At 37.8% G+C, this 81,554-nt stretch carries 61 protein-coding genes, 5 tRNA genes and 2 pseudogenes; 38 read left to right on the top strand and 30 right to left on the bottom strand.

Annotation, left to right across the window (positions count from 1 at the left end; all coding sequences use genetic code 11):
• Positions 1-61: 61 nt before the first annotated feature.
• On the bottom strand, positions 62-715 hold the full coding sequence (gene tfoX / locus HMPREF9096_RS08270) for a DNA transformation protein TfoX (RefSeq protein WP_009499643.1): 654 nt from the start codon (positions 713-715) through the stop codon (positions 62-64).
• A gap of 385 nt (positions 716-1,100) precedes the next feature.
• Here tfoX and recA point away from each other — a divergent pair, with 385 nt between their 5' ends.
• Positions 1,101-2,165 carry a recombinase RecA gene (gene recA / locus HMPREF9096_RS08265; protein WP_009499645.1) on the top strand — a complete coding sequence of 355 codons (1,065 nt, stop codon included), beginning with the start codon at positions 1,101-1,103 and terminating at the stop codon, positions 2,163-2,165.
• An 80-nt stretch (positions 2,166-2,245) separates the two neighbouring features.
• The gene (gene recX, locus HMPREF9096_RS08260) at positions 2,246-2,704 is read left to right on the top strand and encodes a recombination regulator RecX (RefSeq protein WP_032803214.1); all 459 of its coding nucleotides are present in this window, start codon (positions 2,246-2,248) and stop codon (positions 2,702-2,704) included.
• On the opposite strand, the gene crcB is transcribed toward recX, so the two are convergent.
• From crcB to hcp, 4 genes and pseudogenes are all read right to left on the bottom strand, one after another.
• Positions 2,701-3,087, bottom strand: a complete 387-nt coding sequence (gene crcB / locus HMPREF9096_RS08255) for a fluoride efflux transporter CrcB (protein ID WP_009499647.1) — start codon at positions 3,085-3,087, stop codon at positions 2,701-2,703. The genes recX and crcB overlap by 4 nt on opposite strands.
• Positions 3,087-3,783: pseudogene (locus HMPREF9096_RS08890) on the bottom strand (HAD-IIB family hydrolase). The gene crcB and the pseudogene HMPREF9096_RS08890 overlap by 1 nt, the downstream one beginning before the upstream one ends.
• Before the next feature lie 112 nt (positions 3,784-3,895).
• Complete coding sequence (hcr, locus tag HMPREF9096_RS08245; RefSeq protein WP_032803215.1) at positions 3,896-4,918, bottom strand: NADH oxidoreductase; 1,023 nt, start codon at positions 4,916-4,918, stop codon at positions 3,896-3,898.
• Between the two features lie 103 nt (positions 4,919-5,021).
• On the bottom strand, positions 5,022-6,674 hold the full coding sequence (gene hcp / locus HMPREF9096_RS08240) for a hydroxylamine reductase (protein WP_032803217.1): 1,653 nt from the start codon (positions 6,672-6,674) through the stop codon (positions 5,022-5,024).
• A 366-nt stretch (positions 6,675-7,040) separates the two neighbouring features.
• Between hcp and HMPREF9096_RS08235 the strand changes: the two genes are divergently transcribed.
• From HMPREF9096_RS08235 to HMPREF9096_RS08220, 4 genes are all read left to right on the top strand, one after another.
• Positions 7,041-8,045, top strand: coding sequence for an ornithine carbamoyltransferase (locus HMPREF9096_RS08235; RefSeq protein ID WP_009499652.1), 1,005 nt, complete (start codon positions 7,041-7,043; stop codon positions 8,043-8,045).
• A 9-nt stretch (positions 8,046-8,054) separates the two neighbouring features.
• Positions 8,055-8,987: a carbamate kinase gene (arcC, locus tag HMPREF9096_RS08230; protein WP_009499653.1), complete on the top strand. Its 933-nt coding sequence runs from the start codon at positions 8,055-8,057 to the stop codon at positions 8,985-8,987.
• A 105-nt stretch (positions 8,988-9,092) separates the two neighbouring features.
• Positions 9,093-10,622, top strand: coding sequence for a YfcC family protein (locus HMPREF9096_RS08225; RefSeq protein WP_005644136.1), 1,530 nt, complete (start codon positions 9,093-9,095; stop codon positions 10,620-10,622).
• Positions 10,623-10,715: 93 nt separating this feature from the next.
• On the top strand, positions 10,716-11,183 hold the full coding sequence (locus tag HMPREF9096_RS08220; RefSeq protein WP_005644158.1) for an Lrp/AsnC family transcriptional regulator: 468 nt from the start codon (positions 10,716-10,718) through the stop codon (positions 11,181-11,183).
• Between the two features lie 36 nt (positions 11,184-11,219).
• On the opposite strand, the gene HMPREF9096_RS08215 is transcribed toward HMPREF9096_RS08220, so the two are convergent.
• A complete protein-coding gene (locus tag HMPREF9096_RS08215; protein ID WP_009499655.1) occupies positions 11,220-12,455 on the bottom strand; it encodes a Zn-dependent hydrolase in 1,236 nt (411 codons plus the stop codon).
• A gap of 122 nt (positions 12,456-12,577) precedes the next feature.
• Here HMPREF9096_RS08215 and pepE point away from each other — a divergent pair, with 122 nt between their 5' ends.
• The 6 genes from pepE to mnmG all read left to right on the top strand — a co-directional run bounded on the left by pepE (position 12,578) and on the right by mnmG (position 20,912).
• The gene (gene pepE, locus HMPREF9096_RS08210) at positions 12,578-13,282 is read left to right on the top strand and encodes a dipeptidase PepE (RefSeq protein WP_009499656.1); all 705 of its coding nucleotides are present in this window, start codon (positions 12,578-12,580) and stop codon (positions 13,280-13,282) included.
• Between the two features lie 17 nt (positions 13,283-13,299).
• Positions 13,300-14,595 (top strand): C4-dicarboxylate transporter DcuC, encoded by a 1,296-nt coding sequence (gene dcuC / locus HMPREF9096_RS08205; RefSeq protein ID WP_005635328.1) that lies wholly within the window; start codon positions 13,300-13,302, stop codon positions 14,593-14,595.
• 71 nt (positions 14,596-14,666) lie between these two features.
• Entirely contained in the window at positions 14,667-15,938 is a 1,272-nt protein-coding gene (locus HMPREF9096_RS08200) for a M20 family metallo-hydrolase (protein WP_009499657.1), read from the top strand.
• Between the two features lie 92 nt (positions 15,939-16,030).
• Positions 16,031-18,004, top strand: coding sequence for a 2',3'-cyclic-nucleotide 2'-phosphodiesterase (gene cpdB / locus HMPREF9096_RS08195; protein ID WP_009499658.1), 1,974 nt, complete (start codon positions 16,031-16,033; stop codon positions 18,002-18,004).
• Positions 18,005-18,199: 195 nt separating this feature from the next.
• Positions 18,200-18,568, top strand: coding sequence for a rhodanese-like domain-containing protein (locus HMPREF9096_RS08190; protein WP_009499659.1), 369 nt, complete (start codon positions 18,200-18,202; stop codon positions 18,566-18,568).
• Positions 18,569-19,022: 454 nt separating this feature from the next.
• The gene (gene mnmG, locus HMPREF9096_RS08185) at positions 19,023-20,912 is read left to right on the top strand and encodes a tRNA uridine-5-carboxymethylaminomethyl(34) synthesis enzyme MnmG (protein ID WP_009499660.1); all 1,890 of its coding nucleotides are present in this window, start codon (positions 19,023-19,025) and stop codon (positions 20,910-20,912) included.
• Between the two features lie 75 nt (positions 20,913-20,987).
• Here the strand turns inward: mnmG and HMPREF9096_RS08895 are convergent.
• A pseudogene (locus tag HMPREF9096_RS08895) lies at positions 20,988-21,839 on the bottom strand (SDR family oxidoreductase).
• 166 nt (positions 21,840-22,005) lie between these two features.
• Here HMPREF9096_RS08895 and HMPREF9096_RS08180 point away from each other — a divergent pair.
• From HMPREF9096_RS08180 to HMPREF9096_RS08130, 11 genes are all read left to right on the top strand, one after another.
• Positions 22,006-22,365 carry a helix-turn-helix domain-containing protein gene (locus HMPREF9096_RS08180; protein ID WP_009499663.1) on the top strand — a complete coding sequence of 120 codons (360 nt, stop codon included), beginning with the start codon at positions 22,006-22,008 and terminating at the stop codon, positions 22,363-22,365.
• 56 nt (positions 22,366-22,421) lie between these two features.
• Positions 22,422-23,033 (top strand): 16S rRNA (guanine(527)-N(7))-methyltransferase RsmG, encoded by a 612-nt coding sequence (gene rsmG / locus HMPREF9096_RS08175; protein ID WP_009499664.1) that lies wholly within the window; start codon positions 22,422-22,424, stop codon positions 23,031-23,033.
• Positions 23,034-23,158: 125 nt separating this feature from the next.
• Positions 23,159-23,533, top strand: coding sequence for an ATP synthase subunit I (locus HMPREF9096_RS08170; RefSeq protein WP_009499665.1), 375 nt, complete (start codon positions 23,159-23,161; stop codon positions 23,531-23,533).
• A gap of 36 nt (positions 23,534-23,569) precedes the next feature.
• The gene (gene atpB, locus HMPREF9096_RS08165; protein ID WP_009499666.1) at positions 23,570-24,367 is read left to right on the top strand and encodes a F0F1 ATP synthase subunit A; all 798 of its coding nucleotides are present in this window, start codon (positions 23,570-23,572) and stop codon (positions 24,365-24,367) included.
• 48 nt (positions 24,368-24,415) lie between these two features.
• Positions 24,416-24,670, top strand: coding sequence for a F0F1 ATP synthase subunit C (gene atpE, locus HMPREF9096_RS08160; RefSeq protein ID WP_005632219.1), 255 nt, complete (start codon positions 24,416-24,418; stop codon positions 24,668-24,670).
• 38 nt (positions 24,671-24,708) lie between these two features.
• Positions 24,709-25,179 carry a F0F1 ATP synthase subunit B gene (gene atpF, locus HMPREF9096_RS08155; RefSeq protein WP_009499667.1) on the top strand — a complete coding sequence of 157 codons (471 nt, stop codon included), beginning with the start codon at positions 24,709-24,711 and terminating at the stop codon, positions 25,177-25,179.
• A gap of 12 nt (positions 25,180-25,191) precedes the next feature.
• Positions 25,192-25,725, top strand: a complete 534-nt coding sequence (gene atpH, locus HMPREF9096_RS08150) for a F0F1 ATP synthase subunit delta (RefSeq protein ID WP_009499668.1) — start codon at positions 25,192-25,194, stop codon at positions 25,723-25,725.
• Between the two features lie 12 nt (positions 25,726-25,737).
• On the top strand, positions 25,738-27,279 hold the full coding sequence (gene atpA, locus HMPREF9096_RS08145; RefSeq protein WP_005629241.1) for a F0F1 ATP synthase subunit alpha: 1,542 nt from the start codon (positions 25,738-25,740) through the stop codon (positions 27,277-27,279).
• A 15-nt stretch (positions 27,280-27,294) separates the two neighbouring features.
• Positions 27,295-28,164, top strand: a complete 870-nt coding sequence (gene atpG / locus HMPREF9096_RS08140; RefSeq protein WP_005632226.1) for a F0F1 ATP synthase subunit gamma — start codon at positions 27,295-27,297, stop codon at positions 28,162-28,164.
• 16 nt (positions 28,165-28,180) lie between these two features.
• On the top strand, positions 28,181-29,554 hold the full coding sequence (gene atpD / locus HMPREF9096_RS08135; RefSeq protein WP_005629235.1) for a F0F1 ATP synthase subunit beta: 1,374 nt from the start codon (positions 28,181-28,183) through the stop codon (positions 29,552-29,554).
• 30 nt (positions 29,555-29,584) lie between these two features.
• On the top strand, positions 29,585-30,013 hold the full coding sequence (locus HMPREF9096_RS08130; RefSeq protein WP_009499669.1) for a F0F1 ATP synthase subunit epsilon: 429 nt from the start codon (positions 29,585-29,587) through the stop codon (positions 30,011-30,013).
• Between the two features lie 43 nt (positions 30,014-30,056).
• On the opposite strand, the gene HMPREF9096_RS08125 is transcribed toward HMPREF9096_RS08130, so the two are convergent.
• The 3 genes from HMPREF9096_RS08125 to selA are packed head-to-tail and all read right to left on the bottom strand — an operon-like array spanning position 30,057 to position 34,180.
• Positions 30,057-30,920, bottom strand: coding sequence for an RsiV family protein (locus HMPREF9096_RS08125; RefSeq protein WP_009499670.1), 864 nt, complete (start codon positions 30,918-30,920; stop codon positions 30,057-30,059).
• Between the two features lie 18 nt (positions 30,921-30,938).
• Positions 30,939-32,798, bottom strand: coding sequence for a selenocysteine-specific translation elongation factor (selB, locus tag HMPREF9096_RS08120; RefSeq protein ID WP_009499671.1), 1,860 nt, complete (start codon positions 32,796-32,798; stop codon positions 30,939-30,941).
• Positions 32,795-34,180 (bottom strand): L-seryl-tRNA(Sec) selenium transferase, encoded by a 1,386-nt coding sequence (selA, locus tag HMPREF9096_RS08115; protein WP_009499672.1) that lies wholly within the window; start codon positions 34,178-34,180, stop codon positions 32,795-32,797. The genes selB and selA overlap by 4 nt, the downstream gene beginning before the upstream one ends.
• A gap of 70 nt (positions 34,181-34,250) precedes the next feature.
• On the opposite strand from selA, the gene HMPREF9096_RS0108645 reads away from it, so the two are divergent.
• Positions 34,251-34,345: transfer RNA gene (locus tag HMPREF9096_RS0108645), tRNA-Sec, on the top strand.
• A gap of 98 nt (positions 34,346-34,443) precedes the next feature.
• Here HMPREF9096_RS0108645 and HMPREF9096_RS08110 read toward each other — a convergent pair.
• Positions 34,444-35,898, bottom strand: a complete 1,455-nt coding sequence (locus HMPREF9096_RS08110; RefSeq protein ID WP_009499673.1) for an aminoacyl-histidine dipeptidase — start codon at positions 35,896-35,898, stop codon at positions 34,444-34,446.
• A gap of 106 nt (positions 35,899-36,004) precedes the next feature.
• Between HMPREF9096_RS08110 and gpt the strand changes: the two genes are divergently transcribed.
• Positions 36,005-36,472: a xanthine phosphoribosyltransferase gene (gpt, locus tag HMPREF9096_RS08105; protein WP_005632242.1), complete on the top strand. Its 468-nt coding sequence runs from the start codon at positions 36,005-36,007 to the stop codon at positions 36,470-36,472.
• Positions 36,473-36,554: 82 nt separating this feature from the next.
• On the opposite strand, the gene glpK is transcribed toward gpt, so the two are convergent.
• The 5 genes from glpK to glpT form a co-directional block, all read right to left on the bottom strand.
• On the bottom strand, positions 36,555-38,066 hold the full coding sequence (gene glpK, locus HMPREF9096_RS08100) for a glycerol kinase GlpK (protein WP_009499675.1): 1,512 nt from the start codon (positions 38,064-38,066) through the stop codon (positions 36,555-36,557).
• A 20-nt stretch (positions 38,067-38,086) separates the two neighbouring features.
• On the bottom strand, positions 38,087-38,881 hold the full coding sequence (locus HMPREF9096_RS08095) for an MIP/aquaporin family protein (RefSeq protein ID WP_009499676.1): 795 nt from the start codon (positions 38,879-38,881) through the stop codon (positions 38,087-38,089).
• Between the two features lie 231 nt (positions 38,882-39,112).
• Entirely contained in the window at positions 39,113-40,207 is a 1,095-nt protein-coding gene (gene glpQ, locus HMPREF9096_RS08090; protein WP_032803219.1) for a glycerophosphodiester phosphodiesterase, read from the bottom strand.
• A gap of 17 nt (positions 40,208-40,224) precedes the next feature.
• Positions 40,225-41,136, bottom strand: coding sequence for a hypothetical protein (locus tag HMPREF9096_RS08085; protein ID WP_009499680.1), 912 nt, complete (start codon positions 41,134-41,136; stop codon positions 40,225-40,227).
• 132 nt (positions 41,137-41,268) lie between these two features.
• Positions 41,269-42,711 carry a glycerol-3-phosphate transporter gene (glpT, locus tag HMPREF9096_RS08080; RefSeq protein ID WP_009499681.1) on the bottom strand — a complete coding sequence of 481 codons (1,443 nt, stop codon included), beginning with the start codon at positions 42,709-42,711 and terminating at the stop codon, positions 41,269-41,271.
• A 293-nt stretch (positions 42,712-43,004) separates the two neighbouring features.
• On the opposite strand from glpT, the gene glpA reads away from it, so the two are divergent.
• Genes glpA through glpC form a run of 3 tightly spaced genes read left to right on the top strand, consistent with a single transcriptional unit; the run spans position 43,005 to position 47,276 of the window.
• Positions 43,005-44,696, top strand: coding sequence for an anaerobic glycerol-3-phosphate dehydrogenase subunit A (gene glpA, locus HMPREF9096_RS08075; protein WP_032803220.1), 1,692 nt, complete (start codon positions 43,005-43,007; stop codon positions 44,694-44,696).
• Positions 44,686-45,984 (top strand): glycerol-3-phosphate dehydrogenase subunit GlpB, encoded by a 1,299-nt coding sequence (glpB, locus tag HMPREF9096_RS08070; protein WP_009499685.1) that lies wholly within the window; start codon positions 44,686-44,688, stop codon positions 45,982-45,984. Before glpA ends, glpB begins: the two co-directional genes overlap by 11 nt.
• An 11-nt stretch (positions 45,985-45,995) precedes the next feature.
• Entirely contained in the window at positions 45,996-47,276 is a 1,281-nt protein-coding gene (glpC, locus tag HMPREF9096_RS08065; protein WP_005632254.1) for an anaerobic glycerol-3-phosphate dehydrogenase subunit GlpC, read from the top strand.
• Positions 47,277-47,379: 103 nt separating this feature from the next.
• Here the strand turns inward: glpC and HMPREF9096_RS08060 are convergent, their stop codons facing one another.
• Positions 47,380-50,259: a TonB-dependent hemoglobin/transferrin/lactoferrin family receptor gene (locus HMPREF9096_RS08060; protein ID WP_009499686.1), complete on the bottom strand. Its 2,880-nt coding sequence runs from the start codon at positions 50,257-50,259 to the stop codon at positions 47,380-47,382.
• A gap of 101 nt (positions 50,260-50,360) precedes the next feature.
• On the bottom strand, positions 50,361-53,435 hold the full coding sequence (locus tag HMPREF9096_RS08055; RefSeq protein WP_032803221.1) for a TonB-dependent hemoglobin/transferrin/lactoferrin family receptor: 3,075 nt from the start codon (positions 53,433-53,435) through the stop codon (positions 50,361-50,363).
• 264 nt (positions 53,436-53,699) lie between these two features.
• On the opposite strand from HMPREF9096_RS08055, the gene HMPREF9096_RS08050 reads away from it, so the two are divergent.
• Together HMPREF9096_RS08050 and cydC are read left to right on the top strand one after the other, a co-directional pair.
• The gene (locus HMPREF9096_RS08050) at positions 53,700-55,445 is read left to right on the top strand and encodes an ABC transporter ATP-binding protein/permease (protein WP_009499689.1); all 1,746 of its coding nucleotides are present in this window, start codon (positions 53,700-53,702) and stop codon (positions 55,443-55,445) included.
• The gene (cydC, locus tag HMPREF9096_RS08045; RefSeq protein WP_009499690.1) at positions 55,438-57,096 is read left to right on the top strand and encodes a thiol reductant ABC exporter subunit CydC; all 1,659 of its coding nucleotides are present in this window, start codon (positions 55,438-55,440) and stop codon (positions 57,094-57,096) included. Before HMPREF9096_RS08050 ends, cydC begins: the two co-directional genes overlap by 8 nt.
• Before the next feature lie 100 nt (positions 57,097-57,196).
• Here the strand turns inward: cydC and HMPREF9096_RS08040 are convergent, their stop codons facing one another.
• The 3 genes from HMPREF9096_RS08040 to HMPREF9096_RS08030 all read right to left on the bottom strand — a co-directional run bounded on the left by HMPREF9096_RS08040 (position 57,197) and on the right by HMPREF9096_RS08030 (position 59,864).
• On the bottom strand, positions 57,197-57,664 hold the full coding sequence (locus HMPREF9096_RS08040; protein WP_005635602.1) for a hypothetical protein: 468 nt from the start codon (positions 57,662-57,664) through the stop codon (positions 57,197-57,199).
• A gap of 66 nt (positions 57,665-57,730) precedes the next feature.
• Positions 57,731-59,140 carry a multicopper oxidase domain-containing protein gene (locus HMPREF9096_RS08035; protein ID WP_009499692.1) on the bottom strand — a complete coding sequence of 470 codons (1,410 nt, stop codon included), beginning with the start codon at positions 59,138-59,140 and terminating at the stop codon, positions 57,731-57,733.
• 1 nt (position 59,141) lies between these two features.
• On the bottom strand, positions 59,142-59,864 hold the full coding sequence (locus HMPREF9096_RS08030; protein ID WP_009499693.1) for a 1-acylglycerol-3-phosphate O-acyltransferase: 723 nt from the start codon (positions 59,862-59,864) through the stop codon (positions 59,142-59,144).
• A gap of 85 nt (positions 59,865-59,949) precedes the next feature.
• Here HMPREF9096_RS08030 and lpxH point away from each other — a divergent pair, with 85 nt between their 5' ends.
• Positions 59,950-60,663, top strand: a complete 714-nt coding sequence (gene lpxH, locus HMPREF9096_RS08025) for a UDP-2,3-diacylglucosamine diphosphatase (RefSeq protein WP_009499694.1) — start codon at positions 59,950-59,952, stop codon at positions 60,661-60,663.
• Between the two features lie 32 nt (positions 60,664-60,695).
• On the opposite strand, the gene HMPREF9096_RS08020 is transcribed toward lpxH, so the two are convergent.
• The 3 genes from HMPREF9096_RS08020 to HMPREF9096_RS08010 all read right to left on the bottom strand — a co-directional run bounded on the left by HMPREF9096_RS08020 (position 60,696) and on the right by HMPREF9096_RS08010 (position 64,985).
• Positions 60,696-61,511 (bottom strand): shikimate 5-dehydrogenase, encoded by an 816-nt coding sequence (locus HMPREF9096_RS08020; RefSeq protein ID WP_009499695.1) that lies wholly within the window; start codon positions 61,509-61,511, stop codon positions 60,696-60,698.
• Positions 61,512-61,520: 9 nt separating this feature from the next.
• A complete protein-coding gene (gene cysE, locus HMPREF9096_RS08015) occupies positions 61,521-62,324 on the bottom strand; it encodes a serine O-acetyltransferase (protein ID WP_005641018.1) in 804 nt (267 codons plus the stop codon).
• Between the two features lie 129 nt (positions 62,325-62,453).
• On the bottom strand, positions 62,454-64,985 hold the full coding sequence (locus HMPREF9096_RS08010; protein WP_009499696.1) for a class I adenylate cyclase: 2,532 nt from the start codon (positions 64,983-64,985) through the stop codon (positions 62,454-62,456).
• Positions 64,986-65,431: 446 nt separating this feature from the next.
• Here HMPREF9096_RS08010 and HMPREF9096_RS08005 point away from each other — a divergent pair, with 446 nt between their 5' ends.
• Positions 65,432-66,679 carry a uroporphyrinogen-III C-methyltransferase gene (locus HMPREF9096_RS08005; protein WP_009499698.1) on the top strand — a complete coding sequence of 416 codons (1,248 nt, stop codon included), beginning with the start codon at positions 65,432-65,434 and terminating at the stop codon, positions 66,677-66,679.
• Positions 66,680-66,688: 9 nt separating this feature from the next.
• Complete coding sequence (locus HMPREF9096_RS08000; RefSeq protein WP_032803224.1) at positions 66,689-67,975, top strand: heme biosynthesis protein HemY; 1,287 nt, start codon at positions 66,689-66,691, stop codon at positions 67,973-67,975.
• A gap of 63 nt (positions 67,976-68,038) precedes the next feature.
• On the opposite strand, the gene psiE is transcribed toward HMPREF9096_RS08000, so the two are convergent.
• The 5 genes from psiE to lexA form a co-directional block, all read right to left on the bottom strand.
• Positions 68,039-68,458, bottom strand: coding sequence for a phosphate-starvation-inducible protein PsiE (gene psiE, locus HMPREF9096_RS07995; RefSeq protein WP_005625591.1), 420 nt, complete (start codon positions 68,456-68,458; stop codon positions 68,039-68,041).
• 381 nt (positions 68,459-68,839) lie between these two features.
• On the bottom strand, positions 68,840-71,380 hold the full coding sequence (locus tag HMPREF9096_RS07990; protein ID WP_009499700.1) for an autotransporter outer membrane beta-barrel domain-containing protein: 2,541 nt from the start codon (positions 71,378-71,380) through the stop codon (positions 68,840-68,842).
• Between the two features lie 137 nt (positions 71,381-71,517).
• Positions 71,518-75,468, bottom strand: a complete 3,951-nt coding sequence (purL, locus tag HMPREF9096_RS07985) for a phosphoribosylformylglycinamidine synthase (RefSeq protein ID WP_009499701.1) — start codon at positions 75,466-75,468, stop codon at positions 71,518-71,520.
• Between the two features lie 129 nt (positions 75,469-75,597).
• A complete protein-coding gene (dapF, locus tag HMPREF9096_RS07980) occupies positions 75,598-76,422 on the bottom strand; it encodes a diaminopimelate epimerase (protein WP_009499702.1) in 825 nt (274 codons plus the stop codon).
• Between the two features lie 142 nt (positions 76,423-76,564).
• Positions 76,565-77,188, bottom strand: a complete 624-nt coding sequence (lexA, locus tag HMPREF9096_RS07975) for a transcriptional repressor LexA (protein ID WP_009499703.1) — start codon at positions 77,186-77,188, stop codon at positions 76,565-76,567.
• 174 nt (positions 77,189-77,362) lie between these two features.
• On the opposite strand from lexA, the gene plsB reads away from it, so the two are divergent.
• Positions 77,363-79,792 carry a glycerol-3-phosphate 1-O-acyltransferase PlsB gene (gene plsB, locus HMPREF9096_RS07970; RefSeq protein WP_009499704.1) on the top strand — a complete coding sequence of 810 codons (2,430 nt, stop codon included), beginning with the start codon at positions 77,363-77,365 and terminating at the stop codon, positions 79,790-79,792.
• A 91-nt stretch (positions 79,793-79,883) separates the two neighbouring features.
• Here plsB and coaA read toward each other — a convergent pair whose 3' ends face one another.
• Complete coding sequence (gene coaA / locus HMPREF9096_RS07965) at positions 79,884-80,819, bottom strand: type I pantothenate kinase (RefSeq protein WP_009499705.1); 936 nt, start codon at positions 80,817-80,819, stop codon at positions 79,884-79,886.
• A gap of 214 nt (positions 80,820-81,033) precedes the next feature.
• Here coaA and HMPREF9096_RS07960 point away from each other — a divergent pair.
• The 4 genes from HMPREF9096_RS07960 (at position 81,034) to HMPREF9096_RS07945 (ending at position 81,419) form a co-directional block, all read left to right on the top strand.
• Positions 81,034-81,109, top strand: a tRNA-Thr gene (locus tag HMPREF9096_RS07960).
• Positions 81,110-81,138: 29 nt separating this feature from the next.
• A tRNA-Tyr gene (locus HMPREF9096_RS07955) sits at positions 81,139-81,223 on the top strand.
• A 42-nt stretch (positions 81,224-81,265) separates the two neighbouring features.
• Positions 81,266-81,340: transfer RNA gene (locus HMPREF9096_RS07950), tRNA-Gly, on the top strand.
• A gap of 3 nt (positions 81,341-81,343) precedes the next feature.
• Positions 81,344-81,419: transfer RNA gene (locus HMPREF9096_RS07945), tRNA-Thr, on the top strand.
• Positions 81,420-81,554: the final 135 nt, after the last annotated feature.

Here is an 81,554-nt window from a genome sequence, read left to right on the forward strand (position 1 = left end):
ATAGGGATTTTCAAATCCCTTGCAAGTACTTTTTACAAAAAATCATTTGAATGAACAAATTTTATTCGTCATCTAATTTTCTATAGCCTTTCAAGCCATTCTTTCTCAAAATTTCGTTTAATTTCTTTAATAAACGCTCTTTTTCCGATTGACTTAAAAATTGACTATTTTTATTTTGCAAAGCGCATACTAACTTCCAATAAAAATCTAAAGTTGCTCCGCTGCCACTTTTCTTTAATTCCACCAATGCATTTTCTGCACCTATTTCTCTTAGCATAGCAACATCAGTAATGCCAACTTTTATTAGCGCTCTTTCATGCTTGATAGTTAAATTGGGTAAATCCTTTAACCTATTTAACTTTCTTAAAGTACGATCTAACTTTTGATTGCGAATTTGCTGAATAGAAAGAATAATCAACTTTCTACACAACATATTATTACGCATCACCTGATCTGAAAGTGCATAATATTGAGAAAGTACAAATCTCTTATTCAACTCATTTGTTGTAAACGGTTCACAACCTAATTTACTTAATTGAATTGCAAGCTCATCCTCACCACGTAGATAAAGTTTTTTATTCTGCCAAATGGCAAACATTGTCTCTTCCTTGTGAAAGAAACCGTAACCTGTAAAAAGATTTTTAAAGGTAACATTTCCTACCAACTGATCTAATAGAAGGCAAACATTATTTATATGCTCGTCTTTTATATTCATATAAATCTCCTATGAATAACAATTTTAAAGATGGTCAGTAGAAGTACTTCTGATTTGGTTTATATCATGAAGTTTTTAATCTTACTAAGAATAAATTTCAGATTTGTGAAGCTGATCGTAAATTTGAAATTTATTTTTATGTAAACAATTAGTTTATATATAAATATAATATATTTAAAAATTTTCTTACTATTATACTTTGTATATAATTTAACCTAAAAATTCAATTAACAAGCTTTATCATAACTCCCTCATTTTGAGGTTTAACTCTGCTTTTTTTGGAATACAGATCCCATATTTTTCCAAATATGAATATTTTTCTTGACCTGTACATCAATACAGATATAATCACAAAAAACTTGAACATTCAAACAGGAATTTACTTATGGCGACTCAAGAAGAAAAACAAAAAGCACTAGCTGCAGCATTAGGACAAATAGAAAAACAATTTGGTAAAGGCTCAATTATGAAGTTAGGTGATACCAAAACGTTAGATGTAGAATCTATTTCTACTGGATCACTTGGCTTAGATGTTGCACTAGGAATTGGTGGTTTACCTATGGGACGAATTGTAGAAATTTTCGGACCTGAATCATCAGGTAAAACAACATTAACTCTTTCCGTCATTGCTCAAGCGCAAAAAGCGGGAAAAACCTGTGCGTTTATTGACGCAGAACACGCCCTTGATCCTATTTATGCAGCAAAACTTGGGGTGGATGTAAAAGAACTTTTTGTTTCCCAACCAGATAATGGTGAACAAGCACTTGAAATCTGTGATGCACTGGTTCGCTCTGGCGCAATTGATGTAATCATTGTGGACTCTGTTGCCGCACTGACACCAAAAGCTGAAATTGAAGGGGATATGGGGGATTCCCATATGGGGCTGCAGGCTCGTTTAATGTCACAAGCTTTGCGTAAACTTACTGGCCAAATTAAAAATGCAAACTGTTTAGTTGTATTTATTAACCAAATCCGAATGAAAATAGGTGTGATGTTTGGTAATCCTGAAACCACCACAGGCGGTAATGCATTAAAATTCTATTCTTCTGTTCGCTTAGATATTCGTCGCACTGGTTCTGTAAAAGATGGCGAAAATATTATTGGAAATGAAACACGTGTAAAAGTAGTAAAAAACAAATTAGCGGCACCATTCCGTCAAGTAGATTTCCAAATTCTTTATGGCGAAGGTATTTCAAAAGCAGGGGAATTATTAGAACTTGGTGTAAAACACAAGCTTGTAGAGAAATCAGGTGCGTGGTATGCCTATAATGGAGAAAAAATTGGCCAAGGTAAAACCAACTCAATGAAATGGCTCAATGAAAATCCAGAAAAAGCAGATGAATTAGAAGCTCGTTTACGCGCAGAATTAGTGGCTAATCCAGAACAAGCTTTAATGGCTGACATTGAACAATCTGAAAATAGTTCAGAATCAGAAAGTGATTTTGAATAAATCAAATCATCAACGCCAAAAGTGCGGTCATTTTTAACCGCACTTTATATCAATTCAATAAAAAATAAAGGAATCATTCCTTGTCATCCCTTGCTTTTAATTACATAGTTAATCTTCTTTCTCGCAGAGAATATAGTGAATTCGAGCTCCGCAATAAAATGCAGGAAAAGAACTTTTCGGAAGAAGAAATTGATGATGCATTATCTTTATGCCAGGCAAAAAATTGGCAAAGTGATCGTCGTTTTTCAGAAAATTATGTGAATTCACGTGCACAAAAAGGTTATGGTGTAGGAAGAATTCGACAAGAATTACTCCAATTAAAAGGTGTGTCTTCTGATATTATTGATGAAGTTTTAATGGAATCAGAAATTGATTGGTATGAAATGGCAGAGAACTTGTTACGTAAAAAATTCCCAAATTACAACGAACAGCAAACGCCTAAAATGAAACAAAAAATTTGGCAATATATGCTATCACACGGATTTCGTAGCGATGAATTTGCTGATTTAATTGGGCAAAACCAAAATGAATGGGATTAATGTAAAAGTTGAGAGCAAATTTTATATATCCAAATGCCCAATGTTGTCATAGCTAAACATCCGAATAAATGCATAGCCAGTACACTAAATCCATTTAACCATTTATCATTAAAAAATAATTCCACAACTTCGGAAGAAAAAGAAGAAAATGTGGTTAGCGATCCTAAAAAACCGGTAATTAAAAATAATCGCCATTCAGAACTAATTTGTGGAAATTGCCAAAAAAGCCCAAGTAAAACACCAATAATTAAACAACCAAGCAAATTAGCGATTAAAGTCCCAAAAGCAAATGAGGAAAATAAAGGATTAAATAACAATCCTATAGTCCAACGCAATGATGCACCTAATATTGCACCACAACTTATGAATAATAATGCCTGCATTAATAATCTAATCCAAATTGAGTTCGCAAATAACGAGCGACAGATTCTTCTTTATTTGAGCCAATAATTTCTAACTCAAGACAAGCTTTTTTTAAACGAATATCTGCATCTTGCATGATACAGCCTTTACCAGACCAAGAAAGCATTTCTACATCATTCATTCCATCACCAAAAGCAATACAGTCTTTTAACTCATATTCTCGTGATTCAAGTAAATGTTTTAATGCGTCGCCTTTTGAAACATTCTTATTCATTACTTCCAAACAAGCTAATGCTGAATAAACAATTGTCGTTACGTCACCAAACTTATCTCGTAAATAAGCTTCTACTTCAACTAAATCTTCTGGAGTTTTACCAATAAAAAAGACTTTTTCAGCACCACGGCCATGATGTTTGGAAAAATCAACTACGTTATAATCGAATCCCGATTCTTTATGGAACTGACGCATTGCAGGAATATCTTTATTAGTAAACCAACCTTCATCTTGATAGCTATTCATGCATACTTTGGAAGTATCAAATGGCGTTTTGTAAAGCTCGAGAACTAACTCTTCAGGCAAGCTGTTGCTATAAAGCAAATTACCCTGTAAATCCCGTACACGAGCACCGTTTGATGTAATCATAACCGACTAAATGTTCAGGTGTTAAAAGAGTGCCATCTAAATCAGACACCATTGCTCGAAAAGGTAAATTCATAAAAACCTCAAAAAATAAATTGCGGTTATCATATCACTAAATATACAAATTGCCCTTGTCTAAGATCAATGTATAAAAAACCGTAATAAAAATAACCGCACTTTATTAAGGATTAAGGCATTAAATCAACTGATATATTTCCTTTCATTTGACAGCAGCACGCTAAAACATAACCTTGTTTAATTTCGTCTTCTGTTAGCGGTCCGTTTGAACTCACTTCATAATCACCACTCACCACTAAAGTTTTACAAGAACCACAAATACCTTCTCTACAGGCGGCAATAATCGGTGCTTTATGTTCTTCCAAAGCAGCTAATAATGTTTTTCCAACAGGTACAGAAAAAGTTTGAGGTACTGGATTAGTAATAGAAAGCGTCACTTGTTTACTATTATCTAACATACAATTTTCTGCTGAAGAATGAAATTGCTCTAAAAAGAAACGCTCGGATGGGATACCAAGGAATTCTGTCATCGCACGTAAATCACGCATATAACTCTCAGGGCCGCAAGTAAGCACTGTATAATCAGCTATATTGGGTACAAGTTCAGATAACATTTGACTATTTAAACGTCCATCTATAAAACCATCATCCGCATCAACAGAAGCATTAATAAATAATTTTAACTGTGGAAATTGTTCTTTCAGTAATGCCCATTCTCGTTTAAAAATAACATCTTTAGGCGAATGGACACTATAGAATACAACCACATCTACATCCGGTTTATTTTTTAATAACCAGCGAGTCATAGACATGATTGGCGTAACGCCACATCCACCAGCCACAAGCAAATATCGATCACTTACAATGCGGGTACAGGTAAATTTACCCATTGGATCGGATAGCCAAATTTGATCACCTTCTTTAATTTCGGATGTAATCCAATTAGAACCAACTCCATTTTTAATACGGCGAACGGTTAAAGTAACAAAACGGCTCATTCCTGGCGTAGACGATAGTGTATAAGCTCGCACAATATTTGGCGTATTACGAATACTTACTAAAGCATACTGACCAGGCTCATAAGGGTAAAAATCTTGTGCTATTAATTCAATTGTATAGACATCATCAGTTTCCTGATGAATAGAATGCACCTGCATTTCGTTATAACACAACGGATTCTGATTATTTGACATAGAATTTTCTCTTTGAAGATAGAAAAAAGTGCGGTGGATTTTTAAAATGTTTATAAAACTAATACTACAAATTAAAAAATCGACCGCACTTTTCTATGAAATGTTATTTAGCTAAAGCTTCAGCCATATCTTGTTCAGGCGTAGTCAAACCGCGCAAACCGAATTTTTCATTTAATAATGCCATCACATTATCATTTAAAAACGCTGGAGCAGTCGGCCCTGTATAGATATTTTTAACACCTAACGCCAATAGGGTGAGCAAAATAACAATAGCTTTTTGCTCAAACCAAGAAAGTACCAGCGTTAATGGCAATTCGTTAACGCCAACACCCAGTTTTTGAGAAAGATTTACAGCAAGCATTATCGCAGAATACGCATCATTACATTGCCCAACATCTAACAAGCGAGGTAACCCATCAATAGCACCAAAATCTAATTTATTAAAACGATATTTACCACAACCTAAAGTTAAAATCGCACAATCTTCCGGTACTTGACGAGCAAAATCAGTGTAATAGCTACGTTCACCTTTGCTACCATCACAACCGCCCACTAAGAAAACATGACGTAATTTTCCACCAGCCACAAGATTAATCACAGCATCTGAAGCATCTAATAAAGTTTGACGACCAAACCCAACGGTAATTTTGTGTTCTAATTCATCATAAGGGAATCCTGCCATTTCTTGTGCTTTCGCGATAACTTGACTGAAATTACGATCTTCAATGTGCGTTACACCAGGCCAGCCCACAATGCTACGGGTATAAATACGATCTGCGTAATTACCAACATTAGGATCAATAATACAGTTAGAGGTCATAATTACAGGACCAGGGAATGTAGCAAATTCTTTCTGCTGATTTTGCCAGCCACTTCCATAATTACCAACTAAATGGTTGTATTTTTTCAATTCTGGATAACCATGGGCAGGCAACATTTCACCATGAGTATAAATATTTATCCCTGTGCCTTCCGTTTGTTCTAAAAGTGCTTTTAAATCTTTTAAATCATGGCCAGAAATTAAAATACATTTTCCTGCTACAGGCTTCACATTTACCGTTGCTGGAACAGGATGACCAAATGCTTCTGTTTCACCTGCATCTAATAAACTCATTACTTGAAAATTCATATTACCGATGCCAAGAGCCTTTTCTAACAATTCATTTAGATCACTTGGATTCGTTCCTAGCCACGCCATAAACTCATGGAATTGACGATATACCTCATTATCAAATTTACCTAAAACATGAGCATGTTCCATATAAGCAGCCGCACCTTTTAAACCGTATAAGCAAAGCATACGCACGCCATGTACTTCTTCCCCAATCAAAGTGCGGTCAGAATTTAGGGCAAAATTTGCTGCTTGTTTTGTTAAATCAGAAATCGTTGCACCTTCAAGCTGTAAATGAGCTAATGGATGGTTTATATCAATACTTGGATTTAGTGTACGGCAGCGTTTCATTAAATTATCGCGATAAGCGATGGCTTGTTGCGCATATTCAACTATACGTTGAGAATCAAAGTTTACATTAGTCAAGGTAGAGAAAAATGCTTGTGCCGTAAAAGCATCAATTTCATTATCGATAATAGCTAAATCTCTCGCTTGAATAGCCCAAGCAGATAAGCTTTGCAGAGTTGCAACAAGAAGGTCTTGTAAATCAGAAGTTTCCGCAGTTTTACCGCACATTCCTTGAGAGTAACTACAACCGTTACCCACAGGTGTACGCATTGTTTGTTCGCATTGTACGCAGTACATAATTAAGTCCTTTTGATTAGAATAGAAAGTTTCGTTATAAACCCGATAAAATCACTCAGATTTATAAAAAAATGATAAAACCTTTTTTCTACTAGATACAAAAGGAAATTTTGATTAATTAGAATTTGTTTGATCTAGATTAAGCCAACATCAATAACGAGTTAATCTATTTTTATTTAAAAGAATATAAATTCTAACAATACTAAAAACCACACAATAAAATTCTATATATTGGCATTACCAGTTGAAAAACGATAACAAATTTCATTTTATTTCTCTTATAATGAAATTGTTCGAACAACAAGCAGTATCTCGAATGATGTATGTTTATTCCCCAATGGATAGTCAAAAAACAAGGAGATTATTATGGCTTTCAATATGAAAAACAGACATTTACTTAGTCTTGTTCATCACACAGAACGTGAAATTAAATATCTCTTAGATCTCTCCCGAGATTTGAAACGAGCCAAATATGCAGGCACAGAACAACAAAAATTAAAAGGCAAAAATATCGCGCTCATCTTTGAAAAAACCTCCACCCGCACACGTTGTGCATTCGAAGTCGCCGCTCATGACCAAGGCGCTCAAGTCACCTACATCGACCCTAACTCCTCCCAAATTGGCCACAAAGAAAGTATGAAAGATACCGCCCGCGTATTAGGCAGAATGTATGATGGCATTGAATATCGTGGCTTTAAACAAAGTATCGTTCAAGAACTTGCTGATTATGCTGGTGTGCCAGTATTCAATGGTTTAACCGATGAATTCCACCCAACACAAATGCTTGCCGACGTACTTACCATGATTGAACATTGCGACAAACCATTAAGCGAAATTAGCTATGTATATATTGGAGATGCTCGCAATAACATGGGTAATTCACTTTTATTAATTGGCGCAAAATTAGGTATGGATGTTCGTATTTGTGGACCTAAAGCATTATTACCAGAAGCAAGTCTTGTGGAAATGTGCGAAAAATTTGCGAAAGAAAGTGGCGCTCGTATAACTGTAACTGAAGATATCGACAAAGCGGTGAAAGGTGTAGATTTTGTCCATACTGATGTGTGGGTTTCAATGGGTGAACCATTAGAAACTTGGGGCGAACGCATTAAATTATTACTTCCTTATCAAGTAACACCAGAATTAATGAAACGCACTGGTAATCCAAAAGTGAAATTTATGCACTGCTTACCAGCCTTCCATAACAGTGAAACCAAAGTTGGTCGTCAAATTGCTGAAAAATATCCTGAATTAGCTAATGGTATTGAAGTAACTGAAGACGTATTTGAATCTCCAATGAACATTGCATTTGAACAAGCAGAAAACCGTATGCACACAATTAAAGCAGTCATGGTAGCAAGTTTGGCATAAGGAGACAGTATGAGAATAGTGATTGCATTAGGCGGTAATGCGTTATTACGACGCGGAGAGCCGCTGACAGCCGAAAATCAACGACAAAATGTTCGCATTGCTTGTGAGCAAATTGCTAAGATTTGGCCAAATAATGAATTAGTGATAGCACATGGTAATGGCCCACAAGTGGGTTTACTCGCCTTACAAGGCGCTGCCTATACTGATGTACCAACCTATCCTTTAGATGTATTAGGTGCAGAATCAGTAGGAATGATTGGTTATATGATTCAACAAGAACTTGGTAATTTAGTTCCATTTGAAGTGCCATTTGCAACTTTATTATCTCAAGTAGAAGTTGATATCAACGACCCAGCTTTTAAAAATCCAACTAAACCAATTGGCCCTGTTTATACGAAAGAAGAAGCTGAACGTTTGGCAAAAGAAAAAAATTGGTCTATAGCACAAGATGGTGATAAATATCGTCGCGTTGTGCCAAGTCCATTGCCAAAACGTATTTTTGAAATTCGTCCGGTAAAATGGTTGCTTGAAAAAGGCAGTATCGTAATTTGTGCGGGTGGCGGTGGTATTCCGACCTATTATGATGAGCACCATAATTTACAAGGCGTTGAAGCCGTTATAGACAAAGATCTATGTTCGGCTTTACTTGCAGAAAATCTTGACGCTGATTTATTTATCATCGCAACTGACGTTTCTGCAACTTTCGTAGATTGGGGTAAACCAACTCAAAAAGCAATTTCTGTCGCATCACCTGAAGCTATGTCAGAACTTGGTTTCGCTGCAGGTTCCATGGGGCCGAAAGTACAAGCCGCGATCAACTTTGCAAAACAAACAGGAAAAGATGCAGTAATAGGCTCTTTATCTGATATTGTGGACATTGTGAAAGGAAAAGCTGGTACTCGTATTACGAAAAAAGCTGAAGGCATATCCTATTATGCTTAAATAATAAAAGAACTTTGAGAAATCATTCTCAAGGTAAAAAGTGCGGTCGGTTTAACCGATGTTTTTACCAACCGCACTTTAAACGTTACACATAAGGAGCTCGCTATGGATGCGTCCAAAAAGAAGAAAACGTTTAATTTCCCATCAGCGTTTACCATTTTATTTGCAATCTTAATTCTCGCTGTTGGATTGACCTGGGTAATTCCATCCGGTTCATATTCAAAATTAACATATAACTCCACAGATAATGTTTTTGTAGTTAAAGCTTACGGCGTTGACGATAAAACTTATCCCGCCACAACAGACACTCTTGATAATCTCAATATCAAAATAAAACTCTCCAACTTCACCGAAGGCGTGATCAAAAAACCAATCGCTATTCCTGGTACCTATCAACGTGTAGAACAACACCACAAAGGCATTGAAGACATCACAAAAAGTATGGTAGAAGGCACCATTGAAGCTGTTGATGTCATGGTCTTTATCTTCGTATTGGGAGGGATGATTGGTGTCATTAACCGTACTGGTTCTTTTAATGCTGGGTTGATGGCTCTCGCGAAAAAAACTAAAGGTAATGAGTTTTTTATTGTATTCAGCGTATCCGTCTTAATGGTGTTAGGCGGCACAACATGCGGTATTGAAGAAGAAGCGGTAGCATTCTATCCGATTCTGGTGCCAGTATTCTTGGCTCTGGGATACGATGCGATAGTCTGCGTAGGGGCTATATTCCTTGCTTCATCTATGGGAACTGCATTCTCTACAATTAACCCATTTTCCGTTGTTATCGCATCAAATGCGGCTGGTATTCAATTTACTGAAGGTATTGGTTTCCGTGCTCTAGGTTTAGTTTTAGGGGCAACTTGCGTAATCGCATATCTTTATTGGTACTGTAAAAAAATCAAAGCTGACCCAAGTTTTTCTTATACTTACGACGATCGCGAAGAGTTCCGTCAACGTTATATGAAAAACTTTGATCCAAACACAACTATCGAATTCTCAGCTCGTCGCAAATTAATCTTAACGCTTTTCTGTATTGCATTCCCTATTATGATTTGGGGTGTAATGGTTGGCGGATGGTGGTTCCCTCAAATGGCTGCGTCTTTCCTTGCCATTACTATCATTATTATGTTTATCAGTGGCTTGTCTGAAAAAGATATCGTGGAATCCTTCACAGAAGGTGCATCAGAATTAGTAGGCGTATCATTAATCATTGGTCTTGCTCGTGGCGTGAACTTAGTACTCGAACAAGGTATGATTTCTGACACAATCCTTGATTATATGTCTAATGTGGTTAGCGGTATGCCGGGTAGCGTATTTATCTTAGGCCAATTAGTCGTATTTATTTTCCTAGGTTTAATCGTACCGTCTTCTTCTGGCTTAGCCGTACTTTCAATGCCAATTATGGCGCCACTTGCTGACTCAGTGGGTATTCCACGCGACATCGTGGTTTCCGCTTACAACTGGGGACAATATGCAATGCTATTCTTAGCACCGACAGGATTAGTATTAGTAACACTCCAAATGTTGCATATTCCATTTGATAGATGGGTTAAATTCGTCATGCCAATGATTGGATGCTTATTGCTAATTGGTTCCATTTTATTGGTAGTACAAGTATCTTTATATAGTGTTTAACTAATTAGTCAAATTGCCGCCTAGATCACAGTTTTTCTAGGCGGTTTCTTTTATAATAAGTTATCTTTTTTGTTAGTATAAAAAGGATTTACTATGCTTAAAAAATGTTTCGATAATATCGATACTCGAATTCTTAAAGCATTACAACGAAATGGTCGATTACAAAATAATGAACTGGCCAACGAAATTGGTCTCTCCAATTCAGCTTGTTTACGTCGAGTGAATCACTTGGAAGAAAGTGGCGTAATTGATAACTATGTAGCCTTATTAAATCCTAAAAAAGTAAACTGTAATCTCATCGTTTATGCATTAGGCTCTTTCTTTGAAGAAGACCCAGAATTAAAAGAGCGGTTTATTTTTGAAGTGAAATTAATCCCTCAAATTACCGAATGCCATTTTATGGCTGGTAGCTTTGATTTCTTATTGAAACTCAATGTATCCGATCTCGATCAATTTAATTACATCAAAAACACCTATCTCAATTCTAGGCTTGGCATTAAAACCTTAAAATCAGAAGTTACACTAAAAACGGTTAAGTCAACAACTGAGTTGCCTTTATAAAAAAACTCGTATTATTGATACGAGTTTTTATAACAATTAACAAACTTCAGCCTGTTCTAATATAACTTTTTGTAAAACTTTAATTCCTGCTTCTATATCTTTCCAATCAGTAAATTCAAGAGGGTTATGACTAATTCCCAAATGAGATGGAACAAAAATCATACCTGTCGGACAAAGTGTTGCCATATGCATTGCATCATGTCCTGCACCACTTGGCATTATTTCGTAAGAATAACCAAGGGAATGAGCGGTTTCAGCTATTTGGTTTACCATATTTTCAGGTAATACTATTGGATTATCTTTTGAAATAAGTTGTAACTCAATTAATAATCCTCTTTTTTCTGAAACTTTACTAATTTCCTCTTGTAATAATTCAAATACAGAATCTCTAGCTTGTACATGTGTACCTCGAATATCTACTAATAATTCGCAATATCCTGGCACAACATTCATTACTCCTGGTTTAGCTGTAATATTACCTACTGTGGCTACTGTAGAATGTCCAGCTTGAATAGCCGCTTGCTCAATAGCAAGTGATAATTCAGCTCCTCCTAACAATGCATCATGACGATAATGCATTGCTGTTGCTCCTGAATGATCTGCTTGTCCTTTAATTTTAACAATTGCACGAATCGGAGCAGCAATACCTGTCACAACACCTATTGTTTTTCCTTCATTCTCTAAACGAGGGCCTTGTTCTATATGAAGTTCAAAAAAACATTTAAATTCCTTTGCATCACGTTTTGCTTGATTAACCAAATTAAAATTCATTCCTACTTCAGCCATAGCTTCTGATAAACCCTTTCCTTGTTTATCACGTAACGAACTTAATTTTTCTTGATTTACTATGCCGCACATAACTTTACTACCCAATGTAGCAAAATTAAATCTACTTGATTCTTCACAAGTAAAAATGATCAATTCTAAAGGATAACGAGTTTGAATATTCTGTTCACATAATTGCAAAAGAATTTCCAACCCAGCAACAGATCCCAAAGGACCATCAAATTTACCAGCATTCACAACAGTATCAATATGTGATCCGAATGCAACTACAGGTAAAAAATCTTCTTTACCTGCCTTACGAATAAAAAGATTTCCAATTGAATCTCGACGAATAGATAAATCATATTCTTTACATAATTCAATAATCATATTATGGGCCTTTTCATCCTCCTCTGTAAAAGCTAAGCGAGTCAACTCGTTTGGTACTGATGAAATAAAAGCCAGTTTTTCAATTAAATTTTGAACACGATTAAGATTAATTGACATAGTTTTCTCCTGACACGGTTTATTTTTTGATATTCGTCAAACAATAATAATTTTTCGTTGAAAATTAACCTTTTCTAAGCGTAATATCGGTATTGCTAAATGCCTCTAAAAAGGAGTGGAAAATGAAAAACATGTTACTGCTCAGTAGCTCAAAATACAAGAACACAGGTTATCTTGAACATACCGTACCTTGGTTGCAAAATTTCTTAGCTGATTATAGTGGTAAAACAATTGCTTTTGTGCCTTATGCAGGGGTACGTCGCACTTTTGATGAATATGAAAAAACTGTGCAAAATGCACTTTCTGATTTAGGGATGAATATTGTTTCCGTTCATCATGGTGAGCAGCATCGAGATATCATTGAACGATCAGATGCCATCGCTATTGGCGGCGGGAATACATTTTGTTTGTTAAAACAGCTTTATGAACACAATTTGATTGATATTATTCGTGAAAAAGTAAATAAAGGTACGCCTTATTTTGGTTGGAGTGCTGGGGCCAATGTAGCGGGCGCATCTATTATGACAACTAATGATATGCCGATTACTTATCCTCCTTCATTTCAAGCATTACAGCTTTTTCCTCATCAAATTAATCCGCACTTTATTTCAGGTAAAATGCAAGGCCACAATGGTGAAAGCCGAGAAGAACGTTTGGCAGAATTTTTACTCGTTAATCCAACTGCATTTGTATATGCATTACCTGAAGGTTCTGCGCTTCATATACAAAATGAAATGGCAACTGTGTTGGGTGAAAATCCTATTTTGTGCTTCAGTGAAAATATGGAATGTGGCACATTTGACATCAATACAACTTTTTCTTATTAACTTAAAGGGAACATATAATGGAATTATTCAAATCCATCGTTGCAGTGATTGGCATTATTGCCACAATTTATTTTCTGATAAAAAAAGCCGAAACCCGAACCGTTTTGATTGGTGTCGGCTTAATAATGTCCATTCTGACACTTAATCCAATGGGCGCATTAGATGCTTTTGCCAAAAGCATGACATCTGGCGGATTAATTATGGCTATCTGTTCCAGTATGGGTTTTGCTTATGTAATGAAATACACTCAATGTGATACTCATCTAGTGCATTTACTTACCAAACCATTAAGCGGATTAAAATTCTTCTTAATCCCGATTGCAACAGTCATCACCTTTTTCATCAATATTGCTATTCCTTCTGCTGCTGGTTGTGCAGCTGCGGTTGGCGCAACATTAATTCCCGTTTTAAAAAGTGCGGGTGTTCGACCAGCTACTGCTGGGGCAGCTATTTTAGCAGGGACTTTTGGATCAATGATGAGCCCGGGTTCTTCTCACTCAGCAATGATTAGTGAAATGTCAGGCTTAACTATCGCTCAAGTAAACCTTTCACATGCGCCATATAACATGATTGCGGGAGCAATAGGTGCGGTTGTTTTAACAATTCTTGCGCTTGTTTTTAAAGATTATGGTGAACAACATCGCCAAGCTTATCTTGCAGAACAAAAAGAAAGTGAAATTAAAGTTGTTGAAGGCGTCAATGTACTTTATGCCCTTGCACCATTAATACCATTAGTTATTTTAGTGATTGGTGGAACATCATTACAACAAGTGCCAGGTCTTGAATGGACTAAAATGGGCGTTCCTCAAGCAATGCTGATTGGTGCAATTTATGGCATTATCGTCACTCGTATTTCCCCAGTAAAAATCACTGAAGAATTTTTCAATGGTATGGGAAATTCTTATGCAAACGTACTTGGTATCATCATTGCAGCCAGTGTTTTTGTAGCAGGATTAAAATCTACGGGCGCAGTGGATGCTGCAATTTCTTTCTTAAAAGAATCCAACGAATTTGTACGTTGGGGTGCAACAATTGGACCATTCTTAATGGGGTTAATTACAGGCTCTGGCGATGCTGCAGCGATAGCCTTTAACAGTGCCGTCACACCACATGCTGTAGAACTCGGCTACACTCATGTAAATCTTGGTATGGCAGCAGCAATTGCTGGTGCAATCGGTCGTACAGCTTCACCAATTGCAGGTGTAACCATTGTTTGTGCAGGCCTTGCGATGGTAAGCCCAGTAGAAATGGTAAAACGTACCGCACCAGGCATGATACTTGCTGTTTTATTCTTAGCGTTATTTATGTTGTAAAAATAGTAAAAAATTGACCGCACTTTTTTTAAGTGCGGTCTGTTTTTATAGACTTTTAAAGGAGAAAAAAAATGAACTTAGATTTAAATCAACTTGTTAAATGGCGTCGTGAATTTCATCGTTTTCCAGAAATTGGTTGGAGTGAATTTTGGACAACTTCTCGCATTGCGGATTACTTGGAAGACTTAGGTTGTTTTGAAATTTTTCTTGGTAAACAAATTATAAACCCTGACTTTGTTCGTGGACGAAAACAAGCCGTAGTAGATAAAGGCTTAGCTAATGCAAAAGCCTATGGAGCCAATGAAAAATGGCTCGAAAAAATGGAAGGGTATACTGGTTGTGTGGCATTATTTGATTCAGGTAAACCAGGAAAAACCATCGCGTTACGTTTTGATATCGACTGTGTGAATGTAACGGAAACTCGCTCACCAGAGCATATTCCAAATAAAGAAGGTTTTGCCTCAATTAACGATGGATTTATGCATGCTTGTGGACATGATTCACATATTACAATAGGTTTAGGCGTTGCATTATGGATCGCTCAGAACAAAGATAAACTCACTGGAAAAGTAAAAATTGTATTCCAACCAGCAGAAGAAGGTGTTCGAGGTGCAGCAGCCATTGCACAAAGTGGAATAATTGATGATGCAGATTATTTTGCTTCTTCACACATTAGTTTTTGCGCGAATACAGGCACAGTTATTGCTAATCCAAGAAATTTTCTTTCCACTACAAAAATTGATATTCGCTACAAAGGTAAACCTGCACATGCAGGTGCTGCGCCTCATTTAGGTCGTAATGCTTTATTAGCTGCAGCTCATACAGTCACTCAACTTCATGGTATTGCACGCCATGGTGAAGGCATGACAAGAATTAATGTGGGTGTGCTAAAAGCGGGTGAAGGACGAAATGTCATTCCATCCTCTGCTGAATTACAATTAGAAGTGCGGGGAGAAAATAAAGCAATTAATGAATACATGACTGAACAAGTCATGCAAATAGCCAAAGGTATCTCCATAAGTTTTGATGTCGCGTATGAAACTGAAATTGTAGGTGAAGCCGTGGATATGAATAATGATGTTGAACTTATAAAACTCATCGAAGAAATATCCCTTGAACAACCACAAATAAATAACGTAAATTCAAATTATGCTTTCAATGCAAGTGAAGATGCGACTATCTTAGGTAGACGTGTACAAGAACATGGAGGCAAAGCTATTTACTTCATTCTTGGTGCAGATCGCACAGCAGGTCATCATGAAGCTGAATTTGATTTCGATGAAAATCAATTGCTTACTGGGGTTAATATTTATACTTCTTTAGTACAAAGATTATTAGCTTAATTAAATAAAAATATTTTTACTCCTTTCTTTTAAGAATCCTCTATTTTTCTTAAAATAAAGGCAATATCTACCCACCTTATAAGGAAAACTTAATGATTAATAGACGTCATTTTATTCAAATCGGTGCAAGCAGTATTCTTGCATTAAGTGCAAGCCGTTTTGCGACAGCAAAAGATAAACATGATGTAGATTTACGTATTGTTGCGACTACTGACGTTCACAGCTTTTTAACAGACTTTGATTATTACAAAGACGCATCAACCGAGAAATTCGGTTTTACTCGTGCAGCAAGCCTTATTCGTCAAGCTCGTTCTGAAGTAAAAAATAGTGTATTAGTAGATAACGGTGATCTAATTCAAGGTAATCCAATTGCAGACTATCAAGCTGCACAAGGCTATAAAGAGGGTAAATCTAACCCTGCGGTTGATTGCTTAAATGCTATGCACTATGAAGTGGGAACTTTAGGTAACCATGAGTTTAACTATGGTTTAGATTATTTAGCTAACTGTATCAAACAAGCTAAATTCCCAATTGTAAATGCCAATGTAGTAAAAGTCGGAACTGAAGAACCTTATTTCATACCTTATGTTATTCAAGAAAAATCAGTTATTGATAATCAAGGTAAAACACATAAATTAAAAATTGGTTATATAGGTTTTGTACCGCCACAAATTATAGTTTGGGATAAAGCGAACCTTCAAGGCAAAGTGGAAACCCGTGATATTGTAAAAACAGCACAAAAATATGTCCCTGAAATGAAGAAAAAAGGGGCAGATATTATCGTTGCATTAGCTCACACTGGCCCGTCGGATGAACCATACAAAGAAGGTGCTGAAAACTCGGCATTCTATTTGGCAGACGTTCCACATATTGATGCGGTTATTTTTGGTCACTCACACCGTTTATTCCCAAATAAAGAATTTGCGAAATCACCAAATGCGGACATCGTAAATGGTACCGTAAAAGGCGTACCAGAAAGTATGGCTGGCTATTGGGCAAATAATATCAGTGTGGTAGATTTAGGTTTAACAGAACACAAAGGTAAATGGATTGTGACTTCAGGCAAAGCGGTGCTTCGTCCAATTTATGATGTAGAAACCAAAAAAGCACTTGCAAAAAATGACCCAGAAATTACCGCACTTTTAAAACCAGTTCACGAAGCGACACGTAAATTTGTTTCTCAACCTATTGGTAAAGCAACAGATAATATGTACAGCTATCTTGCATTAGTACAAGATGATCCAACCATTCAAATTGTTAACCAAGCGCAAAAAGCTTATGTAGAAAAAGTTGCACCAAGTGTTGCAGCAATGGCTGGCTTACCTATTTTAAGTGCAGGCGCACCATTTAAAGCGGGTGGTCGTAAAAATGACCCAACAGGTTATACCGAAGTAAATAAAGGTGAATTAACTTTCCGTAATGCGGCAGACTTATATCTCTATCCAAATACATTAGTGGTTGTTAAAGCCACAGGCGAACAATTAAAAGAATGGTTAGAATGCAGTGCTGGTATGTTTAAACAAATTGACCCTACAAGTGATAAACCACAATCATTAATAGATTGGGAAGGTTTCCGCACTTATAACTTTGATGTGATTGATGGTGTCAATTATGAATACGATCTAACCAAACCTGCTCGTTACGATGGCGAATGTAAGTTAATCAACCCAGAATCGCATCGTGTAGTAAATCTCACTTATCAAGGTAAACCAGTTGATCCAAAAGCAGAATTTTTAATTGCAACCAATAACTATCGTGCTTACGGTAATAAATTCCCAGGCACTGGCGATCAACATATTGTTTACGCATCACCAGATGAAAACCGTCAAATTTTAGCTGATTACATTAAAGTAACTAGTGAAAAAGAAGGTTCTGTAAACCCTAGCGCGGATAAAAACTGGCGTTTTATGCCTATCACAGGTAACGATAAATTAGATGTCCGTTTTGAAACATCGCCAAGCGAACAAGCGGCGAAATTTATCGCTGAAAAAGCACAATACCCAATGAAACAAGTGGGTACTGACGAAATCGGTTTTGCAGTGTATCAAATTGATTTATCTAAATAATAATTAGGAAAATAAAATGCCATCTAAATATTAAAATTTAGGTGGCATTTTTTCTTCCTAAAGAGCGGTTAAATTTTTGAGTATTTTTGCTTAATTTTTAATTCATTCTCTTTATGTTTACCGGTAATATAGCAACCGACCACATTCCCAAATTCATCATTCAAAACTATTACTTTTATACAAGGAGATTAAATAATGAAAAAATTATTAACCACTATCCTTTCTGCTACAGCTATTCTTTTCCCTTTAACAACATCTGCAAATACTACGGATAAAGTAGAACAAAGTGCGGTACAACCAGAAAAAGCAAAAGGGATTTGGATTGATGTACGTTCTGCGGAAGAATTTAATAGTGGTCATTTACAAAATGCAGTTAATATTCCGCACGATCAAATTATTGAAGGAATTAAAGCTGTTAGCTCAGATAAAAATGCCCCTATCAATCTTTATTGCCGTAGTGGTCGACGCGCAGAAGTTGCATTAAATGATTTGAAAAAAGCTGGTTACACTAACGTTACTAACCATGGTGGCTATGATGATTTAGTTAAAAAAGGTTTGAAATAATAGCACTCAGTTTCTTATAAAATCCCCTAAATTTCTTACTAAAACATTTAGGGGATTTTTTATTCAAAATAGAATCAAATAAAAACACCCTGTGGATAACTCATAAATAATCTGTCATAAAACTGTTTTTACTCACTTGGTAACTTTGAGAAAAAATAAAGTTGTTAATAACTTTCTATTTTACACACAAGATTTTTAAAGAAAATGATCGCATTTTCACAAGATCTTTAGATCCTATAACACCAGTTTCCATAAGGATCAAATAAGGTTACTCACAACCATAAAGGATTTTAATAATAACAATAATAAGATCTTTATATATAAAAAGAGATCTTATTTACTAATACAAACGTGATCTTTCAAAGGATCAATAGATCTATTCTTTTTTTGTCAGGTGTTTTAAATTTCTGTAAAATAACGCCAATTTTTTGATCCGAATAATATAGAGATAGATATGTTTTACACTGAAACTTATGATGTGATTGTGATCGGTGGTGGCCATGCGGGTACAGAAGCCGCGCTTGCACCAGCTCGAATGGGATTAAAAACCCTTTTATTAACGCATAATGTAGATACTTTAGGGCAAATGTCTTGTAACCCTGCAATTGGTGGGATCGGTAAAGGTCATTTAGTAAAAGAAGTGGATGCAATGGGCGGTTTAATGGCTCATGCTGCAGATAAAGCGGGGATCCAATTTCGCACTTTAAATAGCAGTAAAGGTCCAGCAGTGCGTGCTACTAGAGCTCAAGCTGACAGAGTTCTATATCGTCAAGCTGTTCGTACAGTATTAGAAAATCAACCTAATTTAGATATTTTCCAACAAGAAGCGACAGATATTCTGATTGAGCAAGATCGAGTTACAGGCGTTAGTACAAAAATGGGATTAACTTTTCGTGCTAAATCAGTGGTATTAACTGCAGGTACTTTCTTAGCTGGTAAAATTCATATTGGATTGGAAAATTATGAAGGTGGTCGTGCTGGAGATCCTGCTTCTGTAAATCTTTCACATCGATTAAGAGATCTCGGATTACGTGTGGATCGCCTTAAAACAGGTACACCACCACGTATTGATGCGCGTACGATCAATTTTGATATTTTAGCTAAACAGCATGGTGATGCCGTATTACCCGTATTTTCTTTTATGGGATCTGTTTCTGATCACCCACAACAAATTCCTTGTTATATTACTCACACCAATGAACAAACTCATGAAGTGATCCGTAATAACTTGGATCGCAGTCCAATGTATACCGGAGTGATTGAAGGGATTGGTCCACGTTATTGCCCATCCATTGAAGATAAAGTTATGCGTTTTGCGGATCGTAATTCACATCAAATCTATTTGGAACCAGAAGGCTTAACCAGTAATGAAGTGTATCCAAACGGGATCTCTACCAGTTTGCCGTTTGATGTGCAAATGGGCATTGTGAATTCCATGAAAGGTTTGGAAAAAGCTCGCATCATTAAACCGGGTTATGCCATTGAATATGATTATTTTGATCCACGTGACTTAAAACCAACGTTAGAAACTAAATCGATTTCGGGTTTATTCTTTGCAGGTCAAATTAACGGTACAACTGGTTATGAAGAAGCGGCGGCACAAGGCTTATTGGCGGGGATTAACGCAGGTCTTTACGTACAAGAGAAAGAGGCATGGTATCCACGTCGCGATCAATCCTATACTGGCGTATTGGTTGATGACCTTTGTACGCTTGGTACCAAAGAACCATATCGAGTATTTACTTCTCGTGCTGAATACCGTTTGTTATTACGTGAAGACAATGCAGACATTCGTTTAACGCCAATTGCCCATGAATTAGGTTTAATTGATGAGGCTCGTTGGGCGCGCTTTAATCAAAAAATGGAAAATATTGAACAGGAACGTCAACGCTTACGCAGTATTTGGTTGCATCCGCGTTCTGAATATTTAGAAGAAGCGAATAAAGTACTTGGCAGCCCACTTGTGCGTGAAGCCAGCGGTGAAGATTTATTACGCCGTCCAGAAATGACTTATGATATTTTGACTTCTTTAACGCCATACAAACCAGCAATGGAAGATAGAGAAGCCGTAGAACAAGTGGAAATTGCCATTAAGTATCAAGGCTATATTGAGCATCAACAAGAAGAAATCGAAAAACAAAAACGCCATGAAAATACGGCTATCCCGGCTAACTTTGATTACAGCAAAGTGTCTGGTTTATCTAATGAAGTACGTGCGAAGTTGGAACAGCATCGCCCAGTTTCCATTGGTCAAGCGAGCCGAATTTCAGGTATAACCCCTGCAGCAATTTCAATTATTCTGGTGAACTTGAAAAAGCAAGGGATGTTGAAACGTGGGGAATAAGATTTTCTGTGTTTGAAAGTAAAAGTGCGGTGAATTTTCACCGCATTTTTTATAGACTAGTTTAAAAAAATATAATTAATGGGTAAGAGCCTGTTTCACTGCTACATCTAATCTTGCTGTTGGACGGCCAAGCAATTTTTCAAGGGTTTTGTCTTCTGAAAATAATGCACCGTTTGACGCATCCACATCCCATTGTGCAATTAAGCCTGCAAAGCCTTCGTCTAATCCTGCTTGCACAAGTGCTGCGGCATAATCTGCTGCAGGAATATCCACGTAAGGGATTTCTTTACCTGTTTGTTTACTGATTTCTGCGGCAAGATCAGCTAATGTCCAGCTGGTTGAACCGGCGAATTCGTAAGTTTGATTTTCATGGCCTTCACCTAACGCGACATTGACTGCTGCTTCCGCAAGTTCTGCACGAAGTGCGGATGAAATTTTTCCTGTTTTTGCCGAACCGTAGAAAGCATTGTTTTCTAATGCGCTCGGAATTGATTCTGTGTAGTTTTCGGTGTACTAGCCATTGCGTAAAATGGTGTAAGTGATACCGGAGGCTTTTAATGCGGCTTCGGTTTCAACGTATTCACCTGCAAGGGATTTTACCGTATTGTCGTTAGTGACACCGAGTAAGCTGGTGTAAATAATGTGTTTCACGCCTGCTTTTTTTGCCGCTTCAATCACGTTGTTGTGCTGTGCAAAACGCTGACCGATTTCATTGCTTGACACCAAAATTAACGTATCCACGCCTTGTAATGCTTCTACTTGTCCTTCTGTTTTTGAATAATCAAATTTGCGGGCTACTGCATCTGAAATTTTTTCTGGAGAGCGTACAAGCGCAATGACGTTTGCTTATTTTGCTTTTAATAAGTCTAATGCGATTGCGCCAAATTGACCTGTTGCACCAGTAATTGCGATAGTTTTAGTTGTCATGATATTTTCCTTTTCGTTAAGTTGAAATGATGTTTGAACATTTGATTGTTCGCTTGATGTGGCGTATTATATTTTAATACTTACTTTTGAGAAGTACTTACATAAACGTAAGTTTTGAAATTTTTTAAAAATAATTTTTAAATTATTGATTTTTAAGGAATTAAAAATGGAAAAAATTTTTGTTCGGGGAAATGTATTGGCTTCAGCTTGTCCATCTCGCCAAATTTTGCAGCATTTAACAAGCCGCTGGGGAGCATTGGTATTAGTAAGTTTACATTCAGGCACCAAGCGTTTTAGTGAACTTCGCCGTGCGATTGATGGCGTAAGCGAGCGTATGTTGACTAAAACACTGCAGGAATTGGAAGCTGATGGGATGTTAATCCGTAAATCCTATAATACCGTGCCACCGCAAGTAGATTACACATTAACAGAATTTGGGGTAGAGGCATCTAATAAGATGTTTGAGTTGGTGGATTGGTTGGAAACAAATTTGACAGGAATTTTGGTTGCAACAAAAAAACATTAAGGAAATCTACCGCACTTTTAAGTAAAATAGCGTAATTTTCCAAAGAGACAATAAATATGAAAGCCAAATTAGTCAGTTTACTTGCACAAGCAAATATAAAAATAAGTGATAAACAAATTCAGCAGTTGATTGATCTGGTCAATTTACTCAATAAATGGAATAAAGCTTATAATTTGACGTCAGTTCGTGATCCACAAGAAATGTTAGTCAAACATATTTTAGATAGTCTTGTAGTAAGTCCTTATTTACAGGGTGATAGTTTTATTGATGTCGGTACTGGCCCTGGCTTGCCTGGTTTACCTTTGGCAATTATAAATCCTTCCAAACAATTTGTCCTCCTTGATAGTTTAGGTAAGCGCATTAGTTTTATTCGAAATGCTATACGTGAGCTTGGACTAACTAATGTAATCCCAGTTTTAAGTCGAGTAGAAGAATACCAACCTGAAGATAAATTTGATGGTGTATTAAGTCGTGCTTTTGCTTCGTTAAAAGATATGACAGATTGGTGTCATCACTTACCAAAAGAAAATGGATATTTTTATGCATTAAAAGGTATTTATCAGGAAGATGAAATTAATGAATTGAATGAAAAATATACTATTCAAGAAGTGATTGAATTACATGTTCCAGAACTTATAGGTGAACGACATTTAATCGTTTTGCGTTAAAAAGTAACAAATAGATAAATTATTTTCTAAAAGTGTGATTTATATAACACTTTTTATGTGTTTTTAAGTTGAATCTAAAGCCAGCAAAGGTATAATCGGCGAGCTAAAATTATTTTGTAAAAGTGATGTCACGCATTTTATCTCACGCTAAAAAAAACTACAGAAAAGCTATTGTTATTGAGAGTCTTTTGCTTGTAGTTTTTTATTTGCTTATTTATGGATGGCAACGCCAAAGTGCGGTAGATTTTGGCTACGGTTTTTTAAGTGCCTTTTTGCCTTTTTGTACATTCATATTTATCATTTTTTACAGAAAACAAAATTTTTCAACAAAACTGACCGCACTTTATCGTGCTGAAGCAATAAAGTTCATTCTAACGATGGTTTTTATCATTATTGCCATCAAATGGTTATTCGTTATCAATTTTATTGCATTTTTTGTTGGTTTTTTATTGGCATTAGTGCTGAATAATATTATTCCACTTATTCTCAATAAAATTTAACTTTGGGTTATTCTTCTTCAGAACAAAGGATCGATTATGTCTGGACAAACTTCAATTGAATATATCCAACACCATTTAACTTATCTTACAACAGGTGAAGGTTTTTGGACGTTTAATCTTGATACGTTTTTCTTCTCTGTGTTGTGCGGTTTCCTTTTCTTAGCTATTTTTCGTAAGGTGGCTAAAAAAGCAACAGCAGGTGTGCCGAGTAAACTACAATGTGCTGTTGAAATGGCTGTAGAATGGATTGATGGTGTGGTAAAAGAAAATTATCACGGTAAACGAGATGTGGTAGCTCCGTTGGCTTTAACCATTTTCGTATGGGTGATGATTATGAATACTATTGATTTGGTACCTGTGGATTATATTCCTCAGTTGTTTGCTATTATTACAGGTGATCATCACATTCCTGTACGAGCTGTACCGACTACGGATATGAATATGACATTTGCAATGTCGATTTCAGTATTTATATTGATCCTTTTTTATACGATTAAATCTAAGGGTATTAAAGGTCTCGCAAAAGAATACACTTTACACCCTTTTAATCATTGGGCATTTATCCCTGTTAATCTTCTTCTTGAATCCGTGACGTTGATCTCAAAGCCTGTTTCATTAGCACTTCGTTTATTCGGAAATATGTATGCTGGTGAGCTGATCTTTATTTTGATTGCCGTGATGTATTCAGCCAATGCGTTTGTGGCTGCACTGGGTGTGCCATTGCAGTTGGTGTGGGCGATTTTCCATATTTTGGTTATCGCATTACAAGCCTTCGTCTTTATGATGCTTACTGTGGTTTACCTGAGTATTGCATATAATAAAGCGGAACATTAATTTTTATTTTTTATTTAACAACTCAACTCTCAACAACGGAGAAAATTTATGGAAACTGTAATTAGTGCAACAATCATTGCTTCTGCGATTATGCTTGCTTTTGCTGCGTTAGGTACTGCGATTGGCTTTGGTCTTCTTGGCGGTAAATACCTTGAGTCTGCCGCTCGTCAGCCTGAATTAGCTAATTCACTACTTACTAAGATGTTTATTGTTGCAGGTCTTCTTGATGCGATTGCGATGATCGCGGTAGGTATCGGTTTATATTTCGCATTCGCAAATCCATTTGCTGCATTATTAGGTTAATAAACAACAAATTTCCTAATTAACGAAGGAGGTATGTTGTGAATATTAATGCAACATTAATTGGTCAAACCATCGCCTTTATTATTTTTGTATGGTTCTGTGTGAAATTTGTTTGGCCACCAATTATTAATGCGATTGAAACACGTCAAAGCCAAATTGCGAACGCTTTAGCGTCAGCTGAAGCAGCTAAAAAAGAGCAAGCAGATACGAAAAATCTTGTTGAACAAGAACTTTCAGCTGCAAAAGTACAAGCTCAAGACATTTTAGATGCAGCGAATAAACGTCGCAATGAAGTATTAGACGAAGTGAAAGCAGAAGCAGAAGAACTAAAAGCAAAAATTATTGCTCAAGGTTATGCAGAAGTAGAAGCAGAACGTAAACGTGTTCAAGAAGAATTACGTCTTAAAGTGGCTTCATTGGCAGTGGCTGGTGCTGAGAAAATTGTGGGTCGTTCTATTGATGAAGCGGCAAACAGTGACATTATTGATAAATTAGTTGCAGAGTTATAAGAGGCTTAGCTTATGTCAGAATTAACTACAATAGCTCGCCCTTATGCAAAAGCTGCATTCGACTTTGCCATTGAACAAAGTGCGGTCGAAAAATGGACTGAAATGTTAGGTTTTGCTGCAGCCGTAGCTGAAGATGAAACGGTAAAAGCTTACTTAAGTAGTTCTCTTTCTGCACAGAAATTAGCTGATACAGTAATTTCTATTTGTGGCGAACAATTGGATCAATATGGGCAAAATCTTATTCGGTTAATGGCTGAAAATAAGCGTTTGAGTGCTATTTCTGCGGTGTTTGAAGAATTTAAACATCACGTAGAGGAGCACCAAGCTATAGCAGAAGTTGAAGTAACATCTGCGCAACCATTGAATGCAACACAAATCGAAAAAATTGCAGCTGCAATGGAAAAAAGATTAGCTCGCAAAGTGAAATTAAATTGCAACGTGGATAACGCACTTATTGCTGGTGTGATTGTTCGTACTGAAGATTTTGTGATTGACGGAAGTAGCCGTGGGCAACTTACTCGTCTCGCAAACGAGTTGCAATTATAAGAGGAATACAAGATGCAACTAAATTCGACTGAAATTAGTGAATTGATTAAAAAACGCATCGCTCAATTCGACGTGGTCAGTGAAGCGCGTAATACAGGGACAATTGTTTCTGTAAGCGATGGTATTATTCGCATCCACGGTTTAAGCGATGTGATGCAAGGTGAAATGATCGCCTTACCAGGTAATCGTTATGCGATGGCACTTAACCTTGAACGTGATTCTGTTGGTGCTGTAGTTATGGGACCTTACGCAGATTTAGCGGAAGGTATGGAAGTTCAATGTACAGGTCGTATTCTTGAAGTACCAGTTGGTCGCGGTTTATTAGGTCGTGTAGTTAATACGCTTGGTCAACCAATCGATGGTAAAGGCGAAATTGAAAATGATGGTTTCTCACCAGTAGAAGTGATTGCACCAGGCGTTATCGATCGTCGTTCTGTTGATCAACCTGTTCAAACCGGTTATAAAGCTGTTGACTCAATGGTGCCAATCGGCCGTGGTCAACGTGAATTAATCATTGGTGACCGTCAAACAGGTAAAACTGCGTTAGCAATTGACGCTATTATTAACCAACGTAATTCTGGTATTAAATGTATCTATGTTGCGATTGGTCAAAAAGCCTCTACTATCGCAAACGTCGTGCGCAAATTAGAAGAACATGGTGCGCTAGCAAATACTATCGTGGTAGCCGCATCTGCATCTGAATCAGCAGCGTTACAATATTTAGCACCTTATGCTGGTTGCGCGATGGGTGAATATTTCCGTGATCGAGGTGAAGATGCGTTAATTGTTTATGATGATTTATCAAAACAAGCCGTAGCTTATCGTCAAATTTCATTATTATTACGTCGTCCACCAGGTCGTGAAGCCTATCCAGGTGATGTGTTCTATTTACATTCTCGTTTACTAGAACGTGCTTCTCGTGTAAACGAAGATTACGTAGAAAAATTCACTAAAGGTGAAGTGAAAGGAAAAACAGGTTCTTTAACCGCACTTCCTATTATTGAAACCCAAGCTGGTGACGTATCTGCGTTTGTTCCAACCAACGTAATTTCTATTACCGACGGTCAGATCTTCTTAGAATCTAACTTGTTTAACTCAGGTATTCGTCCTGCGGTAAACCCAGGTATTTCGGTATCTCGTGTTGGTGGTTCAGCGCAAACTAAAGTTATTAAGAAATTAGCGGGTGGTATTCGTACCGCGCTAGCTCAATATCGTGAATTAGCAGCGTTTGCACAGTTTGCATCAGATCTTGATGATGCGACTCGTAAGCAACTTTCTCACGGTGAAAAAGTAACTGAATTATTAAAACAAAAACAATTTGCTCCATTATCTGTTGCAGAACAAGCGGTTGTATTGTTTGCTGTTGAATTTGGTTATTTGGATGACGTGGAATTATCAAAAATTGCAAGTTTTGAGACCGCACTTTTAGATTATTCTAACCGTAATCACGCAGAGTTTATGCAAGAGCTTACTAAAACCGGTAACTATAATGACGAAATCAAAGATACATTAAAAGGTATTTTAGATAGTTTTAAAGCGAATAGTGCTTGGTAGTAACGGAGAGATAAGATGGCAGGTGCAAAAGAGATAAAAACCAAAATTGCCAGTGTACAAAGTACACAAAAAATTACTAAGGCAATGGAAATGGTGGCGACATCGAAAATGCGTAAAACGCAGGATCGTATGGCTGCATCTCGTCCGTATTCTGAAACTATCCGTAACGTTATTAGTCATGTGTCTAAAGCAAGTGTCGGTTATAAACATCCGTTCTTAGTTGAGCGTGAAGTGAAGAAAATCGGTATCTTGGTTATTTCAACAGATCGTGGTATGTGTGGTGGATTAAATGTTAATTTATTCAAAACCACACTTAACCAAATCAAAAATTGGAAAGAACAAAATATCTCTACAGATTTGGGCCTAATAGGTTCAAAAGGGATTAGTTTTTTCCGTTCCTTTGGATTTAATATCAAAGGTCAACTTTCTGGTTTAGGCGATACGCCCGCTCTAGAAGAATTAATTGGTGTCGCAAATACAATGTTTGATGCTTATCGTAATGGTGAAATTGATGCAGTTTATATTGCATACAATAAATTTGTTAATACGATGTCGCAAAAACCTGTTGTACAACAATTAGTTCCTTTACCAGAATCTAAAGACGATCATTTAAATGAAAGACAACAGACTTGGGATTATCTTTATGAACCAGAACCAAAAGTACTATTAGATAGTCTTTTAGTTCGTTATTTAGAATCCCAAATTTATCAAGCGGTTGTAGATAATTTAGCTTCAGAACAAGCGGCTCGAATGGTAGCAATGAAAGCAGCAACTGATAATGCAGGTAATTTAATTAATGATCTGCGGTTGGTGTATAACAAAGCTCGTCAAGCAAGTATCACAAATGAATTGAATGAAATCGTAGCCGGTGCGGCAGCGATTTAAGAAAAGAGGAACGGTAATGTCAGCAGGAAAAATTGTACAAATCATCGGTGCGGTGATTGACGTTGAATTTCCACAAGATGCAGTGCCAAAAGTTTACGATGCATTAAAAGTTGAATCAGGTTTAACACTTGAGGTGCAACAACAATTAGGTGGCGGTGTGGTACGTTGTATCGCATTAGGTGCTTCTGACGGTTTAAAACGTGGTTTAAAAGTAGAAAACACGAATGATCCGATTCAAGTACCGGTAGGCACAAAAACCCTTGGTCGTATTATGAATGTATTGGGTGAACCAATTGACGAACAAGGTCCAATCGGTGAAGAAGAGCGTTGGGCTATCCACCGTTCTGCACCAAGCTATGAAGAACAATCAAACAGTACGGAATTATTAGAAACTGGTATCAAAGTTATCGACTTAATTTGTCCATTTGCTAAAGGTGGTAAAGTTGGTTTATTCGGTGGTGCAGGTGTAGGTAAAACCGTAAATATGATGGAATTAATCCGTAACATCGCGATTGAGCACTCAGGTTACTCTGTATTTGCGGGTGTAGGTGAACGTACTCGTGAAGGTAACGACTTCTATCATGAAATGAAAGATTCTAACGTATTAGATAAAGTATCTTTGGTTTATGGTCAGATGAATGAGCCACCAGGTAACCGTTTACGTGTTGCGTTAACTGGTTTAACCATGGCAGAAAAATTCCGTGATGAAGGTCGTGATGTATTATTCTTTGTGGATAATATCTATCGTTATACCCTTGCTGGTACGGAAGTATCTGCGTTATTAGGCCGTATGCCATCTGCGGTAGGTTACCAACCAACATTAGCAGAAGAAATGGGTGTATTACAAGAACGTATTACATCAACCAAAACAGGTTCTATTACCTCTGTACAAGCGGTATATGTACCTGCGGATGACTTAACTGACCCATCTCCAGCAACAACTTTCGCACACTTAGACTCAACAGTTGTATTAAGTCGTCAAATTGCATCTTTAGGTATCTACCCAGCGGTTGACCCATTAGATTCAACTTCGCGTCAGTTAGACCCGCTTGTTGTTGGTCAAGAGCATTATGATATTGCTCGTGGTGTACAAGGTATTTTACAACGTTATAAAGAATTGAAAGATATTATCGCAATTCTTGGTATGGACGAATTATCTGAAGAAGATAAATTAGTGGTAGCACGTGCACGTAAAATTGAACGTTTCTTATCACAACCGTTCTTCGTTGCTGAAGTATTTAACGGTACTCCGGGTAAATATGTTCCATTAAAAGAAACCATTCGCGGCTTTAAAGGTATTTTAAGCGGTGATTACGACCATATCCCAGAACAAGCGTTCTATATGGTAGGTTCAATCGACGAAGCGCTAGAAAAAGCCAAAAATATGTAATCACTTCAAGTCATTTGAAGGAGAACAAAAATGGCGACATTTAATTTAACAATAGTAAGCGCAGAGCGAAAAATCTTTGAAGGTGAAGTAAAACAAATCCAAGCAACAGGTGTTGAGGGGGAATTAGGTATTCTCCCTGGACACACACCATTGCTAACGGCAATTAAGCCAGGGATTGTTAAATTTACCCTTCAAGATGGAAATGAAGAAGTTATCTATGTTTCCGGTGGTTTTTTAGAGGTTCAACCAAATGTTGTTACGGTACTAGCAGATGTTGCTATCCGTGGTAGTGAATTAGATGCTGATCGTATTCGCGAAGCAAAACGTAAAGCTGAAGAGAACATTGTATCTCATGCATCAGATGTAGATCATGATTTACTGGTTGCGAAACTTTCTAAAGAGTTAGCAAAACTTCGAGCTTACGAGTTGACTGAAAAACTCTTGAAAACAAGACGGTAATAAAAAGTGCGGTGAATTTTCACCGCACTTTTTGTTTATTTCCTTAAAGAAATTTTACATAGTTATTTCGCTTAAATTCAGGTCTAAATAATTCTTCTAGTTGCCCAAAATAGAGCAACAAATCCTGCTCTCCTGCTGCGTAGGGGGCTATTTCATAGACATCATAAATAAAATGTACACCTCTTGAATCTAAGTAAATATTGTTCGATAAATTAAAATTATCGGCTCCAATAACAGGTTCATATTCCTTATTGCTATTATTATATTGCTCCCATAAAAGCGTTTTTACTTTCGGTAAATCTTTTTCATTAAATAAATCATTTAATGTTAAAATATGGCGTGTAGTTAGATCAATCGTGAAATAGCGATTACCTTCTATCCCATGAGCACCACCTTCATAGTCATAAAAACTAATAACAAAGGTTGCAAGTTTTTCTTTTTGCCCAACAAAATCTGTCCACATAGAATGAGAAATACCAAAAGATGGTGTTTCTTTTACTTCTTTTTTGTCTTCCTCAAAAGCTGTTTGATAACGTGCTACAAATTGTTCACGAGAAATATTTTTCATTTCTTCGTTTTCAGTCAATTTTTTCCACAATAGATCATTAAGCCAATCAATATTGGTTTTTATTGTTGAAATTGAATACTCAATTTTGGTTTCTTCAGGCTGGTAATCTTCTTTCGATTTAGGATGTTTAATAATTTCAGATTGATTAAATATTTCATCATTTTCCACAAAAATTGCTGGGACTGTTTTTTCTATTTTCTCTTTTAATTTGGTATTTTCAGTACTGAGTTGTGCTACTGTTTGATTTAGTTGTTTTATTTTTTCTTCAGCATCTTTATCTTGGCAGCCTGTGAGTAATATGACAGAACTAATTAATGCAGCAATGAGCGTTTTTTTCATACTCTTTTCCTTTTTAAATCATAAATCAAAAACATTCTTATCGCGTAGAGTATGGTCATTGCCTTTGCGACGTAAAAATCCCATTCGGTCAAAATATTCCATCAGTTGAACGGTAAGTTTGCGCCCGAAATTCAATTTATCACGTACTTCATTTACGGATACTTTACCTTGTTCTTCTGCGATTTGTTTAATAAGTCTTGCATAAGCATAGATGGTTTCAGTTAAGAAAAATCTATCTTTTACGATTGGCGTGAGGTAACCAAGTTTCCCCGCTTTATACATAAAATTACGCATAATTGATTCATCAATAGCGAGCGCATTTGCCATATCGCGCACCCAAATTGCTTGACCGTTTGCTTTTTCAAACTCGTTTAATACATCTGTCCAACGTGATTTTTCTTCAGTATTAAACTGAATTTTATGCGTTGGTAGATGAATCCAGCCACGCGTTTGTTGTAATCGGCCATCATCAAGCATTTCATCGATAAAATGATGAATCAGATTTTCTGGCTGATTCAATGTTGCCATTCGATATAATCTGGCTTTGCTTACACCAAGTTGATCATTATGTTGCTCGTGATAAGTATCAAGTGCGGTTAAAATTTGCTGCGTTTTTTCTTGTTCGTAATTAGTATTAAAACACCAATCTTGATAGCGTACGGCATCCCGCTCGGCGAGTGCTTTATCTAATTGCAAGGAAGTCAGTTGTTCCGTCCACATTAATTGGCGTGCTGTTGTCGCATTATGTAGAAGGGTAAGCGCAATGCGTTGCGAAGCATTCTCTGCCAATGCTAAATTCGCTAGGAAATTTAACCGCACTTCAGTACGTTTATGACGTTTTGGCGAGTTAATTTCCAACACTCGTGCGCCAGCAATTAAGGTTTTTGTATCGCCACTGCGTAAAATAAGTTTGTCTCCAAAAGCCAAGAATAATGGTGAATCTAATATGATTTCAGCCAAAGTGCGGTCATTTTTAGCGGCATTTTTTCCCTGTAATAAGGTGAGCTTACCCGTAGTACGACTTGCTCCGTGATAAATATGCACAGGTTGGCTTTCATTTAATGGTACTTCAGCCAAAATTTGTATACTGATGCGATCTGTTGGTGGAAGAGGTTCATCCTGCAATAACCAATCACCTCGTTTCATTGGTGTGCGGTCTAAATCAGCATTTAAATTTAACGCTAAACGTTGCCCCGCAATACCTTGTTCGCTTGATGTATTTTGTGCGTGAATCGCTTTTACACGAACTTTCTGTCCTGTGGAAAGGTAAAGTTCATCATTTACTTTCACTGTTCCTGAAAAGGCTGTGCCTGTCACGACGGTACCCGCACCTTTTACACTAAATACTCGATCTATTGCGTAGCGGAATGGTTTTTGAGTATCAGCTAATTCAGGTAGATTAGCTAAGTAATGACGTAATTCATTAATTCCTTGTCCCGTTTCTGCTGAGGTAACAAAGTAGTTTACATCGCGTAAAAAACTGTAATCTTGTTTAATTGTTTGGATTAACGATTCTATTTGCTCTGAATTTGTACGATCTGCTTTTGTGATGACAACAATAATTTCGTGGAATTGAAGCTGGCGTAATATCGCTAAATGTTCTTTCGTTTGCGCTGCAACGCCTTCATCCGCAGCGACAATTAGCATTGCATAATGCACACCACCTAAGCCCGCTAGCATATTTGACAAGAATTTCTCGTGCCCCGGTACATCAATAAAACCAAGCACTTTGTTTTCTAACGGCAGATAGGCATACCCCAAATCAATGGTCATTCCGCGTTTTTTTTCTTCTGGTAAATGCGCGGTACTTGTGCCAGTTAATGCTTTTAATAATGCTGTTTTGCCGTGATCAACGTGACCTGAAGTAACAATAATCATAGTTCATCCAATGTATTTAATAATGTTTCAATATCTGCGAGGCTACGTAAATCTAGCCAAATTTTTCCGTTTTCCATTCGCCCAATAATAGGTTGAGAAAGTTGTTTAAGGCGAGCTGAAAGTGCGGAAAGTTTTACGTTTGTTTTTTCTGCAATCGTAACAGCTATGGAAGGGATTTTTTCCATCGGTTGTGAGCCACTACCGATTTGTGCTTGGCTAGCTTCAATTTGAATCTCAAATTGTGAATTTAAGCGAGATTCTAACCGCTCTTTTAGACGCATAGCATTTATTTTGAGTTGTTCTAATGATTGCGTGAGTAAGCGCAAAGTTGGTAACTTTTCAGTTAATTTTTCAGGATTTAAATATAAACGTAAAGTGGCTTCTAAGCCTGCTAAAATGACTTTATCGCAACGTAATGCACGCTTGAGAGGATGTGCTTGTAATTGTTTGATCCATTCTTTTTTACCCACGATAATGCCTGCTTGCACCCCACCAAGTAATTTATCGCCAGAGAAAGAGACCAAATCTACACCTTGTGCAATTTTTTCTTGCACGGTAGGTTCTTTTGGCAAGCCATATTGGCTTAAATCAATTAATGCGCCGCTGCCTAAATCCGTTACTACGGGCACATTCATTTCTCGGCCTAGTTCCGCAAGTTCTTCTTCTGAAACTGAAGAGGTAAAACCACAAATTTGATAATTGCTACTATGCACTTTCATTAAAAAAGCCGTATTTTCAGTGATAGCATTACGATAATCTTTCAGGTGAGTACGATTAGTGGTGCCCACTTCCACTAAATGGCATCCAGCTTGTTCCATTATATCTGGAATACGAAATGCACCGCCAATTTCAATTAATTCGCCACGAGAAATAATTACTTCTTTACCTTGAGCAAAGGTCGCTAACATTAACAATACCGCAGCAGCATTGTTATTCACTATACAGGCCTCTTCCGTACCTGTGAGTTTGCATAATAATTCGCTGATGTAATTATCGCGATGACTACGCTTACCTTCATCTAAATCATATTCAAGCGAAACATTTTTCTGCATCGCAGAGAGCGCTGCCTGTTGTGCTGCTTCAGACCAAAGTGCCCGCCCAAGATTTGTGTGCAACACCGTACCAGTCAGATTATGCACCGCTTTGATTTGTACTTGATTTTGTTTTTGTAGGCGAGAATGAATTTCTACAAAAATGCGGTCAAAATTAGAAAAATATTCAGGAAGTTGATTATTTTTTTGAATAAATTGACGAGCTTGCGTTAATAATTCTCGACACATTGCCACGACTGCTGTGTGACCAAATTCGGTAATAAGTTGTAAGCCTTGAGGTGTTTTGAGAATTTTGTCAACGGAAGGAAGTTGTTGAAAAAGTGCGGTCATTTTTGAATCCGTTTAAAATAACGTTGAATTGCCGATTAATTTACGCTAAAGTAACTGCAATTTCAACCACGGAGGGGCGTCATCTCCGGTGAGGTGGCAGGATTTCAAATCCTGTTGAGGACGCCAGCGTTCTTGGGTGGGTTCGACTCCCATTCCCCTCCGCCAATTCTATATATTTCATTTTTATCATTTCTATTGTCTATAAAAATAAGAGCGGTCAAAACCGTTTTTAATTTTGACCGCTCTTTTCGATTAATACTCGATTATTTTGCCGGAATGTCGGCTAATACTTTTGTCAATAAATCCCAATAGGTTTGTACCGTTGCAATTTCCACTTTCTCATCTGGTGAGTGAGCATTTCGGATTGTTGGCCCGATAGAAATCATTTCTATGTGTGGATAATGTTCTTTTAAAAGCCCACATTCTAATCCTGCGTGAATGACTTTCACTACAGGTTGATCGCCTAGCACTTCAGCATAATGTTTGCGAGTAACGTCTAAGATAGTTGAGTCATTTACAGGTTGCCAGCCTGGATAAGGCGCAGAAAACTCAACTTTTGCATTTGCTAAGATTGCAAGTGAGCTGAGCATTTCAGTCACGTAATATTTACCGCTTTCAATTAATGAGCGAACTAAAATGGTGCTTTTTACAACATTACCTTCTGTTTTCAATACGCCAACGCTTAATGAGCTTTCTACAACATTTTTAACTACATCACTATTGCGGATTACGCCGTTTGGCAATACGTTGAGTGCGTTAATTACTGTTTGAGTACTTTGTGCGGTGAATACGGCAGGGGCTTTTTCTGCTGATTCTACAAAAAGTGTGAAATTAGGTTCTGCAATTGCTAATTCTTCTTTAAGAACAACCGCTAGATTTTCTACCGCGCTTTCTATGGCTTTTACATCACCATTAAAGGCTAATACGGCTACAGCTTCTCGAGGAATTGCATTACGAATTGAGCCACCACGAATTTCAGAGAGAGCAAAGTGCGGTTCATTTTGAGAGAGTTTTGCTAATACTCGAGCTAACACTTTGATTGCATTAGCACGCCCTGTATGGATATCGCCACCAGAGTGACCGCCACGTAAACCTTTAAGGGTAATTTGTGCGCAGTGCTCAAACGTATTAGTTTCATATTGAACTGGAATTTCAAAGTTTGCGTTAATGCCACCCGCACAACCAATGTAAATTTCGCCAATTTCTTCGGTATCTGTATTGATTAAAATCTCAGATTGTAACCAGTTATGACGTAAGCCTTTTGCGCCATCCATTCCCGTTTCTTCTGTCATTGTTAAAAGCACTTCAAGAGGTGGATGAGCTAAATCATTGCTTTCTAACACCGCTAAAGTAGAGGCTAAACCGATACCATTGTCAGATCCTAACGTTGTACCTCGTGCTTTCACCCATTCCCCGTCAATATAAGGTTGAATCGGATCTTTGGTAAAATCATGTGAGTTGCCTTCATTAGCCTGTGGCACCATATCTAAGTGCGCTTGTAGAACAACAGGTGTATGATTTTCCATTCCTTTTGTTGCGGGTTTACGAATGAGGACATTCCCCACTTCATCGCGTTCAACAAAAAAATGATTTTCTTTCGCCCAATTTACAATAAAGTTAGCTAACGCATCTTCATGATGAGAAGGGTGAGGGATTGCACAGATTTGATCGAACCATTTCCACAGTAATGCTGGTTTAAGTGTTGTAATTTCAGACATAGTCACTCCTTTTTACTGAAAAATTTCATGAAATAATAGCATAAAACGCCATTTCGGGTTATCCTTACGCAATTTTTATTTATCGATAAATTTCTAAGGTGCAATTATGAGCGAAAAATATGTGGTGACTTGGGATATGTTCCAAATGCATGCCCGTAAATTATCTGAACGTTTACTTCCGGCTTCTCAATGGAAAGGTATTATTGCGGTAAGTCGTGGTGGTTTATTTCCAGCGGCTGTTTTGGCTCGTGAGTTAGGTCTTCGCCATATTGAGACTGTTTGTATCGCAAGTTATCACGATCATAACAATCAAGGTGAATTACAAGTTCTTCATGCAGCTCAAGTACCAAATGGTGGTGAAGGGTTTATCGTGGTAGATGATTTAGTTGATACGGGTAATACAGCGCGTGCGATTCGTCAAATGTACCCTAATGCAAAATTTGTGACGGTATTTGCAAAACCTGCAGGTGCAGAATTAGTAGATGATTATGTGATTGATATTCCACAAAATACTTGGATTGAGCAACCTTGGGATTTAGGTTTAACCTTTGTTCCACCTCTATCTAGAAAATAATTTTTATACAGATACAGAATAAAAGAGCGGTCAAAATAAAAGAAGTTTTGACCGCTCTTTTGTATGAGAATTAATTTATAAATTATTCTTCATCTTCTTTTGCCCATTCTAATGAGCGTTTAACTGCTTTTTTCCAGCCTTTGTAGCGACGTTCGCGTTTTTCATTGTCGCTGTCTGGACTAAAGGTGCGTTCTACACGGGCTTTATCGCGAAGCTCGTCTAAATCTTTCCAGAAGCCCGTTGCTAAACCAGCAAGATAAGCGGCACCTAGAGCGGTTACTTCTTTCACAACTGGGCGCTCAACATTTACATCTAAAATATCAGCTTGGAATTGCATTAAGAAGTTATTGTTTGTCGCGCCACCATCCACACGGAGATATTGTAAGCGTTCACCAGAATCTGATTGCATAGCCTCTAAGACATCGCGGGTTTGGTAAGCAATAGATTCTAAGGTGGCTCGAACAATATGATTACGGTTTGCACCGCGAGAAAGGCCAAAAATCGCACCGCGCGCATATGGATCCCAATATGGTGCACCTAAGCCCGTGAAAGCAGGAACAACATATACGCCATTACTATCAGTCACTTTTTGCGCGAAGTATTCAGAGTCAAAACTATCGTGAACAATTTTGAGTTCATCACGGAGCCATTGGATTGATGCACCAGCGATAAATACAGAACCTTCTAAGGCATATTCTGGTTCGCCTTTTGCATTACAAGCAATGGTTGTGAGAAGTCCATTTTGGGATGTAATGGCTTTGTTACCTGTGTGGAGCAACATAAAGCAACCTGTGCCGTAAGTGTTTTTGGCTTGGCCCGCATGTACGCAAAGATGTCCGTAAAGAGCGGCTTGTTGGTCACCTGCAATCCCCGCAACAGGAATACGAACACCGCCTTTACCACCGATATTGGTTTGGCCGTAAATTTCAGAAGAGTTGCGTACTTCAGGTAACATTGAACGTGGAATATTCAAGATTTCAAGCATCTTGTCGTCCCATTGTTTGGTATGAATGTTGAATAACATGGTACGAGATGCATTGGTGTAATCGGTTACGTGCACTCGGCCTTGAGTCAGTTTCCAGACAAGCCAAGTATCAACGGTACCAAATAATAATTCGCCTCGTTCTGCTTTTTCTCTAGCACCTTCAACGTTATCCAAAATCCATTTTACTTTTGTACCAGAGAAGTAAGGGTCAACCACTAAGCCAGTGGTATTACGAATGTATTCTTCATGACCATCGGCTTTTAATTTATCAGTAATGTCTGCTGTACGGCGACATTGCCATACGATTGCGTTGTAAACAGGCGTACCAGTAGCTTTTTCCCATACAATGGTGGTTTCACGTTGGTTGGTGATACCGATAGCGGCAATTTCATCAGATGTAATGCCTGCTTTGGCAACGACTTCGTTTAAGGTTGAGCTTTGAGTTGCCCAAATTTCCATTGGGTTATGTTCTACCCAGCCGGCTCTAGGGTAGATTTGGGTAAATTCACGTTGTGCAATTTCAACCACATTCGCATTATGATCTAATAATACTGCGCGAGAGCTTGTTGTGCCTTGGTCTAATGCAATGATATATTTTTTGTCTGTCATAGTATTACTCCTTCAAATAATTATTCGCAGCCGCAATTACAAGGTAAATTGCCGCCAATTGCTTTTTTGTATAACCATGCACCAGCTAATGCGCCTAAAACAGGTGCAACCATTGGAACGATAAAATAAGGAATTTCTCGTCCGCCAGTTAGAGCGAGTTCGCCCCAGCCAGCGAGATAAGCAAAGAATTTTGGTCCGAAGTCACGTGCTGGATTCATGGCAAAACCTGTTAAAGGGCCCATAGCACCACCAAGAACTGCGATTAATACACCAATTAATAATGGGGCAAGTGGACCACGAGGTACACCGTTTCCATCGTCAGTTAATGCCATAATTAATGCCATAAGAATCGCAGTAATCACAAATTCCACAGCAAAGGCTCCACCAATGCTTAAACTTGGATGAGGATAAGTGGAGAATGTACCCGCAAGGCTTAAACTTTCTTGTGTACCACGAACAATGTTGTGGGCTGTTTCATAATCGATAAAAACATTACGGTATAAGGCATAAACTAATGCTGCAGCAAAGAATGCGCCTAGCATTTGTGAAATGATGTAAGGAATTACTTTTTTGCCGTCAAAGCAAGCAAATTTCCAAAGGGCAATGGTTACTGCTGGGTTTAAATGTGCGCCAGATAAACCGGCTGTTGCATATACTGCAAGTGCAACGCCCATTCCCCACATAATGCTGATTTCCCACAAGCCAAAACTAGCGCCTGCTACTTTTAGTGCTGCAACGCAGCCCACACCAAAGAAAATCAATAAGGCTGTACCTAAAAACTCGCCAATACAGTTCGCTTTTAATGATTTATCCATAGATCACTCCTTAGAAATGCGGTTGAAATGAAGAGTGTTTTCCCTAAATAAAGGGGAAGAAGAATTTATTAAGAAAGAATACGGAGTGTTTTGAAATAGCCTCCTTATTTGTATTCTAGGTTAGAACACCTAGATTGATTATGATGTTACTCTGTTAGAGTAGAATTTTGGCTTCTACGATATAGAAACCTATTTAACCGTGGGTATGTTTACCCACGGTTATGAGGGATATTATTTTTTCCCTTTTAAGAATTCCACGCCAGTATCTGGGAAATCAGTAAATACGCCTGTTGCACCTGATTTATTCAATAATGCATCGTACATTTGATTTACGTCTGTGAAGAATTCTGGCAATGCGTCTTTACGCACAGTATATGGATGAAGTTCAACTTTGTATTGAGCAAGCTCTTTTACTAATGGTGTGTATACAATGTTGCCTGGTTTAGATTGTTGTTTATCTACTAACATATACCAACCTGGACCAACACCATCAGCATATTTCACCACTTCTGCCATTGCACCTGGTTTAAACATCCAGTCGTAATCATAGTTTACCCATTTACCTTTCGCATCTTTTTCTTGCGTTTCTTTCCAATCCGTATAAGCCACTAATTGAACTAGTTTCAAATCCATGCCCATTTTTGGAAGTAATTCTGTTTTGATACGTTTTAATTCATTAAAGTCGAAAGTTTGTAAGTAAACCATATCGGTTTTCTTATCATAGCCATATTTTTTCAACACTTTGAGCGTTTCAGCGGCAATATCTTTACCATTTTGATGGTGGAACCAAGGTGCTTTGATTTCTGGATAAATCCCTACCTTTTTGCCAGTCGATTTTTCTAAGCCTTGGATAAATTCAATTTCATCTTCAAAGGTGTGAATTCTGAAGTGTGATTTCCAAAGTGGGAAACGACCAGGATAAACTTGTGCTTGTTTGCCATCTTTGGTTTCAAAGTTTTCTGTCATTTCTAAACTTTGAATTTCTTTTAAGGTAAAGTCGATGACATAGTAACGACCATCTTTACGGTGACGATGTGGGAATTTTTTCGCTACATCAGTCAAGCCATCTAAAAAGTGATCGTGAATAACCACTAAACGACCATCTTTAGTCATGGCTAAATCTTGCTCTAAATAATCAGCATGTTGTGCAAAGGCAAGAGCTTTAGATTCTAAAGTATGCTCTGGTAAATAACCGCTAGCACCACGGTGAGCAATAATGATTTTGTCTGATTTCATTTGGGTGTTTGCCATGCTTGATGAATGGCTGCTGCAACCGGCAAGTACGCCAGCTGCTAATAAAGAAAGGGCTAAGGTTTTGAGTTTCATGGTGTGTTCTCCTTGATTTACTTATTACATCTTGGTTTCATGTCGTAAAAATAGATTTCACTAATTTCACGGTCATATCCTGGATAAAATCCTTTTGGCATCCCTAACACAATTTGTTTGCCTCGGTTTGCATGGACAAGTAGTTGTTTAGTTTGCGGATTAATATTCAATCCTTCGACTTCGCCGACATCTCGAATATCATCTAAGGTTTTTTCTAAAACAACTCGAGCTTCATTATTTTTATCTGAGATTTCTACACGATAAATATGATCGGGTTCTTTTTCATCTGCTGTGCCGTCATCAGCGGTGACATAGAGATCGCCGTTGTAGGCATAAACCCCTTGAATCCATTGTGGAACAGGTTGTAAATGCACTTTACGTTTATATTTACCGGTTGAAAGGTCATATTCATATAAATAACGGCCGCTTTCTTCACCTACCCAAGATGCCATCCAAACTGAATTGTGAACGGTATCTACGGTGATGCCGGAAACTTCAACTTGACCAGACTCAGGCTTAAAATCAACTGATCTTTTTAATGCGAGTGTGTCAGGGTCATGAATGGCAATTTGAATATTTTTCCCTACGCCAGCATCAAACCATTCAGAAGAAACATAAAGTTCATTGTTGTAGATATCAATATCGCCAATGTGGTTAGCTTCTTTTTGATAGCCCATAAAAGGATCTTTATTTTCCTTGATTAGTTTTCCATTCATATCATATTTAGCGAGGGTTTTGCTTCCCGATACATAAAGATGCTTTCCATCAGTTGTAATACCTTGACGGCCATTTACTTCTAATACTTTATCCAATTTATAAGTATATTTAGGTAAAGCTGAATGATAAGGAGCTTCGCAAGTTTGATTTGCCGACACAGATATCGCAAAAAGTGTGCAACCTAATCCAATAGTAATCGATGATAATTTCATAATTATTGTCTCCTTAAATATATGATTTATTTTGTGGGAAAGGAATCAAGATTGTCTCAACCAGAAACTAAAATTAATTTTAGTTACAAAAAAGGCGGCTAAGCAATTTGCCCGCCGCCTTTTTTAAGCTAATTATTTAGTACCGTAGGTATCGCCTAATTTCGCTTTGTGTTTTCCTTCTTCAACCATTACGATTAAGAGTAATAACACCGCTAATACGCCACCGCCGATCATTACGTAGAAACCACCGTCCCATCCGTAATGTTGAGCTGCCCAACCGATAACTGCAGATGCAGAAACTGTACCACCTAAGTAACCGAATAAACCAGTGAAACCTGCTGCAGTACCTGCTGCTTTTTTCGGCGCTAACTCAAGAGCATGTAAACCGATTAACATTACAGGACCATAGATTAAGAAACCGATTAAAGTCATTAAAATGAAGTCAGTTAATTGGTATGGGTTTTGATACCATGCGCTGTAGTTCGCTAATTCAGCTTCTGGTGTTGCTGGGTTCATCCAGTACGCAACAACCGCTGCAGTGGTTAAGATCATGAAGATGAAACCTGTTAAACCACGTTTACCTTTGAATACTTTATCTGATACCCAACCACATAATAATGTACCTGGAACTGCTGCTAATTCATAGATTGTGTATGCCCATGCGGTACCTTTGATATTGAAGTGTTTTACTTCGCTCAAGTAAACCGGAGACCATTTTAATACGCCGTAGCGGATTAAATATACGAATACGTTAGCAATCGCGATGTACCATAACAATTTGTTTTTTAATACATAAGTTACGAAGATTTCTTTTGCAGTTAAATCGTTTTCGTAAGTTTTTTCGTTATAGTCATCAGGGTAATCATTACGCCATTTTTCGATTGATGGTAAACCACAAGATTGTGGAGTATCACGCATGACGAAGTACACAGGAATTGCACAGATCATTGCTGCAATACCAGGGTAGTATAAAGATTGTTGCCAGATGTCTTTTGCTTGCGCTTCAATACCGTGAGTGCTGAAGAAAATTGCACTAGCTAATAACACCATTGCACCAGGCATCATACCACCGATATTGTGCGCAGTATTCCAAATTGACACGATAGTACCGCGTTCAGATTTAGACCACCAGTGCACCATAGTACGACCACATGGAGGCCATCCCATACCTTGGAACCAACCATTTAAGAAGATCATCGCCCACATGATAGCGATGCCAGAAGTTGCCCATGGGAATAGACCCATTAAGGTCATACATAAACCAGATAGTAATAAACCAAATGGTAGGAATACACGAGGGTTAGAACGGTCAGACATACCAGCCATTACGAATTTTGATAAACCGTAAGCAAGACCAGCTGCAGAACCGATTACACCAAGCTCAGCTTTTGTATAAAGGCCAGCTTGAATTAAACCAGGTTGTGCTAAGTCAAAGTTTGCACGCACGAAATAGTATGCGGCATAACCAAAGAAGATCCCTGCGAATACTTGCCAACGTAAGCGTTTATACGTGGAATCAATTTTTTCCGCCGGAAGTTCCGCAATATGCGGAGCGGGTTTGAATGGTCCAAACATAATTTTTTTCTCCAACTTTTAATTATGTGTAAGTTTTATTCACCCTTTATTAGACAGTAAGGGATAGGCGCATAATAAAAGAAAATAAAAAATAAGGAAGTAAAAAAAGTAAAAAATGTGAAGTGTTTCACAAAATTTTTACACCATTTGAGCGAATGCGAAAATTATTGTGATCAGTATCACAAAATTGTTTTCTTTTGCGCTCAAAATGTTGTTAATTTGGCCGCACTTCTCTACAATGCCTGTGATTTTTATATTACTTTTTTGTTAAATTTTGGGAATTGGGGGTAAACATGGGATTATCGCCTAGCATGTACAAAGATGTTGGAGATTTTTCGCCACTTAGTACCGATGTCATTATTATCGGTGGTGGCGCAACGGGGGCAGGTATTGCGCGTGACTGTGCACTTCGTGGCATTGATTGTATTTTATTGGAACGTAGAGACATCGCAACGGGGGCGACAGGACGTAACCACGGATTATTACACAGTGGCGCACGTTATGCCGTGAACGACCAAGAATCTGCTGAAGAATGTATTAAAGAAAACCGTATTTTGCGCAAAATTGCGCGTCATTGCGTAGATGAAACGGAAGGCTTATTTATCACTTTGCCTGAAGATTCTCTTGACTATCAAAAAACCTTCCTTGAGAGTTGTGCAAAATCTGGAATTGATGCGCAAGTCATTGATCCGGATTTAGCTAAAATTATGGAGCCTTCTGTAAACCCTGATTTAGTGGGCGCAGTTGTTGTGCCAGATGGTTCAATTGACCCATTCCGTTTAACGGCCTCTAATATGATGGATGCAACAGAAAATGGCGCAAAAATGTTCACTTATTGCGAAGTAAAAAATTTGATTCGTGAAGGTGGAAAAGTGATTGGTGTGAATGTGTACGATCACAAAAATCGTAGAGAACGCCAATTTTTTGCACCGCTTGTTGTGAATGCTGGTGGTATTTGGGGACAAGGGATTGCGGAATATGCCGATCTCAAAATCAAAATGTTCCCAGCGAAAGGTGCATTGCTCGTAATGGGCCATCGTATTAATAAACTTGTAATTAACCGCTGCCGTAAACCAGCTGATGCGGATATTCTAGTTCCAGGCGATACAATTTGTGTTATTGGTACAACGTCAAGTCGTGTTCCTTATGATCAAATCGATAACATGCAAGTGACGCCAGAGGAAGTGGATATTCTTTTCCGTGAAGGTGAAAAACTTGCACCGAGCTTGCGTCATACTCGCGTATTACGTGCTTATGCTGGGGTGCGTCCATTAGTTGCAAGTGATGATGATCCATCAGGTCGTAATGTGAGCCGTGGTATCGTTTTACTTGACCACGCAGAACGTGATGGCTTAGACGGCTTTATTACAATCACTGGTGGTAAGTTAATGACTTATCGTTTAATGGCTGAATGGGCGACCGACCTTGTTTGTAAAAAACTCAATAAAACGGCTCGTTGTGTCACTGCGGAGCAACCTTTGCCAGGCTCTACTGAAAGCCGTCAAGAGACCAATCAAAAAGTCATTTCATTACCAAGTACTATTCGTTATTCCGCAGTGTATCGTCACGGTTCACGCGCGACTCGTTTGCTTGAAAAAGAACGTTTAGATCGTTCAATGGTTTGTGAATGTGAAGCGGTGACTGCAGGTGAAGTGCGCTACGCGATTGATGAACTCGGTGTAAATAACATTGTGGATTTACGCCGCCGTACACGTGTTGGTATGGGGACTTGCCAAGCTGAACTGTGTGCATGTCGTGCTGCAGGCTTAATGAACCGTTTTGAAGTGGCAACACCAACTCAATCAACCACTCAACTTTCTGCCTTTATGGAAGAACGCTGGCGCGGTATTGAGCCGATTGCTTGGGGTGAAGCTATTCGCGAAGCTGAATTTACATCTTGGATGTATGGTAGCGTATTAGGTTTAAATGATGTGAAACCGCTTGATGAACAAGCACAACAAGGGACGGATAGCAATGAATTTTGATGTAGCCATTATTGGCGGTGGTTTGGCGGGTTTAACCTGTGGCATCGCCCTTCAACAACGCGGCAAACGTTGCGTGATAATCAACAACGGTCAAGCAGCCATTGATTTTGCATCCGGCTCTTTAGATTTATTAAGCCGTATGCCATCAACTCCAAATGGGGAAGGTCGCGCGGTAGAAAATTTAAAAGAAAATATCACCGCACTTCGTAATGAATTACCAGCTCACCCTTATAGTTTATTGGGCGCAGAGAAAGTACTTGCTAAAGCACAAGATTTTGAACGTTTAGCCAATGAATTAAATCTTGATTTAATTGGTTCTACGGAAAAGAACCATTGGCGTGTAACAGGCTTAGGCAGTTTACGTGGTGCGTGGCTTTCACCAAATAGTGTGCCAACAGTGCAAGGCAATGAACGTTTTCCGCATAAACGTATTGCAGTGCTTGGTATCGAAGGTTATCACGATTTTCAACCAAAACTTTTAGCGGCAAATTTGGTGTTAAACCCACAATTTGAGCATTGTGAGGTGACCAGTGATTTCTTAAATATTCCGCAATTAGATGAACTTCGCAAAAATGCTCGTGAGTTCCGTAGTGTAAACATCTCTCAACTTCTAGAGCACAAACTTGCGTTCAATGATCTTGTTAAAGAAATTATTGAATCAGCTCAAGGTGCGGAAGCAGTATTTTTACCGGCTTGTTTTGGTTTAGAAAACCAAGAATTTATGACCGCACTTCGTGATGCAACTAAGCTCGCATTATTTGAATTGCCAACGTTGCCACCATCATTACTCGGTATGCGTCAACGTATTCAATTACGCCGTAAATTTGAATCCCTTGGTGGTTTAATGATTAACGGTGATAGCGCATTGACTGCAACATTTGAAGGAAATCAAGTACGTTGTATCAACACTCGCTTGCTCGAAGATGAAGAAATTACTGCAGATAATTTCGTACTAGCTTCAGGAAGTTTTTTCAGTAAAGGGCTCATTTCTGAATTCGATAAAATTTATGAGCCGGTTTTTGAATCCGATATTATCGGTGTTGAAGGGTTTAACGATAAAGATCGTTTCACTTGGACTGCTCATCGTTTTGCTCATCCACAACCTTATCAATCTGCTGGTGTGGCAATTAATGCTCAATGTCAAGTGCAAAAGAGCGGTCAATATTTAACGAATTTATATGCTGTCGGTAATGTGATTGGTGGTTTTAATGCGCTTGAGCTTGGTTGTGGTTCGGGTGTCGCAGTTGTAACTGCCTTGGCGGTTGCTGATGAAATCTTGGCGAAATAGGGGGGAATAATATGGATAATAATATTCAACGACTCATTGATAGTGCAAAACAATCCCTTAATTCACCTGAAAGCCATAAATATATCGACGAAAGTTTTGAAAGCTGTATTAAATGTACGGCTTGTACCGCTGTTTGTCCGGTTTCACGCAACAACCCGCTTTATCCAGGCCCAAAACAATCAGGCCCAGATGGTGAGCGTTTACGCTTAAAATCCGCAGAACTTTACGATGAAGCACTTAAATATTGTACTAACTGTAAACGTTGTGAAGTGGCTTGTCCGTCAGATGTGAAAATCGGTGATTTAATTGTGCGTGCGCGTAATAATCACTTAGCACAATCTAAAAAGCCGTTAATGAATAAATTGCGTGATGCGATTTTAAGTAACACTGATGTAATGGGGAAAATCAATACTCCATTAGCGCCGATTGTAAACACCATCACAAGCCTAAAAGCGACCAAATTTATGTTGGAAAAAACGCTTAAAATTAGTAAAGAACGTACTTTACCTAAATATGCGTTTGGTACGTTCCGTAGCTGGTATATGAAAAATGCGTTACAAGACCAACAAAAATTTGAGCGTAAAGTCGCGTATTATCATGGTTGCTACGTGAACTACAATAATCCGCAGCTTGGTAAAGAATTTCTTAAAGTGTTCAATGCGATGAACATTGGGGTGATGTTACTGGAAAAAGAAAAATGCTGCGGTTTACCATTAATGGTGAATGGTTTCCCTGAACGTGCTCGTAATATCGCACAGTTCAATACCGATTACATTGGAAAAATGGTAGATGAAAATGGATTAGACGTGATCAGTGAAGCATCAAGCTGTTCACTTAATCTGCGTGACGAATATCATCATATTTTAGGCATTGACAATGCTAAAGTGCGTCCGCATATTCATATGGTGACGCCGTTCTTATACCAACTTTTCAAAGAAGGTAAAACCTTACCGTTGAAACCACTCAAACTTCGAGTGGCTTATCACACCGCTTGTCACGTAGATAAGGCGGGCTGGGCACCTTATACTTTGGAAGTGTTGAAAAAAATTCCTGGTTTAGAAATCATTATGTTACCTAGCCAATGCTGTGGTATTGCTGGGACTTACGGCTTTAAATCAGAAAACTATGAGGTTTCACAATCTATTGGTAAAAACCTATTTGATAATATTAATGAAGGTGGGTTTGATTACGTCATATCTGAATGCCAAACCTGTAAATGGCAAATTGATATGTCATCCAATGTGACCTGTATTCACCCATTAACCTTACTCTGTATGTCGATGGATGCTTAGAAATAAGAAAAATGCACTTTGTAATTTAAAGTGCATTTTTTGTTTTTTATCAGTATAAAAAAGTGCGGTAAATTTTTTACCGCACTTTTGGTTTTAGATATGATTAGAATTCAAATTGAACTGACATTCTATAGTTTCTACCTGGGGCGTAGAAACGGTTTATACCTAAGCCTGTTGATTGTTCTATAACATTACTTGTTCCAAATGAACGAATTGAACGAGCAGACTCCCAAGTGATGTATTTACGATTTGTGAGATTATATACACCAGCTCTTATGGTTAAGTTTTTAATTGGTTGAACATATCCAATAAAATCAAGGATTGTATAAGATTTACTACGCCATTTTACGGTTGTATCACTTTCACCACGTTCTTTAGCATAGATATTATAAGTATCTTGTGGATTTTTACTTGCTACATGTGTCGTATAAAAATCGAAACCAAATTTATGATCTGGATGATCATATCCTAGTCCATACACCATCGTTTTAGGCTGAATTGCATTCATAGGAATATTGCCATTCATTCTTCCTTTTTGATAGGTATATTTATAGCTTAAGTTAAACCCATTCATAAATTTTGCCATCTTACCAAGGAATAGTTTTGAATTAATTTCAATACCTTTTACAGACGCATTATCTCTATTTATATTTTGATAAAGAGAAAATGGTAATGAGTTACCTCCGCTACCTAAAGTAAAATCTTTTTCTCCTTTAAATATTAGGTCGATAAAGTTTTTATAGTTAGTTTTAAATATACTTGTAGAGATAAATCCCCAATCATCATGATGTAAAGTTAATGCAATTTCTTTTGTTTTTGCTATTTCTGGTTTTAAATCAGTATTTGGCAGAATAGTAAAATCTGGATGTTTAAAAGTGAAATACATTTCATCTGAAGTTGGTGCTCTAAAACCTTTAGAGTATCTAAGTTGTAAACGAAGATAATTTGTTGGATCAATCGTTGAAACAAAACTATAAGAATGTGCTTTATATTTTTTCTTTTGGCTTGCAATATAATTTATATTATCTATAGCATTTTGTTTAATTTGCTCTTCTGTTGGATCAGAATAATGACCTGGATTCCACCAAATCTCAGGGCCTTTAGGTAATGGAATATATAATCCTTTTACTATATCGTCTGGTAATTTTGGCGTTGAACCAGCTATGTAATGTGGTTTATAACCAATGTTGTCATAACGATAGCCTAAATCAAATGATAAATAATCATTGACAATGATATTATCAAAGAAATAAGCGGATTTACCTGTCGTTGTCACAGGTAATAAGAATGAATACTCTGGATCAACTCGAGGACAAAGAAAGGCATTCCAGGTAGATGATTCTTCACAGGTTTCTGGAATGTGCGAGTCTGTTTTAGCGCCTAAAGTACGTTCAGCCCACCATTTTACATCATAAGCATCATTACCCGCTCTATTTACCATTTTCTTCGTTGTTTTATTATACGAAACACCATATTGGAGATTATGCTCAGTATTCAATTTTGTAAACGATTTTGTTAGATCCAAGTTAGTTTGCTGGGTATTGGTATCAAGATCCCGTTCTTGCCATAGGCGTTCTAAATAGCCTTTACTTGGCAAGACTATATTATCTCTCCAGGTTATATTACGTGGTTTAGCGAAAGTTTTGCCATTCTGTTCAAATTTGTCATCTAACATCAAAGGCATTTTTTCAACAGTTCCAGACCAACCTACAGATCTCCAGTAAGTTACAGGTTTTGTACAGTCATAAAGAGAACAATCAAACCAATATTCATCTCCTCTTTTTAGAGTAAAACCGTTAGTTTTTTCAGAATTATCTGTATCAATATAGGTGTCTTTATTTTTTAATTCGATATCAGTTCCATCTCGTCGAGTAATTTTTCCATCTTGAAGCTTTATTCCATGTGGATTGGCTGTTTCAAGACAATTACTGCCATCACAGTATTCGTCGGTTCTCGCTCTCGTTTTTATTTTTTGTTTTGAGAAAGTAATTTTTAATGTATCCCAAAATAAGTTGGTTGAAAAATTTTCGTAAGAAAATGAGAAATTACTTCGTTGAGTTTTATCATTTGTATGTCTAGATTCAACTTCAGGGGTTTCATTACCACTACGTTGATATTTTAGTGTATAGGATAAATCTTGCCCACGAGAACGATGTTCATATAAATCAGCTGATGCCGTAAAACGATGGTTTTCAGTAGGATTAAAAGATAATTTTAATAATGTACTGTCTTGCTCAATTTTGTATGGGTCTGCTTTTTCTCTACGTTTACCTTGGACGAGACTATCCGCATTTTTATAATCATAGTTTTCAAGTTCATGACCATTTCTTCTTGTCGCAACCACTAACGCATCGAACTTTTTATAACGTCCAGCAAGAGTAAGTGTATTGAATGATTGATTATTTTCTGTAGCGTATCCCGTTTTGTAACTTACATAGTAGTCCTTGTTAAGGAGATAATCTCTAGCATCTTTTGTTTTATAAATTACAGATCCACCTAAGGAACCACTACCATTCTTAATAGAATCAGCCCCCTTGGTAATATTTACTTCTTTTAATGTTTCAATTTCTGCACCATTACGAGTGTTATTGAAGTTACCATAACCTTCAAAAAGCTCTTTAAAGCCTTGAGAAGATAATGTTTCAGCTTGCGCTAATCCATCAATATTAATAGAAACTCGATTTTCATCAACGCCACGAATGGTAAAACCACTGTTACCAAAACGCCCAGCTTCAACAACAGTGACACCTGTTTCATATTTAACGATATCTTTGATATTTTGAGCCTGCTGTTTTTCTAAGCTTTTCGCTGTTTTTACAGTTTCGGCAATTTTGGGAGGTGTTTTCGGATCATTATGTTCGGTAGAACCAGATACATTAATTTCCTCAAGCTGTTGTTGAGTTGGTTCATTAGCATAAGCAACACTTGCCGTTAGCCCAAGCATAACGGAATACGCAAGCAGATTTAATCTAAAATTGGTCATTTTTTCCCTCGTTAAAGATAATATGTAAATTAAATTATGTATTTAAATTAACCGCACATTTACTATCACTACTATCATTATGTGCGGTTGCAAGAGTACACTTAAAATTCTAATTGAATAGATGCTCTATAATTTCTACCTGGTGCGTAAAAACGATTTAAGCCTATACCTGTTTCAGTATCTACTCGGTTGATTGTACCGATAGTTCGAATAGATCGGGCTGATTCCCAAGTAAGATATTTTTGATCTGTTAAATTATAAACACCAGCTGTAAATGTAAGGTTTTTAATTGGTTTCCAGTAAGCAATGGCATCTATCACAGTGTAATGTTTATTGCGCCATAATGCTCTTCTATCAATAACTTTTTCGTTACCATTTACTGTTTTTGCTGGCACTGTTTCAATTGCACCAGTATTAATATTTTCTGCTTGACGTTCAATCATGCTATGCCATTGAGGGTTAAAGCTGTCTTTTGCCTTTTTAGCTGAAACGTCGGTAATATAAAAATCTAATCCCCATATTTTATTAGGTGAATCATAACCTAAATTATATACAGATGTGGTTGGTTGCAAAGCGTTCATTGGCTGGTCTTGCAAGGCCATATTCATATATTTAGGGTTATGTTCTAATAATTTTTTATATCCCTCTAATGGTTTACTATCTTTTATTCGACCTTTTTGATAAGTCAACTTATAACCCAAATGGAATCCTTCTAATTTTTCAATAAGGTCTCCTATTTCTAGGTGAGTAGAAATTTCAATTCCGTTTACTTTTGCCTTATCACGATTCAAACTCTGATAGAATGGATAATAAGACGATTTACTTTGATCAATTGGACGTTCACCTAAATATGCCAAATCAATAAAATTCTTATAATCGGTTTGGAATAAATTAGTAGTGAAATAACTACGTTCTCTATAAAAAGTAAAGGCAATTTCTTTTGTTTTAGCTTTTTCTTCTTTTAAATTAGTATTTGGTAAAAGTGAAAATTGAGGATGTTTAAATGTTATATACATTTCATCAGGCGTTGGCGCTCTAAAACCATTAGAATATTTAAGCTGTATTCTTAACCAATCTGTTGGATCCAAGTTTAATCCTAAATTATAGGAATGGTGCTTAAATGCTGTTGATTTTTGAATTGCATTTAAATTGTCTTGTACATTTTTTATATAATCGGCATGATTATAATTATACCAGCCATTGCCTCCAGTTAATGCACTATCTGGAATAGGGATCATTGTACCAGCTAATAATCCACGTGGAATTTCAGGATCTTGTCCTAAGCGATAATGTGGCAAATGTCTGACATTGTCATATCTATAATTTAAATCAAAACCAAGCCAATTTGTTACTGTAAAATTATCACCTAAATAAAATGCATGGTTTTTAGTTTTAACAGGGATTAGGTAACTAGAGCTTCCTGCAGCACTTTCTTTAAGTTGGCAACCAGGCCATTTATTTGGATATGGAGTATATTGAACTGGGAATGTTCCAGAAATAGGCTCATTGCATATGAAATTATCCGCCCACCATTGAACATTAGCTCCTTTATATCCCTCTTTATTAACCATATTTTTTTCTGTTTCAGAATATAGTCCACCATATTGCACTGAATGGTTAGTTTTACCTAAAGAAAATGACTTGTCAAAATCAAAGTTCAATTGTTTTGTATTTGTATTTAAATCACGATCATTGTAGTAGTTATTACTATATCCTCGACTATGGGGTAATACGTAAAAGGCTTCTTCTGACTGAACGCCCCCCCATGAGTTTGGAATTGATTTTGTCGGAATGTAACCATATGTTTTCCCATTTATAGACTTAGTTTGGATATCTCTAGGTTCAAATAAATATTTTGAAGTATAGTTCTCATCATTTTTAATAAAAATTTGATATTTTTTTGAACAATCTAATTTACTACAGTCTAACAGCAAATGTTCTGTACTCACTTCACGATAATCAAAACCACTAATCTTATTACCGTGGGAATCTGTGTATTCAGATTCAGTACTATAATCCCCTTCAACTCCTTTCCCAGTGATATATCCACCCCATTTATCTTTTATTTTATAAGTGCCATCAGAACTATCTAATTTCAATCCTTGCTTATTATCAACATCAATACAATTTGTATTGTTACAATATTCATCACTACGAGCTTTATTTTTAATTTTTTGAGATGAATAAGTTAGTTTAAAGTGATCCCAAAATGGAGTTTGTGTAAAGTTTTCATAAGAAAATTGGATATTTTCTCGTTTAGATTTATCGTGAATAAGGCGTTCCCCTTGACTGGTTTCAGTATTAACATAAGAACTAGGGCGTAATGAATAAGATAAATCTTGTCCATCAGTTTTTAATGTTGATTTATCAACAGCCACACTAAATCGATGATTTTCTGTTGGTTCAAACCCTAATTTCACTAAAGTACTATTACGGGAAATGGAATAAGGATCTGTTTTTTCTCTTTTAATTCCGACAACCTTATCATCATAACTTTCATAACCATAATTCTTCATTTCATTGCTATTACGTTCAGTATGAACAATTAATGCATCAAACCCTTTATATCGGCCAGCTGCAGTAAGAGACACCGTATCTTGACTATTCATACTTTGAGTAGCACGTTTAACGCTAAAGTAATGATCTTTTCCTATTAGATAATCTCTAGCATCTTTTGTATCAAAGATAACCGAACCACCCAATGCCCCACTACCTGATTTTAAAGAGTCAGCACCTTTGGTAATGGTCGCTGTTTTAACATTCTCTATTTCTACATCATTACGAGTATTATTAAAATTTCCATAGCCTTCAAATAGCTCTTTAAATGCTTGTGAACTTAAAGTTTCAGCTTGACGAAGTCCATCAACCATAATACCTACACGGTTTTCATCAACTCCTCGAACAGCATAACCGCTTGATCCTGTTCTTCCTGTTTCAACAACACTAATACCCGTTTCATAACGTACTAAATCTCGAGAGTCTGAAGCCTGTTGCTTAGAAAGCTTCTTAGCTGTAATTTGGGTTTCACCAACTTTTTTTTCTTTCACATTTATTGTTTCTGTATTCCCTGAAACATTAATTTCCTGCAGTTGTTCAGGTTCGTTGGCGTAAACAGCTCCTGTTGTCAGCCCAAGCATAACGGAATACGCAAGCAGATTTAATCTAAAATTGGTCATGTTTAACTCCATGAAAAGGTAAATAATAATGATTATCAAGCATATTATAAGAAAAAGTATTTTCTCACAATCAGAAAATTCTGTTTTTGATTAAAATCAAACAATAAAAATTATTCTCATTATGCTCTATATTTAAGTCCACTTGTTCTCTATAATGCAAGCCATCGATTGTTCATGTTAGAAAGCATGCGCAATCGTTTTAAATTTCACCATTAAATGAAAAGTGCGCATTGATTGTGTACTTCTTTTTTAGGAGCAATCATTATGATGATAGATAAACGCCTAATTAACACGGTGGCCGATAGTAAAAAATGGATTGGCGTCACGGTGTTGTGGAATTGGGTGGCGTTAGTTGGCGGGATTATTAGCGCCGTCGTGTTTTCTTATATTTTACAGGCCGCTTATTTTAAAGAGTTGACGATGTCAAGTGCGGTGGGTTTAGGTGTGATTTTAATTGCGGCATTGGCACTACGTGCTTTTGCGGGTAAAAAATCAGTGCAAGCGTCTTATTTTGCCAGTACAAAAGTGAAGCATGAATTGCGTAGCCTTATTTATCGTAAATTGGCTTCTATGCCGCTTAACCAAGTGAACCAGCAATCCACTTCAAGCATTATCCAAGTGGCATCAGAAGGTGTAGAACAGCTTGAAATCTACTTTGGGCGTTATTTGCCGCAGCTTTTTTATAGCTTGCTTGCTCCCCTAACTCTCTTTGCTTTCCTGATTTTTTTCAGTTTTAAAACAGCCATTATTTTATTAATTTGCGTGCCGCTTATCCCTATGTCGATCATTGCGGTGAATAAAATTGCGAAAAAACTCTTAGCAAAATATTGGTCGATTTATGTGGGATTAGGCAGCAGCTTTTTAGATAACTTACAAGGTTTAATCACGTTAAAAATCTATCAAGATGATGCTTATAAAGCGAAAGAGATGGATAAAGAGGCTGAGCATTTCCGCAAAATTACCATGAAAGTACTTACCATGCAGCTTAACTCTGTATCTCTTATGGATTTACTCGCTTATGGTGGCGCAGCAATTGGGATTTTAACGGCTTTATTACAATTCCAAGATGCACAACTCAGCGTGTTAGGCGTGATTTTATTTATTCTCCTTTCCTCCGAGTTCTTTATTCCGCTTCGTTTGCTTGGTTCATTCTTCCATGTGGCGATGAATGGTAAAGCGGCTTCAGATAAGATTTTCACATTGCTTGATACGCCAGTGGAAACCCAACAAAGTGCGGTAGATTTTGAAGCTAAAAATAACGTTCAAGTGGAAATTAAAGATCTACATTTTGCGTATTCTGCAGAAAAACCGGCAATTCAAGGTTTAACTTTAACGATTCAACCAAACCAACTTTCAGTGTTTGTGGGTAAAAGTGGTTGCGGTAAATCAACCTTGGTTTCGTTGTTGATGGGTTTTAATAAAGCGCAACAAGGTGCGATTTTGTTTAATGGACAAAACGCCTCTGAAATAGACCGCACTTCTTTCTATCAAAAAGTATCGTTGGTGAGCCATAGCAGCTACGTGTTTAAAGGCTCGCTGCGTGAAAATATGACGATGGCGAAAATTGATGCCACAGATGAACAAATTTATGCGTGTTTAGAACAAGTGAATCTTTCCCATTTTGTACGCGAAAATGGTGGCTTAGACATGCAATTATTAAGCCGTGGCGCAAATTTATCGGGTGGTCAGATTCAACGTTTAGCCTTAGCGCGTGCTTTATTACACAATGCCGAGCTTTATATTTTTGATGAAGCGACCAGTAATATTGATGTAGAAAGCGAAGAAATTATTTTGCAGTTCATTCAACAATTTAAACAACAAAAAACCATTGTGATGATTTCTCACCGCTTGGCAAATGCGGTAAATGCGGACTGTATTAACGTACTTGACCAAGGCAAATTGATCGAGCAAGGCACTCACGAAACCTTAATGGAAAAACAAGGTGCATATGCTGAAATGTTCCAACAACAAAAAGATTTAGAACAAATTAGAGAGGTGGCAAATGCGTAAAAATGGTTTTGTTGTAATGGGGCATTTGTTGAAATTAGTGACCCCACTGGCGCATATCATGGCGTTTACTATCACAATGGGAACGCTCGGTTTCCTGGCGGCCATCTTTATTATGGTGCTGGGGGCGATGGGGTTAGTGAATCTTTTAAACTTTGACACCCATTTAAGTTTTTCTGGAATTTTGACCGCACTTATCGTATTGGCGGTGGCTCGTGGCGCGTTGCGTTATTTAGAGCAAATGTCTGGGCACTACATCGCTTTTAAATTACTCGCATTATTGCGTGACAAAGTGTTTTCTTCTTTGCGCCGTTTAGCTTTTGTGAAGTTGCAAGATAAACAAGCGGGGCAATTAGTGTCTTTAGTGACTAATGATATTGAATTGCTTGAAGTATTTTATGCGCACACCATCGCACCAATTATGATCGCGTTCTTTACTTCTGCGATTTTATTGTTGGTCTTTGCTCACCTTTCAGGTTGGTTTGTACTTGTGGCATTCGCTGCGTATTTAACAGTGGGCGTAATCCTACCAATTATCACGACCAAATTGGCACGTGAAGATGGCAGACGCTATCGTGAATTAGTAGGCGAAATGAATGACTTCTTCCTCGACAGCGTGCGTGGTATGAAAGAAATTCAGCTTTTTGGTTATGCAAAACAACGCTTAGCAGAAATCCAACAACGTAGCCAAAAAATCGATACGGCTTTTGAGCGCATTAAAGACCAAGAAGCAAAAGTCCGTGTTTATACTGAAGTGGCAGTATCTGTTTTCAACATTATTATGCTGTTTACTGGCTTAATTTTATTTAGCTTAGATAAAATTGATTTCTCAGCCTTTTTAGTTGGTGTGATTTTATTAATGTCGAGCTACGGGCCAGTTATCGCCTTAAGTAACCTTTCAAGCAACTTATTACAAACTTTGGCTTCAGGTGAGCGAGTATTAAGTTTATTAGCGGAAGAGCCAGAATTAAAAGATGTAGAAAGTGCGGTAGATTTGAAGTTGGTTTCTCGCATTGATGTAGAGAACGTAAACTTCGCTTACGGCGAAGAACAAATTTTATCGGATGTTAGCTTATCTGTGAAAAAAGGTGAAATCTTAGGGATTCACGGCAGAAGCGGTAGCGGTAAAAGTACCTTGTTAAAACTGCTGATGCGTTTTTACGATCCTAAATCAGGCAGCATTAAAATTAACGGTGAAACCTTACCGAACATCAACACTCGTAGTTTGCGTGACAATATGGCGTACATTACCCAGCAAACCTACATTTTCAACGAAACCATTGAGGAAAATATTCGCCTTGCGCGCCGTGATGCAACGTTAGACGAAATTATGGAAGCCGCGGAGAAAGCTTCAATTCATGATTTCATTTTAAGCTTGCCACAAGGTTATCAAACAAAAATGACGGAATTGGGCGGTAACCTGTCTGATGGTGAAAAACAACGTATCGGTATTGCCCGAGCATTTTTACATAATGCACCGATTATCTTGCTTGATGAGCCAACCAGCAATTTGGATAGCTTAAACGAAGCAATGATTTTGAAATCATTACTCGATGTTAAAGCTGAAAAATTGATTATTCTCGTTAGCCACCGCCAATCCACCATGGCAATTTGTGATCAGGTGATTGGTATAGAAAACGGCAGAATGTCCTAAACTAAGACAACAAAAAATCGCACTGTTAAAGGTGCGATTTTTTTATAGACAGACAAAGAATAAGCCTTCTTTAATAGAGAAATAATTTACGTGTGGACTCTTATTTTACAACGTTGAATGTCAACGGGTCATAAACAATCTCGCCTACTTGAACTTGGATTGTATATTGACCTCTAGGATCCTTTTCATCAAATTTCCAGCAATTTACTACCGTTTTACCTTGGTTTAATGCATCACGAGTTGTTGTGATTGTGTGGGTCTTTTTATCTTCAGAAACTTTAACGGCATTTGGATTTTCTGATACAGCAAAGGTTGTTTTTTCAGGCGATTTAAATACTTCGGTAACAGTAATTTGTTTCGCAAAATTACCATTAGCAACCCAGCAAAGTTGGTGTGCTTTAGCTGAACGAGAAATATCTTTTTTACCTAAATCCGTTGGAGTTTTCCCAGACATATCATAGGTTGAAAGGTAAAGTGTTGGTTGCGGTTCTTGTGGAACATCGGACGCGGCAAATACAGATGATGCTGCGCATAAAGAAAGTACGGCTAATGTTAATGATTTTTTCATTACGATTTTCCTCTTTAAATAAAGTATGAATGATTAAAATTCATGGTGTTTTTAGGATAGCTAAGACTATTGTACCATCAGTACGCCAATGCATCCCATATCTTCTAGCATTAAATTCGATACCCCAAATAAGAATGGATAGTTGCCAGAAGATGCTTGATCAAATTTCACTAAAATTTGAGTTTTGTTTTTTACCCAAACTGTATCTTTCCAAGCTAATTCTTCAGCTTGGAATTGATGTTCTCCTTGGCTTTCCACCACAAATTTGGCACCTTGAATAGTAAATCCAACAGGTAAACTTGCATTTAAAATCCAGCGTTCAATTGTTCCTTTTCGGGCTATTACATCAACTTTGCGTGGGTCAAAACGTCTTTGGTTAATTAAACCGTTTGTGACATCAATATTAAATTCTCGAGTTTGTGCAACGGCTTGTTGTAATATTGCTGGCGCATCCGTTTCGAAAGTCAGATTCGGTTGTTTATTTAATGCTGACATTTCTCCCTTGGCACGCAATTCAAGGACGGTGTTATCAGCGAGTTCATCACTTGAGATCAACATATTTTTCATTTTGTCGTACAAGCTACGTTTACTTCCGCTAATGAGAGATACGTTGTCAATTTCATTCATATTAACGAGTATTTCTGCGCGTTCTCCTGGCGAGAGAACCAAAGATTTGACCGATTTAGCTTTTGGTAAGAAACCTAAATCTTGTGCAATAAGCAGCATTTCTTGATCATTGTCTAAGCGTAAATCATAAGCACGAGCTAATGAGGCATTGAGTAAACGTAAACGAATCCATCCCCGTGCAACATCTAAATATGGTGCTTCAATACCATTTACTAATAAGCGATTGCCTACAAAGTGCGGTTGATTTTGTTTGAATAATTGGAGACCATCATTGTTAAATTCCATGTCTTGTAAAATCAATGGAATGTCATCTACGCCGTATTTATTGGGAAGATTCGCTTTTAGGCTTTGGTCATCTTCAATTAACCACATTCCAGCTAAGCCACGATAGGTTTGATAGGCTGAGTTGGCTAATGTTGCAGAACGATACCAACAGCTTGCTGCGGGTTGTTCAATTGGCACGATGGGAGCCCAAGACTCGCCTTTTTTTAGTATTTTAGCCGCGCCACCAAACAGTTCACCCGATGCTTGTAAGCCCTGAATAGACAAGGCAACGGATTGTGGCAAATTGTTATGATAATTAAGTTTGGCAAAGCTACCTGATTTGATTTTAATGGTTGGGCCAAGATAATTACCGTTGAATCCCCATACTGTCACATTGTGTGAGCCATCTAGGGGATAATTCATTTCCTGCATTGTTAATACAATCGGGCGACCGCGACGAACTTCAATTAGTGGCGGCACAACTAATTTTTCACGGCTTGCCGCTAACAATGGTGCGGGTACTGTGGAAAGTGCGGTAGAAATCGCAGCTGTTTTTAATAATTGACGGCGGGAAAGGCGTGGCATTTTAGTTTCCTTTTGCTATCTCTTCATCAAGTTCGGCAATGCGTTTTTCCATTAGATCATGACAATAAGCCGCAAGATCTCGAACATTGTCTTTGGTATAGCCTGAAACATCAATTGGCTCCATTATTTCGCAAATCACTTTGCCATTATCCCAACGATTTAAATTAATTTTGTTATGTGTGGTTGAGCAAACAACAGGAATAATCGGTACACCTGCTGAAATCGCTGCATGGAATGCACCAGTTTTAAAGGGTAATAAACCGCGACCACGGCTACGAGTGCCTTCTGGAAACATCCAAATAGATAAATTATCTTCATTAATTCGTCGTGCGAGCTGCGACATTGTATTGTGTGCTTTTGTGCGGTTTTCTCTATCCAAGAAAATATTGCCCGTTACCCAATACAGAATGCCGAAGAAGGGGATCCAAATTAAGCTTTTTTTACCTACACTCACTGTGCGAGGTTGCACCATATAAGAGATTGTCACCATATCATAATTGTTTTGGTGATTACCGATATAAATCGCGCGTCCAATCTGCTCTTGATTTTGAGGAATACGATGTTCTACTTTTAAGCCAAAAAGTGGATATAAACGCCCAAACCAACGCGCAACAATGCCTACGTTGCTTGGATTTTTAAAGCGGATAAAAGAATAAATCGTACCCAGTACACAAATTAGAATACAGCAGATTAATACGAGGAAAATTCGAAGTAGTTTTAACATGAGGATGTCCTATACAAAATTTCGTTAAAGTATAGCAAATTCAATATCAATATGTGCTAATCTAAACAAAAATCGTGGAATTTTTATGAAACATAGTTATTTTATTTCTGATTTGCATCTAAGCGAAAATCGGCCTGAATTGACCGCACTTTTTGTCGATTTTATGCAGAATCTTGCCCCACAGGCTGAACGGCTTTACATTTTAGGTGATCTTTTTGATTTTTGGATTGGTGATGATGAGCAATCTGCATTGATTCGACAAGTTAAAGATTTAATTAAATCGGTAAGCGAGCAAGGTGTGCAATGTTATTTTCAGCATGGCAACCGTGATTTCTTGATTGGTGAACGTTTTTCAAAAGAAACGGGAGCTCAGCTTTTACCTGATTATCAATTAATCACACTTTATGATAAAAAAATCTTACTTTGTCATGGTGATACGCTTTGCATTGATGATGAGGCTTATCAACAATTTCGCCGTAGAGTTCATCAAAAATGGTTGCAGCGTTTGTTTTTGTGCTTACCATTAAAAGTGCGGGTGAAAATTGCGGAGAAAATTCGGGCAAAGAGTAATCAAGATAAACAAGCCAAATCACAGGAAATTATGGATGTAAATCAAGCCTTCACGACAGAAAAAGTACAAGAGTTTGGAGTGAATTTGTTAATTCACGGACACACACACCGTGAGGCGATTCATCAACAAGAAGGATTTACACGAATTGTATTAGGGGATTGGCGAAAAAATTATGCTTCTATTTTAAAAATGGATGAAAGCGGAGAATTTGGTTTTATTAAAGATTAGAAGTGTGGTGAAAAATCACCGCACTTTTGATGTTAAGATTTTGTTCGAGCAAACGCCGCGGCTTCAGCGATTAATTCATCGCTTGGGCATTGATGTGTATAAAGTTCAAATTGTTCTACAGCCTGAAGTACAATCACTTCTGCGCCAGAAATGGTTTGTTTTCCTTGTGCTTGAGCATAACGAATAAAGGGCGTTTCAGCAGGAATAGCCACTACATCAAACGCGACACTAGCATTATCAATGAGTGCTTTTGGAAAGGCTAAATCCATTTCTTCCTTGCTACCTTTCATGCCGATTGGCGTAACATTGACTAAAATGTCTGCCGGTTGGTTTCCTAAAGAATCAATGTATTCATAGCCGTAAAGTGCGGCTAGATATTGACCTGTTTTTACGTTGCGTGCGTAAATTTTTAACTTCTCAAAACCTGAATTTTTAAAGGCGGCTACAACGGCTTTTGCCATACCACCACTGCCATGAACAATGACTTTAGCATTTTTATTTAAATGATATTTTTCAATTAATTTTACGATGGCAATGTAATCAGTGTTATATGCACGCAAAAAGCCGTTATCGTTCACGATGGTGTTTACAGATTCAATTGCTTGTGCTGACGGATGAATTTCATCTAAAAATGGCATACAAGCTTCTTTGAATGGCATTGAAACTGCACAACCACGGATGCCTAATGCGCGAACGCCTTTAATCGCGTGCTCAATATCTTGCGTGGTGAAGGCTTTATAAATGAAATTCAAGCCTAGTTTGTCGTACAAATAATTGTGAAAGGTGGTACCGAAATTACCCGGACGACCAGATAAAGACATGCAGAGTTGGGTATCTTTGTTGATCATGGGGTCTCCTTATATGTTTAAATTCATTCCATCATCAATGCCGATAAAATATTGGTTCATATCAAAAGCAGGTTTTGCCGCTTTATCTTGACTCACTATACGAGCAGGCACACCAGCTGCCGTGGCATATTCAGGTACGGGGTGAAGCACAACAGAATTTGCCCCAATTTTGGCGTATTTACCCACTTCAATATTACCGAGAATTTTTGCTCCCGCCCCAATCATGACACCCTCGCGTACTTTTGGATGACGATCGCCTGATTCTTTTCCCGTACCGCCAAGCGTCACGCCTTGCAAAATTGAGACATCATTTTCGATTACAGATGTTTCACCCACAACAATACCTGTTGCATGGTCGAACATGATACCGTGGCCAATTTTCGCAGCTGGGTGAATATCTACATCGAAAGCTACTGAAATTTGGTTTTGTAAATAAAGGGCAAGAGATTTACGATTTTGATTCCATAAATAATGGGTGATTCGATAACTTTGAATCGCATGGAAACCTTTTAAATAAAGCAAGGGGGTGGACCATAATTCCACAGCAGGGTCTCGGTGGCGAACAGCTTGAATATCGCAAGCAGCACAATCAATGATCGAAGGATTGGCTTGATAGGCTTCCTCAATAATTTCACGGAGAGAAATAGCCGGCATAATAAGATTGGCTAATTTGTTCGCCAATAAATAACTTAGTGCACCGCCCAAATTTTGATGTTTTAAAATCGTAGAATGAAAAAAACTGGCAAGCATAGGTTCGTTTTCGGCAAGTTCTTTGGCTTCTTGGCGAATATGTTGCCACACATCTAATGTCATTTTTCCTCCTTTTGCCCGCTTTCAGACTACACGTTTACATTTGTTAATCATAGCTGAATTTGTGTATGTACGGAAAGATCTATTAAAAACAAAAGTGAAACAGGCCAAAAATAATTTCTAACGAAGATATTACTTATTTATTGGTCGGAATTTAAACGGCACAATGGATACGCCATTTTTTCCATTTTTTAGTTGATAAAATTGAGGGTAGTTAAAATTACGTTGAACGATATTGTAAGGATTTTTATTGCCTTCCAGTTTAGCGTTTTGATAAAGCTGATTAATCTCCCGCACTTTTTCATCTTTTTCACCATCGCAGTGGCGATAGATTTCGAGACGATTAGATTCATCTAAAATGTAAACATTGAAGCTATGATCGGAATTATCTTCAAAAAAGAATTGTAGGAATCCTTCACTTGCGAAGGCATCCATTTCTGGCGGATAGCGACGACTTTCTTGGTTTGTCTCGCCATCTTCAATTGGCGTTTGTAAAACTTCGTCAAAATCCACCGCACTTTCAGCTTCATTACAGACCGATTCATTTCCGATTTCTTGTAAGCTAATCCCGCGATCTTCAAAAAATAATTGCCAGTTTTTACCCGCTACGCGTAAGCGCGATGTTTGGCAAGGTTGTTGAATATCACCGACTTGGATGCTAACGCATCGATTTACCAATCCCATCACTAATTGCCGTAAATCTTGGCGATAACGTTCGCTATAACAATAGACTTGGATGGAATCTGGGCGATTAACGCCACGATAAATTTTGTTAGAAAGCACTTTTAGTGCAAGCAAAATGGCGTTTTGCCCTTCAAAATGGAGCGTTCGGATTTCGTTCCACACATTGCGATAAGTAAAATCGATACTGCCCACAAGGCTTTGCTCGAGCGATCCAAAACTAAATAAATCTCGCGATGAAATACCGGTTAATACTTCTTCTACTTTGGATGTTGGATCGGTGGTGAGATTTATGGCAATAAACAAGCTACGAATTTCGCATTGATTCAATAAATCGCTGTTTTTAGGTTGTTTAGCGATTGTGCTTGGAAAAGACTGACGCAAGTTACTGACAAAGCGTTGCAATGTGCTTATAGTCACATTCTTGCTAAAAATGGCAAGCCCTGTTTTTTCTGTGAGTAGATGATTAAAATATGCCCAAGAGACTAATTTATTTAGGCTTTCCCCGTATTCAATGACTCGTTCCTTGGAGAACATAATATGGTGCGTTGGTTGATTGATAAGGTACCAACCATCTTTAAAATGTTTATTGCCGCGAACTTCCACAAAAGTCAGGTGTGCTTCTGATAAATTGTGAGATATCTGTGTGTTGAGTAAGGACACTTTGCCGGGAAGTTCTTCAAAAGCAGTATAAAGTTTACGAGAAAGAATGTTGATATCTTGTGGCACGACGCTCGAGTGAATATGATGCTTTCGAGCAAATTCCACTAAATTGCGATAGCTCAACATTAAAAATTTCACCACGTTATCATGGCTTTCTTTGACTGCTTTAATTTTCCAAAATGGACGTTTATTGAGGTGTTTCACCGTTTCAGCAGACCATCCCCATTCATGAGCTAGGATTTCCATGTAACGAACACGCCAATTATTGGCTTGGTACAGCGCAAGATCTTCTGTTGCTTTCACATAGAAACAACGGCGCACAAAATCTAAACGTTTAAATTCAGAAAGTGCGGTTAAATATCGGGTTACTTTGACAAGAATGGCAATGTAAGGATCAAAATGGTGATCAGGATTGGTATTGCCTGTAAGCAAATCTCGCTTAAAAGTGCGGGCAATTAAGCAAGTGTTTGGGTATTCCTTGGAATAGGCTTCCAACAATAAAATTTTGAGCACAGATTTATAAGGCGAATCAATCCCTTTATAAAGATGCCATAAGCTAGCACCGAAATATTCGTTTGCAGAAAATTGTCCTAAACCGCCAAAATCCACCCAATCATTTGGATCAATTTCACCTTCAGTAATTAAACGAGTCACCTCTTTTTCATAGTCTTTTTCATTTTCCACCCATAAATGCAACCAAAGTAGAGGTTTACCTGCTAAGCGTACGGCTGAGCGATAGAACTCATCAAGCAATAACATATATTGCGCAGAGCCGCTATTTTCAATAGTTAGTGGGTCAGCATAATGTTCATTGCGGAAACGTTGTTGATCCATCAAATAAAAATTAATTTCCACATTAAATTGCATTGCCCATTCACTAATCCGTTTAGTTTTTTGGATAAGAAGAGTGTGTTCATCCGGAGTTAAGTCGTCTCGGACACAAATCCAAGTATCAAGATCTGAAGAAGAGGTTTGACTTATTGAGCCAAAGCTACCCATTAAATAAACGCCTAGAATTGGTGGCAAAACTTCGTGAAAATTTACCGCACTTTTGAGTGTTGAAGGCTTATGATCGGCATAATGAATACCGTATTCATTGGTGAGCCATTTTTTTTGATAATCAGATGCGAGGAAACTTGCAATGCCAGAGGGGGCGTGAATAACATAGCCGGGAAGTTGCGGATGGTTTAGGTGTAAAAGTAAAGGAACAACCGCTAAAACGTGTTGGAAAGCATCGCCTGAACCTTGTAATGCACGCTCAAAACGGCGTTGATCCAAGGCACTCACCCATTGTTTTGCTTGTGCTAGATTACATTCCACGCGGTGTCCCTACCAGAACAACAAAAATTGGCGAACAATTTACCACCTAGGGAGTATAAATGCAAAAAATTGTGATGCAAATCACAGTTTGTGAAGAATTAGAGACTTTAAGTTATAAGGAAGCAAAATAAATGACTAAAAATCTTATTTTTAATTTAATTTCTCATATCTGAGGTGTTTCTTATATCAACAATCAAAATGACTTTTTAACCTAAGAGTGATAGGATAACCCTCAATTTAATTGCGTAAATTACTTAATTTCACTAATGTAAGGATTTACATTTCTTTACAGTTGGTGGAAGAACCGCTCCGTATTTTTCTTGTCAAAGCGAACGCATTACAGATTTTAAAAATAAGCCTAAGGGAAAAATATTGTGATTTTCCTAAAGGGCAATAATTTGAATTTATTGAATACCTTACTCAATCTGACTTATTAAGGAATTGATATGGCAAAAGATCAATCTAACGACATCACTGAACAAGTCGGTGATAAGCCGGAAACGGTAGTTGAAAAAACTGAAACGATGCAGCCAGTTCCACAAACTATTGTGAAAAAAACGGGCACAGCATTGAGTTTATTGGCAATTCTCATTGCGCTAGGTGTGGGTGGGGCTGGTTATTATTTTGGTCAGCAACAAGTAGTTGAAATTCAGCAAAAATTAACCGCACTTGAAAGCCAAAGTGGTGTAGCTGTTTCTACCCCTGTGTCTGATAATAGTGGACAGGTTAAACTATTAGAACAAGGCTTAAAAACCGCACAAGATAAAGTCGAGCAACTTGAGCAATTAGTTGCAGGCAAAACAGGCGAAATTGCCGCGTTACAAGCTCAAGTAAAACAAGTTAGTCAACTGGCTGGCGCACAACAACCGAGTGACTGGTTATTTTCCGAAGCAGATTTCTTGTTAAATAACGCCTTGCGTAAACTTGTTTTAGATAACGATGTTGATACGGCTATTTCTTTATTAAAATTGGCTGATGAAACCCTCGTTAAGGTAAACAATTCACAAGCGAATGCGATTCGTACTGCAATCAACCAAGATTTAAAACAACTTCTTTCACTTTCAAGCGTAGACCAAAATGCAGTAATGCAAAAACTTTCACAGCTTGCCAATACTGTGGATGAGTTACAAGCGTTGAATGTGAATTTTGATGAAGCGCCAGAAAAGAGCGGTAAATTATCTGATGATATTGCAGATTGGCAGCAAAATGTGGAAAAGAGCGCAACTTCTTTCCTAAATCACTTCATTCGTATTTCACCAAAACAAAGTGCGGATAAAAAAGAATTGCTTGCACCAAACCAAGATATTTATCTTCGTGAGAACATTCGTTTACGTTTACAGCTTGCTATTATGGCCGTGCCACGTCAGCAAGATGAACTTTATAAACAATCTTTAGATGCGGTTGCTTCTTGGGTTCGTAGCTATTTTGATACGAATGCAGAAGTAACGCAAAATTTCTTAAAATCAGTGGATGAGCTGGCTGATTCTTCTATTTATGTAGATGTGCCAGGGCAATTACAAAGTTTGACCTTGCTTGATAAATACCTCAATCGTGCACCGTTAGATGTTCAAAAGGTGGAAATTGAAGCGGATAAAGCCATTGAAACTATGCCTAAAGCTGAAGGTGCAGCAACAGAAGTATCTGCACCAGAAAAACAAGAACCTCAACCGGCAAAATCTGAGCCACACAGATAAGGATAGCCTATGTTTAGAGTGCTTTTTTTAATGCTAGCATTGCTTGCTGGGTTGATTGCAGGGCCTTATCTTTCTGGTCAGCAAGGCTATGTTCGTATTGAAACAACAAATAATATCGTTGAAATGTCGATTACGACATTAGTAATTTTCTTTGTAATTGCTTTAGCGATTATTTATGGTTTGGAATGGATCGTAACGCGTTTTCTACGTTTAAGTCGCGGTTCTTATAATTGGTTTTCTAGCCGTAAACGTGTAAGAGCGCAGAAACAAACCCTTGAAGGTTTGATGAAGATGAATGAGGGCGATTACGCCAAAGCAGAAAAATTGATAGGTAAGAATGCCAAACATTCTGCAGAGCCTGTGTTAAACCTCATCAAAGCAGCTGAAGCAGCACAACAACGTGGTGATGAATTTAGTGCAAATCGCTATTTGATTGAAGCAACGGAATTAGCAGGTTCAGATAATTTGCTGGTGGAAATTGCCCGTACGCGTATTTTATTGCAACAAAATAAATTGCCTGCAGCGCGCAGTTCTGTGGATAGTTTGCTAGAAATGGCTGGTCGCAATAAAGAAGTGTTAAAACTTGCAGTAGAAATTTATCTTCGTTCTAAAGCTTATCAAGCCCTCGATAAGATTTTAGATGGTGTTGAAAATAGCGGTTTATTTAGTGCTGAAGAGTTCAAAGATCTTCGTTCTCAAACAGAAAATGGTTTGCTTGATGAGAAAATGAATGAAGAAGGCGTAGATGGTTTACTTGAATGGTGGGATGCTCAGTCTCGTAGTCGTCGTAATAATATTGATCTCAAAGTTGGTTTAATTCAGCGTTTAATTGATTGTAATGATCACGAGTCAGCATCAGAATTTACCGTTGAAGTATTGAAGAAAATTGGCGATAACACAAGCATTAGCAAAGAACTTTGTACTCAGATTACACGTTTACAACCAGAAGATAACAGTAAACTTCTCAAGCTAATCGAAAAACGTGCAAAACGTGCGGATGAAAAACAAAAATGCTGTATCAATCGTGCTTTGGGTTATTTATATGTTCGTAACAATGAATTTGCTAAAGCAGCAGATGTCTTCAAAAACGTGATGGCTTGTCCTGAACAGTTAGAGCCAAATGATTTGATGATGGCATCTTATGTATTTGAACAAGCGGGTGATAAAGCATTAGCTGAGCAAGTTCGCCAAGAGAGTTTGAAATCAGTGATGGCAATTCAAGATGTTGTCCTAGAAAGTGCGGAAGAAAAAACAGAAGAAAATTCAACCGCACTTTTAGAAAGCAAATCTGAGTAACTCAACTAAAAAGACAAAACGCACTTCAAGTGAAGTGCGTTTTTTGTTGCTTTGAATATAAAACTATATATTTTTCAGTTTATTAGAATATAACACCAAACAGAGTGCGATCACCATAATCAAAATGGCACCTGCAAATAAGATAGTATCCACCGAGCTTTCATGATTAACAATGATTAAACGCAACATCGCAGTGATCCCAGCATAAATAAAATAGCGCAAAGGGAAGTGATAGCCGCTTTTAAAATACTGCACAATTAAACCAATAAACCCGAAATATAAGAAAAACATCACTGCTTGTTCAGCTACGTCATAAGGCACGACAGTCGAAGTATTAAGTACCATCATCGCTAAAGTATAAGTGATTTTCCCAAGGGCAATAATGAGTACAATCGCCAACGCAATCAATGCTGTGCAAAGCACGATTTTTAATACACCAGTAATAATTCGTGGCAATTTTTCTAATTCTGGAGATTCTTCCATTTCTATTCCTTACAGCAAAAATCAAAGGCTCGTATTCTAATGCAAGATTGTAAAGTTGGTCAAAGTCATTTGGAAAAATAAAGCGTGATGGAATTAGAAAAGAGAGATTTAGGGAATATGTGACTGTATAAATCAGGTAACATCGTATACACCCCATTAGTGAGAGAATTTTCACAATATAGCGTGGAATTCCATGTGGTGCCAAAAGATTTATTGTGTGTAAATTAAGTAAAACGGTCTTGTATTTAGAGGATTAAATAATAAAAAATGAGAGTTTTCCTTTTATTTAGATTGAATTTTGATATTCATATTCTAAACGGGAAACTCCCACTTTTTGTGATTTGAAGATTGGATTTGATCTTCTACATATTATTTTAGCAATTAAAACGTGATTTTTAAGCCAACTAAGCCTTGCTTATCTTTATAACCTTGATTACCTAATTGGTGTGCAAACGATCCCCATAGCTTAATGTTATTGTTCACTTTAAAATCAACGCCTACTTTAATTTCTTTTGCATTTTTGTTATTAACTACATATTCTTGATTATTTATAACAACCCCTGTTCGTTTTGCTTGTTTTAACAAATTCATTTCTAAGAAAGGTTGGATTTCCATGCCATTTATTAATTTTGCATTGAAATATGCCTTAACACCTGTACGAGTTTGTAAATTGTGGTGGACTAAAGCATTTACGGATTTTACATATTGATCTTTAATCCCCATATAAGTTAACTGTAACTGAGGTTGGATATAAATTTTATATTGGTTTCCTGCATTACTTGTACTACTGCTAACTAGGAAGTTATAACCAGTTTCAATAGATGCATTAAAACCTTGACTACGGTATTTCTCAGAAAAATTTGGTCCTGCAATACGGTTGTGGAACCAATTGTATTGTACCCATGAATCAACATAAGCACCTGTGTTATCTTTCTTATTTTGGTACCAAGTACCATACAAACCTAAACTGTAGCCTTTTGAACTACCTTTTGTTGTAACATTTGTTTGAGGTGAAAGATATTCTGTTCTGAGAGTACTAAATCCAGCCATTACACCAAATTGAGCATAATTTTCTATATTTTTCCACGACCAAATATCGCCACCTAATTGAATACCATGACGAAAACCTTTTGTTTTGTTTTCAACCGTAGTTAATTTTTGTTCATGAGAACCTTGAATAGCACGTAACCACATACGCTTTTCTGTATTTTGCATAAATACGTCACCTAAGCGATCATGAAGTCGCAAGTTAAATACTTTATTTGCAAATTCAGTATTTTGGGCATAAATAGCCACATTATCATTGTTTTGATAAGCCATTATATCAGGTTCTGGTTTTCCAGGTTCTTCTTGTTTATTATCTACGAAAAAGCACCAGTTTTGCTCGTCCTCACATTTTCTTAAAAAGAGTTCATGTTCTCCTTCTGTGTATCGAGTGTGAAGTTTAAAAGCATCATTGTTACTCTCTCCCTCTACATTAATAAGCTTATGTTTATTTGCATTTTCTAGCAGCCCTTTATAGCTATTAAGCACAATCTCAGTGATTCCCGTTACTTTCCCCTTAAAAGTTAGCTCATTAGTTTTTCTATTAGTAAAATCCGCATCAAAGTAAAAGCGAGCTCCACCGTCGTAATCATTCTTTACAGTTAAAGAATCATCTTTATTATCGAAATGAATATTCGCATTCTTTGTTGATAATGTATTAACCGTTGAATCACCCCGAACCGTCCATGAAGAGTCATTAATCGTAAAGTGGTGCAAGCCTATGGTTTTTCCCTCTAGACGGCTACTATTTTGAGCGATCACATCCAACATTGGTGTAACATCATAATTAAGAGAGTTTTTATCATCTCTTGCCAAAACTTCTGCTTTAACAACCGAATTATCTAACGTCACTTTATTGTGCTTTAATTCATACGGTCTACCAAACCCATCTATTGGAAAAATGCGTTTGAATGCAGTCTTAGCTTCAATGGTTGAATTAGAAAACTGTACTTCACTCTTTTCATATTTTTTGTTTGGTTGGCGATAATCGTAGTCTTCTGGGTTTCTTTCAGACGAATTAAACGACACTGCGGTATCTTTTGCATTAATTTTTGCATGATCAAATTTGGCATTAGTTAATATATCTAACATATAAACGCCATCTATCGTATTCAATGTATCGTTTGTTGATTCTAAAAATACAGATTGAGTAGGTTGGGCTGGAAGGAAACTACCATTCCCATTAGATGGGCCTTGCATTGATGAGGAAAGAGAAATACCAAGTCCTGCATTAATCACATTATCTTTAGAAATTACCTTTGTATTTATGTTGTTTGCATTGCTACGTATAGATATCGCTGAATCTGAAGAAAAATTATCTGCTTCTGCATATTGAGCTATGGCTTTTTTATGCTCTTCATGTGTTGTGGTAAGATCAACAATATTATTACCCGATAACTCGCTAAGAGGCTGTATAAGATTTATTGAGTTATAATTATGGGTATTTTCAATTTTATTTTTCTCTAAAACGAGTTTATCTAGTGCATTTGGTACATCATGAATAGTTGAATTTTTTACAGAAACATTATTAGCTTCATTTGTGATAATAGGTATCCCTGTTAAGGTTGAATTATTGATTGTTATTGATTCAAGTTTATTAACAGTATCCCAACGTGAATAGCCATTACCAGTAGCATTCAATTTAGAATTTTCTATCACAACAGACTTTATTTCAGGTTTCTCCCAGGAGCTAGCGAATGCTTTTACATCACCAATCTCTTTGGTTTCATTGACAATAGAGTATGTATCAGTCATATTTGCTGCACTGACTTGAGAAGGAATTGAAAAATATGACGTAGCGAAAACAGTCAAAGAAAATCGATGAATCATACGTTTTCCCCTATCAATTTGATTACTTGATTGCTTTAAATTTATCATGGTGTTACCTTTTTGTTAAAAAGAGCGCACTATAGGTAAATTTAATTTTTTATACAAGTTAAAATATTAAAATTTACATATCTTTACACTTCTCTTATATTGACGTTGATTGCATCTACCTAAAAATTGGTGCTTTATCAATAATTAAAGTACACTCTCGCGTTTCTAAAAATTCGCATCCAAGCGCCATCTTCAGACCAGTCTTCTGGATACCATGAGTTGCTCACAGCACGGAATACACGCTCTGGATGTGGCATCATCGCGGCAATACGACCGTCGACGTTAGAGATTGCAGTAATCCCTAATGCCGAACCATTCGGGTTGGCTGGATAGGTTTCAGTCACGTTTAAATGGCTATCGATATATTGTGCCACAATCAAGTTTTGAGCTTGAAGTGCGGTCAAATTCTCAGGTGTTTTGAATTCTACGCGACCTTCACCGTGAGAAACCGCAATCGGCATATGTGAGCCAGCCATGCCTTTAAACCACAGTGAGTTGGTGTCGTTGATTTTCACCATCGCGACACGCGCTTCAAAGCGTTCTGACTTATTACGTACGAAACGTGGCCAGTTTTCTGCACCAGGGATAATTTCTGCAAGAGTGGAGATAAATTGACAGCCGTTACATACGCCTAATGAAAGGGTGTTTTCATTGGCGAAGAATTGGCTGAATTGATCGCGTAATTGTGGGTTAAATAAAATGGATTTCGCCCAGCCGCCACCTGCGCCTAATACGTCACCGTAAGAGAAACCACCACAGGCTACCATCGCATTGAAGTCGTTTAAGTTATAACGACCTACCATTAAATCGCTCATGTGAACATCAATCGCCGCAAAGCCTGCACGGTCAAAAGCCGCTGCCATTTCAACGTGGCTGTTTACGCCTTGTTCACGTAATACGGCCACTTTCGGTTTCACGCCTTTGCTGATGTACGGTGCAGCAATATCTTTATTCACATCATAGGTTAAGTGAGCGGATAAACCTTTGTTGTCTGTTGCTTTTTTCGCTTCAAATTCTTGGTCGGCACATTCCGGGTTGTCGCGTAAGCGTTGCATTTGATGGGTCAATTCCGCCCAAATGCCACGCAATTCGGAGCGTTTTTCATCCAAAATTTCCCTTCCGAATTGATGGATCACAATGCGATCATCGTTGCTAACCTTGCCGATGTCGTAGGTAATTCCCTCTAATCCATGTGTTTTCAACACCGTATAAATAGCGTCAAGTTCCGCCTCTAATACCTGAATCACCGCGCCTAATTCTTCGTTAAATAAAATGGCTAACTCGGAAATTTCTTGCGCATAGTGTTCCGCACCAAGCTCAAGCGCCCATCCTTTTCCGCTATCGAATAATGGAGAAATATCAACATCCACGCCACAGTTACCCGCAAATGCCATTTCTGCAAGTGTGGTAATTAAACCACCGTCTGAACGGTCGTGGTAAGCCAATAATTTACGCTCAGCCACCAATGCTTGCATTGCATCGAAGAAGTTTTTCAGTTTGGCTACGTTCACCACATCGGCTGGTTTGTCACCTAATTGTTTATACACTTGCGCAAGTGCGGTCGCACCTAGGCGATTTTTTCTTTCGCCTAAGTCAATCAATAATAAGCGACTAGCGCCTTTGTCTGTGCGTAATTGAGGTGTCACGGTTTTGCTGACATCTTCCACGCGGGCAAAAGAGGAAATCACTAAAGAAAGCGGTGCTGTGACCGATTTCTTCTCGCCATTTTCTTCCCAAGTGGTTTTCATCGACATAGAGTCTTTACCCACTGGAATGGTAATGCCTAACGCTGGGCAAAGTTCTTCGCCGACTGCTTTCACCGCTTCATATAAGCCAGCGTCTTCACCACCATGACCCGCTGCAGACATCCAGTTTGCAGACAATTTGATACGTTTAATATCGCCAATGTTGGTGCCTGCAATGTTGGTAATGGATTCAGCCACCGCTAAACGTGCAGATGCTCCAAAGTCTAATAATGCCACGGGTGCTCGCTCACCCATAGCCATGGCTTCGCCGTGATAGCTATCTAATGATGCGGTTGTGACGGCCACATCAGACACTGGTATTTGCCATGGGCCGACCATTTGATCGCGCGCCACCATACCGGTTACCGAACGGTCGCCAATAGTAATTAAGAACGTTTTTTCTGCCACCACCGGTAAGCGTAATACGCGATGGAAAGCTTCTTTTAATTGAATATTTTCTGTTGCAAGCGGTCGATTTTCGACAGTTTTTGACGAAACCTCGCGCGTCATTTTCGGGGTTTTGCCTAATAACACATTCATTGGCAAATCAATTGGGTTATTATCGAAATGACTATCGTGTAAGGTTAAATGTTTCTCTTCCGTTGCCTCACCAATGACCGCAAACGGCGCCCGCTCACGTTCACAAAGTGCGGTAAATAATTCGAGTTTTTCTGGTGCAACCGCTAAGACATAACGTTCTTGCGATTCGTTACACCAAATTTCTAATGGCGACATTCCTTTTTCATCGCAAAGGATGGAGCGTAAATCAAATTTACCGCCACGTTCGCCATCGTGCACCAATTCAGGCATGGCGTTGGATAAACCACCCGCCCCCACATCGTGGATAAAGAGAATTGGATTTTCTTCGCCTAATTGCCAGCAACGGTCAATCACCTCTTGGCAGCGGCGTTCCATTTCTGGGTTTTCACGTTGCACAGAGGCAAAATCTAAATCTTCTTTTGATTTCCCGCTGTCCATCGAAGAAGCGGCACCACCGCCTAAACCGATGTTCATCGCTGAGCCACCTAATACGATCAATTTCGCACCTACTGGAATTTCGCCTTTTTGAACGTGTTCGCCACGAATATTACCAATACCGCCCGCTAACATAATCGGTTTATGATAACCACGCACTTCTTCACCATTGAAGCTATTAACTTTCTCTTCATAGGTACGGAAATAACCCAATAATGCAGGACGACCAAATTCGTTGTTGAATGCTGCACCACCTAATGGGCCTTCAATCATAATATCTAAAGCTGAAGCAATACGATTTGGTTTGGAAAGTGGATTTTCCCAAGGTTGTTCGAAGTTTGGAATGATGAGGTTTGATACCGAGAAACCGGTTAAACCTGCTTTTGGTTTTGCACCACGACCGGTTGCACCTTCATCACGAATCTCACCGCCCGAACCTGTTGCAGCACCTGGGAATGGCGAAATTGCGGTTGGGTGGTTGTGGGTTTCCACTTTCATTAAGATATGCGCATCTTCATTGTGGTAACGATATTGCCCATCTTGATCCGCAAAGAAACGGCCGACTTTTGAGCCTTCCATTACCGCAGCATTATCTTTATAGGCTGAAAGCACGAAATCAGGGGTTTTCTCAAAGGTGTTTTTAATCATCTTAAACAGGGATTTATCCTGTTTTTTGCCGTCGATAATCCAATCCGCATTAAAGATTTTATGGCGACAGTGCTCAGAGTTGGCTTGCGCGAACATATAAAGTTCAATATCGTGTGGATTGCGCCCTAATTGGGTGAAGTTTTCCACCAAATAATCAATTTCATCTTCTGCCAGTGCCAAACCTAATTCTACGTTGGCTGTCACTAAGGCTTCACGTCCGCCTTTCAGAATATCCACGGTTTTAAACGGTTTCGGATCTTGATGACGGAATAAAATCTCAGCATCTTCTGGATTACGCACCACGGTTTCCATCATTCGATCGTGTAAAAGTGCGGTCAATTTTTCAGTTGTTTTTTCATCAAGCGGTTGGCTTAACTCAAAATAATACGCCAAACCACGCTCAATACGCTCCACTTCATTTAAACCACAGTTATGCGCAATATCTGTCGCTTTAGAAGACCAAGAAGAAATCGTGCCAACACGTGGAATCACGATAAAGGTTTCGCCTTTGGCTTCATGCTCAGCCAAAGTTGGACCGTAGTGTAACAATGCTTTTAATTTTGCTTCCAGCTCGCTAACAAGCGGTCGATTTAATTCCACAAAATGCAAATATTCCGCGTAAACCGATTTCACCGGTAATTGATTTTGTTGGAATTTTTGCATTAAGCCTTGAATACGGAATTCAGAAAGGGCGGGTGAGCCACGAAAAGTTTGAAACATATGGGGGTCCTTTATGAGGATAGGAATGAAAATCGAGTGGTATTATAAAGGATATTTTTAAAAACGAAAACGTTTGCGTCCGTGAGAAATAAAATCCCCATCTTTAAGAATTAGATGGGGATAAGAGGATTAAAGGGTTATAAAACCATCATATACATGGGTCGCTTCGCCAGTCATATAAAGTGGATGACCAACGCCATTCCATTCAATGATTAATGAACCGCCCGGCAAATCAACTTGAACTCGATTGCTCAATAAACCTTGTATAATTCCAACTGCAACAGCTGCACAAGCTCCACTGCCACAGGCTTGCGTTTCTCCTGCGCCACGTTCATAAACTCTAAGTTTAATATGCTCTTTATTGATGATTTGCATAAAACCAGCATTGACACGTTCGGGAAAGCGTTCGTGATTTTCTAGCAAAGGACCAAGTTGTTCAACATTTGCGGTTTGAATATCATCTACTTGTACAACGCAATGAGGATTGCCCATTGAAACGGCACCACATAAGACAGTTTGAATGTCTGTGCGTAGGATGTAATTTTTCTCGAATTTATTTGCGGTAAATGGGATTTTTGCTGGTTCCCAAATTGGTTCGCCCATATTCACACGAATTTGGTTATCGTCTTTTACCGTTAGAACCATATTGCCTTTTTGCGTGCTAACCGCGATGTCTTTTTTGTTAGTAAGCCCTTTTAATGTCACAAAACGAGCAAAACAGCGGGCACCATTTCCGCATTGCGAAACTTCACTTCCATCTGCATTGAAAATGCGATAATGAAAGTCGAGTTCAGGGTCATAAGGTGGTTCAACAAGCAAAAGCTGATCAAAACCAATTCCACGGTGGCGATCAGCTAAGCGTTGAATGGTTTCTGACGTGAAAAAAACATTTTGAGTAACGCCATCAACCACAACAAAATCGTTGCCTAATCCGTGCATTTTGGAAAACTGCATTTTTCCATCCTTTATTTAAATTCAAGATTGATTGCATTATAGAGAGCGGTAAAAAGAATGGCAAATTCAGAATTTTAGATTAAGAAAAGTGCGGTAAAACACAGGAAATTTTTACCGCACTTTATTCGCTAATTTCCTCAGATTACATCCAAGCATTATTGCGAATGATCCCTACTGCAATGCCTTCAATCTCAAAGTTTTCTTGTTCTTCAAGATTTACCACGATTGGATCAAATTCTTCATTTTCTGCGTGTAGATAAATGATAGAACCTTTTTTCTCAAGGCGTTTTACCGTCACTTCATCTTCAATGCGTGCAACGACAATTTGTCCATTGCGTACATCCTTGGTGCTATGTACAGCTAATAAATCACCATCTAAGATACCAATGTCTTTCATGGATTGACCATAAACTTTGAGTAAGAAATCTGCTTGTGGTTTAAACATATCAGCATCTACACGATAAGTTGCTTCGATATGTTGTTCTGCAAGAATAGGCTCTCCAGCCGCTACACGACCCACGAGTGGTAAACCATCAAATTCTTCATTTGCGCTATTGTCTAAAATTCGGATACCACGAGATGCGCCTGGAATAATTTCAATGGCACCTTTGCGTGAAAGTGCTTTTAAATGTTCTTCTGCAGCATTGGGGGATTTAAAGCCCAATTCTCGAGAGATCTCGGCTCGTGTTGGTGGCATGCCAGTTGTTTCTAAATGACGTTTTAATAAATCCAACACTTCTTGTTGGCGTACTGTTAATGGTCTCATATACACTCCTGTTTTTAAATACAGATAACTGGTATTGTATACAGATTGTGTGAAGTTGCAATAGTTATTTTTTAAATCTGTGTATTAGGTCACATTCTGTCACTAAATTTTTTAAAGCGGTTGAGATCGGATGTGTTAAAATATTTCAAATTTACAACAAAGAGAAAATTTATCATGGCAAATTTTGTAAATATGTATCGTCAATTATTGAGCTTGCCTCTGTCAGTATTAGTGAAAAATAATCCAATTCCAGCCAATCCGATAGAAGAGCTTTCCCTCAATATTCACCAACCTGTTGTTTATGTTTTGCCTTATACCTCTCAAACCGATTTCGTTATTTTCCGTCGAAATTGTTTGGCGTTAGGTTTGCCTGATCCTGCTGTGAAAAATGAAATTGATGGTGTGAAGTTGCCTCGTTATGTGTATTTAGATGAGGGACGTCGTATTTTTAAATCGAAAGGTGCGAAAGATGAAACCACCACGATTTTCAATAAATACCTCGAATTACACCGCACTTCTGAGAGTTTAGATGTACAACTTATTCCAGTCTCCGTTCTTTGGGGGCGTTCTCCTGGGCATGAAGATAAATCCGGTTTGCCTAACTTGCGTTTGTTAAATGGCATGCAAAAAACTTTTGCTGCTATTTGGTTTGGACGTGATACTTTTGTCCGTTTTTCTCAAGCCGTTTCATTACGTTATATGGTGAATGAGCATGGCTCTGATGAAAAAATTGCGCAAAAATTGGCTCGAGTTGCAAAAATGCATTTTGCCAAACAGCGCATTTCGGCAACAGGCCCTCGTTTACCGAATCGCCAAGCTATGTTTAATAAATTATTGCAATCAGAAGCGATTCAACGTGCGATTGAAGATGAAGCAAAATCGAAAAATATCAGCATTGAAAAAGCCCAAAAAGAAGCGCATAAGATTTTGGATGAAATCGCTGCAGATGTAAGCCATTCAAGTTTGCGAGCCGCTGATCGTTTTTTACGTTGGCTTTGGAATAAACTTTATTCTGGTATTGATGTGCAAAATGCAGATCGTGTACGTAAATTAGCACTTGAAGGTCATGAGATTGTTTATGTTCCTTGTCACCGTAGTCATATTGACTATTTATTGCTTTCCTATGTGCTTTATCATCAAGGGCTTGTTCCGCCGCATATCGCAGCAGGAATTAATTTAAATTTCTGGCCTGTAGGTAGAATGTTCCGTAGTTGGGGCGCATTCTTTATTCGCCGCACTTTTAAAGGAAATAGATTATATTCTGCAATCTTCCGCGAATATTTGTCAGAGTTATTCCATCGTGGTTATTCGGTAGAATATTTTATTGAGGGTGGTCGTTCGCGCACTGGTCGTTTACTTGCGCCAAAAACAGGCATGATGTCGATGACACTTCAAGCCTTGCAACATAATCAAACTCGTCCAATTTCTGTTGTGCCAGTTTATGTGGGCTATGAGCATGTATTGGAAGTGGATACTTACGCAAAAGAATTGCGTGGTGCGGCGAAAGAAAAAGAAAATGCAGGTTTGGTTATTCGAGTAATTAAAAAATTACGCAATCTCGGTCAAGGTTTTGTGAATTTTGGTGAGCCAATTACGCTTTCAAACTATTTGAGTCAACATTTCCCTGATTGGAAAGAGCAAAATCACGAAGAAAAACCACAATGGTTTGCTCCTGCTGTTGATTCTGTATCAAAACAAGTGATGGTGAACATTAATAAAGCTGCCGCGGTGAATGCAATGAATTTAGTTGGGACGGCATTATTGTCTTCTCGTCAGCGTGCACTTTCTCGTGAGCAACTTTTGGAACAACTTGCTAGTTACCAACAATTACTACAAAACGTGCCTTATTCCACAGATGTTGTATTGCCAACGGCTACGCCTGAAATGATGTTAAACCATGTATTAACGCTTGATCGTGTTGGCGTGTTAGTCGAAAAGGATAACTTTGGGGAAATTGTGCGTTTGGAACGCGCATCAGCCGTCTTGATGACTTACTATCGCAATAACATACAACACTTATTTGTATTGCCATCTTTAGTTGCAAGCATCATTTTGCATTACGAGGCGATTCAAAAAGATTTATTAGTGGAGGCTGTCGGCAAGATTTATCCGTTCTTAAAAGGCGAGTTATTCTTGCACTTTAGTGAAGAAGAGTTAAAAACTCAAATTCACCAAATTATTGATGAATTTGCGCGCCAACAGGTGATTAATTCTAATGATAATTTCTTATCTATCAATAAATCGAAAGTACGTATTTTACAACTTTGGTCTGCGGGAATGCGTGAAATCTTGCAACGTTATTACATCACTGTGACAATTTTGCAAAAACAACCAGATATTTCACGTGCAGAACTGGAAAAAGAAAGCCAACTCGTTGCACAACGTTTATCTGTATTGCATGGTATTAACGCACCGGAATTCTTTGATAAAGCTGTCTTCTCTATGTTCATTGCGAATTTGAAAGAGCAAGGTTATTTTGATGAATCAGGCAATGGCAATCTTGAAAAGATAGAATATTTGGCGTCAACACTTTCTCATTTGATTTCAACGGAAATTTGTTTGACTGTCAAAGGAACGGTTGAAAAAGCGGAAGAGCACGCTTAAGTTAGATTTAAATTTTAGGAGCATCAAATAATGCTCCTTTTTTATATTAGCTATATAAAAAAGTGCAGTGAATTTTTACCGCATTTTTGAGCTATTTTCTCAATTTAACTAACTCTACCTGATGGTTTTCACCTTTTTTTAGAATTAAATTTGCTCGCTCACGGGTTGGAAGAATGTTTTGATTGAGATTTAACCCGTTAATTTCATCCCAAATTTTACTTGCCGTCGCAGTAGCCTCTTCTTTTGATAAACTTGCATAATGTTTAAAATAAGAATTAGGATCATTAAATGCACTTTCTCGGAATTTTAAAAAGCGTTTAATGTACCATTCTTTCAGTAATTTTTCTTCTGCATCGACATAAATAGAGAAATCAACAAAATCCGATACAAAGGTTTGATTGGTTTTGTTATTGCCTGTTTGAAGCACATTTAATCCTTCTAAAATGAGAATATCAGGTTTATCTACCACATCAAATTCATCGGGAATAATATCGTATGTTAAATGAGAATAGATTGGTGCTGTAACATTGCTTTTACCTGACTTTACATCTGCTAAAAAGCGAATGAGTTTAGGGGTGTCATAAGAAACGGGAAAACCTTTCTTTTGTAAAAGATTCTCTTGTTTAAGCTTGTCTAATGGATAAAGAAACCCATCTGTTGTGATGAGATCAACCTTTCTTTCAGTCGGCCAATGAGAAAGTAGCGATTGTAGAATACGTGCAGAAGTACTTTTCCCTACAGCAACACTGCCAGCAATGCTAATTATATAAGGTGTTTTGGCATTATTTCTGCCTAAAAAACGATGTAGTACCGTTTGGCGATGTAAATTTTCATCAATGTAGTAGTTAATAAGACGTGTTAGAGGCAGGTAAATCGTACTTACTTCATCTAATGAAAGGTCTTCATTAAAACCTAAAAGTGGTTTCAGATCCTGTTCTGTCAATTTTAATGGAACAGATTTACGTAATTCCGCCCATTGTTCACGATTAAAGCTTAAAAAAGGTGTTTGCTGAGTTGAAAATTCCACAATAATTCTATTTGATAGCTAAATAAACGAGGAAAAATATACTCTATAACCGGCATGTTCGCATTTATTTTTCAGTAAATTTAATAAGATTTGGTTAAAAATTCACATTTTTGCTTGTGATTTAAACGAACGCGCAAAAAAAATAATTTTTTTAGAAAAAAAACTTGTCACGAAAAGTTTTTTACATATAATACGCCTCACTTGCTTACGACACGCCGACTTAGCTCAGTAGGTAGAGCAACTGACTTGTAATCAGTAGGTCATCAGTTCGATTCCGATAGTCGGCACCATTCCTTCGTATCAAGTATTCATTTAGCGTGGAGGGGTTCCCGAGCGGCCAAAGGGGGCAGACTGTAAATCTGTTGGCTCAGCCTTCGAAGGTTCGAATCCTTCTCCCTCCACCATCTTTTAGATGAATCCTGATGGGACAGACGAATTTAGGACTTGCGGGCATCGTATAATGGCTATTACCTTAGCCTTCCAAGCTAATGATGCGGGTTCGATTCCCGCTGCCCGCTCCAAACGCTGATATAGCTCAGTTGGTAGAGCGCACCCTTGGTAAGGGTGAGGTCGGCGGTTCAAATCCGCCTATCAGCACCATCCTTCATTTCTCTTTTCCTTCAATTATAGCAAACAATTTTATTGGTTAATGTGGTTTAATTTACCCATCGATAACCGTGTCTATTTAGAGGGACTCTTTAAATGTCTAAAGAAAAATTTGAACGTACAAAACCG

The organism is Haemophilus sp. oral taxon 851 str. F0397 (genome assembly GCF_000242295.1).
Lineage (GTDB): Bacteria > Pseudomonadota > Gammaproteobacteria > Enterobacterales > Pasteurellaceae > Haemophilus.

What these genes read in the sequence shown, in the direction of transcription:
- tfoX (WP_009499643.1), bottom strand. Translation starts at nt 715, where the DNA reads ATGAATATAAAAGACGAGCATATAAATAATGTTTGCCTTCTATTAGAT.
- recA (WP_009499645.1), top strand. Translation starts at nt 1,101, where the DNA reads ATGGCGACTCAAGAAGAAAAACAAAAAGCACTAGCTGCAGCATTAGGA.
- crcB (WP_009499647.1), bottom strand. Translation starts at nt 3,087, where the DNA reads ATGCAGGCATTATTATTCATAAGTTGTGGTGCAATATTAGGTGCATCA.
- hcr (WP_032803215.1), bottom strand. Translation starts at nt 4,918, where the DNA reads ATGTCAAATAATCAGAATCCGTTGTGTTATAACGAAATGCAGGTGCAT.
- hcp (WP_032803217.1), bottom strand. Translation starts at nt 6,674, where the DNA reads ATGTACTGCGTACAATGCGAACAAACAATGCGTACACCTGTGGGTAAC.
- HMPREF9096_RS08235 (WP_009499652.1), top strand. Translation starts at nt 7,041, where the DNA reads ATGGCTTTCAATATGAAAAACAGACATTTACTTAGTCTTGTTCATCAC.
- arcC (WP_009499653.1), top strand. Translation starts at nt 8,055, where the DNA reads ATGAGAATAGTGATTGCATTAGGCGGTAATGCGTTATTACGACGCGGA.
- HMPREF9096_RS08225 (WP_005644136.1), top strand. Translation starts at nt 9,093, where the DNA reads ATGGATGCGTCCAAAAAGAAGAAAACGTTTAATTTCCCATCAGCGTTT.
- HMPREF9096_RS08220 (WP_005644158.1), top strand. Translation starts at nt 10,716, where the DNA reads ATGCTTAAAAAATGTTTCGATAATATCGATACTCGAATTCTTAAAGCA.
- HMPREF9096_RS08215 (WP_009499655.1), bottom strand. Translation starts at nt 12,455, where the DNA reads ATGTCAATTAATCTTAATCGTGTTCAAAATTTAATTGAAAAACTGGCT.
- pepE (WP_009499656.1), top strand. Translation starts at nt 12,578, where the DNA reads ATGAAAAACATGTTACTGCTCAGTAGCTCAAAATACAAGAACACAGGT.
- dcuC (WP_005635328.1), top strand. Translation starts at nt 13,300, where the DNA reads ATGGAATTATTCAAATCCATCGTTGCAGTGATTGGCATTATTGCCACA.
- HMPREF9096_RS08200 (WP_009499657.1), top strand. Translation starts at nt 14,667, where the DNA reads ATGAACTTAGATTTAAATCAACTTGTTAAATGGCGTCGTGAATTTCAT.
- cpdB (WP_009499658.1), top strand. Translation starts at nt 16,031, where the DNA reads ATGATTAATAGACGTCATTTTATTCAAATCGGTGCAAGCAGTATTCTT.
- HMPREF9096_RS08190 (WP_009499659.1), top strand. Translation starts at nt 18,200, where the DNA reads ATGAAAAAATTATTAACCACTATCCTTTCTGCTACAGCTATTCTTTTC.
- mnmG (WP_009499660.1), top strand. Translation starts at nt 19,023, where the DNA reads ATGTTTTACACTGAAACTTATGATGTGATTGTGATCGGTGGTGGCCAT.
- HMPREF9096_RS08180 (WP_009499663.1), top strand. Translation starts at nt 22,006, where the DNA reads ATGGAAAAAATTTTTGTTCGGGGAAATGTATTGGCTTCAGCTTGTCCA.
- rsmG (WP_009499664.1), top strand. Translation starts at nt 22,422, where the DNA reads ATGAAAGCCAAATTAGTCAGTTTACTTGCACAAGCAAATATAAAAATA.
- HMPREF9096_RS08170 (WP_009499665.1), top strand. Translation starts at nt 23,159, where the DNA reads ATGTCACGCATTTTATCTCACGCTAAAAAAAACTACAGAAAAGCTATT.
- atpB (WP_009499666.1), top strand. Translation starts at nt 23,570, where the DNA reads ATGTCTGGACAAACTTCAATTGAATATATCCAACACCATTTAACTTAT.
- atpE (WP_005632219.1), top strand. Translation starts at nt 24,416, where the DNA reads ATGGAAACTGTAATTAGTGCAACAATCATTGCTTCTGCGATTATGCTT.
- atpH (WP_009499668.1), top strand. Translation starts at nt 25,192, where the DNA reads ATGTCAGAATTAACTACAATAGCTCGCCCTTATGCAAAAGCTGCATTC.
- atpA (WP_005629241.1), top strand. Translation starts at nt 25,738, where the DNA reads ATGCAACTAAATTCGACTGAAATTAGTGAATTGATTAAAAAACGCATC.
- atpG (WP_005632226.1), top strand. Translation starts at nt 27,295, where the DNA reads ATGGCAGGTGCAAAAGAGATAAAAACCAAAATTGCCAGTGTACAAAGT.
- atpD (WP_005629235.1), top strand. Translation starts at nt 28,181, where the DNA reads ATGTCAGCAGGAAAAATTGTACAAATCATCGGTGCGGTGATTGACGTT.
- HMPREF9096_RS08130 (WP_009499669.1), top strand. Translation starts at nt 29,585, where the DNA reads ATGGCGACATTTAATTTAACAATAGTAAGCGCAGAGCGAAAAATCTTT.
- HMPREF9096_RS08125 (WP_009499670.1), bottom strand. Translation starts at nt 30,920, where the DNA reads ATGAAAAAAACGCTCATTGCTGCATTAATTAGTTCTGTCATATTACTC.
- selB (WP_009499671.1), bottom strand. Translation starts at nt 32,798, where the DNA reads ATGATTATTGTTACTTCAGGTCACGTTGATCACGGCAAAACAGCATTA.
- selA (WP_009499672.1), bottom strand. Translation starts at nt 34,180, where the DNA reads ATGACCGCACTTTTTCAACAACTTCCTTCCGTTGACAAAATTCTCAAA.
- HMPREF9096_RS08110 (WP_009499673.1), bottom strand. Translation starts at nt 35,898, where the DNA reads ATGTCTGAAATTACAACACTTAAACCAGCATTACTGTGGAAATGGTTC.
- gpt (WP_005632242.1), top strand. Translation starts at nt 36,005, where the DNA reads ATGAGCGAAAAATATGTGGTGACTTGGGATATGTTCCAAATGCATGCC.
- glpK (WP_009499675.1), bottom strand. Translation starts at nt 38,066, where the DNA reads ATGACAGACAAAAAATATATCATTGCATTAGACCAAGGCACAACAAGC.
- HMPREF9096_RS08095 (WP_009499676.1), bottom strand. Translation starts at nt 38,881, where the DNA reads ATGGATAAATCATTAAAAGCGAACTGTATTGGCGAGTTTTTAGGTACA.
- glpQ (WP_032803219.1), bottom strand. Translation starts at nt 40,207, where the DNA reads ATGAAACTCAAAACCTTAGCCCTTTCTTTATTAGCAGCTGGCGTACTT.
- HMPREF9096_RS08085 (WP_009499680.1), bottom strand. Translation starts at nt 41,136, where the DNA reads ATGAAATTATCATCGATTACTATTGGATTAGGTTGCACACTTTTTGCG.
- glpT (WP_009499681.1), bottom strand. Translation starts at nt 42,711, where the DNA reads ATGTTTGGACCATTCAAACCCGCTCCGCATATTGCGGAACTTCCGGCG.
- glpA (WP_032803220.1), top strand. Translation starts at nt 43,005, where the DNA reads ATGGGATTATCGCCTAGCATGTACAAAGATGTTGGAGATTTTTCGCCA.
- glpB (WP_009499685.1), top strand. Translation starts at nt 44,686, where the DNA reads ATGAATTTTGATGTAGCCATTATTGGCGGTGGTTTGGCGGGTTTAACC.
- glpC (WP_005632254.1), top strand. Translation starts at nt 45,996, where the DNA reads ATGGATAATAATATTCAACGACTCATTGATAGTGCAAAACAATCCCTT.
- HMPREF9096_RS08060 (WP_009499686.1), bottom strand. Translation starts at nt 50,259, where the DNA reads ATGACCAATTTTAGATTAAATCTGCTTGCGTATTCCGTTATGCTTGGG.
- HMPREF9096_RS08055 (WP_032803221.1), bottom strand. Translation starts at nt 53,435, where the DNA reads ATGACCAATTTTAGATTAAATCTGCTTGCGTATTCCGTTATGCTTGGG.
- HMPREF9096_RS08050 (WP_009499689.1), top strand. Translation starts at nt 53,700, where the DNA reads ATGATGATAGATAAACGCCTAATTAACACGGTGGCCGATAGTAAAAAA.
- cydC (WP_009499690.1), top strand. Translation starts at nt 55,438, where the DNA reads ATGCGTAAAAATGGTTTTGTTGTAATGGGGCATTTGTTGAAATTAGTG.
- HMPREF9096_RS08040 (WP_005635602.1), bottom strand. Translation starts at nt 57,664, where the DNA reads ATGAAAAAATCATTAACATTAGCCGTACTTTCTTTATGCGCAGCATCA.
- HMPREF9096_RS08035 (WP_009499692.1), bottom strand. Translation starts at nt 59,140, where the DNA reads ATGCCACGCCTTTCCCGCCGTCAATTATTAAAAACAGCTGCGATTTCT.
- HMPREF9096_RS08030 (WP_009499693.1), bottom strand. Translation starts at nt 59,864, where the DNA reads ATGTTAAAACTACTTCGAATTTTCCTCGTATTAATCTGCTGTATTCTA.
- lpxH (WP_009499694.1), top strand. Translation starts at nt 59,950, where the DNA reads ATGAAACATAGTTATTTTATTTCTGATTTGCATCTAAGCGAAAATCGG.
- HMPREF9096_RS08020 (WP_009499695.1), bottom strand. Translation starts at nt 61,511, where the DNA reads ATGATCAACAAAGATACCCAACTCTGCATGTCTTTATCTGGTCGTCCG.
- cysE (WP_005641018.1), bottom strand. Translation starts at nt 62,324, where the DNA reads ATGACATTAGATGTGTGGCAACATATTCGCCAAGAAGCCAAAGAACTT.
- HMPREF9096_RS08005 (WP_009499698.1), top strand. Translation starts at nt 65,432, where the DNA reads ATGGCAAAAGATCAATCTAACGACATCACTGAACAAGTCGGTGATAAG.
- HMPREF9096_RS08000 (WP_032803224.1), top strand. Translation starts at nt 66,689, where the DNA reads ATGTTTAGAGTGCTTTTTTTAATGCTAGCATTGCTTGCTGGGTTGATT.
- psiE (WP_005625591.1), bottom strand. Translation starts at nt 68,458, where the DNA reads ATGGAAGAATCTCCAGAATTAGAAAAATTGCCACGAATTATTACTGGT.
- HMPREF9096_RS07990 (WP_009499700.1), bottom strand. Translation starts at nt 71,380, where the DNA reads ATGATAAATTTAAAGCAATCAAGTAATCAAATTGATAGGGGAAAACGT.
- purL (WP_009499701.1), bottom strand. Translation starts at nt 75,468, where the DNA reads ATGTTTCAAACTTTTCGTGGCTCACCCGCCCTTTCTGAATTCCGTATT.
- dapF (WP_009499702.1), bottom strand. Translation starts at nt 76,422, where the DNA reads ATGCAGTTTTCCAAAATGCACGGATTAGGCAACGATTTTGTTGTGGTT.
- lexA (WP_009499703.1), bottom strand. Translation starts at nt 77,188, where the DNA reads ATGAGACCATTAACAGTACGCCAACAAGAAGTGTTGGATTTATTAAAA.
- plsB (WP_009499704.1), top strand. Translation starts at nt 77,363, where the DNA reads ATGGCAAATTTTGTAAATATGTATCGTCAATTATTGAGCTTGCCTCTG.